Origin of the sequence: Skermanella stibiiresistens SB22 (assembly GCF_000576635.1) — a bacterium.
In the GTDB taxonomy this organism is placed as follows: domain Bacteria; phylum Pseudomonadota; class Alphaproteobacteria; order Azospirillales; family Azospirillaceae; genus Skermanella; species Skermanella stibiiresistens.
Genome location: NZ_AVFL01000007.1, coordinates 1 through 114,020, shown reverse-complemented (window position 1 = coordinate 114,020; position 114,020 = coordinate 1). Strand labels below are relative to the sequence as shown.

The window sequence follows — 114,020 nt, the reverse complement described above, 5'->3', positions numbered from 1 at the left end:
CCCGAAACCGTGCATGTGCGATGCGTTTTGGCGGATCCTCACCAGTGTCTCGCCGACATGCTCTCGCAGGGCTGGTTCCGCGGGCGGAAGAACAAGCACGAGTTCCACGGTCAGCGGCAGCGGTCTTTTCCTTGCCGTTCTTCCATGCTGCCGGCCCAGTACCAGATGGCGGGTGAAGGCGGCGTGCTCGATCAACCGGCGAATCTGGTTTCTGGTCATCGTCGGGGTAATCTGGTGGACCAGCCCCAATGTCCCCAGACAAGGGTCCAAGACCAGCAGGTCGGCCTGATGGTCGAAATGCCCGCCGATGACCACCTTGGCGCCTACCAGCGAAACCGGACCGTCCGCTTTGCGAAGTTCCTCCAGGGTCCCTACCGATCCCACCGAATGGGTGGTTTTCAGGACCTCCGCGAGACGCTTGATGGTGTTCGTCGTCCCGGTATCGCTCATGACCGGCCACCTTCCGCCTTGAACAGGTACTCGGGCTTCACCGCTTCGGATAACTTCTCGTACCAATCCTTGCCGGCGGCTGGCACATCTTTACCATCGCTGTCCGCGCCGCTTGCCCAAGCCCAGAGTGATTCGGCATCCGGCGTCAAGTCGTCTCCCTCCACCCTGCTCCACGGCAGGCGGTCAAGGGTCAGGTTCCAGGTGATGCGGCGCCGGGGCAGCCCATCGTTCTCCACCGTGGCGGAAACCGGCTCGTCCAGTTCCCGGTGGCGTATCACAATGCGCACCGGGGAGACGCAGTCCTCGTCGAGCGACAGGTCCACGACCGGAAAGTTGCCCGGACAGGTTTCGATCCAGGGACCGGGAGGATGCCAGTGCCGCGGGTCGCGCCAGTCACCAGCGTTATTGGAAATCAGATGGGTGGCGATACGGCGCAGAGCCAGTTCGACCACGACGCCCCAAGCGGTCCAGCCGAAATTCTCCCCGGCGGCGAAGTACCAGGGAGTTCCGCGCAGGGGTTTGATTTCTTGGGTGCCCACATATCCCTTGCGCAACCGAAGCTCAGCCAGCGCGAATTCACGCAGCAGCCGAGGATGGAAATGCACGGTCCAGCCGGTCACCCGTTCCAGGGCGATACGGGCCCGCTCGGCGGCGGACCTGATCGCGTCGCCGTCCTCTACGCGTGCGAGCGTGGTCTCCTTCACGGACTTGCGCTCCGCCTCGCACAGTTTGTCGAAGGACTCGATTATCCGCCGTACCGCCCCGCTTTCCACACCGCCTTCCTTCATCAGCAGGGTGGCGATGCCGCGCAACTCGCTTTCCAGAGCCTGCCGCTGGCGAAGCCGGTAGACCCGGTGGACCAGCCACGACAGCACTTCATCCAAATTCGGAAAACGGCGGTGGTCGTCATCCCTATAAAAGAACTCGAGATAGTTCGGATGCTCCGTTAGCGACACGCGGTTCACGCCGATCGCTTGGCTGGCCGATCGCAGCACTTCCAGCGCGTGGAATTCACGGCTCCGCGCGCTGGCTAGAAAGAAGGCGGGGGCATCCTCCTGCCGGCGCTTGCTCGTTTCCGCGAAGGCGTGGTGCTTGAAGCGGCTCGCCATTTCCTCGTAGACGGTGCGGAACGTGTCGTGCAGAACCGGGTCGGCGGTACTGTAGCCGCAGAAAACCATCGTGCGGGTACGCAGGAGCGTCAGGAGAAGGTCGCGCGACCAGGAATCCTGCCGCCAGTTCTGAATCTCGCGAAAAGTGAACACCAGGGATGACAGCACCTCCGCCAGGGTTCCGCTTTCCTCCGAAGGTCCATCGCAGGCGTGGCGGTAGGTTTCGGCACAGCCGTGGATCTTGACGATCGAGGCTGCCTGTTGGCCGCCCTTGAGTGTCGGGGGTGTGTCGGCTGTCTTTTCCTCCGTCGGTGGACCGCCGGAGAATCGGCCCCGGGAGGGGCGGTAATAATATTGGTGTGCCCGTGTGATGCGCTCATAGCTCGGCCAGCGGGTGGGCGGAAAGCAAGGCCGATCCGCTCCCGGCTTCGCGTCCAAATCGGCGTGCCTGCTGGCCGCCGCTTCCCGGACGATCGCCTCTTCCCCGGCGGGGCCGCGGCGCGGCTGGAACCCGGCTAGCCGGTAGGCGCCCTCCAATAACAGGTCGAAATTCGTGGTGATCAGCGTCGGGCACAGTCCTTCGCGCGCCAGCCGGGCCAGCAGATGGTGACGGGGCAGCAACCGTTCGGAATAGCTTTCGATAACGCGGACGAAATCCCGGTTGTCCGGGTCACCGCCCATCACCTCGGGTTGCCTGAAGCCCATGGTGTCGAGGAACAGCGCCTTGCCGCGCGATGGCGAGGTCAATAAGCGGAGACGGTTCAGATCAACCGGCTCCAGGTCCGACGTCTCGTCCTTGCTTTTCAGGAGATCGAGAAAATGTCGATCCGCGGCGGCGAGTTCGGTCTGGATCGTCCGCTTCGCCTGCCCGGTCATGGCTTGACCCAGCATGTGGTCCAACATTTCGCCGTAGGCGTTGCACATCCAGTCATTAAGGACATAATATTCGCGGGCCAAGCCTGAAATGATCTTTTCTCGGGCAAGGCCTTCGTTCTTGACCCAGTCTTTAGGTTCGGACCGCTCTGGGGCTAGCCCGCATTCCTTCATGTGCCTATCCAGGTTGAAGGTCGCTATCAGACCCTTACGCAGGGCTTCCGCGTTGTCGCGGACCTTGTCATCATCCACGAGCCATCGGACTTTGTCTGTCAGCACCTGATGCAGCGCGTAGAAGCGCGCCAGCAGCCGCCCCACCAATCTTTCGGCGCTGTTCTTCTCCGTGTCGTATGAAAAACCAGCACCGACGAAGAACACGACCTCTCCCGCCAGGACGCGATCGGCCAGATCGTCAATCCGGTCGAGCAGGTTTTCTCTCATGCCCGCTCACTCCGCCCCACACGCGGTTTGCCGCGATGGACAGGCACTCCCGGTGCAAGATAGTCTTCGAGTGCCTGGGTCAGCCGGTCCAAAGCCTCTCCATTCACCTTTTCCATCCATCCACGCCATAACGGGTCGGGTTCCACCTGTGAATACTTGGCGGCAAGTTCTTTCAAGATCTCGGCCAACCAGATGTCACGGCGTCGGGTGGGTGGCTTCAGAGTATCCAAAGCGGCTGTCACGTTCCTTGGTTTAGTCAGAGACGCTAGCTCTGCCAGTGGCAGTCGACCATTCAACGCAAGCAGGAACACCAACCGCAGCGGGTCTATGGCGAGGGGTCTGCTCTCATCCACTGGTTCTCTATTCTTGATCAACCACTTAGTCAGCCAACGCACTTCAGGAGCATCGGGAAAACGCAGCTCCTTGAGCCTTTCCACAGCTTCGTGGAGTTCCGACAATGCCTTGATGTTTCCAATGCCGGCTCGACAGGCGGCGACGAGACCTTTCGCAGCCCAAGATTGCCAATGATCAATTCCTAGCCGTTCACGAAGTCCCTCCGAAGCCGTTTTCGCCAGCTTAAACGCGACATCACGCTCACCCCTTTCAAGCATTATGCGGGCGAGGTCGTATTGTGAAACCAGTGTCTCAGGATGCTCAGGACCTAGAAGTTTGCGCCGGCAGTCCAGGACACTTTCCTCCAACCTCTGTGCCGCTATCAATTCACCCTGCGCCATCAGGGACAAAGCTACTCGGTTCATATAAAGAAGAATTTCTGGGTGCTCGTGGCCCATTGTTCTCCGCCCCAGCGCCAGCACCCGCTTATGGAGCGCTTCAGCGCCATCGTGATCGCCCCGCGCTTGGAGCGTCTCGGCCAGATTACTCATGGTACTTAAGGTATCTGGATGCTCAGTTCCCAGCAGTTTCTGGTTGAGCGCCAGCACTCGATTCTGGAGTTCCTCGGCGCCACGGTAGTCACCCCGCGCTTGGAGCGCTTCGGCCAGATTGTTCAAGCTTTGAAGGGTAGTGGGATGCTCGGCCCCCAGCAGCTGTCGACTGAGCGCCAGTTCCTGCATCTGTAGTTCCTCGGCGCCAGCGTGGTTACCCCGCGCTTGCAGCGTCACAGCCAGATTGTTCATGCTATTCAGGGTATGGGGATGCTCGGGGCCAAGCAGGTGTTTCGCCACGTCGAGGCTTCGGCGAAAATCCGCCTCAGCATCCGCATAAGCACCCCGTACATAGTTGAAGCGTCCAAGCCCCAGTAGCAGCGTGCAAGTCGAAGCATCTGATACAACTTCTGTCAGTTTAAGAACATGAGGAATTTCAGGTAAAAGTTGATCGTGTTTGCGGATATCTCTGGCCAGCGACATCCGCTTGACCAGTACCGCCACGGCGGCTTCGCGTAGGTCGAAAGGTGGTTTGTAGCCATGAAAACGCAGGGTGCGGCTCACCAGCAAGTGAACCGACACGGCGCCGGTTTTATCGTGGTCGTCACCGGTGATGTGCTCGGCCAAGGCTTCGCGGGTCACGGCCTCAAGAGCGATTTTAGATTCGACAGCGGCGACGTTGGCATCGCCGGAGAGAAGGGCGAAGATACTTGTCACTAGCGAAATGGGTATCGGTGCAGGTGCCAGCAGGGCTGCCAAATGTAGCAGGCGCATGCCACTATCGACATCCACGCGTTTGATGCTGTCCAGCAGGGTCGTGACGATAGAGGGAGTGTGGCCGGTCGGCGATTCGCCCGCCAGCTTAGCGGCTAGCTCGGTGGCGTCGTGGTCTGGGTCGCGCAGGCGTGCCAGAAAGCCCTCATAGCTCAGCTTCCTCACGGCGGCACGCGCCACGTCAACCGCCAGCGCATGGTTGCCCAACAGCGTCAGGATCTCACCCGCCGCTTGCGCCTCCGCGCCGGGACGCGGAGCGAGGCGGCTGGTCAGAAGTTCCAGCGCCTCATCATCCGACAGCACGCCCAGCCGATAAGGCGTGCCCGAGCCGTCCAGCTGGGTATTGCGGGTCGTTACCAGCGTGGCGCCATTGGCCGTCGGGGCGCTCCAAGCGTTTAGTTCAGCGGCGGTGGCGTCCGGCGGCAGGTCGTCCACGATCCACAAAAAGGCGGGCCGCGCCGCCAGCGCGCCCTTCAGCATTCCCGCGACTTCATCCGGCGCCAAACCAGCCGTGCCAAGCCCCAGACCCCCAGCGATACGCCCGATCTGGCTTCCAAGGTCCTGCCCCTGGACGGCGCTCAGCCAGAAGACGCCACCCGGATAGGCGGCGCCAAAGCGGCGGGCGTATTCCTCCGCCAGCAGGGTCTTGCCGATGCCGCCCATGCCCTGGAGCAGCACCAGCCCAAGGCCGCCGCCGCTGATCATGGGGATCTTGCTTCGGGACAGGCCGGTATGGATCCTCCACATGTCGCCGAAACGCCCAACGAAGTGGTTGGAGCCCGCGCGCGGGTTGCCGCCGTGCCAGGACGGGCCGCGGAGATCCTGGATTTCCCCAAACTCTCCCGTCAGCTCATCCAATCCCGCCGCGATCCGGCGAGCCAAATCATCCGCCCTGCCGGCGCTCACGTCGATGAACTTGCTGGCGAGGACGTCCGCCGGCTGGAGATGCCCAACGCCCGTCTCCGGATTCAGCACCACGACGCGACGCTCCACCGCCCCCCCATCGGGTACTTCGCGCTGGGCCGCAATGATGGCCCTCGTCAGCTCCCATTGACAGGCGCGTTGCGTCGGGTAGGTTTTCGAATACCACGCCACCAGCATGCGCGAGTGGCCGAGCCCGTTCACGATCCGCTCCGTGATCGACCGCGCGCCGGCGATCTCGGTCTCATGGTGGAAGACCTTTAGGCCCCTATCCCTCAGGGCTTTGACGACCGGCGCCGCCGCTTCCCGATCGGCGTGGGCGAGGCTGAAGAAGATATCGTAGCTCTCGCCCATCGTGGTCTTCCGTTTTCAACGAGGATCATCAACTGAAACGCGCACGATAGCGGCTCCCTCGTTCGCGCGCGAGAGAAAATGTCCCCTAAATGTTCTGAAAAACCCGCATCGGCATTGACACACGCGGGAATTCACCTGACACTCCGCGCGCCACACGTGTCCCGTGGCGGCCGAACCGAGGTGCTGGAAACACCCCGATCCGGCCTCACCATAGATGCCCTCTGTAAAGGCTAAACATCCATGGCTAACCAACTCACTACCACAAACGGAGTGCTCGCGCTCCGGTCATTGTTACCCCCGCCGCAGCGATCACGTTCGCCGCGGCGGGGGGAGCCCTCGGGAAAGGCGTTGCTCAGCGCGTCTCCGCGAGGCTGACCCATGCCGACATCGGAGAGCTACACGGCCCGGTACCATGCCGGGCTGAACGGGGTTCGTGTGTCCGACGCCAGGGGCGACCCGGTGGAGGACGCTGTCGCGACCATCATCGGCGATGCCCTCGACGACCTGCTGGACGAGATGGAACGGCGCGGGATGGAGTGGGAATCCTGTGTCTTTTGGATCGAACGCAAGCGCCCGGCGCAGGCGGCACCGTGAGCAGGCTCGGCCGCCTGCTGGTGATCTGGGGCGTCCTCCTGCCGTTGCTGGCCCTGCCCACCACCGGCGAATGGGGGCCGGGCACCGTCGTGATCCTTGGGATCGGGCTGAAGCAGCGAGCCTGGATCTTCGGCTATCCGATCCGGTTCGACGCGATCCTCTGTGCCGGGCTTCTGCTGGTCGGCATCGGCCTGTCCGTCGCCACCTTGGCCCGGCAGGAGCCGCGTTAGCCCATCCCGGAGGAACCGTAACGCGATTTTCGCGATCGATGCGCAACCCACGACATCGTCATTCGATGGGACGGCGGTCCCATCGAACTTGATGCCAAGCCTCTTCGATGGTAAGGATCATATTCCTTTCCAGTGTTGCGAAGGCACCGCCATGCCAACAGGCACCGCCTATATTTTCTCCCGCGCCGCCGGCCGCTCGCACCGGCACCGCACCGCTTCGCCGACGCGCCCATGATCACGAATGATGACATTTCCGGCCATCACCCCGGGGGGAGGGGACCCCCCCAGGGCGGCCCGCCCACTCCCGGTCAGCTCGCGATCAGCCCCCGCAGCTGACGGTTCGCCACCGCCAGCATCGCCAAGTCCACCCGCGTGACGCCGCGCAGTTCCGTCAGCAGTTGCCGGATCCGATCGACCGGACCCTGGCGGCCCGCCACCCAGGTGTCGATCGCGGTCTCCGCGTCCTCGGCGTCGTTTAGGATGCGGGCGGTCAGGTCGCTTTGCAGGCCATAGAGGTCGTCGATGATCGCGTTGACCGCCTGCTTCTGCCAGTGGTTCTCGGTCTTGATTCCGACCGCCTGCGAGCGCAGCCATTCCATGCCGAACCGATGCCCCAGGTCGAAATAGATCCGGGCCACCACCGGCACGCCGCGCCGGCACAGCCGGGCGATGCGGTTGACGTCCAGGGCGGAGGCCAGGGTGCCCAGGCTCGCCACCTTTCTGGCCAAATCTTCGGGCACGCCCTGGTTGACCCAGCGCTCCGTCCGGCCGGCCAGCAGAACCCTGTCCTCCTCGCTCAGCACGGTGTCGAGATCGGCCGCCAGCTCCTCCACGCCGGGCGTGTGGCCGGCCGCCTCGACCCCGATGTCGAGCGGCTGGGGCGCGTTGATCAGGAACCAGGGAATCGTCCGCTGGAGCAGCGCCTGGGTCGCGATGATCATCTCGTACTGGCAGGCGGCCGGCACCGCGTTGTCCAGGGCCTCGATCGAGGTCCAGATCCCCCGCAGCGCGAAGGCGTCGCGGCTGACGGTATAGGCCCGCGCGATGTCGCCCGGTCCCATGCCGGTCTTCTCCATCATCTCCGACACGAAGGTCGGGCCGACGCGGTTGACCATGCTGTTGGTGGTGTATGTGGCGATGATCTCGCGGCGCAGCCGGTGCCGCTCGATCGCGTCGCGATAGTCGCGGCGCAGCGCCTTGGGGAAGTACTTGGCCAAGTCCTCCGCCATGCGCGGGTCGTCCGGCAGGTTGGACGCCAGCAACTCGTCGTACAGCGTGATCTTGGAATAGGCCAGCAGCACGGCCAGTTCCGGCCGGGTCAGCGCCTGGCCGCGCGCCGTCCGCGAAGAGATCTCCTCGTCGTCGGGCAGGAACTCGATCGGCCGGTTCAGGTGGCCGCTCTTCTCCAACTGCCGCATGAAGCGGACCTGACCCTCCAGCAGGTCGGCCCCGCCCATGCCGGCGACGCTGATCGCCTGCGTCTGGAGGTAGTTGTCGGACAGCACCAGGTCCGCCACCTCGTCGGTCATGGAAGCCAGCACCTGATCGCGCTGCTTCATGGTCATGTCGCCGCGCGCGATGACGTCGCCGGTCAGCACCTTGATGTTGACTTCGTGGTCGGAGGTGTCGACGCCGGCCGAGTTGTCGATCGCGTCGGTGTTGATCCGGCCCCCCGCCTGGGCGTACTCGATCCGGCCACGCTGGGTGACACCCAGGTTGGCGCCCTCGCCGACGATCTTGGCGCGGATCTCGCGCCCGTCGATCCGGGTCGCGTCGTTGGCCTTGTCGCCGACCTCGGCATGGGTCTCCTCGGTCGCCTTGATGAAGGTGCCGATGCCGCCGAACCACAGCAGGTCGGTCTCCGACCGCAGCATCGCCTGGATCAGTTCGGCCGGGGTCACCTTGTCGCGGGTCAGGCCGAAGCGGGCCTGGATCTCCGGCGAGAGCTTCAGCGACTTGGCCTTGCGGTCGAAGATGGCCCCACCCCGCGACAGCAATCCGGCGTCGTAGTCGGCCCAGGTCGAGCGCGGCAGGTCGAACAACCGCCGCCGTTCCTCGAAGCTGGCCGCCGGATCGGGATTGGGATCGCAGAAGATGTGCAGGTGGTTGAAGGCCCCCACCAGACAGGTGTGGCGCGACAGCAGCATGCCGTTGCCGAACACGTCGCCCGCCATGTCGCCGACGCCGACGCAGGTGAAGTCCTGGGTCTGGCAATCGACCCCGATCTCGCGGAAGTGGCGCTTGACCGATTCCCAGGCGCCACGCGCCGTGATGCCCATCTTCTTGTGGTCATAGCCGCGCGAGCCGCCCGACGCGAAGGCGTCGTCCAGCCAGAAGCCGTATTCTTGGGAGACTCCGTTGGCGATGTCCGAGAAGGTCGCGGTACCCTTGTCCGCCGCCACCACCAAATAGGGATCGTCGGAGTCCAGGCGCACCACGCGGGGCGGCGGCACGACCGAGCCGTCGGCGGCGAAGTTGTCGGTGATGTCGAGCAGGCCGCGCATCAGCGTCTTGTAGCACTCGATCACCTCGGCCATCAGGACATCGCGCCCGGCATCGGCCGGCGGCGGCCGCTTGACGACGAAGCCACCCTTCGACCCCACCGGCACGATCACCGCGTTCTTGACCATCTGGGCCTTCATCAGACCCAGGATCTCGGTCCGGAAATCCTCGCGCCGGTCGGACCAGCGGATGCCACCGCGCGCGACCTTGCCGCCGCGCAGGTGGATCGCCTCTACCCGAGGGCTGTAGACCCAGACCTCGACCATCGGGCGGGGCAGGGGCAACTCGTCCACGCCCCTGCTGTCCAGCTTCATCGAGACATAGGGCTTGACCCCACCGTCCGCCGCCTTCTGGTAGTAGTTGGTGCGCAGGGTCGAGCGCACGAGGTTGAGGAACCGGCGCAGGATGCGGTCCTCGTCCAGGTTGGCGACGCCGTCCAGGGCGTGGTCGATTTCCACCAGCAGGCCGTTGACCGCGACCGGGATGTCATCGATGGACGCGGAGGTTTGCTCCTGTCCCGGGTCCCGCCGCTTGTCCGGGTCGTGCAGGGTTTGGAACAGCTTGACGATCAGCCGCGTGATCGCGGCGTGGTCGGCCAGCGTGTCCTCCATGTAGTCCTGGCTGAACTGGAAGCGGATCTGGCGCAGGTACTTGGCGTAGGCCCGCAGCACGGTGATCTCGCGCCAGCCCAGGCCCGCTCGGATCACCAGCCGGTTGAAGCCGTCATCCTCCATGCCGCCTTCCCAGACCCGCAGGAAGGTGTCCTGGAAAGCCTGCCGGACGCGGCCCAGGTCGACCGCCACGCCGGCCCTCGTCGTCATGGCGAAGTCGTGGATCCAGACCGGCTCGATCCGTCCCGGCAGCCTGACCTCGAACGGACCGCCCTCCGAGATCACCTTGACCCCCATGTGCTCCAGCATGGGCAGGATGTCGGACAGCGGCACCTGCTTGCCGTCGTGGTAGAGCTTGAGGTTCAGTTCCGACTCGGCGGCCTCGATCGGCCGGTACAGGTTGAGCCCAAGCCGGCCGGTGTGGATCACCTCCTCGATCCGCTCGATGTCGTAAACGGCCAGTTCGGCGCCGGAACGATCGCGGTAGCCGACATCGAAGGCGTTGGCGTAGCGCCGGTGCAGGCGCAACCCGTCCTCCTCGCCCTTGGCATCGACCAAGGCGTCCTGCAGCCGGTCCGGCCAGGCGCGGCTGGCCTCGATCAGCCGCTCCTCGACCTCGCCCACGTCGTAATCGGGGATGGTGCCGGGCTTCGTTTCGATGACGAACTGGACGCGTGCCAGCACGCTTTCCGCCAGCTGCGTGAAGAAGGCGGAGCAGGTGCCGTTGAAGGTGCGCTCCAGGATCGCCTGGATGCGGCGGCGCAGATCGGTGTCGTAACGATCGCGCGGGACATAGACCAGACAGGTGATGAACCGCTCGAACGGGTCGCGCCGGACGAACAGCGCGGTGCGCTGGCGCTCCTGCAGGTGCAGCACGCCGATCGCGATCTCGAACAGCTCGTCGTCGGTGATCTGGAACAGTTCGTCGCGCGGGAAATTCTCCAGGATGTGGGTCAGCGCCTTGCCGTCATGGCTGCGCGGCTCGAACCTGGCGCGCTCCAGCACGCGGGCGGCCTTGTTGCGCAAGTACGGGATCTCGCGGACGCTGGTGCTGTAGGCGACCGAGGTGAACAACCCCACGAACAGGTGCTCGCCGACGACCTGGCCGGCCTCGTCGTAGGCCTTGATGAAGACGCTGTCCATCAGGGTCGGGCGATGCACGGTCGAGCGGCGGTTAGACTTGGTCACCAGCAGCAGGCGTGGCTGGCGCAGGAACTGCTGCGCGTCGGGTGGCAGGGCGGCGAAGTTGCGGAGGCCATCGAACACGCGGACATCGTCGTCGCGCAGCACGCCCAACCCCTCGCCGGGGATGGGAGACAGCCGCGCCTCGTCGCCCTCGCCCTCGAAGCGGTAGCGGCGGTAGCCGAGGAAGGTGAAGTTGTCGTCGTTCAGCCACAGCAGGAAGTCGCGCGCCTCGTTCATCTCCGTCTCGGGCAGCGCGTGCGGCATGCTGTCGACGCCGTCCATGATGCGCAGCATGGGGGCTCGCATCGCCTGCCAGTCCTCGACGGCGGCGCGGACATCGGACAGCACCTTGTCGACGCCCTCGGCGATCCGCTCCAGCGCCAGCGGATCGGTCTGCTCGTCGACCTCGATATGCATGAAGGATTCGGCGGTGGCGTCCGCCGGGGCGGCCTGCGGCTCGTACAACTCGACCAGACGGCCGGTGGAGTCGCGCCGGACCCGCACCACGGGATGGATCACGAGATGGACGGTCAGGCCCTGGCGGTTCAGCTCCGCCGTCACCGAATCGACCAGGAACGGCATGTCGTCGTTGACGATCTCGACCACGGTATGGCCGGATTGCCAGCCATGCTCGTCCAGTTGCGGATGATAGGCCCGGACCCTGGCCGATCGCTCCGGGCGCTGGGCGGCGAATTGCCAGATCGACAGGGCGGCGCAGTACAGCTGGTCGGGGCTGGACTCCAGCAGGTCGTCGGGCGGCACGTTGGCGTAGAACTGCCGGATGAACCGCTCGGCCAGATCGGCGCGGTCCCGGTTCAGCCTGTCGCGAACGCGGCTGACGATCTGTTCGGTCAGCTCGCCCTTGAGTTGTTCGGCCTTGAGGGCCATGCCTGCCTCCCCGTCTATCGATCCGTTTCGGCGGCTTCCGCCGCTTCTGTCGGGTCCAAGTGTAGCAGGGGAACATGGGGTCGTGGGGGAAGGTTGCGTGACGGACCCGTGACTTCAGCCGGCCATCTAGCCGATTCGGCCGCCGCCCGCGCGCGGCTACTCCAGCGCCTGCCGCAGCGCCGCGGCTCCCGCCCAGGGCGCCAGGGGCAGGGCCGCCACCAGCAGGCCGCCCAGCAGCAGCAGGTGGGGCCGCGCCGTGAACCCCGACAGCGACGCGTCGATGGCGCCGGCGCCGAAGATCAGCACGGGGATGTAGAGCGGCAGGATCAGCAGCGACAGCAGCACACCGCCGCGCCGGGCGCCCAGCGTCAGCGCGGCGCCGATCGCCCCGATCAGGCTCAGGGTCGGCGTGCCGATCAGCAATGTCAGGATCAGCACCGGGAAACCCGCCGGGTCCATGTTCAGCAGCAGCGCCAGCAGCGGGGCGGCGACGATCAGCGGCAGGCCGGTGACCAGCCAATGCGCCAGCACCTTGGCGAAGACGACCGCCTCCAGCGGCAGGCTGGTCAGTGTCAGCAACTCCAGGCTGCCATCCTCGTAGTCGTTCTGGAACAGCCGCTCCAGCGACAGCAGCGAGGCCAGCAGCGCCGCGACCCAGATCACCCCCGCGGCGATCCGCGCCAGGATGTTCATCTCCGGCCCGACGCCGAACGGGAACAGCACGACGCACAGCACGAAGAACATGACCGCCACGGTGGCGTCCGATCCCTGCCTGAACGCCAGACGGAGGTCGCGCGAGACGAGGCGGAGGAAGCGGTTCATTCCAGGGGGCTCCCGTCCATTCCGACCGCGAAATCGTCCATGTGGAGCGTGTCCGCTTCCGGCACCTCGATCTCGGCGTGGGTCGAGACGACCACGATGCCGCCGCCGGCCCTGTGCTCCGCGATGGCCGCCTCCAGCTGGCCGATGCCGGCGCGGTCCAATGCCACCGACGGTTCGTCCAGCAGCCACAGCGGCGCCGGGGCGGCCAACACGCGGGCGAGGTTGAGCCGGCGCTTCTGTCCGGCGGAGAGATACCGGCCGGGGATGTCGGCGATATGCGGCACGCCCAGCCGCTCCAGCGCCGCCAGGGCCGCGGCCATGGGATCGGCGGCGCCGCCCATCTCGGCCCAGAACGCCAGGTTCTCGCGCGCCGACAGCACGGGTTTGACGGCGTCGAGATGGCCGACGTAATGGACGCGTCCGCGATGCAGGTCGGGATCGTCGGCGACGGCGGCGCCGTCCCAGCTCAAGCCACCGGCGAAGGGCCGCAGCAATCCCGCCATCAGCCGCAGCAGGCTGGACTTGCCGCTGCCATTTGGCCCCAGCAGCACCAGCGCCCCACCGGCCTCCACCGAAAAGGAGAGATCTTGGAACACCAGCCGCTCGCCGCGCAGGCAGGTCAGGTCGGTACCGGCGAACAGGGGCATGGTCGTGAGGGGATCGGCGTTGTCGTTGAAGGGCTTGCCGTGTGGTTACAGCACGCTGTCACCGCTGCCAAGCGCATTCCAGCCAAGGGAGGGGTGGGGGCCTGCCTACCTCAGCGCCAGCAAGCGCTCCACGAAGGCGGGGACCTCCCTGGTCGCCGGGCCATAGATCTTCTCGTCGAACAGGGTGGCGCCCTCCGACGGGTCCAGGTTCAGCTCGACCGTGTGCGCCCCATTGACGCGGGCCTCCTGGACGAAGCCGGCCGCCGGATAGACGTTGCCCGACGTGCCGATCGACAGGAACAGGGCGCAGCCGGCCAGCTCGCGGTAGATCCGGTCCATCTCCAGCGGCATCTCGCCGAACCAGACCACGTGGGGCCGCATCTCGGCGATGGCGCCGCAACCGGCGCAATCGTCCTCGACGGACAGGTCCCTCCGGATCTCCGACACCGCGTAGCAAGCGCCGCAGCGCGCCTTCAGCAGCTCGCCATGCATGTGGATCAGGTTGCGCGAACCCGCGCGCTCGTGCAGGTCGTCGATGTTCTGGGTGACCAGCAGCACCTCCCCCGGCCATTCACGTTCCAGCGTCGCCAGGGCCTCATGGGCGGCGTTCGGCTGGACATTCGCGTGGAGCAGCCCAGTCCGGCGGTCGTTGTAGAACTGGTGGACGAGGTCTGGGTCGCGGGCGAATCCCTCGGGTGTCGCGACATCCTCCAGCCGCACGCGCTCCCACACGCCGCCGGCGCAGCGGAAGGTGTCCAGGCCCGATTCCTTGGAGATGCCAGCGCCTGTCAGGATGACGATCCGGTCGGAAGGCTTTACCATCATGATCTGTTTTCCGAAGCGGGGGCGTTCCGCGTGAGTTTAGGGGCGGCGGTGATCGAGTCCAACCACGTAGTTTTCCGCGTCGCGGATCTGCGCGCGTTCCTGATAGGGGCGTGGCGCATCTCCCGCACCGTGCGCGACGTCAGACTGGGATTGGACGGCACCTTCGACGGCACCGCGACGTTGGAGTCCGCCAACGGCGGGGACCTGCTGCTGAGGGAGACCGGCGTGATGCGGTTCGGCGGCCACGCCGGCCCGGCGGAACAGACCTACCGCTACGCCTTCCCGGACGGACCGAGGCGGGCGCTGGTGTTCCGCCACGATGGCGCGCCCTTCCACGACTTGGATCTGTCCACCGGCACCGCGGAGGCGGTCCATCACTGCGGCGCCGACACCTATCGCGGACGGTTCCGGGTCGAGGGGTGGGACACTTGGGTGACCGAGTGGCTGGTCGGCGGCCCGCGCAAGAATTATCACATGATCACGCGGCACAGCCGCCTCGTTCCGCCGACGGAAGGATGTTCCAAATGAAACAGGTGAAGGTGCTGTTCGTCTGCACCGGCAACATATGCCGCTCGCCGACCGCCGAGGGGGTGTTCCGCCATCTGGTCGCCGACGCGGGATTGGCCGACACCATCGTCACCGACAGCGCTGGCACCCACGGCTACCATGTCGGCGAGCCGCCCGACGAACGTTCCGTCGCCGCCGCCCAATCGCGTGGCTTCGAGATAGGCGACCTGCGCGCCCGCCGGGTCCGGCAAAGCGACTTCGAGGAGTTCGACCTGATCCTGGCGATGGACCAGGGCCATTACGACCAGCTCGCCGCCATGGCGCCGCCCGAGGCCCGCGACCGCGTCCAGCTGTTCATGGACTACGCGCCCGAAGCCCCCCGCCGCGAGGTGCCCGACCCCTATTACGGCCAGGGCACCCATTTCACCGAGGTGCTCGATCTGGTCGAGGTGGCCTCATCCGGCCTGCTCGACAAGCTGCGTCATTCCCGCCCCGGAGCCGTCCATGCCCGCTCCTCAGTTACCTGACGGCGTCGGCCGGGTTGCCTCGGCGCGGCGGCTGGCCGACGGCAACGCCGCCGAACTCTGGCTGCTCGATCTGGTCGACGGCCGCCGCGTGGTGGCGAAGCGCGGCGCGGGCTTGGCGGTGGAAGGGCGGATGCTGCGCCATCTGGCCGATCACTCCAGCCTGCCGGTGCCGGAACTGTTCCATGCCGACGACCGGCTGCTGGTGATGTCCCATGTCGCGGCTGACGGTGGCGGCCTGACCACCGCGGCCCAGGAGCACGCGGCCGAACTGGTCGCGGCGCTCCACGGCATCGGCGCGGAACGGTACGGCTTTCCCTATGACACCGTGATCGGCCCGCTGCCCCAGCCGAACCCTGAATCCGACAACTGGATCGCCTTCTTCCGCGACCACCGCCTGTTGGGAATGGCGCGCCGCGCGCTGGACGAGAAGCGAATCGACAACACCCTGATGGCGGCGATCGAGCGGCTGGCTGGTCTGCTGCCCGACCTGATCGGCGAGCCGGCCCTGCCCAGCCTGATCCATGGCGACCTGTGGGGCGGCAACATCCTGGTCCGCGACGGCCGCGTCGCCGCCTTCATCGATCCGGCGATCCACCACGCCGACCCGGAGATCGAACTGGCCTTTTCGACCCTGTTCGGCACCTTCGGCCAACCGTTCTTCCACCGCTACGGCGAGATCAGGCCGATCCGTCCCGGCTTCTTCGAGGTCCGCCGCGACCTCTACAATCTCTATCCGCTGCTGGTCCATGTCCGCCTGTTCGGTGGCGGCTACCGATCCCAGGTCGCCCGAATCGTCGGGCGGTTCACGTGACGGTCCTCAGGGATCGCGGAAGTTCAGCAGGTCGTGCTTGACCGACTTCCAGACCATCGAGAGCATGTAGATGAAGGCGAAGCCGACCAAGTTGAGCACCAGCACCACGGCGATCATGCCGAACATCGACTGGCGGTCCAGGAAGACCCTCAGCGTGCCGTCCAGGTGCAGGATGATCAGGACGGCCACGGCAGCGCCGATGATCGCCAGCGGCAGCAGCACCTTCAGCAGGACGACACGCAGCGTCTTGCCGTGCCGCCGGTCGCGTCCATCCCACCGATCCACCATCCGCTGCCCCCATCATGCCGCCGGTTACCGGCGCCAGGACGCCAGTAACCGTGATATAGGCGGCCCGCCCGATCAGAACATCGCTTCGAGGACACGGTCCGGCGGCGCGTGGCCATCGGCGAAGGTCTTGATGTTGATGATCACCTTCTCGCCCATGTCGATGCGGCCCTCGATCGTCGCCGAGCCCATGTGGGGCAGCAGCACGACATTGTCGAGCGTCAGCAGCTTGGGGTTGATGGCGGGCTCGTGCTCGAACACGTCGAGTCCGGCGCCAGCCAGCTCGCCCTTCTGGAGCATCCGCGTCAGGGCGTTCTCGTCGACAACCTCGCCGCGCGACGTGTTGACGATGTAGCAGTGCGGGCGCAGCAGCTGGAGCCGGCGCGCCGACAGCAGGTGGTAGGTGGCCGGGGTGTGCGGGCAGTTGATCGACACGATGTCCATCCGCGCCAGCATCTGGTCCAGGCTCTCCCAATAGGTCGCCTCCAGCTCGCCCTCGATCTCCGGATGGACGCGGCGGCGGTTGTGGTAGTGGATCGACAGGCCGAAGCCCTTGGCGCGCTTGGCGAGCGCCTGACCGATCCGGCCCAGGCCGATGATGCCGAGCCGCTTGCCCCAGATCCGGTGGCCGAGCATGGTGGTTGGACCCCAGCCCTTCCACTCGCCCGATCGGACCAGCCGCTCGCCTTCGGACAGGCGGCGCGACACCGCCAGCAGCAGCGCCATGGTCATGTCGGCGGTGTCCTCCGTCAGGACGCCCGGCGTGTTGGTGACGGTGATCCCGCGCTGGCGGGCGGTCTTCAGGTCGATGTGGTCGACGCCGGTGCCGAACGACGCGATCAGCCGCAGGTTCGGCCCGGCCTGCGCGAGGACGCGGGCGTCGATCCGGTCGGTCACCGTCGGAACCAGGACATCGGCGGTCCTGACCGCCTCGATCAGTTCCGGGACGCCCGGCGGCGTGTCGTCATGGTTGAGACGGGTATCGAACAGCTCCATCATCCGCGTCTCGATCACGTCCGGCAGCTTGCGGGTGACGACGACGACGGGCTTCTTCTTCTCGGGCATCGGACCGGATCTCCCTGGCGGCTTCCCCTTGCCATACCAAGCGCCATGCCGTCTTGTCCAGCGACGCGGTGAGCCGGTGACCTCCTCTTAACGGAGTTGCCCTATCCTCCGCGGTCTCACGGCGGTCATATCACCGCCACATTGAGGCAATAGCCCGTCCATCGGCATCCCAGACCTTGAGTTCGCGTCCATGATTTCCGCCGCCCGTCCCGGCATCCCAGCATTCATCTTCGGCGCCCTGGCGCTGGCCTTGGCGCTTTTCGTCACACCCGTACGCGCCCAGGAAACCGAGTCGGTTCCCGGCATGGCTCCGCCGACCGGGCTGCCGGTACCGCGCTTCGTCTCGCTGCGCTCCGCCGAGGTCAACGTGCGAACGGGCCCGGGCACCCGCTATCCGGTCGAATGGGTCTTCGTCAAACGGGACATCCCGGTCGAGATCACGGCGGAATTCGACACGTGGCGCCGCATCCGCGATTGGGAGGGGACCGAGGGCTGGGTCCACCAGAGCATGCTGTCGGGCAAGCGCGCCATGGTCGTCACGGGCACCGTCCGCGTCCTGCGCCGGACGGCGGCTGACAGCGCCGCGGGGCTCGCCAAGGTGGAGCCGGGTGTCGCCGGCAAGCTGCTGCGCTGTCAGGCGAGCTGGTGCGAGGTCACCGTCGATGGCTATCGCGGCTGGCTTCAGCGAACCGAGTTCTGGGGCGTCTATCAGGCCGAGACGCTGGACTGACGGCGGGGCCGGGGCCAGGAGCGGCCCGCGCTTCAGCCCAGCAGTTCCAAGGCCTTCCGGAAACGGCCGGCGTGGGCCTGCTCGGCCTTCGCCAGGGTCTCGAACCAATCGGCGATCTCGTCGAAACCCTCGTCACGCGCGGTCGCCGCCATACGCGCGTACATCTCGGTGAATTCGCGGGTCTCGCCGGCTATGGCGGCGATCAGGTTCTGACGGGTGGTGCCGATCGGCATGCCGGTCGCCGGGTCGCCGACCTCCTGCAGGAATTCCAAATGGCCGTGGGCGTGGCCGGTCTCGCCCTCCGCCGTGGCCCGGAACACCGCGGCGACATCGTTGAAACCCTCCACGTCCGCTTGCTGGGCGAAGTACAGATAGCGCCGATTGGCTTGGCTTTCGCTGGCGAACGCCTCTTTCAGGTTCTTCTCGGTCCTCGATCCCGAGAGTGGCATATCGTCTTCCTCCAGTTGCGGAGTCACCCTTGGGGGTCGCGCCTCGACCGGCGGACAAGGCCATCCCGGGACCTTATGCATCCCGTGGGTGGCGGGAGTCAATCAACTGGGAATATTCCAACCATCTGGCGGAAGCACCATTTCGCGCGGTCGGCGTTCGCTCAACCCGTGGAGGTTTCCTCGGGGGCAAGGCGGATGATCACGTCGACCCGGGCCACCTTTGTCCCCGCCGGAGCCATCGGCAGGTGGGTGACCGTCACGCTCTCGCTCGGTATGTCCTGGAGATTGCCGGACCCCTCGAAGAAGAAGTGATGATGGTCGGCGGTGTTGGTGTCGAAATAGGACCGTCCGGCCTCGACCACGACCTCGCGCAGCAAGCCGGCGTCGGTGAACTGGTGCAGCGTGTTATAGACGGTCGCCAGCGAGACCCGGACCTCGGCCCCGGTCGCCTCGCCGTGCAACTGCTCCGCCGTGACGTGCCGGTCGTCCTTGTCGAACAGCAGGCGGGCGAGCGCCAGCCGTTGCCGCGTCGGGCGCAGGCCGGCCTGCTGTAGCCGGTCCAGAGCGTGCTTGAAGGGACGTGTTCCAGTCATGATGCGCATATGGTGGCGGGCGGGCGCCGTTAAAAGATGCCCTGAAATACGGCAGTTGGATTTAGAACCAATCCAGCCGCCCGCGCAAGGTTCTGAAAGAGTAGGGATGGATCCGCCCGATCCATTGGCCATCGCTGGGTCCCCTTTGAGGGCTGCCCGCCTAATCCGCCGCCTCGCGGTTGGCCCGCTGGCGCGCCCAGAGGGCGGCGTAGGCTCCGCCGCGCGCCAGCAGGGCGGCGTGGGTGCCGCGCTCCACCACTCGGCCACCGTCCAGCACCAGGATCTCGTCGGCGTGGACCACCGTGGACAGGCGGTGGGCGATCACGACCGTGGTGGTGCCCTGGCTGACCTCGCGGAGGCTCTGCTGGATCGCCATCTCGGTGTGGCTGTCCAGGGCGGAGGTCGCCTCGTCGAACAGGAACAGGCGCGGACGCTTCAGGATGGCGCGGGCGATGGCGACGCGCTGCTTCTCGCCGCCCGACAGCTTCAGGCCGCGCTCGCCGACCATGGTTTCGTAGCCGTCGGGCAGGCTGGCGATGAAGTCGTGGATGCGGGCCATCCGGGCGGCGTCCTCGATCTCGGCGGGCGACGCGTCGGGCCGCCCGAAGGCGATGTTGTAGAGGATCGTGTCGTTGAACAGGACAGCGTCCTGCGGCACCACCGCGATGGTGGCGCGCAGGCTCGCCTGGGTCACCCCGGCGATGTCGGCGCCGTCGAACAGCACGCGGCCCGCCGTCGGATCGTAGAAGCGGAACAGCAGGCGCCCGATGGTCGACTTGCCGGCCCCGCTGGGACCGACGATCGCCAGGGTGGCGCCGGGCGGCACGGTGAACGACACGTCGCGCAGCACGGGTCGGCGCGGATCGTAGGCGAAGCCGACATGGTCGAAGCGCAGCTCCCCCGCCCCGGCGGGCAGCGGGAGGGCGTCCGCCGCGTCGGCCACGTCCGCCGGCTGGCCCAGCAGGTCCAGCATCTGCTCCACATCGGTCAGCGACTGCTTGATCGAGCGGTAGAGCTGGCCCAGACGGTCGAGCGGCCGGATCAGCTGCAGCAGGTAGGTGTTGACCAGCACGAAGTCGCCGACGGTCATGGTGCCGCGCGCCACGTTGGAGGCGGCCAGCAGGATCATCGCGGTCAGCCCGCAGCCCAGGATGGAGACCTGGAGGATGCCGGTCAGGCTGCGCCACAGCATGGCGTTGACGGTCAGCCGCTCGACCTCGCGCAGAGCCGTGTCGTACCGGCTGGCGATGTGCTCCTCGTTGCCGAAATACTTGACGGTCTCGTAATTCAGCAGGCTGTCGACCGCCTTGCCATGGGCCTCCGCCCCCTCGGCCACGGCGCGGCGCTGGCGCCGGCGCAGCCGTTCGGAGCCAATCACCAAACAGAAGCAATAGAGGACCAGCGTCACCACCGTGATGCCGGTGAAGACCGGGCTGAACGAGCCTAGCAGCACGGCGCAGATGATCGCGATCTCGGCCGCCAGCGGCAGGATCAGGAAGACGACGTCGAACAGCAGCTCGCGGATGCCGCGCATGCCGTTGTCCAGCACGCGGCTGATCTGGCCGGTCCTGCGGCCCAGATGGAAGCGCAGGCTCAGCTCGTGGACGTGGCGGAACACGGCCATGCCCATGTGGCGCTGGGTCCGCTGCTCGATCGGGCCATACATCGCCCAGCGCAGCTCGTTGAACACCTTGGCCAGCCATTGCAAGGCGCCATAGGTCAGCAGCAGCGCCACGGGAACGGCGATGGCCGCCTGACCGGGCTTGGACAGCGTGTCGACCGCGTGGGCGAACAGGATCGGCACGGTGGCGTTCAGCAGCGCGGTCAGGCACAGCAGCGTCATCGACACCACCAGCCTCACCCGCAACCCGCGATCGTCGCGCGGCCACAGGAAGGGACGCATCAGCCGGAAGACGCGGATGTCCAGGGAAGGTGCCGCCGAAGCGTCCGACGGGCGTTCGTTCAGGATGCGCGGCATGAGCCCAAGCTGGTGCGGCCCCGCGGTGATGGCAATGCCGGGCCGGTCACGCGCTCATGGCCGATTTTTCCCGGATGGAGGCTGGGGCAGCGATTGGAACGCCTTTCGGATACCGTTGCGGTTGTAGGGCTTGGGCAGGAAGACGGCGTCCAGCCCCGCTTCGCTCCCCCCGTCGCGGATGTCGCCGCCATAGCCCGAAGCGACGATCACCCGCAAGGTGGGGTCGTGGGCCAGCGCCTCGTGGGCGAGTTCGATGCCGGATCGTCCCGGCAAGCCGATATCGGTGAACAGCACGTCGATCCCGCCGCGCCCCAGCTCGACCATGGCCTCGTCGGCGTCGGCCGCGGCGGTGACGGTATGGCCGAGCGATTCCAGCATGTCCATCGTGGACGCCTGGATGATTCCGTCGTCCTCCACCAGCAGGACATGGCAACCTGTGCCCGCTTCTTCGGCCAGCACGCGCGGCGCCATCGGCTGCTGGGCCAGGGTCTTCGTCATCGTGGGTGCCCCCAGGGGTTGAACGGCCGAGGCGAGGAATGGTGGGATCGGGGGTGGCATGGGCGTCGCCGCGGACGGGCCGGGCCGGGCGATCCGGCGCTGGCGCTGGTTGCCCAGCAGGTGGCGGATCTTGCGGGCCAGATCCTCCCGCCGATAGGGCTTGCTGAGCAGGTGGACGCCCGGATCGAGCCGGCCGCCATGGACGATGGCGTTCTCGGTGTAGCCCGAGGTGAACAGCACGGCCAAATCGGGCAACGTCTCGCGCGCGCGCCGCGCCAGTTCCGGGCTGCGCAGGGTGCCGGGCATCACCACGTCGGTGAACAGCAGGTCGACCAGCACGCCGCTCCGGATCACCGCCAGGGCACTCTGGGCGTCGCCGGCTTGCAGCACGCGATAGCCCAGTCCGGTCAGGATCTCGACCGTGGCGGCGCGCACCTGGGGATCGTCCTCGACCACCAGGATCGTCTCGGTGCCTCCGGCCACCGGACCCGTCCGCGGGTCGGTCACCGGCTCCTCGGCGACCTGATGCGAGCGGGGCAGGTAGATCTTGACCGTCGTGCCGTGGCCGACCTCGCTGTAGATCTTGACGTGCCCGCCCGATTGCTTGACGAAGCCGTGGACCATGGCGAGCCCCATGCCGGTTCCCTTGCCTTCCGGCTTGGTCGTGAAGAAGGGCTCGAAAGCGCGTTCCATCACCTCGGCCGACATGCCGCAGCCGGTGTCCGACACGCCCAGCATCACGTATTGGCCGGCGGTGACCTCCGGGTGGCGCAAGGCGTAAAAATCGTCCAGCATGGCGTTGCCGGCTTCCAGGGTCAGACGTCCGGAGCCGTCCATCGCGTCCCGCGCGTTGATCGCGAGATTCAGGATGACGTTCTCGACTTGGCTGGGGTCGGCCAGCATGCTCCACAGCCCGCCGGCGATCACCGTCTCGACCTCGACCTCGTCACCCAGCGCCCGGCGCAGCAGGTCATCCATCCCGCGCAGCAGGCGTCCCAGGCTGACCGGACGCGGTTCCAAGGGTTGCTTCCGGGCGAAGGCCAGAAGCTGCGAGGCCAGCCGCGCACCGCGCTGGACGGCCCCCATCGCCGAGTCCAGCCGGCGGGTCGTCGTGGCTGGGTCGGCGGGCAAGTCGTGGTGGAGCAGGTCCAGGTTGCTGCCGATCACCTGGAGCAGGTTGTTGAAGTCGTGGGCGACGCCGCCGGTCAGCTTGCCGATCGCCTCCAGCCGTTGCGCCTGCCGCAGGGCGGCCTCCGCCTGGGCACGCTCGGCCTCGCTCTTCTCCAGCGCCAGCGTCCGTTCCCGGACCAAAGCCTCCAGGTCGGTCTGGTACCGCAGCAGCTCGTCCTGGGCGCGCTTGCGGTTGGTCACGTCATGGCCCTGGACGAAGATTCCCAGAACACCGCCATCCGCCCTCAGCACCGGCTGGTAGACGAAGTCCAGGAAGAACTCCGCTGGCGGGGAATCGGGGTCGGGCCGCAGCAGCAGGCGCATGTCGCGGCCGACGAAGGCTTGCCGGCTCTCGAACACCCGGTCCAGCAGCTCGTGGAAGCCTTGGCCTTCGATCTCAGGCAAGGCTTCGTGGATCGGCTTGCCGAGGATGTCACGGCGGCCGATCAGATCGTAATAGGCGTCGTTGGCGAGGTCGAACACGTGGTCGGGGCCGCTGAGCACGGCGATGAAGCCGGGCGCTTGCGTGAACAAGCTGTGCAGCCGTTCCAATTCCGCGTCGAGCGATAGGTTGGTCCGCTGGACCGCCTGCGCTCGGCGCATCAGATCGCTCTCGATCTGCTCGATCGGTCCCGGCGCGGCGTCCAGCGCTTCCGCCGTTCCCTCACCGGAGGCGACGGCTTGTTTCAACCGGTGCAGTTCGGTGACGTCGACCGTATGCTGGAGGATCAGCCGTACATCGCCTCGGGCGTCGAGCACCGGCGTGTGGGTGGCGCTCCAGAAGCGCTCCTCCAGCAATGTCCCCTCGGGCGTGGTCTTGGCGATGGCGTAGGGGATGACGGCGATGGAGTCCCGCTCCTTCGTGCGAAGCACACGGTCGAAGGAGGAGCGGAGCTGCGCTTCGTTCGGGCCGCCGGGAAAGGCGTCGAAGATGCCGCGGCCGACGATGTCGGCGCGGGTCCGCGCGGTCACCCGCAGATACGCGTCGTTGCAGCCGACGATGGTCAGGCTGGGACTCACCAGGACATAGGGATTGGGCGAAGCCTCGAAGAGCGACCCGTAAACGGCCACGTCGGACAGGTCCAGGCTCGGCACTCTCAAAGCTCCACTCGATCACGTTCCAGCTGAAGGCGGGGGTATCCGCGCTTTGATGCAAGCGGGGCAAAACGTAACTTCATCCAGTGAGATTGCAAGCTCGGCCAATCGACCGAATGCCTGCCGCGACACACGTAGTAAGAGATAAAAATAAAATCGTGCAATTAAAAATATTTGCGACAGGGACTATCTATTAAATAAAGAGCGTTCGTGGAAATCTCTCGACTGTTACTGGAACGCCACTTATCCTTTCGCGGTACATACGATGGGAGGAAGGCTTTGGATCAAGAAGCGAAGAACATGTTGGCGATACTGATCGATAAGATGACGACTCTGGAGGCCCTGGTTGGATCACTCAAAGTCGTGGCAGATGCAACACGCGACGATGTCTCCAACATGAAAGCTGACCTCAGCCGCATCGATCGTGACCAGAAGGTGATCAAGGAAGCCTTGGAAACTACAAACAACCAGCTACTCGGCAGGATCGAACAGTTGACCGTGCATTACGAGAGATTGGTTGGCGCCCGCAGGGTCACAGTGGATTAACGACTCAATCGCTTCATCCTCATCTTTATCCGCAGATCCGACGCACCTCGTCCAGCACGATGAGCGCCCCCCGCTGCAGCGTGTCCAGGTTCAGCCCCATGCGCCCCGTCTCGCCCGCGACCTGCTCCGGCAGGGGTGGCACGTGGATGAAGCCCATCGGCATCGCCGATCCGCGCAGGTCCAGACCGTGGCGGACGCCATAGAAAAGATGGTTGCAGACATAGCCGCCGGCGTGGCCGCTGGCCGCGGCGGGCAGTCCGGCCGCCCGAAGGGCCGTCACGATCCGATCCACCGGCAGCGTCGACCAGTATCCCACCGGGCCATCGGGAACGATGCGGAGGCCATGCCGGGTGATCCCGGCGTTGTCCGGCGCGGCGGCCTCGTCCAGGTTGAGGGCGACCCGCTCCGGCCTGATGTGGTCGCTCGACCGGGCGAGGCCGAAGGCGATGGCGGCGTCCGGTTTATGCAGGTCCAACAGGGACTCGAACCGCGTGACGCAGGCGTGATATTCGACTGGCAGGACGGCGGTCACGACGCCCTCCCGCCCGGCCAGCCTGTCCATCAGCAAGGCGGAGGGGTTCAGGTCGTTGGGGCCGAACCGCTCGAAGCCGGTGACCAGGACGCGCCCCATGGCGTCAGGGCCGCAGCAGGCCGATGATGTCCTTGATGTCCGCGAGATTGGCGGCGGCGATGGCGTTCGCCTTGTCGGCGCCGATGCGTAGGATGCGGTCGATCTCGCCGACATCGGACATCAGGCGGTTCATCTCCGTGCTGATCGGCGCCAGCTTGGCGACCGCCAGATCGACCAGGGCGCCCTTGAAGCCGCTGAACTGCTGTCCGGCGAATTGGTCCAGGGCGTCCTGCTTCGAGATATCAGCCAGCGCCGAATAGATCGTCACCAGGTTGTCGGCCTCGGGCCGCTTCTCCAGGTCCTCGGCCTTTTCCGGCAAGGGCTCCGGGTCGGTCTTGGCCTTCCGGACCTTCAGCGCGATCGTGTCGGCGTCGTCGGTCAGGTTGATGCGCGAGTAGTCGGACTCGTCCGACTTGCTCATCTTCTTGGTGCCGTCACGCAGCGACATGACGCGGGTCGCCTCGCCCAGGATCTGCGGCTCGGGCAGCGGGAAGAATTCTTGGTTGTAATTTCGGTTGAAGGCGCCGGCGATGTCGCGCGCCAGTTCCAGGTGCTGCTTCTGGTCCTCGCCGACCGGCACGTGGGTCGCCTTGTAGACGAGGATGTCGGCCGCCATCAGGACTGGATAGGCGTAGAGCCCCAGCGCCGCGTTCTCCCGGTGCTTGCCCGCCTTCTCCTTGAACTGGGTCATCCGGTTCAGCCAGCCCATCGGGGTGTGGCAGGACAGGATCCAGGCCAGCTCGGAATGGGCCGCGACCGCCGCCTGGTTGAAGATGACGCAGCGTTCCGGATCGATGCCGGCGGCGATATAGGCGGCCGTGACCTCGCGGGTGTTGCCCAGCAGCACGGCGGGGTCCTGCGGCAGGGTCAGGGCGTGCAGGTCGACGATGCAGAAGATGCTCTCGAACTGGTCCTGCAGGGAGACCCAGTTGCGCAGCGCGCCCAGGTAATTGCCCAAGTGCAATTGGCGGGTCGGCTGCATGCCCGAGAAGATGCGGTTCACTGGTCGTCTCCACTGCCCTGAAGTGCCCGGCCCCAAGCGGGGCGCCGGCTGTTATCTCCCCTGGGCCCTTGCTGGTCAAGCGGCCCGCTCGAGCGGTCCTCGCAATCCGCCGGGGCAAGCGATCGGCGTGACGTTATCAGGCCCGCCAGGGTCGCGTCCCGCGCTGCCTGGGGTTCTTCCGATCGTCCCTGATCGGGGGAAGCGTGAAGGCACTCATCGAACCAAACGTGCTGGGAAATCTTAACCGGCTGTCGGCCTTGGTATTTATTCCTTGACATATGCAATTTTTCAGGCCTTCTATGGCCGTTCATAGGTTCATAGTCATAATTCCTATGAGCCCCGATGAGCCGTTCGTTGTAGTTCGCCAGCAGACGCGGAGCCAGAGCATGTCCACCTTGATGCCCTATGATGACAACCTCAACCCCATCCCGGTGCTCCGGTTGAAACCGGGCGGAGCCCACCAGATCCTCGCCGGATCGACCAGCACGCGCAACGCGATCCCGTTCGCCCCACAAACACGGGTCATCGGGATCTTCGCGACTGGACCGCTTTTCATCGCCAGCGGCGATGCGGAAGTGACCGCGAGCACGGCTGATCACTACTTCCCCGAAAACACCTATTACGATATCGCGCTGGGTGACGGTCTCCGGCCCTGCCACTCCCATCTGGCCGTCTTGGCGGCCACCGGGTCTTGCACCGTCCATATCTCGGAGAAGGAATGATGCTGGTCCGTCTTGGCCAAGGCCTCGCGGCCCTGCGCCGTGCGAGGCTGTCCACCTTGCCGGCGGCGCTGATCGATGAACGGGGAGAATACTTGCTGGCCGCCCAGGATGGGCGTCCGCTGAGCCTGGAGTGGGTACCATGAGCACCGTGAGGATATCCCAATTGCCCGCCGCCGCCGCGCTCGCCGGCGACGAGCTCCTGCCGGTCGTCCAGGCCGGTCAGACCGTCGGAGCCAGCGTCGCGCAGATCAGGACGGGCCTGCTGAGTTCCAGCCATGACGGCGGCGGCGGTACCGTCCATGCCATGGCGTTGGCCGACGGAGCGGCCGGATTCATGTCCGGTTCCGACAAGGCGAAACTCGACGGCGTTCAGGTGTCGGCCACGGCGAACAGCTCCGACACGCAACTCCGCGACCGCGCCACCCATACCGGGACCCAGCCGCACACCAGTGTCAGCGGGCTGGGCACCATGGCGACGCAGATGGCGTCATCCGTCGCCATTTCGGGTGGCACGGCGACATTCTCGACGCTGACGACCACCGGAACGATGACGACGGGGGGGCAACTGACCGTCGCGGCGAACGCGCCGTACGATTACGCCGGATACCTTCAGAATACCTCCGCCTTGGGTATATCCGGATTCGGCATGAGGAACGCCGCCGGTGGCGTGGCCGGCGGGATGGCATATTATGAAGCTGGCGACCTGCTGCTGCTGAGTATCGCCACGGCCTCCGGCGCCGCGCGCCTTCAGTCATCCGGCGGAGCCTTCGACGTGATGGCTTCCGGCGCACTGGCCCCGGCAGCCGATAATCAGCATTCCATCGGTACTTCCCTGCGCCGTGTCTCACAGGTTTTCGCGGGCACGGGGACGATCAACACCTCCGACGAGCGCGAGAAGGAAGACATAAGGCTGATTGACGCCCCTCTCGCGGAGGCTCTGCTGCGGGCGTTCGATCCCGTGACGTTCCAGTGGCGCGATGTCGACCACGCGGCGGTCGTCGAGACCCGGCGCGCCAAACGCCAGAAGACGACGCCCCGGGAGGTCGAGATCGCCGAAACGGTCCGGGCGGAGGACGGTCGTTTCATCCGCGTCCGCCGCACCGTCGTCGAGCGGTGTCCGGCGTTCGAGGCTCACCCCGTCCATGGCGAGGATGGCGCCGCGCTGCTTGGGGATGATGGTGAACCAGTCCTCCACTTCGAGCCCGTCATGGAGGAGGTCGAGGAGCAAATCGTCGCGCGGCCCGCCTACCACAAAGCGAACGTGCGCACGCATTGGGGCTTTGTCGCCCAGCAGGTCGAACGGGGCTTGTGCGGCGCGCTTGGCTTGGATCCTGATGATCCGGCGCAGCGTGATCAGGCGCGCCTTCGCTTCGCCGGGTTGGTCTACGATCAGGACAGTGATCGCTTCGGACTGCGGGAGGGACAGTTCATTTCAATTCTCTGGGCATCCATGCGCGATCTGCTCGACCGGGTCGAAGCGCTGGAGGCGGCCCGGCTCCCGGCCTGACCCGATCGGCCATCCCGGTGCGAACGGCATTGGGATGGCTCGGCCGCGGTTTCGGACATGCGGTCAGCGGAGGAGCTTTTCCAAGCTGGCCGGTACCGATTCGACGGCGGCCCGCAAGGCCGGCAGACCGAGCGGCCAGCTCTTTTCGACCCTTGCCGACGGGGTGCCGTTCAAGTCCGACAGCCCCTTGAGCAAAACCTGAAGTTCCTTGTAGTCTTCGAACACGATATCCGGTCCCAGGTCGCCGTCGAGGATCCTCACGCCTTCGTGCTTTTTCTGAAAGGTGATCGCGCCAACCACATCGCGCGCGCCCTGGATGTCGCAGACCGGATCGTCGCCGATCATCCAGATCGATCCAGTGATCGGACCGAGTTTCTCCAAAGCTAGCTTGAACGGTTCTTCCTTCGGCTTGTCGACGCCCGCCTCCTCGGAGGTGACGACATGATCGAAATATTGGTCCAGGCCAAAATAGACGATCTTGCGGAACTGGATCTGCACGGTGAGATCGGTGATGATAGCCGTCGAGGTGCCGGCGATCCGCAGATCGTCCAGAAAATCCTTCACATTGTCGAACAGGGTGGCGTGGCTCAGGAACACCCTCCAATACGTCTGCTCCAGGTCAAGGGCCATCAAAACCTGCGTGCGCAGTCCAATCAATTCCAGCATGCGCTGAAAGTACAGCAACCGGCTGTGCGAACTGGCCGTTTTGCCAAGCCGTGTCTTGACTTGGTGGCGAGCTTCCCGAAACGTATCGTCGAACTGCTGGGCGGAGATCCCCAGAACCCGCGCCGCCTTCGAACGGGTCGCGTCCATCGCCGCGACATGTGCCGGTTCATAGGGATACAGTGTGTTGTCGGTGTCGAACAGGACCGCGGACGGCAAGTCCGTCAGGGGCCGCGGACGACGGATCTGGATCGCCATTTCTATCTTCTCCTGAGGGCGTCGACAGCCCCTGTAATGACGAAAAGCTGCATGATGCCGAGATTGCCTCCCTGCCACCGGGGGGCGAAGTCGAGGAGCTCATCCATCTGAGGCACCAGTTCGCGCACCGCCATGGCGATATCCTCGGCGTCCACTTCGCCTTCGACCGTGACCTCGGTCGCGTTGGTCGCCTCATTGACGAGCACATCGACATGCATGCCGCATAGCGCGATCAGGATTCGGACCACGTTTTCGTAATGCATGCCTGGCCGTAGCGCGACCTTCAGCTTGAGCGGCAGTTTTTCGTTGAATGGAACGAACCCATCATCCGTGATGGGATGGAGCGGTTGCAGACTGAAGACGATGTCCGCCCGTTCCGCCTGGGGGTGGATGTAACGCCGACAGTCGGGATACCGCGATTCTATCGACCGCACGACCTTCTCGACCGGCTGGCCACGTCTCGTCGTGTCCCGCTGGATCTTCAGATGGCGGCGCAGCATCTCGTCCATGTCGAGGAAGATCTTCAGGTTGTAACACTCGCAGATCTCCGGTGAATACAGCGCGTGAAGCCCGCTCGCGATCACGACATCGCTGCCCGGCACGAGTCGCGGCTTGGTCATCCGGCCAGTCGCGTGATCATAGTGCCGGCTGCGGATCGCGCGGCCATTGGCGAGATCGCGAACGTCGCGATTGAACTGGGAGAGGTTGTTCGCTCGCGGGTTCAGGTGGGTCATGACCTGCCACAGCGGCTTATGGCGGTCCCAAAGATGATAGTCGTCACCCGAGACGTGGGCGACGGAGCGCTGGCCGAACAGCCCGATCATGACCTCGGCCAGAGTGTCCTTTCCCGAACCGCTGTCGCCAGCGATGCCGATCAGCAGTGGTCTGCGGCTCAACCGGAAGTAATCATTGCGTAGCACCCCTTCGCGCACGAGCTGGATGCTCAGGATCAAACCGGTCGCCACCAACAGGCTCAAGACCAGGGGGATGGCGCGTTGCGGCAGGACAACCAGACTCGCCAACGGCTGTCCAAGATCGAAATCCGTCAGGATCAAACGCGCGCCCGTCGATGTCATCAGATGGAAACCGACGAACATGGCGCTGAAGGCGGCGACCAGGGCGATTCCGCTTGGGCCGGAGCGCAATTGGTACAGGACCAGGAAGGGCAGGGCCCACATGAACCATCCTGGTGAGGCGGGTGTCAGCACCAGGATCAGCACGAAGCCGATGCCGAGCAGCGCGGTCAGCAGTTCGAAGCTGATGCGCTTCACCCGCCACGTCGCGTACAGGATGAGCAGGTACGCGACCGGGACGACATAGACCTCCAATCCCTGGCCGAAGCTGACCGCGAGACTGTAAAGCTTGGCGGCCTCCGGCGTCCCGAAGACCATCTCGACGGCCGCCGGCGACAGCAGCTGCGGTGCCTGGAGCAGGGTGATGATGACCAGGAAGGCGGCCCAGTAACGCGGAGCCAATGGCCGCAGGCGCTTGTCCGAAATCAGGTAGATCGCGAAAAAAGGCACCCCGATGGCCATGCTGAGCTTGGCGGACACCGCGAGGGCGAGCAGGGCGCCGGCCAGCACCATGCGGCGGGCGGCGAGTATGATCAGCCCGTTGAGCAGCAGTAGCACCGGCACCACGTCGAGCTGCCCGTGCCAATAGCAGATGTACGGGACAAGCGGTGATAGCCAGTAAAGCCCGACGCAAGCGCGGCGGCGGCCCGGCGCCAGACGCAGGATCGTCCGCAGCATCGCCAAGTCGAGCGCCAGGACCGTCAGCGCGAGACCGAGGCGCGCGGCTCCCAGTCCCGGTGCGAGGTGGTCGATAGCGGTTCCGAGCAGCACGCCCGGCGCCAGGATGGCCAGCATGACCGGGCCATAGGGAAAGGCCATCGGGGTGCCGCCCACGGCGAGATGGGCGGCCCAGGGGTCGATGAAACCGCCCGCTCCCAGATTTTGCAGGAACGGTATGAACCAGACCTCATGGGACAACGGGGTGGCGACCAGGATCAACGCGACCCTCAGGCTTAGCCCGGTCAGGAACAGCGGATCGCGAAGAACCGCTCGTTGGATCACGACCACAGCTCCGGAAGTTTGGTGCAGACCGCATCCGCGACGATACCCCGGGCGGCCAAGAGCGCGCGCATCTCCGGGATTTCGACGGCGCCATCGCGCCCCTGTAATTCCGGGGACACGAGGCACAGCTTGAAGCCGGCCGCCTTGAGGCGCCTGGCGTCTTGTTGATCGAGAGGAAAACGGGTGAAGCAGTCAACCCACACCCAGCCGATCTTTCCGGCCAGACTGAGCGCCGTCTCGATCGACTCGAATTCGGAGACCCTGACGGCGCATCGGCTCTCGCCCCGTCGCGCGGTACGCACCAGGAATGGAAACGACTGGTCCAGGAAAAAATAGTCTTCGATGCCGTGATAGGCCATCAAGGTGATCAGGCGTTCCTCCAGACCTTCTTCCTTGACGTTGAGGATGAGTGTCCCATGCGAATAAGAAGATATCCAATCTTCGAAATTCTCACCATCGGTGTAGGGGTCGTGATGGATGACAAGACGGTCGCCATGACTGCGGATATCCACTTCGATACCCATGGTGGTTGGAGTTTTCAGAAGTTGTTCCAACGTATTGCGACGATGCATAATAATTTTCATAGTCATTTCTTTGTAGTAATGAATGATCGCTATCGCGCGGCAAGTCGCTGGCGAAGCTCGAGGCTGAACGTGACGGTTCGCCGGATGAACTTCGCCTTGGCTTTCCAACTGACGTTCCAGTGGGAGACGCCGTTGGCGCGCTCGCCGAACCGCACCGGAAATCGCTCGACGGCGAGACCCGCGTGCCGCGCCTGATGGTAGGCATAGAGGTCGAGCGAAAAATCAGACGGCGGATCGCGCCATCGCTCGAAGAATTCTCGCGGGAACAAGGTGGGCTGCGCGTTGATGTCCCAGAGCCTCGTTCCCAGAAGCGCCGTCTCGAACACCGACATACCCACGGTGAACGCGACATCCGCCAGGGGGCGGCCGTGCCTCCGGCCCTTGACGAACAACCGGCCGGGATTCGCGGCCCGGTCGAAGAGCGCCAGCCCGGTCAACGCATCCATGGGGTCGGTCTGCATGTCCGCGTGGGTCCAGCCCAGTATCCGTCCCTCCGCCGCGCGCAGACCAGCCAGTATGCCGAAACCGTAGCCCTGGTTGACGGGAACCCGGACCGAGCGGACTCCGGGGAACCGCGCCGACGAATCCGCGAGCAGCGCCGGGGTGTCGTCGGATGATCCGTTGTCGACCAGCACGACCTCGGCGTCGCCGCCAGCGGTCACCGTGGCGCACCGCGGCAGTAGCAGCGGCAGGTTGCGTGCTTCATTGTAGCAGGGGATGATGAGCGACAACTTCATGGCTGAACCCTAGCCGCGCGAGAAATTGGGATGGAAAACGACGAATTTCATCCCTACGAAGTTGAGGGCGGCCGATAGGCCCGTCGCGATCACGAACGCGATAGCAACGGCGATTGTCGGCGGTCGGCCGACGCCGGCGATCGTCAGGATCGCTTCGTTGGCCGCCACGTTGATACCGAGCGTCCCGCCATAGAGGGCGAGGAACAGGGGTATCCGCGCCGCCTTGCCCGCGCCCGCGCCGAATGTCCAAATGCGGTTGGCGATGTAGGCGAATACCGAACCGCCCAGGAAGCCCAGCGCCTTGGCATGCGCGGTTGGCGCATCGAACCGCGACAGGAGCGAGTAGATGATGAAGTCGATGCCCACGGTGGTCAGGCCGACCACCAGGAAGCGGCCCAACTCGCCGTTCAGCTTACGCATGGAACCACTCCGGGACGCACTGGCGCCTGGGCGGCGAACCGCCGATCCAGGGCATCGACGGCCGATGCGGGCACCCGCCCGTCATGCTCCAGCCGGTAAGGGTGGGACGGCCATTTATGGAAGCAGGATTGCCAGTATTCGAAGCTGCGCAGTTCGTCGGGTGTGCCCCAGCACAGATAGGCGTCGACTTCGAACAGGACGCAGCGCAGCCCCAGGGCGATGGCGTCGTTGACACAGGCGTCGACGTAGAATTCGCCGTTGACCCGCCCGTCACGCGCGATCATGCGTTCCGCTGCGGCGGTGAAGTCCCGCGCGCGCTTGAAGGTGAAGGTGCCGATGATGACCGGGTCGCGCGCGGTGTCGGCCAGGGGCCGCTTGACCGAAACACCGCTTATTCCGCCGTCCCGCACGTCGATCCAGCCATACATGGCCGGATTGCGCGCGGCGTTGGCATGTCCCCGGTAACCCCACACGATCAAGTCGACGGCGGGGTCGGCCATCTGGCGCTCGAACTCCTCGGCGTCGAACACCACCCCATTGTCGCAGGCCCCGATCGTCAGGGGAGCGTCGGGATCGACCCCGTCCAGACCCAGCAAACAGGTGCGGGCCTGTCCGTCCGTCTCGCCTTCCAGTTCGATCATCCGGCTGCCGGGAATGGCCCGGTCCAGCGCCGCCGTGATGCGGTCCAGGCTGGGCAGGGTTCGCCGCAGCACGAACACGGTCTGGTCGGCCGACGGCAGATCGCGCGTCGCCTGCACCGCCATCGGCACTCCGGACACCGGGATCAGCGGCTTGGGTTCGGCATAGCCTTTCCGGGCGAAGCGCGAGCCCAGTCCAGCCATTGGAACCAGGATTGCGCCGGTTTGGCGGGCCGTGGGTCGCGGACCGTTCAACCGGCGGAACAGCCGTGACCAGGCATTGTAATCCGCCAAGTCGTGAGGCGTGCCCCACTGCATGAAATGCTGGAGCGGATACACGGCGATACGGCGCCGATCGGCAAGCATGGGTTTATAGACCAGACTGACATAGTATTCGCCCCCCAGATCGATGCCCTGGTTCACCGTCTCCCGACAGTAATGCAACGCCATTCCGCCGGTCTTGAAGTAATAGGTCCCGCTGGACGCGTACTCAGACCCTGGATCGTCCGTATAGGGTTTCTTCTCCTGGATATCGAACACCCACCCTCCGTCTTCGCGGACATAGGCGTAATTGGTCGATCCCAGCATATGCGGGTGAAAACCGGTATACGCCGGGATCGCACCGTCGCATTCCGTCTCATCGACGAAGCGGGTGAAGTCCTCGAAGTCCCAGTAGCAGGTGAAGTCGCAGTAATTGATGACGGTCGGCGCGGCGGGATCGATCGCGTCCGCGGCCTGGAGCACGGCGTTGACCGGACCGAGCTTGTGCGAGGCGATGCCGACGATGCGCCCGCGGGAGGTCAGCCCTTCCAGGATCTCACGCATCCTGAAGGCTGGTTCGGCGAGATGATCATTGTTGCAGATGAAGATGAAGTCGTTGTCGCCGGGGAAAAGATCGACGACATGGGCGATGATCGGTTTGCCCTCGACCTCGATCAACGGCTTCGGTACGTCATAGCCGGCTCGCCGGAACCGTTCGCCAAAGCCGGACATCGCAATCACGATCTGCATATCTTATTCCCAGTTGAGCGCGATTATCGATTGATCAGTTGTCTGAACTTCTCCGCGTCCCAGCCCAGCAGTTCATGCTCATCCTCCCGCCGCAGGTATCGGATCGGCGCGCTTGAAGCCATGCGTGAAGCCACCAGGCCAAGGCAGACCGCCATGGCTTGGCCCGAGGGCGGCAGGTCCGACCGCAGGAGGATCCCAAGTGCGGGCAGGGCCACGATCGGGGGTGCCGCCGCGGCACGGTCGGCGAGCCACGCGACGGGGTCGGCGTCGGCGGGCGCCGAAGGCACGCCGGAACCCAGGAAGACGACATGGTCCGGATAGAGCACGCCTCCCCTGGCGATCTCCAGCGCTTCCGGATCCAGTCCGACGGCGTGGGCAACCTCGTCCGCGGCCGGTCTCCAGGGTGTGCCGGCCGCGATGGCCTCCAGCGCCGCCCAAGGCACCGGCGCCATCCGGCGTGGGATCACCGCGAGGCGGCGCTCGACTTCAGCCAGCAGGTTCTCAGCCTGATCCGTGTCGTCACCGCCGATCACCATGCCGTGGTTTCCCAGCACGATGACGTCGGGCTCGGCGCCCGGCTTTTCGTGAACGGCGCGGTCGACCGCGCGGGTCAGGGGCAGGCCGGGGCGGGCATAGGGGGCGAACGCCCAGCGCAACCCTTCCAACCGCTCAGCCAGCCGATCCGGCGCGTCGGTTCGGACAGCCCACGCGACGGCGTTGACGGAATGGACATGCAGAACCACGCGGTGCGGCAAAAGGGCATGCAGCGATGTTTCGATGGAGGGGCGGCGAGCATCCGTCGGGGCGAGGCGTTCGGGGCCGACCGGGTCGTCGTCTCCGGCCGCGATGCGGCGCCGGATGCCGCGCAGATCGGTTGGAATGAAGATATCCGCGTCCCCAGCTTGAGCCAGCCAGAAGCCGGACGCCTTGACCCACAGAACCCCGTCATCCTTGATCGACGTGTTGCCACCGGCTCCCTGGACCAACTCGGGATCGCGGCCAATCCGGGCGGATAGGATCTCGAGATCCCGAAGCGCCCTGGGGATGGTGATGTGAGCTCGACTCATCATGTATTTCTTTGCGGCTATCCACTACCGGCGGAGCACCCGCTCCATGGTCGAAAATAACTATTGGTACTACTACATTTGGATAGGTCAGGCAATGCCGGTCCGACGATCCAAACCATCCTCCGACACGCTCAGGCGCGTGGAATTCAAAGGTGGAGCCGGCCGCGATCCCGGATCCCCGCCGGACTTCCAATCCGACAGGGATCGGTGTGGAATGGCCCTCAGACGAGCACCCTGCCGCGGGAGACCCGGTCATGGTCGGCCTTGGCCATCATGTCGACCAAGCCATCCAGGTTGACGCGGCGACGCCAGCCCAACTCGCGTTCCGCCTTGGCCGGGCTGCCGATCAGCAGGTCGACCTCGGCCGGACGGTAGAAATCCGGATTGACCCGCACGCGCACCTCGCCGGTCTTGCGGTCGATGCCCAGGGTTCTCTCGGCTTCGCCTTCCCAGACCAGATCCATGCCCAGGGCGGCGCCGGCGCGGGTGGCGAAGTCGCGGATGGTGTAGGTCTCCCCAGTCGCCAGAACGTAGTCGTCGACCATGTCCCGCTGCAGCATCAGCCACATGCCCTGGACGTAATCCCCGGCGAAACCCCAGTCGCGCTTGGCCTCGAGATTGCCGAGTTCGACCAGCTCCTGCTCGCCATGTGCGATGCGGGCGAAAGCCAGGGTGATCTTGCGCGTGACGAATTCCGTGCCGCGCAACGGGCTCTCATGATTGAAAAGGATGCCCGAACAGGCTTTCATATCATAGGATTCGCGGTAGTTCGCCGTGATCCAGTGACCATAGAGCTTGGCCACGCCATAGGGGCTGCGCGGGTGGAAAGGAGTGGTCTCGTCCTGTGGCACGGCCCTGACCTTGCCGAACATCTCTGATGTCGACGCTTGGTAGAAGCGTGTCGCCTTCTCCATGCCAAGAGCCCGCACGCTTTCCAGGATGCGGGTCACGGCGATCCCGTCGACTTCGGCGGTATAGATCGGCTGGTCGAAGGATGTCGCGACAAAGCTTTGGGCGGCCAGATTGTAGATCTCGTCGGGCCGGACCTTCTCCAGCACCCGCATGATGTTGGTCAGTTCGAACAGATCGAAGGGAACCAGCTGGACATCCCGCGCGATGCCCAACTCCTCCAGCCGGCCTAGATTGATGGTCGATGTCCGGCGCACAGCGCCGTAAACCTTGTAATCCTTCGATAGCAGGAACTGGGCGAGATAAGCTCCGTCCTGACCGGTGATTCCAGTGATGAGCGCTGTTTTGGTCATGATGATTCCGAACTATGCTTGTTGTTGAAAATTCATGATCCGGCCGTATCCATCCTCCAGCCGGACGATGTCGTCCTCGCCCAGATAGCCGCCCGATTGCACCTCGATCAGATGCACCGGCACTTTCCCCGGATTCTCCAGGCGATGGATCTCGCCGACCGGAATGAAGGTCGACTGGTTCTCGTGCAGCAGGAACTTCCGCTCGCCGCAGGTCACGAGCGCCGTGCCTTCGACGACGATCCAGTGCTCGGCTCGATGATGATGCATCTGAAGGGAGAGGCGTTCGCCCGGCTTGACGACGATCCGTTTGACTTGGAACCGGTCACCGCGGTCGACGCCGCGATAGGATCCCCAAGGCCGATGGACGGTCGTGTGCAGAGCGTGGATGTCGCGGCTTTCCGCCTTGAGCCGTTCCACCACCAGTTTCACGTCCTGCGTCCGATGGCGGTCGACCACCAGGACCGCGTCGTCGGTCGCGATCACCACGATGTCGTCCACACCCGCGACGGCGACCAGACGGTCATCGGACCGGACGTAGACATTATGCGCGTCCTGCAGGACGACATCGCCCTGCGCCACATTGCCATCGGCGTCCTTCTCGCCGATGTCCCACAGGGCAGACCAGGCGCCGACGTCGTTCCAGCCCATGTCGACCGGCACGATCACCGCGTGCGCGGTTGTTTCCATCACCGCGTAATCGATCGAGTCGGAAGGCGAAGCGGAGAACGCGGCGGTCGGCAGGCGGCAGAAGGTCAGGTCCCTCTCGGCACCGGCCAGCGCCTTGCGGCATGCCGAGACAATGGCGGGCCGCGACCGTTCCAGCTCATCCAGGTAGGCCGAGGCCCTGAACAGGAAGATACCGCTGTTCCAAAAGTAGGAACCGTCCGCGACGTAGGCGTCGGCGGTCGCCTGATCGGGTTTCTCGACGAACCGTTCGACACGGTGGACGCCAGCGGAGAGGGGATCTCCGGCCGACATCTTGATATATCCGAAACCGGTTTCCGCTTGGGCCGGAGCGACGCCGAAGGTCACCAGCGCTCCCGCCGCCGCGGCGCTGGCCGCCTTGGCGACCGCCGTCAGGAAACTGTCCGGCCGGGCGATGACATGATCGGACGGCATGATCAGCATCAGCCCGTCGCCGCCCGCGTCCACCAGCTTGAGCGCCGCGACGCAGGCGGCCGGCGCGGTGTTGCGACCAACCGGTTCGAGGATGATTTCGGACGGGGAGCATGCCTTGGCGCGGAGTTGTTCGGCCACGATGAAGCGATGCTCCTCGTTGCAGATGACCAGGGGCGGCGCGAAGCGCTGTCCCGCGACCCGCGATACCGTCTCCTGGATCATCGTCAGTTCGCCGGCCAAGGGCAGGAACTGTTTCGGGTAAAGCGCCCTGGACATAGGCCATAGCCGGCTTCCCGAGCCTCCCGACAGGATGACCGGGGTGATTGGGTCCACGGCGTCAGCGCGCGACATGTAACATCCTTTCCTTTATCCCTCTGCCCATTCGATTGCCCCTCATGTCACCCGCTCCTTGAGCGCCGCGGCGTACGCGGCGCCGACGATCTCCGGTGAGTATGTCGCCAGGACCAGCGCCCGGCCTTGCTCCGCGAGGCGCCCGCTCAATCGCTGGTCCGAGATCAGGCGCCGCATCCACCAGGCGGCGTGCCCGGCATCCGGCTCCGCCCAGGACATGCCTTCCCCGAAGGGATACTCATCCTTGCCGACCCGGCAGGGGTGGTGATCGACGAGAGCCGCCGTTCCCGGCGTCGTGAAGTCCATGTTCCCGGAGTGTCCCGTCACGATGACAGGTTTGCCCAGCATCATCGCCTCGGCGATGTTCCGTCCGAACCCCTCCGAGCGGTGCAGCGACATGAGGCAGTCGCACGACCGGTACAGGTCGAGCAGTTCGCCCCGGTCCAAGGTCCGGGAAATGATGGTGACGCGGGCGTCCGACCGGATTTCCTCCTCCAGCGCGCTCCAGCGCGCGGGCGCGTGGCTCGCCCGCATGGCCTTGACGATCAGGCCGACCGGTTCGTCCCCCCTTGGAAACGCTTGCTTGAAGGCGCGTACGCACGCGAGGGGGTTCTTGCGCGTGTGGTGGGACAGCGCGTCGAAGGAGAACACGAAGAGGAAGCGGTCCTCGCCCAGCCCGAAGTCGCGCCGGCCCAACCCGGCGGTCTCATCGACCGAGACGGCCATCGGCATGTGGCGGACGGGCTTCGGGCAGCTCTTGACGAAGGCGTCGTAGGTGTAGCGGCTCGATGCCCAGACCTCATCGATCAGATCGTAGGCGTGACGCCAGTCGTCCGGCCATTCCGGCAGTTCCCATGGCCAGTATCCGATGGTTCGCCGCCCGTCGAACAAAGCCGATCCCCGCCGCGCCGCCTGTTGGGCCATCTCCATGCCGGTCGAGCAGAACAGGTTGGTCGCGTATGGCAGATCGGCGGTGATCAGAGCGTCGGCGCTTCGGTCACCTTGGCAAACCTCGGGTCCCGGATCGATGTTGTGGATGGCGCACGGCACGCCCGCCGCCCGCATCGCCCGCGCCGCCATGCGGACATCCTCGCCGATACCGAACTGGCCACGCGCGTAGCCTATCAGGTTGACGCCGAATTCGAGGTTTCGGCGAATCTTAGGCGCGGGCATGGGCGTCTCCGTCGGGGAAGTGCCGGCCAGCAGTCGGAGCGGCCCTATACCCGGATGAATCCCCTCATCCAACGGAGTCGCCAAGGCCGCCGCTTCCCGATCATGGGCGCGAGCGACGCCCAGTTCTCCAAGCACGGCCTTGACCCATCCGCGCAAGGGAGCGCCCATGCGCCGCGAGGACCGCCCGCCCCCCAGGGAGCGGGCTGCCCGAACCAACTCCAGGATCGGCGGCGACTCGGCTGGGAGCATCAAGGCACGCGCCACGGCGGCGTCGATGAAGCCGAGGAGTTTCATCTCCGCGACGCCGTTGGTGAAGAACCAAGCCAGGAACGAGGCCCGCCCGGCCGGCGTGCCGATCGGAAAAACGCCTTGGATGTCCGGTCGGCGCGTCCAGGTTTCCACCATGAGCCGGGTGATCGGCATCACGGTGTCATTCGGCACCTCGGGATGGGGCTCGTTCAGGAGCCGCTTCTGCTCGTCGGTCACGAAGCGGGAGAAGCCGTGCTCCCCGACGCCTTGGAAAAAGTACCACCAGACGAAACTCCGCTGCCCTTCGGGCGTCGAGAGATCATAGGTTCGCCGGACATCCGGCCGCGCGGCCCAGAGCAATCGCATGAATCGGGTCAGTGGTGGCCGCACACCCTCGATCGCGTCCGTTGACCGCTCCACGAGGACGTCATTGGGAATCATCCAATCGAATTCGGCCAAGGCGCCATACTCGCGCGGCCCGGATAGGATCAGCCACCACTCATATCGTGAAGCGTCCCAATGACATGCCTCGCGGACATCTGGCCTGGTAAGCCAAATTGTTTTACGAATACTGTCGATCGTCAGTATCGAGGCATTATCGCGATAATGCAAATTAGCAGGAATTTCAAGATCGGCTTCAGGGCCCATAAAATTTTATCCAAAGAGATGTGCCGATGAGAGGTCTATTGAGATGTCTATCCAAGTATCAGGCAAATAAACGTGGAATATCTTGGATATATAGCCCTTAGTTTGAAAATGTAGCGGCCTGAGTATACTCAAAATCCTGAAAAATTCAGGCTGGCATTCAAGTCATATCATGGTATACATGGAATCTACTTTAGGTGCATGATTAAAGCTCTCCGATATGGTATATGCCCTAAGAACTAGCAAAATGATTGCTAACAACCCATTAACGAACTTACGGCGGGCGGATCAAATCACCACTAGCCTGTCACCGCGGCGATTTTGAAGATTCTTCATCAAAGATGACCGATCCACGGCGGCATCGGCATCGCCGCGGAGACTTGGTTCCCCAGGCGCCGCCTTGGCTTCAGGCCAGGGCCGGTTAATGCAATTTTTCCTTTTCATGTAATCACATCGGCCCCCACGCCTCCGGGTTTTCAGGATTCCAGCCGACGATGAACGCCATCAAACTCGCGACCATGGTCAAATCCTTGGAAAAGACCGCGACGGACCGCGAAACGCGAATCGCGGAGGCGACCGCCGGACTGTGCGAGCTGCAGTCGCTTCTGCCACCCCTGAACCAATCGCTCGCCGCCGTTCAAGCGGAGATCGCGCGAGGGGATGAGGAACTAGCCGGTCTCCGCCGCCAGCTGACGCGGAGGATGCGTCAGCGGCAGGTCGACCGGGCGGCCTTCACCACATCGCTGGCATGGCGGCTGACGCTCCCCCTCCGTATCCCTGGCCTGCTCGCGGCCAGCTTCAGGAAAAACCGGATGCGGGATCGCATCGCCTCCCTGGAAGCGCTGATAAGGTCGCGTGATGAGCGGATCGAGTCGCTCGACGCGCATATCTCGGCCCTGACCGACTCCGTCGCGGGGAGGGAGCGCCTCTTGACGATTCTCAAGGCACAGGTGTCACGGCAGCGTTTTGAGATTTCCGCCTTGGAGCGGGGCGTCGCCGAAGAGAGTCGCGTCCATGATGTAATGCTGCGGGAATTCACGAGCGCCAGATCCTGGAGACTGACGCGTCCGCTTCGGGCGGTCGGATCGATCGGATCGGGCTGGTGGAGACGTGTTTCCGGCTTCGTCCCCATGGGGCGCCCCGAGTCGAATGACGTAGGCCTCCCGCTTCCGCACAATGGCCAAACCACGGGTCAAACCACGGGCCTGACAGGCGACGCGGCCACTCCCGAAGGGCCGACGGTCATCAATGGCGGCGGTCCGGCGCGATCCTTCGAAGTCGCCTGGGAGGCGGTGTTCGACGATGAGGGAACGCGGCGGCACCGTGACTATCAAGTTTGGCTCGCCAAATACGGCGAACTGGGGGAGGCCGACCTTCGGCGGATCACGGAACATGCCGCAAGGCTGGAATACCAGCCGCTGATTTCGATCGTCATGCCGACCTATCGAAGCCGGCCGGAGTTCCTGAGGAATGCCATCGACTCGGTGTTCGCCCAGATCTATCCGCACTGGGAACTGTGCATCGCGGATGATGCGTCGGACGATCCCGAAATCCGGGCGATACTGGAGGAATATGGGCGACGGGACGATCGCGTCAGGATCGTCTTCCGTCCCACCAACGGCCATATCTCCGCCGCGAGCAACTCCGCGCTCGACCTCGCCACCGGGGAGTTCACGGCCCTGATGGACCATGACGATGTCATACCGGTCCATGCGATGTACATGGTCGCCGCCGAGTTGAACGCCCATCCCAACGCCGATATCGTTTATTCGGACGAGGACAAGATCGACAAGGCTGGCCGAAGACATGAGCCGCACTTCAAGCCCGACTGGAACTTCGAGCTGTTCTGCGCCATGAACACGATCAACCATCTGGGCGTCTACCGCACCGCCCTCCTGAAGGAGATCGGCGGGTTCCGCGAGGGCTATGAGGGCAGCCAGGATTTCGACCTCGCCTTGCGGGTCGTCGCCAGGACGACACCCGAGCGTATCCGGCACATCCCCTTCATCCTTTATCATTGGCGCGTCTTTCACACCTCCGGGTCCTATTCCACCGACTTCCTGACAGGGGCGGTGGAGTCGAGCCGCCGCGCGCTGGCCGATCATTTCCGAGGCATCGGGGAGACGGTCGAGATCACGACGGGTTACAGGCATTACAACCGGGTCGTCCGGCCGGTGCCCGATCCGGAACCTTTGGTTTCCCTGCTGATCCCGACACGGGACCGGGTCGATCTGCTGCGGGGCTGCGTCGATGGATTGCTCCACCGGACCGACTACGCCAACCTGGAGATCCTGATCCTCGACAACGAAAGCGCCGAACCGGAGGCGCACGATTATTTCAAATCCCTGGCGCCGGACAAGCGCGTCAGGATCATCCGCTACGCCGGTCCCTTCAATTTCTCAGCGATCAACAATTTTGGAGCGGGACACTCGCGCGGCGACATCCTGGGCTTCGTCAACAACGACATCGAGGTGATCGAGCGGGGTTGGCTGCGTGAGATGGTGTCGCACGCCGTCAGGCCGAATGTCGGGGCCGTGGGGGCCAAGCTGCTCTACGCCGATGGAACGGTGCAGCATGGCGGCATCATATTGGGCATCGGCGGTGTCGCCGGACATTCGCACAAGCGTTCTCGGGGCAAGGAAGCCGGATATTGCTGCCGCCTCCAAGTGCCGCAGTACCTGTCGGCGGTCACCGCCGCCTGTCTGCTGACGCGGCGCAGCTGTTTCGATCGGATCGGCGGTTTCGACGCCGAAAATCTAGCGGTGGCCTTCAATGACGTCGACCTGTGTCTGAAACTGCGGGAAGCCGGCCTTGACATCGTCTGGACTCCGTATGCCGAGCTGTTCCACCTGGAATCGGCTTCGCGCGGGAGTGACATGGCCCCGGAAAAGGCGGAACGGTTCGCCCGCGAGGTCGCGCACATGCGGTCACGCTGGGGGAACGTCCTGGATGACGATCCCTGCTACAACCCGAACCTGACCCTCTCGTCCGAGGATTTCGCTTTCAGCGCGCCGAACCGCGCGAGGAAACCATGGCTCGCACCCTGAAATCCGCCCACGCCAGCAGGTACGGAGCCAATGGCGGGTCATTACTCATTAACCAATTTGACGTATCACTCATGTCCAAAGACATAAGATGATCGACGTGGGTTATGGTCTTTCGTGAGGGTATCACGCTTGATCTAACCCTTTCGATCCTATACTGAACCAGCGTGCCCGGAGCCGCCGACTTCGCGGGCTTCCGGAGCCATGCCCTTGGTGAGTTGACCGAGCAAAATGGATATCTCGATCAAGCGGATTTTTCAGCTTTGCGCGGCGTTCATCGTCGTCGCCACGATCTACCGGGCGGGCAACGGCGGCCTCGAGACTCAATCCTCCAGCGATACGGTGTTGTGGGACACCCTGCACGCGCTGATAGCTCCGCTGGCGCGTGTTTACCTAGCCATGTTCAACAGTCCGGCCACCGCCATCCTGCTGTCGGGCGGATTGGTGATGGCCGGGATCCTGCTGGTCGTGTGGTTCGTTTACCTAAAGGTGCGGCCGGTATCGCGGGAACTGGATCGGTTGATCCAGGACTGCGCCCGCGCGCCGGTTCAGACCGGCCGTCTCGATGGCCTCGACCGGGTTTTGGATTCCAGTTTGCTCGGTACGGATTGGCGGGCGTGGCGGGCGGCGGGGCCCGGTGCCGGCCGGCCCTCGGCCTACCTGACACTGGCATCGCTGGACCGGTCGGGACTGCGCCTGGGGCTGGTCCAGTCCATGCCGAACTACTTCGTCGGACTGGGATTGGTGATGACCTTCCTGGGACTGATCGCCGGGTTGTGGTTCGCCAGCCAGGGAATGCGGACCGCCGACATGGTCGAGGCGCGGACGGCCTTGGTCCATCTGCTCAACAGCGCCACCTTCAAGTTCCTGACCTCGGTCGCGGGGATCGGCATGTCGCTGGTGATCTCGCTGGCGTTCAGGATCTCCGTCCAATCGTTGCGCGATCGGCTCGACCTGCTGTGCGACCGGGTCGAGGACGCGGTCGCGCGCGCGTCCTTTTCCTTGGTGGCACCGGCGCTTCCCAACGTCTCCGATGGCTCGGCGGCACTGGCCGAACAGATTCCGCGGCTGATCTCGTCGATCGACCGGCTCGAGCAGGCGATCGTCCGGCAATCGGCGCGAATCGGCTGAGGGCGGTGTCGGAGTGCTGAACCCGGTCGACAGTTTCTCGAAGGATGAAGGCTATTACGCCTCCATGGCCGATCTCATGGCCGGGATGCTGTTCATCTTCATCATCGTCGCGATGGTTTTCGCCCTGGACGTCCGGAAGGATAGGGTCGACGCCGTGACCGAGGCCAAAGCCAAGGTGGAGGCTGAAATCGAGGCCACCGTCGAGGCCAGGGTCAAGGCTAGGGTTGATGCCGCGATACTGGCCGCCGACAGTTTGGTTCCCGTTGAACGGCCGGTTCCGGTGGACATGGACATCGAAGCCCGGGCGAAACTGGTCGAGAACATTCGCGACCATCTCCTCGCCCACGGCGTGGCGGTGGAGAGCGCGCCCCGCGAAGGCTTGCTCCGCATCCCAGCCGATCCCTTGTTCGGTCCTGACGAGGTCACGCCGTCGCCAACCGGTCAGGGTGCCATCGCGCGGCTGGCGGAAGCGCTCGACATCTGGCTTCCCTGCGTCGCGGGCGGAGCGCCTCCGCCCGATTCGAACCTCTGCGGCCCGTTCGCGCGAGCCCGCCTGCGCTCGCTCCGCATCGAAACGCACATCGACACGGGGGCACTATCGGCCGCCGACGCGGACAGCCTGACCGGCGCCCGCGCCGTCCATCTTCTCAGCGGCCTTCTCACCGCCAAACCGGGCCTGATGAGTATGCGCAACGATTTGGCGGAGCGCCTGCTCGATGTTCGCGGCATGGGCGCCGCTTGGCCCTTGGTGATCGCCGGGGTCCAGCCGTCCGCGGCCGGTCCGGCCAAGGCGGTGAAGGGCGAAACCGCGAAAACCGGTCAAGAACAGGGCGAAGCCCAGCGCATCGCCATCCGGGCGCGGCATCGCCGTATCGACCTGCGCTTCGACATGAGAGTGCCCGGAACGGAACGGCCGGGGCAGGCGGAGGGCGTGATCCTCCGCCCGACCGTCAAGTGAGTGCGGTGATGATGTTTGGCGGTGCTACGCTCAACCACAACGGGGACGATACCGTGAACGACATGGCTCCCACCGCCTTCGAGCGGTTGATGGAACGGCGGGACACAGAGGTCCACACCTCGACCGCGTCGGTCAGTCTCGACAAGGTCGATGTCATTTTCGGCCAGCATGTCTACCGCACGGTCAAGGGCGTGCTGGTCGGCATGCTGCGCGGCACGCCGAAGGAGATCGTCACCGGCCGCAAGGTGCTGGATGGCATCGACCTCAAGGTTTCGCCTGGCGACCGGCTCGGCATCGTCGGCCACAACGGATCGGGCAAGACGACGCTGCTCAAGGTGATCGCGGGTATCCTTCCGCCGGTCCACGGCACCCGGACCGTCGCCGGCAGCATCGCCCCGGTCATAGCGCAGGGCCTGGGGTTCGAACCGGACCTGCCGCTTCGGCTCAACATCAAGCTCGGCTTGGCCTATTCCAACCGGCTGAACCAACACAGCCCGGACTTGGAGGAGGCCATCCTGGATTTCGCCGAACTGACGGAGTTCGCCGACGCCCCGTTCCAGACGCTCAGCAGCGGCATGCAGGCCCGGCTGACCTTCGCCACATCGCTGTTCCAGACGCCCGACATCCTGATCCTGGACGAGGTCTTCGCCACCGGCGACGCCCATTTCGTCCGGAAGTCGCAGGCCGCCATGATGGAACATATCGAGCGCACGCCGATCGTGATCCTGGTCAGCCACTCCGCCAGCCTGATCTCCGAGGTTTGCGACAGATGTGTTCTGCTCGATCATGGCCGAATGGTCGAGGACGGGCCTACCGGCAAAATACTCGACATCTACGCCAAGCGATACGGGTGACATCATGCTATTGAGCGAGACCCTGATAGCGGAACTTCGAACTGTCCACTTCATTTCTGGCGTATCACTTTATAAGAAATATTGTGGATCATTGATTGGGATGGGGTGGTCCTTACTCAATCCTCTGATACAATTAATGGTATACTTCTTCGCGTTTGGGCTTATCATCAAAGTTCCAATCGACAATTATTTCGTTTACCTCGCCGCCGGCCTGCTGCCTTGGACATTTCTGTCGCAGAGCCTGATCACAAGCGCCACGTCTATCACATCGCGCAAGGCCACCTGCCAGAACACGGCGATGCCGCACTGGATCTTCGTGCTGTCGGACATCTCGTGCGAGCTGTTCGCCACGCTGATCGCGATGTCGCTGCTGCTGGCCGTCGCCATCGTCACGTCGGACCACGCGTTTCTGATCGTGACGCTGATCGTGCCGGTGCTGCTGCCGATCGTGATCTTCACCTATGGCGCCGGGCTCGTCGTGGCCTATCTGGGCGTCCTCTACCGCGATCTGCCCCATCTGCTGAACCTGTTCTTCTCCGTCATGTTCTGGCTGACCCCGATCATCTATCACTGGACCATGGTGCCCAAGACAATCGAGGTCTTCGTCAAATACAACCCGCTGGCGATGCTGGTCGGGTCGGTACAGGTGCTGCTGCACGGTGGCGCCGCGCCAACCACCGACCTGTTGATCGCGACCTATGTGATCGCCGGCACGGCGGCCGCCGCGGGCATCGCCATGGCGCGCCGGATCGGCAACGGCATGATCTACGCGCTCTGACGCGTCGGCCACGAAGATTCCAGTCGAAAGGCGGGAACCACTCGGGCGATGTCCAGTTGAGGGCGCTGAACATATCCATTCAGACACCCTCGAGGAGGTCCACCATCATGGCTTCGATCACCGACGCCGCCCGCGACATCTTCATCACCGGCCTGCACAACACCCACGCGCTGGAACTGCAGGCGCTGCAGATCATGGGCCGGCAGGTCGAGCGGCTGGAGAACTACCCGGAACTGGAGCAGATCCTCCGCCGCCACATCCAGGAGACCGAGGGGCAGCGCCAGCGCCTCGAGGAGGTCATGGGACGGCTCTCGGAAAGCCCGTCCGCCGTCAAGGAGGCCGTCCAGGGCTTCGTGGGCAACGTGGCCGCCATCGCGCATTCGGTCGCGTCCGACGAGATCATCAAGAACATGCTGGCGAACCACGCGTTCGAGAATTACGAGATCGCCGCGTACAAATCGCTGATGGTGATGGGCGAGATGGCGGGCTTCAGCAACCTCACCGGCTTCAAGCAGTCGTTGGACGAGGAGGTCGCGATGGCGCGCCAGGTCGGCGATCTGGTCGAGCCGATCACGCGCAAGTTCATCGAAATCGGCGCGCGCGGCGAATCGGCCAAGATCTGATCCGGCGTCGGGCGCTTCCGCGCCGCCATCCCGGGGATCAGTCCGCCTCCTTTGGGCGGGCCGTCTCCTCGGGCGGGCGGATGGCGCGGAAGCAGGCCAGCAATGTCAGGTCATAGGTGATCTTGAGGGCGCCGGCGCAGACCAGCGGCCAGCCGAATGTGCTGACGCCCAGCATCAGGCCCGCCAAGGCCGGCGACAAGGCGGAGGCGAGGCTGCGCGGCACGGCCGTCAGGCTGGCCGCCGCCGGCCGCTCGGCCGGCTCGACGATCGCCATCACGTAGGACGTTCGCGCCGGAACATCCATCTGTGACAGCAGGCTGCGCAGCACCAGGAAGATCACCGCGACCTCCGGGCTGGTCGCGAAGGCGGCCATGATCATCAGTATGTTGGCCGGCAGATGTGTGAACACCATCGTGTTGACCAAGCCGATCCGCCGGGCGAGCCTCACGGCCACCAGGAAGGAGACGGCGGAACACAGCCCGGTCACGAAGAAGATCGTGCCGGTCGTGCTCACCGACAGCCCGAACCGCTCGAACAGCCACAGCGCCAACAGCGAGTTGACGACGAAGCCGCCCCCGAACGAATCGACCGAGAACAGGGCGGCCAAGCCCCACACCCGGCGGCGTGACGGCCCCAGCCTGCTGGCCCGTTTCGTGTGGTCGCCAGAGCGCGTGTCTGGCAACCCGGCGTAGAGCGACAATGTCGCCAGTCCAATCGCGCCGTAGACGACGAACAGCATCGGAGTCGCCGACCCTGCCGACGTCAGGCGGTCGAGCCACGGCAGCGTCCCAATCGACAACGCGCCAAGTGCCGCGCCTAGCGAGCCCACCAAGCTGTAGCGGGCGAAGACGGCTGTCCGTTCCGAGTCGGTAACCAGGTGGGCGATCAGGGATTGCTCCAGCGGCAGGAAGACACTGACATCGCCGCTCGACGGGTTGATGGTCCCGATGAAGGCGACCAGCAACAGGGGCCAGAACGCGTCGATGCCGGCGAACCCCAGCCCGGTCGCGGCCATCAGCATCGCCGCGCCCGCGAGCCCGCGCCCGAGCCGGACATGACCGCCGAAGAAGCCCAGCCCCAAGGTCAAGGCCGCCGATCCCAGCAGTGTGGCGGTCGCCAGCAGCCCGACCTCCGCCGCGCCATAACCGAGCCGGCTCAGGTGGATCGGCAGCAGGAGCGCCACGAACCCGTCGGCGAAGGACCGCATGCCGCGGCCGATCAGGATCCGGGTCAGGATGTTGGGCATGGTTGGATTTCCGACATCATTGTCCCTTGCGTTCCCAGGGTGTCGGGTACCACCCTGCCTGTTCGACATCGCCTCAACCAGTTGGAAAAAGCCGCACGCCATGAGCAAGGCCTTCGTCCGCGAAAGCGATATCGAGGAGGACCCGCCCGAGGAGAAGGAAATCCGTCCGGCGGGCGTCACCAACCACATCACGCCGGAAGGCTTCAAGCGGCTCCAGGACGAGTTCAGGAACCTGATGCGGGTGGAGCGACCAAAGACGGTCGAGGTCGTGTCCTGGGCCGCTGGCAACGGCGACCGATCGGAGAACGGCGATTACATCTATGGCAAGAAGCGGCTGCGTGAGATCGACCGCCGCATCCGGTTCCTGACCAAGCGCATGGAGGCGGCCAACATCGTCGATCCGCGCGCGCAGAAGAACCGCGACCGGGTCTTCTTCGGCGCCACGGTCACCTATGCCAACGAACGGGACGAGGAACGCACCGTCACCATCGTCGGGATCGACGAGACGGATCTGGACAACGGGCGCATCAGCTGGATCTCGCCTGTCGCCCGTGCCCTGCTCAAGGCCCAGGTCGGCGATGTGGTGGAATTGCGCACGCCGGCCGGCCCGGAACAGATCGAGGTGATCGCGATCGGCTACCCGGAAGCGGGCGGCCCAGACGTGGATGGTGCTGGCTGAGGGATCTCAGCCGCAGACGTTCATGGAGATGCGCAGCGTCCGCGCGATGTCGCGGATCACCGGCTCGGCCTGCAAGCCATGGCCGTTCAGCAGGACGGCCAGGACCGCCACCACCACGACGACCGGCCGGAGCCGCACGACGGGAGGTTTCATCCGGGCGTGTATCCAGGCGAACGCCGCCACCGAGGCGAAACCGATCGCCAAGCCGCAGACGACCTCCTCCCAGGTATGGGCTCGTAGTCTCACCCGGCTGACGGCGACCAGCAGGATGATCGCGGTGCTGGCGCCAAGGATGCCGATCCGCTGCCAGCGCGGCCTGCCAGACCCCGCTATCAGCGCGCAGCAGCCGAAGAAGATCGCGGCGAAGCTGGCGTGGCCGCTGGGGCTCTCGATATCCAGCAATCCACCGTCCACCCCGCAGGCGAGGAAACCCAGCTTGGCGACCAGCGTCAGGCTCAGCCCGGTCAGGAGCGTGGCCACCCACAGCAGCGCCACGGTCGGAGCGCCCCGCAACATCAGATAGACGAAGACGCAGGCGGACGCCGGCAACAGAAGTCCGGAGTCGCCCAAGCTGGTAATGGAATGCATCATTTGGGGTGTAGGGGACGGCCGCCGTTACTGGGTCCGTCCGATTTTGCGCGAATGCGGTTGAACGCGCAACCGCCCAGGCGATCCGATGCCGGAACATCGGATGCCACCCTGATTCATTAGGAGGGGACGCCTTAGGAGGGGCTCCGGATCCTACCGGGGAGCCGCGACAGGATGAGCGCCGTTCCCAATCCCCACGCGCCGTTGACCAGGATGCCGGTCAGCATGCCGGCGGCTTGCCAGCCGCCCGCCACCGGCATGCCCTTGACCGGCTGGACGATGAACCAGGCGACCAGTGTCGGGAAGATCGCGCCGAACAGGAACGCCACCACCCAATAGCCGGTTCCGCGCGGAAAATGGCGGTGGACGGCCGAGAAGACGATGCCCCAGACACCTCCCCAGAAAGCCGCCGATAGCACGGCGGGGATCCCCAGCGGCGGGATCAGGCGGAACGACCAGGGTTGTCCCGCAGTCAACCCAACCAGATGCAGCACGCCCAGCATCGCCTGATGGAAAACCAGGACGCCGATGAACCCCGCGATGAAACCGGCCACCGGCCGCCATCGCCGGTCCGGATGATACTTCGCCGTCGCCATGTCGGAATGCGACGTGGTTTCCCCCGTCATCGTGCCGCTCGCGCGTTTCGCCGTATCGGCCATGCCGATTTCTCCCTTCGCCAACAGGGGCGGTGATGAAGACTTGAATACGTGGGTATGTCAAAAAGACGCCGGATGTTCATCGACCCGGTCGCTCGCCACGAGTTCCTTCGCTTCGGTGAAGGGAAGCCTGTCGGCGCCACTGGGGAGCGGCGCCGCCGGATCTGCGATCCAGTGGGCGATGTCGTCCAGGACCGTCGCCGCTTCCAGGTCGCGCATCAGCATGTGATAGCCGTTCTCGTAGATCGCGACTTTGGTTTGGCGGGGCAATGCCGCCAGCGTCTTCACGATCGGCGGACGCGGCAGCACCTGTTCGTTGCGGCCATAGAGCACGAGCGCCGGCGACGGCAGGCTCGGCACGGCGGCGGCGCCCCGGCTCATCAGCCGCACGAGGCCCTCGACCGCGTCGACCCGGGTCCCCTTGATCACCAGCGGATCGCGGCTGAGCGCCCGCAACATCTCGATGTTGTCGGAAGGCTGGATCCGCAACTCGCGCGGTGCCGTCAGCCGCAACCAGGGAACCGTGCGGTAGCTGATCCACAGCGCGGCGCGCTGGAGCGTGGTCAGTGAATCGCGGTCCCAGACCGCCGGGGCGGACAGGATCGTGCCGGCGGGATCGAGCGGTTCGAAGCCCGGCGGCGGTTCCGCCAGCGCGCTCAGGACGACCGCCCCGCCCATGCTCTCGCCCAGCAGGTAAAGCGGAATTCCCGGATGGCGCTGGCGCACCAGGGCCGCCGCCGTGCGCAGGTCGGCGATCAGGGTGTCCGCCGTCGGCCAGATGCCGGGCCGCTCGCTGGCGCCGAAACCGCGCTGGTCATAGGCGTATGTCGCGATCCCGTGCGCCGCCAGGAAGCGGCCCGGTCCCTCGAACGCGTTGGAATAATCGTTGAATCCGTGGAGCGCCAGGACGACGGCCTTCGGCGCGGCACCGGAGTCGGGGGGCCAGACGCGGAGCGGCAGCGTCACGCCGTCGGGCGTCGCGATCCCGTCCGTCGTCATGGCCGGAGCCTGGGTCATCGATCCCATCGGCTGGTAGGTCGCGGCGCAGCCCGAGCACAGCGCCAGCGCCACCAGCAGCGCGAAGCCGGCGAACAGGCGCGATAGACGGCCCATCGCGTGCCAGCCCCGGTCAGCGCCCGGCTCCCGTCATAAGCGATGGGTCGCCGGCCTCCTCGGCGTGGGAGCCGCGCGTCAGCTGGAGGAAGATGTCCTCCAGGTCGGTCTCCACCGTGCTGAGGTCCTGGATCGTCAGCCCGGCCGCCTGGATGGCGCCCAGCACGTCGCCGACCCGGGTGCGGCTCGGCTTGTAGCGGACCACCAGCCGGCGCGGGTCGGTCAACTCGGCCTGCCACGCCTCCAGCCCGGCGGGAACCGCCGTCAGGTCGCGGTCCAATTGCAGCACCAGCGCCTTGCTGTCCAGCCGGCGCAACAGCGCGCGCGTGCTGTCCATCGCCACCACCTGACCGTGGTTGATGATCGCGATGGTGTCGCACAGTTCCTCGGCCTCTTGCAGGTAGTGCGTGGTCAGCAACACGGTGGTGCCGGCCCGGTTGAGCGCCCGGACCTGCTCCCACAGCATCTGGCGCAGCTCGATGTCGACGCCGGCGGTCGGCTCGTCCAGCACCAGCACCGGCGGCGAGTGGACCATCGCCTTGGCGACCATCAGCCGCCGCCGCATGCCGCCCGACAATGTCCGGGCATAGGCGTCCGCCTTGTCCTCCAGTCCGACCGCCTTCAGGAGGTCCTCGGTGATCCGCTCCGACTTGGGCACGCCGTACAGGCCGGCCTGCAGGTTCAGCAACTCGCGCGGGGTGAAGAAGGGGTCGATGTTGAGTTCCTGCGGCACCACGCCGATCGCGGCACGGGACTGGCGGGCCTCCCGGTCGACGTCGCGGCCCCAGATGCGGGCCTCGCCGGCGGTCTTGTTGACCAGTCCGGCCAGGATGTTGATCAGCGTCGACTTGCCGGCGCCGTTGGGGCCGAGCAGGCCGAACAGCGAGCCGCGCGGGATCGCGAGGTCGATGCCCTTCAGCGCCTCCTTGGCGGGCGCCCGTCCCGCCGCCTTGTACGTCTTTGTCAGGCCACGCACCTCGACCGCGTTGGCCGGCAGCGGCGTGGTCGCCGGCGTCGGCTCGGCGGACCGCAGGGCGTCGGCATGGAGGGAGGCGGCGGGCGGGCTGGCGGGTGAGGGGGTGGGCGTTGTTGTCATGATCGAACCGGTTCTTTTCGAAAACACCAAAAGGGGCGCGGTGGTTTGGTGACTGTGGGTTCCACACGGGGTCGCGAGAGGCCGCGGCTCGTCCCGTCGACACCAACAATCGCGTTGATCGGGCCGTGCCGTCTTGTATCATCCCGGCGGCCGACAGGACATGCCGGGGCGCCGTTCCGGCGGCGCGCCGGAACTTCAAGACAGGGACATAGGTGATGCAGCCGACCGAGACAATTCAAGTGGAGACGGAAACCGTGGGCTGCGACGGTGGCGGCGGCGCTTTGGGCCATCCCATGGTCTATCTGACGCTGACCGCCGGTGGCCATGTCGACTGCCCCTATTGTGGACGTCATTTCGTCCTGAAGGAAGGCGCCAAGACCAGCCACGGGCACTGAGGGGATCCAAGGTTCGATCCGGCCCGCCGCGAGGGCTTTTTATTATTCGCCTATGAGTGGAAATGGTCGCCGGCGGCGAATTGGCGCCCCTGGCTGCGGCTAATCGGCGAGAAAAGGCGGATGACGGCACGCGACGCTTTACTGTCGAATGCCGGAACAATAGATTGGAATTGATTCGACTTGTCGCGACGCGATGGTCTGGAGGGGGGATTGTCCCGAGGCTCCAGGCAAGCCAGCGCCCTGTCGGCTTTTCAGTTCCTGTCATCCGGTCATGCTGCGCAAAAAGAAGTCCGCCTACGAGGTTCTGATCTTCCGCGACGACCAGTGGATGCTTGAGCACCTGCTGGATGACGAGGATCAGGCTAAGAGCGCCGCGGACAGGCTGATGCTTCAGCCGACGACGGCCGGCGTGCGCATCACCAAGAAGATCCTGCGGCAGGATGGTGGCAGCGTCGGAGTCGTGGTGTCGGAGGTCATGAAGACCACGATGCCGCTGACCCAGATCCGCGTCGTCGAGGGCATCGAGGCGCCGTTCTGCGAGTCGCTCGACGATTTCTACGAGTTGGCGAGTCGGCTGACGATTCGCCGCCTGCTGGCGGACTACCTGGACCAGAAGGTGCTGCTGGTCAGCGAGGTGCTTCATTCCGCGGACGAGGCCGACAAGCTCGTCGCCGTGACTCCGCTGATGAAGAGCGCCGTCACCACCGCGGCCGCCAGCCAAGCCCGGCTGCTCGGCACCGATGCCGCGACCGCGCGCAACAAGCTCAACAAGCGGGTTGACGATCTGGTCGCCCGCGCGCACGCGGCCCGAGGCACCTATCAGCGCAACTACCGGACCCGGCAGGCCTTCGCGCCGCTGGCCGAGCGATTCATCGCGGCGGGCGCCCCAGGACGCACGGCGGCTGGCTCCTCGGCGGGCACGGTCAGGAACTCCAAGGGCGCCAAGGTGACGCGGCCGGGCGATGCCCGATTCGCCCTTACCCACGCGGCTTGCGCCGAGTTGCTGGGCTCGCGCGATTGGGCCGGCAAGCTGTCGCGCTTGACCGACTGGTTGTACGAGCCGCTGGACGACAAGGCCCTTGCGGTGCTGGACGGTCTGGTCGCCGATCTGTTCGCGTCGGCCGGCGCCGTCCGCGAGTTGTTCGGACCCGACGCCGACCCCAGCCTGCGCCTGTCCCGCTTGTACGACGTGATCCAGGGCGCCGAAACCTCGGCGCTGCTGACATCGATGGCCGACAACCTGCGGGCCTTGGCCCACCAATTCGACGCGGGACGGCTGCCCCAGGCGCGCCGCGCGGCGCTGGCCCATATCCAGATCCAGCTTTGCGACAGCCGCCCAGCCGCGCGGGACGTCAAGGCGGCCTCCTTCATGGCCCTGCTCGACCGGCTGATCACCGAGACCGGGGTCGAGGGTGGACCGGACATGGCGGAGGCGCTGACGCTGCGTCATTCGCGGAGCCAGGAGCAGGGCGGTTTGGCGGGCTTGAAGGAGGCGATGGCCCGCCTGCTGGCGCTGATGGGCGAGCCCGGTCGCAAGATCAACTACATCCAGGCCCTGGCGTCGTCCCCGCTGGCCCAGCGCCAACCGCGCCTGATGCTGGAAGCGCTGGAGGACATGGCGGCGCGGCCCCGCCTGATCGGCAGTTTCGTGGACAGCGGATCGCATCCCGTCCAAAAGATGAAGGTGCTGAGCAACACGCACGCCCTGCTCTGCGCGGCGCAGCTTCCGGGGGATATCCGGTCCAAGCTGATCCACATGGTCGAGACGGTCTTCACCGACTTCCTGATCGAGAACCGCATCCTGGACAAGCTGGACAACCCGGACCTGAACCTGCGCCAGCGGGTGATCAAGCTGGCCCAGCTTTGCACCCAGGGCCTGCTGATCCCGGGCCGGCCGCTCGACATGGCCCGCACCCGCCTGTTCGGCTTGGTGGCGCGCGGCGGCTTCGAGGCGCAGGTCGTCTCGGATATCGGCGATCCCGCCGAGCGGAAACGCGAGCTCACCGCCTTGCAGGAGCTGCTGGCCGCCGTGCCCCAGCCGGAACCGCGGACGAGCGAGGGGCGCGATGGCAGGGGCGGGGACGGCAAGGCGGGGGAGGCCGCCGCGACGCGGTTGCTCGACCATGGCGCCATGGCCGGTTCCGGAGCCACCAGGATGGGGGGAGCCGCCGCCGTGGAGGAGCGCTTCTGCCCCAGCTGCTTCGCGCCCGGTTTCGCCGCCGGTGCCAGCGCCGCCTGCGCGGCCTGCGGCTATCGTCACGTCGCCAGCCAGCGCGATGGTTTCGTGCTCGCCTCCAACGTGATGCTGACGGGACGCTACCGGATCGGCCGGGTGCTCGGCCTGGGCGGTTTCGGCATCACCTATGTCGGCCGGGACGAGCGGCTGCACGCCCTGGTCGCGGTCAAGGAATACTACCCGTCGATGTATTCGGTGCGGATGCCGGGCAGTTCGCTGGTGGCTCCCAGCGGCGCCGAGCAGGCGGCGCCCTACCGCTCCGGCATGGAGAAGTTCCTGGACGAGGCGCGGCTGCTGGCCCAGTTCCGCACCACGCCCGAGATCGTCGACGTGCTCGACTTCTTCACCGAGAATGGCACCGCCTACATGGTGATGGAGTACCTGGAGGGCCGGTCGCTCCAGGAGGTGCTCAACGAGCGCGGCGGCCGCCTGCCGTTCGCCGAGGCGCTGGGGGTGATCCTGCCGGTGATGCGCGGCTTGGCGCGGGTCCACGAGAAGAACGTGCTGCATCGGGACATCAGCCCGGACAACATCTACATCACCAACGACAAGCGCTCCAAACTGCTGGACTTCGGCGCCGCCCGCATGGCGCTGTCCCAGGGCGAGCAGAACCTGACCGTGATCCTGAAGCGCGGCTACGCCCCGCTGGAGCAGTACAACGCCGGCGGCCGGCAAGGCCCCTGGACGGATGTCTACGCCCTGTGCGCCACCCTCTACCGGACGCTGAGCGGCCAGATGCCGGCCGACGCGCTGGCCCGGATCGAGCAGGACGACCTGATCCCGCCGTCGCGGCTGGGTGTAGCGATCCCGCCCGCCGTCGAGCAGGCGCTGCTGAAAGGCCTTTCGTTGCGCGGCGCCGAGCGGCACCAGGACATGATCGAGCTGCTGGGGGCCTTCGAAGTGGCGCTATCCGGTCGCAAGTGATTGGGTGTTAAGTAATCCGGCCGCAAGTAGCCGCTCACGCCCGCTCGACAGCCGATCCCATACGCGCTTATGATCACCCTTTGCGCGATCCACCGAGGACGCGCGGTGTGGTTGGTGGGTCAGCGGCATGGGAATGGTGGTCGACAGCGCCCTGTATGTCGGAGGGCATCGCGATCGATCGGTGAGCATCGACACGGCGACCCCTCCCGATCAGAGGGACCACTTCGTCTGGATCGGGTTGCTCGAGCCGAGCGAGGAGTTGCTGCGTCAGGTCCAGGCCCGGTTCGGCCTGCATGACCTGGCGGTCGAGGACGCCCACCGTGCCCATCAGCGGCCCAAGCTGGAAGTCTACGGACAATCGCTGTTCGTCGTGCTGCGCACCGCCGAACTGAAGGCCGGCAAGGTGGAATGCGGCGAGACCCATGTCTTCATCGGGCATGGCTACGTCATCACCGTGCGCCACGGCGCGTCGTCTTCCTACGCGGAGGTCCGCAAGCGCTGCGAGACGATCCCGAGGATGCTGGGCAAGGGAATCGACTTCGTCCTCTACTCCATCATCGATTTCGTCGTGGACAACTATTTTCCGATCGTCGAGACGCTGGAACAGGAGGTCGAGGAGACAGCCGCCGACGTCATGACCGCGGCCTTCTCGCCGGAGAAGATCGCGCGGATCTACGAGATCCGCCGCGAATTGCAGGTGCTGCGCCGCTCGGTCCAGCCCCTGATCGACATGACCGGGCGGCTGGCCCGGGTCGAGGTGCCGCTGATCGACGAGGACCTGAAGCCTTACTTTCGCGACGTGCAGGATCACACCACCCGATTGTCGGAGCGGATCGAGAACCTGCGCGAGTTGCTGGCCTCCGCGCTGGAGGCCAATCTGCTGATCGTCTCGATCCGGCAGAACGAGGTGATGAAGAAGCTGGCCGGCTGGGCCGCCATCCTGGCCGTCCCGACCGCCATCGCCGGCATCTATGGCATGAACTTCGAGCACATGCCCGAGTTGCGCTGGACCTATGGATATCCGGCGGTGATCGCCACGATCCTGGTCGTCTGCGCGTGGCTCTACATGCGCTTCAAGCGGAGCGGTTGGCTCTGACCGCGAACACCGATCCTGGAAACAGGAAGCCTGGAAACAAGAAGAGGGAAGAGACAGCCATGGGCAAGGAACGCGTTGGGTTCATCGGCGTCGGGCTGATGGGCCACGGCATGGCCGCCAACATCGTCGGCAAGGGCTTTCCCCTGACGGTGATGGGACACCGCAACCGGGAACCGGTGGAGGACCTGAAGCGGCGCGGCGCGTCGGAGGCGGCGACTCCCCGCGAACTGGCCGAGGCGTGCGACATCGTGGTGCTGTGCGTCACCGGCAGCCCGCAGGTCGAGGCGGTCGTCAACGGGCCGGACGGTCTGGCGGCGGCGGGCAAGCCGCTGATGATCATCGATTGCTCGACCTCCGAGCCGTCGGCGACGACCCGCCTCGCCACCGAGCTGGAGGGCAAGGGCATCACGCTGATCGACGCGCCGCTGGGCCGGACACCCAAGGACGCGTGGGAGGGAACGCTGGACGTGATGGTCGGCGGCACATCCGATCAGATCGAGCGGGCGCGGCCAGTGCTGGAGACCTTCGCGGGGCGCGTCATCGAGACCGGGCCGGTTGGCACCGGCCACACGATGAAGCTGCTCAACAACTTCCTGTCGATGGGCTACGCGGCACTCTACGCGGAGGCTTTGACGCTGGGAGCCAAGGCCGGGCTGACGCCGACGGTGTTCGACAGCGTCGTCCGGGGCGGCAGGATGGACTGCGGCTTCTACCAGACGTTCTTCAAATGGGTCTTGGAGCGCGATCCCAACGCCCACCGCTTCGCGATTCGCAACGGTTTCAAGGACATGAGCTATCTGTCGGCCTTCGCCAACGCCGCCGGCGTCGCCAATCCGATGGGAGCGGCCGTGCGGAACTCGTTCGCGGTCGCCGTCACCACGGGACATGGCGACGATTACGTGCCGATGCTGTCCGACATCACCGCCAACCTCGCCGGCACCTCGCTGGTGCCGGAGGCTGACGACTGAACAGGAAGCTTAACGGGCGACGAAGGGACGGAGGGGGCGGCGCTCGACGATCGGACCGGAACTCCGAACGACTTCGAGCGGCGCCCGCTCGCGGCCCATGGAGCTGGTCTGGCGCGGCCGGGGAGCGGAGTCGTAGTCGCGCTTCTCGGCGATCTGGAAGATGCCGGCCTCGGGAGGCAGGCTCTCGGCCAGGATGACGGTGGAATTCAGCGAGATGACTTTGGCGGCATCGCCCGACTTGCCTTCGAACGCGCGCAGGCGACCGGCCGTCAGGTATTCCTTGACCTGGGCGATCCCGCAATTCAGCCAATGGGCGGCCTGCTCGAGGGTAATGGCGATGTCGCGCATCCAACTGTCTCCCTATCGATTTCCGGCACCGGCATGGGCGCCGCGTCACGGTTGAAAGCGGGGCCGGATCCGACCCCGCGGTATCCATTCGGTCAATGGACGGTACCACAACCGAATCTGTATTCCATCGGAGTGGACCTGGAACTTTACATTGTCACGTCCCGGAGAACGGGTTCTCCGGGACGTGACGCCGTTCAGATCTGATCGGACCCGAGAGTGGCTGCTCAGGCGGCCTTGACGGTCCGCTCGGCGACCTTCTTCGGCTGAGCGACGGCCTTGATCTCGTCCAGGCTGGCGACGACGCGGCGGCTCAGGATGTCGGACGCCTCGGTCGTGACCTTGGAGACGATGTCCTGCAGCTCGCGGGCGTTGGCGATGTTCTTCTCGTAGGCGGCCTTGACCAGATCGGTCTGCTTGACGAGGGTCTCCTCGACCGCGGTGGTCGGCTTGGCGTTCGTCATCAGGCCCTGGAACTGCTCGATCGACTGGCGGGCGATCTCGCCCTGGCGCTGGACGACCGTCTGCATGCCCTGCGCGAAGGTCTGGCTGGCGGCGGTGAACGCCTCCACGTTGCGGCGCTGGATGTCGAACACGGCGCTGAAATCGAAGCCCGGAACCTTGAACTGGTCGAAGCTGGGAACCTTGAACTGGGGGAATGCATTCATGATAGCGTTTCCTGATTTGCTGGTGGCGATGTGGTGGTCACTTGGCACTTGCGCCGTCGCGCTCTTGGGCACGTCCGGCGCCGGCTGTTTGCTGCACTGCAACATGCGGATGATCGCGTCCGGGTTCAAGTAGAATCGTGCGTGACCACGAGGTATTCGCCCGGAAATTCGCCGAACCTGTACGCAAGGATGGTCCGGACGCTTTGAATCGGACCATAAGTCATATTCCATTCATCATAGATCGGCGTTCGGCGTGACGGCTGGACGCCATGGTATCGGTCGTGGCGGCCGGGTCGCCGGTGTGGCATGGTGGCCCCGTGGCCAAGAGGACATCATGAGCGACACGGGACGGCGAAAGGCCACTTACCGGCCGCAACTCGACCCGTCGGGCGAGAGGGTGCGCTACACGGACATAGCGCCGGTCAGCTTGAACGAGCGCTGCCGCGACTGTGGCCGCAAGCATGGCACGGTGGTGCGCTGCCTGGCCGATGGCCGCTGGTTCGACGCCGATGACCAGACTTGGCGCGACCGGCGGGGCCGCCGCTCGGCTTGGCCGAACGTGGTGGAATACGCCGAGGTCCGCGACCTGCCTGTGACGGTGCGTCTGGTCCGGCTGTCGGGCGACAACGGCGGCAAGCTCCGCAAGCTGTGCCGCCGCTGCCAGATGAGCCAGGAATCGATGCGCAACGCCATCCGCAACCGCATCCGGGCCCTGAGCCGGCGGGCGCTTGGCGACCTGTTCCTAGGTGTCTATTCCGAGCCGGACACCGAGGAGCGGTTCAAGTCCTTGTCGAAACCGAAGCGCGCCGCCAAGAAGCCGGACGCGCCCTCCTGATGCCATACCCGGTCTGAACCTAGGACGCCGGCCAATCGTTAACCTCCCAGCGAAACATGAATTGGGAGGCCGACATGGCCAATTTGACCAAGGTGCTCGGGACCATGCTGGTGTCGGGGCTGGCCGGACGCGCCGGCGGGCGTGGCGCGGCGCTGGCGACCGCGGCACCGATGCTGCTCGGCGGCGGCAAGACCAAGGGCGGCATGAGCCTGGGTGGCAAGGCCGGCATGGCGGCGCTGGCCTACCTCGCCTACAAGGCGTATCGGGACAGTGGTTCGACCCAGCCGGCCGCCACACCGGCGGTGCCGGAGAAGAAGGGCGCCAGCGGCCCGTTCGGAGCGCTGTTCGACGCGCTGGGCGTTTTCCAGCCCCAGGACGGGACGGCGACCGCCGGCCCGACGGAAGCGTCGCTGCAGATGGACGAGGGGCAGGCGCTGCTGCTGATCCGCGCCATGATCGCGGCGGCCAACGCGGACGGCCAGATCACCGCCGAGGAGCGCCAGCGCATCATCCAGCACCTGGACAAGGCGGGCGCCGGCGCCGAGGAGCGCCGGATCGTCGAGCAGGAGATCGCGTCGCCGAAGCCGCTGGATGACATCATCCGGCAGTCGCGCGACCAGGACACGGCGGAGCAGATCTATCTGGCGTCGGAGATCGCCATCCGCGGCGGGTCCGAGACCGAGCGCCGTTACCTGGACTTCCTGGCGAGCCGGCTGAACATTCCGGACGCGCGCCGCCGCGAGTTGGACGCCCTCTCCTAAGCCCCCTTCGGAATTCGTCGGGCGTCTAGTGGACCAGACGCCCGACGGTCCAGCGCGACACCTCGGTCAGGGCGTCCTGGAACGGGACCTCGGGATGATGGAAGCGGTGAATGATCAGCGCGGCTTCCAAGGCGTGCCGGTCTGGGGCTCCGGATGCCTTCATTTCGGCGAAGGCTCGTTCGACGGCAGGGCGGCAGCACATGACAGGGGTCTCCAGGCTCTCGCGAATCGACGTGTATGGTCACTATAAGTCATCAGAACAGCGTGTGCTCGACCAGGATCTTGGTGCCGATGCCGATCAAGCCAAGCCCCCCGATCAATTCCGCCTTCCGGCCCAGCAGTGGGCCCGCCGCGTGACCCAGCATGACGCCGCCAAACCCCATCAGGAAAGTCACGAAGCCGACCAAGGTCGCGGTCGCGGCGATGTTGACATCCGCCATCGCCAAGCCGACGCCCACGGCGCTGGCGTCGATGCTGGTGGCGACGCCGGTGGTCAGCAGCGACAGCCAGCCCGACCGCTTGGCGGCGGCGTCGTCATCGGCCTCGCCGGCGATGGCGTTGCGGATCATGCTGCCGCCGATGATCGCCAGCAGCGTGAAGGCGATCCAGTGGTCGAAATGCTGGACCAGTCCAGCGAAGGACACGCCGACCGCCCAGCCGATCACGGACATCAGCAGCTGGCAGCCGCCGAAGATGACGCCGACGCGGAACGCCTCGTTGAAGCCGGGGCGCTTGCGGGCGGCGCCGCGGCCCAGCGCGGCCGCGAAGCTGTCCATGGATAGGCTGAAGGCTAGCGCGAAGGAGGTGGCGCCGAACATCCGGGTTTCTCCGGCCAGACGAAACAGGATAGCACGCCCACACCCGGTTGGCCGTCGGGCGGTGGTCGTGCCATCAGTCTCGCCGAGCTTCCGGACCTGTCGTCCGATCGCCGCGCGCGCCACGGGAACTCCCCGAGTCTGTTGGCGCGAACCCCTCCCGCGAGAGGGTGGCTACTCCCCAATGGTGCGGGCACCTTAGGGTCGGGATTGGCACCTGTCAATCTGAACAGGTGTTCAATCGTCACCAAGGCGGAGCATCGCTGGATGAGCCTTTGGATTGGTTCTTCCAGGATGCCCTCGGTGGTATGATATGAGGTGAGTTCCTTAACCATCAGGGGGACCAGGGTGTCCAGGCTTACCGGCGTGGCCGTCGCCGTCCTGCTTCTGCTGACCGGACCGCTCCTATTGGCTGGTCCGATCCTGTTGGCCGGTCCGGCCAACGCCAACGACCGCGTGGCCCTCGTGATCGGCAATGGCGCCTACCGCGACGTGGCGCCGTTGCCCAATCCACCGAACGACGCCAAGGCGGTCGCCCAGGCGCTGAGACGCATCGGATTCTCGGTGGTGGACGGCTACGATCTGACCTTCACCCAGATGGCGGAACGGCTGCGGGCGTTCGGACGCGCGACGGAAACCGCGTCGGTGGCGCTGGTCTTCTATGCCGGGCACGGATTGCAGGTGAACGGCCACAACTATTTCCTGCCAGTCGACGCCCGGGTCCAGCGCGAGCAGGACCTGTCATACGACGCCCTGTCGCTGGACGTCATCCTGGAAGAGGCGGAGGGCGCCAAGCAGCTGCGGATCATCATCCTCGACGCCTGCCGCGACAACCCGTTCGCGGCCCGCATCGCCCGGGCGCCGGGCGCCACGCGCGCCATCAAGGTGACGGAGGGGCTGGCCCAGGTCGGCGATATCGGACGCAACACCCTGGTCGCCTACGCCACGGCGGCGAACGCGCTGGCGGAGGACGGGGCGGGCGGCCACAGCCCCTACACCACGGCGCTGCTGAAGCACATCGAGACGCCGGGGCTGGAGATCAACCTGCTGTTCGGCCGCATCCGCGACAGCGTGTTCGACGCGACCGGCGGCAGGCAGACGCCCTTCACCTATGGCTCGCTCGGCGGCGAGCCATTCTATCTGATCCCGCCCCCCTTGGTCCAGGCGCCAGTCCAGGCGCCCGCCGCGACCCCAGCGGCGACCTTGACGGTGGCGCTCCCGCCGCCCCTGAAGGTTCCCGACCCACCTCCCGTGGCCGCTCCCGTCATCGAAAGCCCGTCCGAAGCGGTGGCCGAGCTGCCCTTGCCGCTGCGGAAACCAATGCCGGAGCAAACACCCGAAGTCTCCATCCAACCAGCGGTGTCAACTGAAACAAAAGTCCCTTTGGCGAAAGGCTCCATACTCCAAAAGCAGTCCCCGATACGCGCCCGAGAGGCTAGCGGCAAAGATCCGCGCTGTGCCAATATTCTGGAAAGGGCTCAACTCGGAGAGGCGATTTCGGATGCGACCAAAGCTTTCCTTCGCGGGAACTGTTGAGGGTTATCCCGGCGTCTTCGGTCCTGGAGCCTTCAGGCGATTTTCAGTGTCATCGCTGGCGGGGTTATCGATGCTCGGCCTGCTGTCGGGAGGCTGCGCGCCGTTCGACGGCGGACCCCCGGCCCAGACCGCCACGGCGGCCCCACCGGCGGCGGCCGCTCCCTCCCCAACTCCCGCCGCGGCCCCCGCCGCCCCGGCGCCGGTCATTCCCGTGCCGTTCGACGAGGCGGTGCTGAAAGCGGCGAACTCGGTCTTCTCCTCCAAGACGGTGCCGGCGCCGACGGCGGCGTCGGGGCGGCATCAGGTGGTGATCGATCCGCTGGTTGACGGTATGACGGGGTCGCAGTCGACGGCGACGCGCCGGATCCAGTCCAGGATCGTCGATCTGGTCAAAACCCAATATCCCCAGTTCGAAATCGTGCCGTTCTCCACTGCCGCGGTGGCGGCGGCCCCGCTGGTGCTGGTCGGCACCTTCACTCCCGTCAACGCGGAAGGCAAGACGGCGGGGACCCGCGAGGCCTACCGGTTCTGTCTGGTGCTGGCCGATCTCAAATCGGGCAAGACGGTCGCCAAGGCGGTGGCGCGCTCAAAGCTGGACGGTGTCGACACCACGCCGACGCCGTTCTTCCAGGACAGTCCCGCCTGGACCGGCGACAAGGCGACCGAGGGTTACATCACGACATGCCAGGGAACCAAGGTCGGCGACCCGATCAGCCCGGCCTATGTCGACGGCATCCTGACGGCGGCGCTGATCGCCGACGCGATCGACGCCTATGACAGGAGCGACTACCGCGAGGCGCTGGATCTCTACCGGGCGGCGGCGCTGTCGCCGGCGGGGGACCAGCTCCGCGCCTATAACGGGATCTACCTGACCAACCTCAAGCTAGGCCGGCGCGACGAGGCGGCGGCGGCGTTCGGCGACATCGTCAATTACGGCCTGCGCAACAACAGGCTGGCGGTCAAGCTGCTGTTCAAGCCCGGCTCCACCGCCTTCGTGCCGGATCAACTGGTCAGCGGAAGCTATGACGAGTGGCTGCGCCAGATCGCCGAGAGTGCCGCCCGCGACAGCGCCTGCCTGGAGGTGGCGGGACACACCAGCCCGACCGGACCGGCGGCGCTCAACGACCGGCTGTCGCTGCTGCGGGCCGAATTTGTCAAGTCCAGGCTGGACCGGGAGGAACCCGTCCTCGGCGCGCGCACGATCGCCACGGGTGCCGGATCACGCGACAACCTGATTGGAACGGGGCGCGACGACGTGACCGACGCGCTGGACCGCCGGGTCGAGTTCAAGGTGATCCCCGGCTGCTGACCCAGGCATTGAGCGACGAGCGATAAGCACCGGGGGAGCGGACGTCCGCCCGCTCCCCCGGTGCGATATCTCACGCCTTCAGCTGGTCGCCGATCGGAAGCGTGCGGATGCGCTTGCCGGTGGCGGCGAAGATGGCGTTGGTCAGGGCCGGCGCGAAGGGGGGAACCCCCGGCTCGCCGACGCCGCCCGGCGCCAGATCCCAGTTCGACGGCACGATGTGGACGTTGATCTCGCGCGGCGCCTGATCGATCCGGGCGACGAGGTAATCGTCGTAGTTGCCCTGGACGACACGGCCGTCCTTGAAGCTGATCTCGCTCGATAGGGCCAAGCTCAGCCCCATGATGCAAGCGCCTTCGACTTGGGCGCGGATGCGCTCTGGATTGACCACGTTGCCGCAGTCGATCGCCACGTCGACGCGGGGGATGGTCAGGGTCCCGTCCTCCGCGACCGCCGTCTCGACCACCGTCGCGACATAGGTCACGAAGCTGCGATGCGCCGCGATGCCAAGGCCGTGGCCCTTGGGAACCTGACGGCCCCAGCCAGCCTTGTCAGCCACCAGTTCGACCACGTGGCGCAGCCGGCCGACATCGACCGGATAGACCTTGGTCGACTCGCCATAGTTCCACAGCGTGTCGAGCGACTTCAACTCGGCGACCCGCGGCGGTCCCAGCAGTTCCAGCAGGAAGTCCTTCTGGTCCTTGCCGGCGGCCGCGGCCAATTCCGCCACGAAGGACTGGATCGCGAAGGCGTGCGGGATGTTCGAGACCGACCGGAACCAGCCGATCCGGGCGTGGGCCTCGGCCTCGCCGTTCTCGCAGCGCAGGTTGGGGATGTCGAACGGCACGTCGACCAGACCCATGCCCAGCTCGAAGGCGCCCTGGTGCTTGGTGTCGGGCATGAAGATCGACGTGATGGTCGGCGCCACGCTGCGGTGCCGCCACGCCGTCACCTTGCCGTTGGCGTCCAGGCCGGCGTCGATCCGCTCCGCCGAGACGGTGTGGTAATAGCCGTGGCGGATGTCGTCCTCGCGCGTCCACAGCAGCTTCACCGGCGCTCCGCCCATCTCCTTGGACAGGATCGCCGATTCGATCGCGAAATCGGGCTTGGACTTGCGGCCGAAGCCGCCGCCGAGCAGCGTGACATGGACCGTCACGTCCTCCAGCTTCATGCCCAGCTTCTCGGCGATGTCGGTGCGGGTGACCTGGGGCGCCTGGACGCAGGACCAGACCTCGCACTTGCCGTCGACGATGCGGGTGGTCGCGGCCGGCGGCTCCATCGGGGCTTGGGCCAGATGCGGCAGGTAGTATTCCGCCTCGATCTTCTTGGCGGCCTTGCCCAACTCGGTCTCGGCGTCGCCGTCGTCGCGGACCACCTTGGCCGGTTTCCGCGCCGTCTCCAGCATTTGCTGGCGGAAGGCTTCGCTGTCGTAGGACTTGTGCGGTCCGTCGTCCCACGTGATCTTCAGCGCGTCGCGGCCCTTCATCGCGGCCCACGTGTTGCTGGCGATCACCGCGACACCGCCCAAAGGCTGGAACTTGGCGGGGGCCGGCGTGCCTTCGATCCTGACGATCTTCTCGACGCCGGGGATCTTAAGGGCCTCGCTGTCGTCGACCGAGACGACCTTGCCGCCGAACACCGGAGGCCGCGCGACCACGGCGTATTTCATGCCCTCCATCCAGGTGTCGAAGCCATATTTGGCCTTGCCCACCGAGATGTCGAAACCGTCGGCCAGCGGCAGTCCCTTGCCGATATAGCGGAACTGGTCCGGGGTCTTCAGACGAAGCTCGTCATTGGCCGGCACCTCGAGCGACGCGGCCTCCTCGGCCAGTTCGCCATAGCCGAACTTGCGGCCGGACGCCTTGTGGACGATCTCGTGGTTGCGGGCTTCGACCTCGCCGGGCTCGACGCCCCAGCGCTTGGCCGCGGTCATCTCGAGCATCGACCGGGCGGCGGCGCCGGCCTCGCGCATCGGCTTCATGAAGTGCCGGGTGCTGCGCGACCCGTCGGTGTCCTGGTTGCCGTACTTCTCCTCGTCGCCGGTGGCGTTGACGACGCGCACCTTGTTCCAGTCCGCCTCCAACTCGTCGGCGACGATCTGGGGCATGCCGGTGCGGACACCCTGGCCCATCTCGGAGCGGTGGCAGACGATCGTGACGATGCCGTCCTTGCCGATCGAGATGAAGGCGCTGGGCGCGTTGACGGTGCCGTGCGGCATGGCGGCGGCGCCATAGGCCGCCGTCTGGGCGACCGACGGTCCCGGCGGCAGGATGCGGGCGGCCAACACGAGGCCGCCAACGGCGACGATGCCCTTCAGCAGGCCACGCCGGCTGACATTGGAGACTCCTGGGGAGGCACCAAGCGACTCATCATGGGGGGAGTTCTGGTCCAGCGGCATGTCAAACTCCATTCGCGGCGTCGCGGATCGCGGCGCGGATTCGGACATAGGTGCCGCATCGGCAGATGTTGCCCCACATCGCGCTGTCGATATCCTCGTCCGACGGGTTCGGCGTCTGCTTCAGGAGCGCCGCCGCCTGCATGATCTGCCCGGCTTGGCAGTAGCCGCACTGCGGCACGTTGTTGGCGCGCCAAGCCTTTTGCAGGGGATGGTTGCCCTCGGGGTCGAGCCCTTCGATCGTCGTCACCGCCGAGCCCTCGGCGGCGCTGATCGGTGTCTGGCAGGACCGTACGGCCTCGCCGTCGAGATGGACGGTGCAGGCGCCGCAGGCCGCGATGCCGCAGCCGAACTTGGTGCCCGTCAGTCCGAGCTGGTCGCGCAGGTACCAGAGCAGCGGCATCTCGCCGTCGCCGTCGAACTGCTTCTCCTGCCCATTGATGCTTAATTTGATCATCTAATCGTCTCCCTGTGGAAATGCCGCCGCTGGAAAAGCCTGGTTGGCCGTGGACTCAACCGGCGCCGGCGGGCGGCATGACGACGTACAGGATGTCCTTGATGGTGATGTCGGACTCGGCCGCCTCGACCTTGCCGGGGTCCTCCCACTCGAAGATGATCACCCGGCCGGTGATGCTATCCAGCGTCATGGGCTTGCCCGACTGGACCGGGCGGCGCGACGTGCCGTCCATCTTCTTCTCCGTGGAGGAGATGATCTCGATCTTGCCATCGGGCTGCGGGATGCCGATCCCGCAATTGGTCGCCGGGCACCAGATCACCTGGGGGCACGGCTCCGAATATGTCCCTTGGGCACAGACCGTCTCCTTGACGTCCTGCGCGCGGGCGGCGCCCACGGTGAAGGTCGCGAGGACGGCGGCGCCAATGGCCGCCAACGCTGTCTTTTTCATGATTCCCTCTCCCTCCAAGTCGCCCCCAATGGCGGTCCTTGGTGTTCTTCCAGGCCTGTGGCGCTGGGAGAAGGGAACGGATGGTTAACGAGCGAAGTTCCTCAATCACGGGGCGTCGGGCATCGCCGCTCCGGGGTTTCAGCCATGCGGAAATTCCATTTCCGATTCAGGGGATTACGGGAGTATGATCTTTCGCCCTGGGTCAGGCTCGGCTCGAAGCGGGCGATGCGGCCATATCCGTGCCCATCCTATAAATCCTCTTTATCTGTGTTAGATAGCGCTTTTCCCATGCCAAACTTCGCGTCTGGAAATGTTTCTTTCAACACAGATAAAGAGGATTTACAGGATGGACACAGATCGGACTGACATTTATTCCACGTGCCGCCGCTTTTTCTGATTTGGCTCCACGATGATATTTGGTGGAGCGGTGGTCGGACCGTTCGCGTCCTTCATGATGGCGTCGCGAACTCCCGCCGAACGTCGCGTGACCGTTTGGTGGAGGGGGGTGGAGATCTCGGCCCTGACGGCGGCGACGCCCTCGGGCTTGATCAGGCCCAGGCCGGCGGCGTGCTCGGCCATGGCGAGGCTGTCGGCGGCCAGGACCATGCCGCTGCCCGCGGCGCAGACCACCTTGGCCAGCTCCTCGATCTCGGCCACCCTGCCGGCGTCGCGCGAAACATTGCGGATATAGACGGCGAGCACGCGGCCAGGGTGCTCGTCGACGATCTGGCGGTAGACCTCGGGGTCGTGCTGGCCGCTGTCGCCGACCAGAACGAAGGGCAGGTCCTGGTAGAGCCGCAGCATGTTGCCGATCAGCTCGCGCTTGTGGTCTTCGGCCTTGCGCGGCAGCGGGCTTTTCCACGAGATGCCCCATTCCCGCAGGAACAGCACCGGGCCGACTGGAATCCCGTGCATCCGGAAGAACTCGTCCAGCACGTCGTAGATGCCCCAGGGAGCCCGCGACACGTAGAGCATCGGGTTGCGCTCATCGCCGCCGTGGCCGTCGTGGAGCGCCCGGTAGAGGGCGCCCGCCCCCGGAAAGGCGACCCTGCTCTCGGCGTCCTGGACGAACAGCCGCCACAGCATCTTGAACTTGCTGGCGACGCCGGTGAACATCACCGTGTCGTCGATGTCGCTGATCACGACGTAGCGGCAGCGCTCGGGCGGAACGAAGATGTCGGCCTGGGCGCGCGCCTGTTCCGGGTGGTCGAGCGACAAATCCATCGTCTGCCAGGCCTCGCGGCAGGGCGGCATCGGATCGTGCCGCAGATGCACCCGGAAATAACCGTCCTTGTCGGTCGTGACCCGTTGCTCCACGCCGGCGAACCGGGCGGTGACCGTCGCTCCGGCGACCGACCGGCGCGCGATCCGCCGGCCGATGTCGCGCAGGTGGGTGACGATGTCCTCGTCGCCGTTCTGATCGCTGGCCTGATCGTCGCTGGGCATGTGCGATTGGCGGAACACCCTGCCGATCAGGAAGACCTCGTCCCGGGAGCCATAGCCTCGGTACGGTTGGAGGACCACGCCACGTTTGCCATGGGCGGTTCGCACCGGACGGGCCACGAGATTCAGGATCCGTGACGCCGCTCGTTTCCATTTGCCCATTATGCCGTCCGCCTTTTCAAAGGTCGTTTCCGTCCGATAACTGTTCAATGGTTGGGGATCCGGATCATTCCGGCTCCCCTATGAATCGCGGTACGCGTCGCATACCTAATGGGAAACCTTAGAGGAAGAAGAGATGCCCAAGCCCGTGGTCGTGACCATTCCCCACCAGCTCGGACGCGAGGAGGCCAGGCGGCGCCTCCAGGACGGCATGGGACAGGTGCGCTCCCAGCTCTCCGGCGTCGGCGCCACGGTGGAGGACCATTGGTCGGACAACCAGATGGCCTTCGATGTCGCCGTCCTCGCCCAGACCATCAGCGGCCGGGTCGACGTGATGGACGACATGGTCAGGCTGGAGGTCGATCTCCCCTGGGTGCTCGCCATGATCGCGGAGAAGATCACTGGGCGGATCGCCAAGCAGGGAACGCTGCTGCTGACCAAGAGCTGAGCGGCGTGTCCCGGCCTGGGATCATCCGCCGCTCAGGTGCGGCGGGCGGCCAGGTTGCGCAACTCGTTCGCCTGGGGGTTGGAGACGTTGCGGCTGACGATGATATCGACCGGCCGTACCTCCCGTCCGTAATAGGCGGAGTTCCAGGCGTCGCGCGTGGCGACCACCGAGCCGTCCAGGCTGACGCCGCCGTAGAGCCCCTTGGACCGGGAGAACGCCAGGATGTCCGTGGTCGCGACCTGCGCTCCCGCGCCGACCGGACCGGCGGACACGCTGGCGTCGGCGCCCAGCTTCAGGCTGTTGCTGAGCAGCGCGTCGCGGCCCTTCTCGCTGCGGATCATCAGGATGACCTCGGCGAGTTCGGCCCCGGCCTGCAATCCGACGCTGCCGCCGGCGACCGTGTAGAAGGCCGGATAGCTCCAGCTTCCCGCCGCGCTATCGCGCACCAGCAGGACGGCGTTGCCGCCGGAGCCGCCGAAGATGAAGCCGGCGCGGACGAAGCTGGGGACGATCAGCAAGCCCTGGGCGGACGGCAGGTTGTCGCGGAACCAGCCAAGGTCCGGATCCCGCGTGAAGTTCGACAGCGTGGCGGTCGCGTCGTCGACGAGCTTGGACGGGTCGTCGGGCGACCGGGGCGCCACGGTGGAGCAGCCGGCCAGGATCAGCGAGGCGGCGGCTCCCTGGGCACCCAGGGCCATGAAACGGCGACGTGAGAGCGATGCATCCATGTTTCTTGTTCCTTCCCGGTTTAAGCCCCGGTTTGAGACGCCGGTCATGAGGCGTCCTATCGCGGCGAAGAGGCGCGGCCCCCGCTGTCGCGTCGGCCGTCCTTTCATGAACGCTTGAAACGCCGGGAAGTTGTCTCGACTGGTCCGCGTCAGTTCGCTCGGCTGGCCGGCTGCTTGGTCAGGCTGCGCTGCATCGCCTTGCGGCCATCGCAGTCCCGGTCCTGTTCGCCCCTCTCGGACCCGTCCTCCGGCACGGGGCACTCGCGCGGCGGAGCCCCGGCGTCGCCTCCCGCCACGACCTCCTCCTGAAGGGCGGTCATGTGCCGCGCCAGCGCCTCGGCGGCCTCCGTCTCCATCTCGCGGTAATGGCGGATGACGCTGTCGCCGAACGGGGTCAAGCCGGTGCCGCCGCCCTTGCGGCCACCGACCATGGCGTTGACGACGGGCTGGCGGAAGGTCTGGTTGAGGTCGTCGACCAGCAGCCAGGCGCGGCGATAGGACATGTCCAGCTCGCGCGCGGCGCTGGAGATCGAGCCGCAGCGCCGTATCGCCTCCAGCAGGGCGACCTTGCCGGGTCCGAGCGATCCGGCGGGTTCGAAATCGATGCGCAGTCTGAGCTTCGCCATGGCGGTTGATTCCTCAACTCTGTTCTTGAACTTGATGATAACCACCATAGGCGAAACGGTCGCCTAGAGCGCGATGTTCCTTCCCCCCGGTCCGGGGCCGGATCCGGATCCAGACCCAGAGGGGCCGGGGAACACCCGGTCGAAGGCGACGCTCTTGACCAGCGCGAAGACCGGCGTGCCCACGCCAAGCTCCAGGCGCTCGACCGAATGACGGGTGACCCGCGCCAGCAGGAACGAACCGCCCAGGTCGATCTTGACGTCGCGCGACGGTCCGGATTCCGCGCCCAGCTCGACGATACGCCCGGCCAGCATGTTGTGCACGCTGATCCGCGATGGCGGTTCCAGCGCCAGGATCACGTCGCGCGCCTGGATGCGGACACGGAGGTGCTGGCCGATGCCAAGATCCAGTTGCGGCACGGTCAGCGTTCCGCCGGGAAAGGTCAGCGCGGTCAAGCCGGTGGCGGCGTCATGGCTGGCGACCACGGTGTCCAGCACGGCCCCGACCTCCTGGCCGCCCAGGATGGCGCCGACATCCAGCCGGACCGACAGGTCGGCGACCGTGCCGGTGGCCGTCACCCGGCCGTCAGCCATCAGGACCAGGGTGGTGGCGAGCCTGACCACCTCGTCCACCGAATGGCTGACGAACACGATCGGGATGTTCAGCTCGTCGCGCAGTCGTTCGATATAGGGCAGGATCTCGGCCTTCCGCTCCGCGTCGAGCGAGGCCAGCGGTTCGTCCATCAGCAGGATGCGCGGCTGGGCCAGCAGCGCGCGCCCAACCGCGACGCGCTGGCGCTCGCCGCCCGACAGGGTATGGGGTTTGCGGGTGAGCAAGGCGCCGATGCCGAGCAGCTCGACGACGGGGTCCAGCGAGATCCGCCGCTCGCGCTCCGGCACCCGGCGCATGCCGTAGAGCAGGTTGTTGACGACGGTCATGTGCGGGAACAGGCGCGAGTCCTGGAAGACATAGCCGGTCCGCCGCCGCTCCGCAGGCACGTCGATGCCCTGGGCGCTGTCGAACAGCACCGTGCCGTCGAGCCTGATATGCCCGGCGTCGGGCTTGGCGAGACCGGCGATGGCGTTGATGACGGAGCTTTTGCCCGAACCGCTGCGCCCGAACAGCGCGGTGATCCCCTGGATCGGCGCCTGGAACCGGATGTCGAGGTCGAACGACCCCTGGCGCCGGCGGATCGCCACATCGAGCAGAGGGGGGTTCCTCATGGCCGGCCCATCATCCGGCGCACGCGGCGCCCGAGATATTCCGACAAGATCAGGGCGCCCAGCGATAGCGTGAAGGACAATGCGACCAGCCGCGCCGCCTCGAGATCGCCGTCGGGCGTCTGGGTCGCGGTATAGATCGCCAGCGGCAGGGTCCGCGTCTCGCCCGGGATGTTCGACACGAAGGTGATCGTGGCGCCGAACTCGCCCAGGCTGGCGGCGAAGGCCAGCACGGCGCCGGACAGGATGCCCGGCAGCATCAAGGGCAGGGTGATGGTCAGGAAGCGGTCGATCGGGCCGGCGCCCAGCGTGCGGGCCGCCGCCTCCAGCCCGCCGTCGATCGCCTCGACCGACAGGCGGATGGCTCGCACCATCAGCGGGAACGCCATGACGCCGGCGGCGACCGAGGCGCCGGTCGAGGTGAAGATCAGCCGGATGCCGAAGGTCTCCAGCAGCCACGACCCGATGGGGCCGCGCGTTCCCAGCGTCACCAGCAGCAGATAGCCGATCACGACCGGCGGCAGCACCAGCGGCATGTGGATGATGCCGTCGAACAGCGACTTCCCCCAGAAATCGGCGCGCGCCAGCACCAGGGCCACCAGGATCGCGAACGGCAGCACGGCCAGCGTGCTCCAGGTGGCGACCCACAGGCTCAGGCTGAGCGCCTCGATCTCCAGGGGAGTCAGCATGCGCGGTTCCTGGTCAGCGCTGGCCCGATCAGCCCTGCGTGGCGGGCGCCGGCGTGAAGCCGTACTTCTTGAACACCTCGAAGGCTTCCGGCGATTTCAGGAAGGCCAGGAAGGCCTCGGCGTCCGGCGCCTTGCCGATGGCGGTCTGGGCGACGGGGTAGATGATCGCGGGATAGCTGTCGGCCGGGAAGGCGCTGATGACCTCGACGCCCTTGTCCACCTTGGCGTCGGTCTCGTAGACGATGCCGAGCAGCGCCTCGCCGCGTGACACGAAGGCCAGGGCCGAGCGGACGCTCTCCGCCCGGACCAGCTTCGGCTCGACCTGGTCCCAGACGCCGAGATTGGTCAGCGCCGCCTTGGCGTATTTGCCGACCGGCACGCTGTTGGGCTCGCCCGTCGCCAGCCGGCTGTCACCCAAACGCTGGAGCACCGGGAAATTACCCTTCTCGATCGTGATCGGGCTGGCGACTGGCTTGGGGGCAATCAGGACCAGCCGGTTGCCCAGCAGGTTGGCGCGGGTCGCCGGCTTGATCAGGTCGCGCTTGGCCAGATAGTCCATCCAGTCCAGGTCGGCGGAGATGAAGATGTCGGCGGGGGCCTGCTGCTCGATCTGCTTGGCGAGGGCGGAACTGGCGGCGAACGACAGGCCGACCTTGTTGCCGGTCTTCCGCTCGTAGAGTTTGGCCACTTCCTCCAGGCTGTCCTTCATGCTGGCGGCGGCCATCACGAGGGGGGGCTGGGCATTGGCCGCGGCGGGGGCCAGGGCAGGGGCCATGATCGCGCCGAACGCGAGGACGGCGCCGGCCAGCGTGGCCGCGATGAGGTTCCGCCGGGTGGGAAAGGCCGCCAAGAAATTCATGTCCAATGCCCTTTCACGTAAGTTGTATCTTGCCATATACAACGAAAAAATCGGGATTGGCAAACCCCTTTCCCGTGCCGCCGCCGTGCGATGCCGCTATACGATAAGGCCATGACGTCGCCACGGACCATGCCTCAACCATCCTCCCACCCACGCATGCGGGGATTCGCCGCGCGTGCCAGTCTCGAACAGGTATGGGCCTGGATCGACGCTCGGGTATCGGCGCTGGGGGACGAGAGCGTCGGGGTGTTCGAGGCGGTGGGCCGCTTCGCCGCCGGAGATGTGGTCGCGGAGCGCGATCTGCCGCCCGCCGACAGGATCGCCTTGGACGGCTTCGCGGTGCGCGCCGCCGATACCGTGGGAGCGTCCGATTACAATCCGCTGCCGCTTGGACTGTCCGGGGCGCCGCTCGCAGTGTCGGTGGGAGACGCGCCGCCGCCCGGAACCGACGCGGTGGTCGCGGTGGATCAAACCCGTTCCGTTGGCGGAATGATGGAACTGGTCGCCGCCGTGGCCGAGGGGGAGGGGGTCGAGCGGCGGGGCGATGATATCGAAGCCGGAACGATCGTGGTGGCGAAGGGCCGCGGGGTGCGCGTGGCCGATGCCGCCTTGTTGGCGGTCCTGTGTGTAGGCTCGGTGTCGGTGACCCGCCGGCCAGTTGTCCGGGTCTTGCCGGTGCGAGATGAGGTGGCCGCGGGCGGCGATGTGGATGGGCCGGCGCTGGCGGGTTTGATCACGCGCGACGGCGGGATCGCCGATCCACGTCCGGCGCTGGCCGACGACGTGGCCGCCCTCGCCGAGACCCTGGGGGAGGGTGGTGCCGATCTGATCCTGGTGACGGGCGGCAGCGGGTTGGGCGCGACCGACCACTCGGCGGAGGCCCTGGCGCTGGCTGGCGCGCTGGAGATCCATGGCGTCGCGATGCGGCCGGCGGACAGCGTGGCGCTGGGCCAAGTCGGCGGCACGCCCGTCATGATCCTGCCCGGCGCTCCCGCCCGCGCGCTGGCCGCCTATGAGATGGTGGCGGGGCGCGCGGTCCGGCGTCTGGCCGGGGGAAGCGCCGGCTTGCCGTTCCCCCGCCGGGAGGCGGTCACGGCGCGGAAGATCGTCTCGCCCGGCGGCTGGAGCGATTTTTGCCGGGTACGGCTGAGGGAGGATGGCCGGGTCGAGCCGATCGGCTCCGGTGGTCTCGCCAGCCTGTCGTCGCTGACCCGCGCCGACGGTTTCGTGCTGGTGCCGGCGGACAGCGAGGGCTATCCGGCCGGCGTCCCGGTGACGGTCCATCTTTTCGACCTCGCCGCGGGTTGAGCGGGACGATGGCCGCCACCTTCCTGTTGTACGCCGGTGCGGCGCTGGCCGAGATCGCGGGCTGCTTCTCGTTCTGGGCCTGGGCGCGGCTCGGCAAACCGGCGTTCTGGCTGGCGCCGGGCCTGTTCAGCCTCGCGGCCTTCGCCTGGATCCTGACCCGGATCGACGCCGATTTCGCCGGGCGGGCCTATGCGGCCTATGGCGGCGTCTACATCGCGGCGTCGCTGGGCTGGCTGTGGGTGGTCGAGGGCGCGCGGCCGGACCGCTGGGATCTGGCGGGGACCGGGCTGTGTCTGGTCGGCACCGCGATCATCCTGTTCGGGCCCCGGAATGCTTGAGATCAATGCCTGGGATTCTTGTCATCGAGGTGATGGATGTCTGAAAACGACCTGCGCGGGAAGCTGCGCGCGGCGGCCCGCCAGGAGCAGTTCCTGGAGGTGGTTGGGCGTGACGAGGCCGCGGCGCGGTTCCATCGGCATCTGACCCTCGCGTCGGTCGGGTCGGAGACGGTCGGTTTGGCGGCGGCGCTCAACCGGGTGCTGGCCCATGACGTCATGGCCGGGGTGGACGTGCCGGGCTTCGACCGCTCGGGCGTCGATGGCTTCGCGGTGCGCGCCGCCGACACCGTGGGCGCCTCGGAGGAGCGGCCCCGCGTCCTCACCTTGAACGACGAGACGCTGACGCCGGGCCGGGCTCCGGTCATGACGGTCGAGCCGGGCACCGCCACCTTGATCGCGACTGGCGGCATGGTGCCGCGCGGCGCCGACGCGGTGGTGATGGTCGAGCACACCGACGTGATCGACGAGCCCGAGGGCGCCGTACGGGTCGAGTTCCACCGCGCCGCCTCGGCGGGGCAGTTCATCGCCTATGCCGCCAGCGACATCGCACGGGGCGAGACGGTGTTGCGGGCGGGGCAGGTGCTGACCTCGCGCGAGATCGGCGTGCTGGCCGCCGTCGGCATCGCGGAGGTCGAGGTCCGCCGCCGTCCACGTGTCGCCATCCTGTCGACCGGCGACGAGATCGTGGCGCCGGGCGAGGCATTGCCGGCCGGCAAGGTCTATGATTCCAACGGCGCCATCGTCGCCGCAGCCGTCGCGGAACTGGGCGGCGAGCCGGTCCCGCTCGGCATCCGTCCCGATGACGAGGCGGCCTTGCGCGACGCGGTGGACCAGGGGATGGCCGCCTGCGACATGATGATCCTGTCGGGCGGCACCTCGAAGGGGGCGGGCGATCTCTGTTACCGGGTGATCAGCCGGTTCGACGATCCGGGCATCGTCGTCCATGGCGTCGCGCTGAAGCCGGGCAAGCCGCTGTGCCTCGCGGTGACGGGGGGCAAGCCGCTGGTGGTGCTGCCGGGGTTCCCGACCTCGGCGATCTTCACCTTCCACGAATTCGTGGCGCCGGTGATCCGGGCGCTGGCCGGGCTGCCGCCGGAGCGGAAGGAGACCATTCCGGCGGTGCTGCCGATCCGGCTGACATCGGAACGGGGGCGGACCGAGTATTCCATGGTGTCGCTGGTTCGGACCGACGACGGCTTGGCGGCCTATCCGCTCGCCAAGGGCTCCGGCGCCGTCACGGCGTTCAGCCACGCCGACGGCTTCGTCGCGATCCCCCAGCACGAGGAGGCGGTCGAGGCCGGGACGCCGGTGTCGGTCCAGCTGATCGGGCGGAATGTCGAGCCCGCCGACCTCGTGGTGATCGGCAGCCACTGCGTCGGTCTCGACCATCTGCTGGGCCGGCTCCAACGGCGCGGCGTCACGGTCAAGGTGCTGAATGTCGGCAGCATGGGCGGATTGACGGCGGCCCGGCGGGGCGAGTGCGATTTGGCCGCCGTCCACCTGATGGACCCTGCGACCGGGCATTACAACGAACCGTTCCTGACCGAGGGGATGACCCTGGTGCCAGGCTACGGCAGGCTCCAAGGCGTGCTGTTCCGCCCCGGCGACACCCGATTCGAGGGCCGCGACGCCGCCGAGGCGATGACGGCGGCGGCTTTGGACCGGGACTGCCTGATGATCAACCGCAATCCCGGCAGCGGCACCCGCATCCTGACCGACCGCGTGCTGACCGGCGCCAGACCGACCGGTTACCAAGCGCAGGCGAAGTCGCACAACGCGATCGCCGTCGCGGTCGCGCAGGGCCGCGCCGATTGGGGTGTCGCGATCTCGACCGTGGCCGCCGACTACCAGCTGGGCTTCCTGCCGCTCCAGCCGGAGCATTACGATTTCGTGGTGCCGGCCAGCCGCCTGGACCGCCTGGCGGTACGCGCCTTCATCGACCTGCTGGCGGAGCCGGAGACCGCCCGCTGGCTGGAGGCGCGGGGCTTCAAGCCGGCGTCTTCTCCCCGCTGAGGATGCCGGTCGGCAGACCGTCCATGCTGTGGGCGTTCTTCTCGCGGTGGTATTCCCGCAAGCCTTCCTCGCCCTTGGCCTCCGCCCAGCGGTCCAGGGTGGGCCGGTCCGCGCGGTGATCGAACAGGGGAACGCCGAAGCCACAGGAGGTCTGGACCAGATCTACGTCGAGCGTCACGATCTGGCGGGCACCCGGAAGCTCTTGGTTCTCGAACGCGTCGCCCAGCAGCCGCGCGTAGCCATCGCTTCCCCGGAGCAGGACCTTTCCCCGGCCATAGAGGCGGAGGATCAGCGGCGCTCCGTCGAAGGCGCAGAACATGATCGTCAGCCGCCCATCGGCCAGCAGATGCGCCGCCGTCTCGTTGCCGCTGCCGGTCTGGTCCAGGTAGGCGACGGCGTTGTCGCCGATCACCCGGAACGCGTTGGTCGGCTTGGGCGACAAGTTGACCCGCGTTCCCTCCGCCGCCGACGCGGTGAAGAATATGTGCTGCCGCGCGATGAACTCGCGGTGCGCGTCCGTGATGTGGGGGAATTGCTTGGCCATGCCGCCGTCATGCTCCTCGTCTCAGGGCGACCTTATCGTGTTTCGGGCCGTGTCGAAAAGATCGATGACCTCGGGCGCCATGAACAACCGTTCCCGTCCGGGGTGTTCGACCGGTTCGATCAGGCCGAGATGTTCCAGGCGGCCAACGGCGGTGTTCATGCTCGCGAAGGTGCCGGCGCCGATCCCCGCCAGGGCGTCCCGAACGGTGAACATGGGCTTCGTCAACGCCCAGGGGACCAGCCGGTGGACCAGACTGTGGGACCGGAAGCGCGAGGTGGCGTCGCGCCACCGTTCCGAGATCTCCGCCATACGGTCCAATCGCGAGAGGTTCCGTTCGGCGTTCCAGGCGGCGAAGGAGAGCAGCAGCCTCGTCCAATGCGTCAGGTCGCCGGTGATCCGCCCCCGCTTGAGGGCTTCGACGTAGAGGTCCTTGTTGCCGTGGACCGCTTCCCCGATGAAGCAGCAGGCGTTGGCGGTGGCCGATTTCCGTCTCAGGATCAGGGGAAGCAAAAGCCGACCGACCCTGCCGTTGCCGTCGCCAACGGGGTGGATATGCTCGAACATCCAGTGCGACAGCGCCTGTCTGACGAGTTCCGGTCCTCCGGTGTCCAGGGTGAACCGCTCCCACTCGTCCAGCGCCGCCGCCACCGACGCCGGCCGCGTGTAGAAGAACATGCCGTTCGGCGCGTCGGGATCGGTGGTGCGGTTGGCGTGGCGCTTCCACTGTCCCGCCGTAGCGGCGGCATGTGGATCGGATGCGCGCTCGAACAGGCGCCGGTGGATGTGGAGGATGTATCCCTTCAAGTCGGAAGATGAGTCCAGCAAGGTTTCGTAGGCGTCGGCGCAGGCGGCGACCTGCGTGGCGTCCCACAGGTCGGGCGCGCGGCGCAGGGACGATTGGAATTCCATCAGGTCGGTGAAGGTGGTAGTCGCTCCCTCGGCGCCGGAGGAGTGGACGGCGTCGAGTCGGGCGAACAGCCGGCCGACCGTTCCGGGCAGTGGGAATGCCGACAGGGCGCGATCGAAGGCTCCCACCGCCTCCGTCGCGTGCTCGACCGCGGTCCAGACATCGTCCAGCGCCGGTGGAGGCGGAACGGGAGGACGGTAGCAGGACATCAGCCGGCCCCCGCCGCCCTCATCCGGTTCGTAGACGCTGAAAGCTTTCATGTACCCAGCTTCTATTATAGTTTTCAGCGGAAAACTATAATGGGGATTCGTATCGCTCAGATCGAGCGCTGGCCGAACAGGGTCTCCTCGATCGCGCCGATCTCCTCCGTCAGGTCGAAGTAGCGGTCGGTCCAGGCCTCGTCGCCGCGTTTGCAGCCGTGCTCGTTGACCTCGCAGGTGTGGGCGGTGCAGATCGGACGGAGATGGGGGGCGACGGTGCAGCCTTGGGGACCCATGAAGGGTAGGGCCGGGTGCCATGTCGGCTCGAGCCTGACGCCCCAACTCTCCAGGGCGAAATCGCGGGCGAGGTCGCAATACATCGGCGCGCAGCACGACAGCGGCTTGACGCAGCGGCTGCTGGCGCATTCGGGTTCGGTGTGGGCGGCCAGTTCGGCGTAGAGCGCGATCAGGCGCCGCCGGGAGGAATCGGGCATGGGGATGTCCTGGAAGCGGTGGCCCATGGTGCGGTGCGGACGAGGCGGATTCAAGGTCTACCCAATCGTTCATCAGACCAATCTATCGGGTGACTCGGCGTAATCTGGTCATACCGCCTGTACGGCAACCCATCGAATGCCCATCTGTTAAGATATGTGACTATGCAGGCGCGGAACCGGCCCGTTACGCCGCATCCGCCACCGTCCTCGTCGATGCAAGGAACCGTAATGAAGTCGCAGAAAAGTCAGACTGGATCGATCAACAATCTCAACGCTCTGGTCGACGAGTACCTCGCCAAGGGCAACAAGATCACCCAGTGTCCGCCGGGTCCTTCCGAGGAAGTCGTTTACAAGAACCAGTACCGCAAGCGTCCCAAGAAGACCGACACCCCGGCACCCACCCCTGTCGCCGCCGCTCCGGAAGCCGAGGCTCCCGCCGCTTCCGATTAATCACCCGTCAAGTTTGGACTATTCGTTTCGGCACCCCCGCGAGGCTCAGCCTCGCCGGGAGGTGTCCTCGACCATCCGGTCGACCCGGCGGCGCGGTTCCGGTCCCTCCAGTGAACGTTGTGTCATGCGGAAATAATCCGCGGAACGTTCCGCCGATTTGTTGCCGGCCTGGAACACCGCCTGCCGCATCGCCATGCCGCCCGCCAGCAGCGCCAGCGAACCCACCACCGACAACGTCCGGCTCGGCTTTTTCGAGAGCGCGTTGATCGCGTGGCAGGCCAGCGGCACACCCAGGCCCAATGCCAAGGCTCCCACCTTGTAGCTGCTCCCGGTGGCGCCCTCGCGCAAGGTGTCCGCAGTGCCAACCTGACGGCGGCCACGCTCCGCGATGGCGCTCGCCACCAGTTCCCCAGCGGCGGCGACGGCGGCCAGCCCGTCCAGCCGGCGGCAGTTCTCCGGATCGCCGGAGATCTGTTCGCCGAGCGACAGCGCCGCGGCGGCGGTCGCCATCGCCGAGGTGCCGAACTGGGCCGCCATCGCGCGGGGCGCCGAAGCCCACAGCGGCGTGCTGGTGGCGCTGAGCAACGCCGCGGTGTAGGTGCTCATGCCAGCGCCCAGGAAGGCGGCCGGCACCTGGACCATGTCGGCCACCCGGCGCGCGCGGGGACGGGAGCCGTCCCCTTCCCGCCCGGACCCGCCCAGCAGGTGACCCAAAGCCGTCAGGCCGCTGGTGGCGCCAAATCCCATCAGGATGTAGGACCCGAACGACATCGGCGAACTGGTCCGGTAGATCCGCAGCATGTTGTAGAAGCGCTTGTGCGTCTTGAGATCCGCGATCAGCAAGGGCGGTCCGAGCAAGGCGCCCGCCAGCGCCAGATAGCGGCCATTCCGCACGATCGTCTCGTCGCGCCCGTCGCCCAGCGTGTTGGCCAGGGTCGAGATGATCTGCGCCGAGCCGGATAGTCCCGCGATGTAGACGTAGGCGGCGATCTTCCAGTCGAACGGGCTCGGCTTGACCGAGGCCAGATCGTAATAGGTCTCGCCGTTCCAGTCACGAGTGGCGGGTTCGCGGAAGCCCCTCATCGCCGGTCCCGCCCCGCCGACATCAGCGCCGCCGCGGCGAGGGTGAGGCCCGCCATGGTGGCGAGGCCGGTCAGCAGGCTGGGCCGGACCCTGGCGCTGGCCCGGGTCGGTTCCGGTGGCAGGTTGTAGACCTCCGGCCTGTCGGTCAGCAGGAAGAAGGCGTTGAGGTGTTTCAGACCGCCGGTGGCGCCGGGCGTGTCGGGTGCGCCGTAGAGATAGGCGTCGGTGGCGCCCTTCCCGTGCAGGCTCTCGACCCGGCCGCGGGCGCGGTCGAACAACTCGTTCACCTCGCCGAACTGGATACTGTCGGTTGGGCACGACTTGGAGCAGGCCGGCTCCAGCCCGCCTTTGAGCCGGTCGTAGCACAGCGTGCATTTGTGGGCCTTGCCGTCTGCGGGGCTCAGCTCGACCACGCCGAACGGGCAGGCCGGCACGCAATAGCCGCAGCCGTTGCAGATATCCTGCTGGACCACGACGGTGTCGAACTCGGTTCGGAAGATCGAGCCGGTCGGGCAGGCCTCCAGGCAGGGCGCGTTCGCGCAGTGCTTGCACACGTCGCTCATCATGAGCCAGTTGCTCTGGAACGGCGCCATCTCCTGGACCCGGTCGTCGCCAGCGCCGATCTTCTCGATGAACGCCACATGGCGCCACGTGTTGGCGCCGAGATCGCCGGTGTTGTCGTAGCTGTGCCCCGTCAGGCCGAGATTGTCGGCTGGCAGGCTGTTCCACTCCTTGCAGGCGACCTCGCAGGCCTTGCAGCCGATGCACAGCGTCGTGTCCGTGAAGAAGCCATAGCTCTTGCCCGGCTCGATCCTGGTGCCGCAGGTCAGTTCCGCCTCGTCGGGGATGACTCGGTTCGGGAACGACTCGGCGTAATCGAGTGCCCTGGGATGGACGCCCATCAACTCTCTCCCATCAACTCTCTCCGTGGCGGCCGCCATCCCGCGCCAAGCGTCCGCGACGCAGGCCGCAGACCAGCGCCTTGTTCTCGTGCATGCTGGTGTTGGGATCACCCACCACGGCGGTCAACACATTGGCGATATCTCCGGTCGCATAGCCTTTCCAGCCAAAATGCCAGGGCATGCCGACCTGGTGGACGGTCTTGCCGCCGCCGAGGTGGAAGGGCTGGAGCCGGTCGGTCACCAAGGCCCTGGTCTCGATCTCGCCCCGGAGCGTGGAGATCACCACCCAGTCGGTGTTCCCGATGCCCAGCTCCCGCGCCAGTTCGGTCGGGATCTCGGCGAAGCCCTCCGGCTGCAACTCCGCCGTGACCGGCACCGAGCGGGTCGGGGTGCCGCCGGAATGATGCTCGGTGAGACGGTACGTGGTGAAGGAATGGGGGAAACGCGGATCGCCCGGTTCCGCCAACTCGTTGTCCCGCTTCTCCCAATGCTTGGCGACGGGGTTGGCCTCTTGTTTGTAGAGCTGGTTATGGACCGGGCTCTCCAGCGGTTCGTAATGGGTCGGCAGGGGGCCGTCCTTCAGACCCGACGACGAGAACAGCGCCGCCTTGCCGTCCGCGATCAAGATGAAGGGAGCGTCGCCGCCCAGCGCGTCCATTCCGGTCGGGTGCTTGCTCCAGTCCGGTTTGAAGCCGGGCGGCTTGTCCTTGACGAAATCGACTTGATCGTCGCCGGTCCAGGTCTCCTTCTCCGCGTCCCACCAGATCAGGCGCTTCCGCTCCGACCAAGGCTTGCCCTCGGGGTCGGCGGAGGCGCGGTTGGCGAGCGTCCGCCTGTTGTCGGGCCACGCGAAGCCCCAGCCGAGATGGGTGCCCGGCCCGTCGGGTCCGTCCGCCCGGCGCGAGCGCGACTTGTTGTCGTTGTGGGTGGGAAAGACGCCGCAATAGATCCAGCAGCCGCACGCGGTCGAGCCGTCGTCCTTGATATCGGGAATGCCGGAGAGTTGCCGGCGGTCGAGCCAGGTGTAGCCGTTGATCTCCTTCAGCACCGCCTCGGCCGAGGGATCGCGGTCGGGTCCCCGTTCGGGATAGTCCCAGGTCAGGTTCTGGATCGGCTGGTCCCGTTCCAGGTCGCTGTCGGCGTAGAGCGCCTTCAGCCGGCGGCCCAGATGATAGATGAACCACAGCTCCGACTGGCTGTCGCCCGGCCCGTCGACCACCTTGTCGTGCCATTGCAGCAGGCGGTGTGTGTTGGTGAAGGTGCCGTCCTTCTCGCCCGCCAGCGAGGCAGGCATCAGGAACACCTCGGTCCCGATATCCTCAGGACGCATGTCGCCGTCGCGGACCAGATGCCCCTCCTTCCAGAAGGACGCGGTCTCCGTCTCGGCGCAATCGCGGACCACCATCCAGTCGAGCTTGGCCAGCCCGGCCTGCACCTGCTTGGAATTGCTGCCGCCGATCACGGGGTTCTGGCCTAGGAAGAACATGCCCTTGATCACGCCATCGCGCATCGCCAGCGTCATCGGCAACTGGCTATGGTCGCCGACGATCTTGGGCAGCCATCGATAGCCCCAGCCATTCTCCGCCGTCGCGTTGTCGCCGTACCAGGCACGGAGCAGGCTGACCATGTATTTGGGCAGGTTGTGCCACCAGCCGGTCGGGGTCTGTTCGGTCTCCAGGAACTCCTGGAGGTCGGCGTGCTTCTGGTTGGCGTTCGGCTGCTGGAGATAGCCCGGCAGCATGTCGTACAGCGTCGGGATGTCGGTGCTGCCCTGGATGCTGGTGTGGCCGCGCAGCGCCAGCACGCCGCCGCCCGGCCGCCCGACATTGCCCAGCAGCGCCTGGATGATGCCGGCGCCCCGGATCATCTGCACGCCGGTGCTGTGATGGGTCCAGCCGACGGCGTAGCAGATCGCCCCGGTCCGCTCCCGGCCGGAGTTGCGGGTGATCGCCTCGCAGACCTTGAGGAAGGTGCCGGCGGGGCAGCCGGTCACCCGCTCGACCATCTCCGGCGTGTAGCGGGCGTAGTGCCGCCTCATGATCTGGTAGACGCAATTCGGGTGCCGGAGCGTGCGGTCCTCGGGCGGCGGGCCGTCGCTCGTCGACTTCGCGGCCTCGTCGAAGGAATCACTGGTGCTCGGTTCGTGTTCCGCCAGCGACGAGGGCACCTTCATGTCCTTGTATTGCCAGCTATCGACGGTGTAGCTCTTCTTCTCCTCGTCCCAGCCGGAGAACAAGCCATCCAGCTGTTCCGGATCCTGGTAGTCCGAGGAGATGATGGTCGCGATGTTGGTGTAGTTCAGGACATAGTCCTTGAACCACAGGTCGTTCTCCAGGATGTGGCGGATGATGCCGCCCAGGAACGCGATGTCGGTGCCGGCGCGGAGCGGCGCGTGGATGTCGGCCAGCGCCGAGGTCCGCGTGAAGCGCGGATCGGCGTGGACGATGGTGGCGCCCTTCTCCTTCGCCCGCATCACGAAGCGGAAGGCGATCGGATGGTTCTCGGCCATGTTCGACCCCATCACCAGGACGAAGTCGGAATTGGCGAGATCCCACTGGGCGAGCGTCGCCGCTCCCCTGCCATAGGTGGTGCCCAGACTGGGCACCGACGAACTGTGTCAGACGCGTGCCTGATTCTCGATCCAGACCATCCCGAGACCGGCGGAGAACAGCTTCTTGATCAGATAGTTCTCCTCGTTGTCGAGGGTGGCGCCGCCCAGCGAGCCGATCGCCTGCGTGTGGTTGACCGTCCCGCCGTCGGGGAGTTCCTGGACGAACGCCTCGTCGCGGGTCTTCTTGGTCAGATGGGCGATCCTGTCCATCGCCCAATCCATCGACCTCTCCTCCCACCGGTCGGAGTGGGGGGCCCGGTATTTGATCTTGTCCAGCCGCTCCGGCATGGTCATCAACCCCAGCGTCGCCGCCCCCTTGGGGCAGAGCGTTCCCTGGTTGATGGGGCTGCGGGGGTCACCCTCGACATGGATGACCCGGCCGTCCTTGGCGTACATCAGCTGGGCGCAGCCGACCGCGCAGTAAGGGCAGATGTTGGTGCCGACGGTGTCCGCCTCGTCCAGCCGGGGCCGCAAGCCGCGCGATAGGGCACTTTCCGCCGCTTTGGTGGCGGAGGACTGGCCGGCGATCTGGCGCGGCACCGACCAATCGCGCACGAAACCGCCGATACGGTCGGCGAGGGTGCGGCGGATGATCGGGGGACGGCTGCGTCTCATCAAGATGCCCTCAACTCACGGTCTTTTGATAACTCACTGTCTTCAGCGAGCCATATATCGTGAACGACGCCGGCGACCAGGGTCGCGGAGTCCTCATAGGCGACCGTCACCCGCGCTCGCGCGCGTTTGAGCCCTGGCAGGTCCTGCGGCTCGATCGGCGCGGAGGGAGCCAGCACGAGAAGGATCGGCTGTCCGTCCTCCTGTTCCATCCGAAAACGCCCTTCCTGGACGATCGTGATGACGCCGGTCATGGTCTTGAGCGTGGGCTTCATGGGTTTGGGCGTCAGTTCACGTGGTTGTGGGTGCCGGCTCCCGTGGGACGGGCGCTTGGGTAACCCCCTCCAGCATCGGGAGGTTCCCCAGCGTGACGCGAGGTTCGCCATCCCAAGCCCTTTTCACCAAGCCGATCACGGCGGCATCGACGTAGCCAAGCCGCTGAAGCGCCGCCACGCAAGCCGCCGCCCGGTCCGCGGGCACGCCCGCGAGCAGCCCGCCGGCCGTCTGTGGATCGAACAGCAGGTCCGGCACGGGTCCGTCGGCGAACCGGCCGGCCGCCGCGTTACCGGTGTGCAGGGTGCTCCGGATGCCGGAATCCAGCATCCGGGCGGCGCCGTCCAGGACCGGAACGGCACCGGGGTCGAGCCTGACGCCGACGCCGGACGCCACCATCATCTCGGTGAGGTGCCCGAACAGACCGAAACCGGTGACGTCGGTGACGCCGGTCGCCCCATGCTCCGCCAAACAGCGGGCGGCGGGACCAGCCGGCTGGTCCATCACCCGCAAGGCCGCCGCGATCCAGCGCGCCCGCGCCTTGCCGCGCATCGCCGCGGCCAACAGCACGCCGGTGCCGAGTGGCTTGGTCAGGACCAGCGCGTCACCCGTCCGCAATCCCCCCTTGCGCGAGACGTGGCCGCGCGCGACCGATCCGGTCAGCGTGAAGCCCAACGCGAGTTCCCCGGCCTCGGCGCTGTGGCCGCCGACCAGTTGGGCGCCCGCGTCGCGCAGCACGTCCAGACCGCCCTTGAGCATCTGGAACAGGTCGTCCTCGACGATGTCGGAGCGGCCGGGCGGCACGCAGGCGATGGCGAGGGCGGTCAGCGGCTCCGCTCCCATGGCGTGGATGTCGCCCAGCGCGTGGTTGGCGGATATCCGGCCGAACAGATAAGGGTCGCTGGTGAAGGCGCGGAAGAAATCGACGGTCTGGACCATCAGCCGGTCCTGCGGCGGCGGCTCGGTCACCGCCGCGTCGTCGGTGCCGTCGGCCTCCGCAGCATCCAGTCGGCGGAGCGCGCGGCGCAGGACATCGGACGGGACCTTGGCGCCACATCCGGCGCAGCGCGGCTCCAGGTCCGTCGTCTCCGGGGCCATAGGACGGCGAGCCATCGCCGGGACATCCTGGAACCTCGCCATGAAGCGCCGGTCGATCCAGTCCTTCAGGGTCCAGGCCCAGCGCCCCTCCGCCGACCAACCGCCACGCGACGCGACGGCGTAGCGGTCGCCGGTGGTGATCAGCTTCAGGTAGTCGCGCTGCGGCTCGAACGGGATCAGCGGCTGGCCCGCCAGCGCGCGGCGCAGGTTGGCGGTCAGGGGCGGCCCCTGGCGGACCGCGAAGACGCCCGCCTTCTCCCGCGGGTGGGCCAGCACGGCGGCGACATCGCCCGCCGCGAAGACACGCTCGTCATTGACCGAGCGCAAGGTCGGCTCGACCGCGACGAAGCCGCGCTCGTCCAGCGTCAGCCCGGTTTCGCGCAGCCAGGGCGCCGCCCCGGCCTGGACCGCCCACAGCGCCTCGTCGAACGGGACGCGGCGGCCGTCGGCGAGGATCACGGCGCCCGCCTCCATCCGGACCACCTCGGCGTGGTCCAGGACGGCGACGTTCCGCTCCGCCAGGACACGGACGAAGCGGGAGCGCACGCGGTCGCTGTCATGGGCCAGCAACTCGCCTCGGGTCACCAAGGTCACGCGCGGCCTAAGCCCGGGTTTGCCCTCCGCCTCCATCAGCGTCCTCAGCCGATGGTCGATCCCGAGCGCCAACTCGACGCCTGCGGCGCCGCCGCCGACCACCACGATGTCGAGCGCCCGCTCCGACGCCAGGACCCGGCCGACCAGCGCGTCCCAGCGGCCGGCCAGCTTGTCGACCGGCTTGACCGCCGTGGCGTGCTCGGCGGCGCCCGGAACGTCGTGGGCCCTGGGCGTCGATCCGATGTCGAGCGACAGCACGTCGTAGCGCAGGGATGGCCGGTCGCGGAGCAGGACCCCGCGGTTCGTCCGGTCGATGCCGTTGGCCTCGGTGTGGATCAGCCGCGCGCCGGCGAAACCCGCCAGCCTCATCAGGTCGATATGGCAGGCGTCATGGTCGTAATGGCCGGCGATGAAACCCGGCAGCATGCCGGAATAGGGCGTCTCCACATCCCGGGTCACCAGCGTGACCCGCACACCCGGCATCGGCCGCATGCCGAAGCTCCTCAGCACCTGGACATGCGAGTGCCCGCCGCCGACCAGCACCAGTTCCGCCGTGACGCCGCCGCTCATAGCCGCCACAGGCTGACGCCGTCCGGCGTGACCGCGCGGTCCAGGCGCGACTTGATATCCACCACCAAGCCCACGCCTCCGTCGAGCAGCCGGGTGACGCCGGGCCAGCCCGCCGCCAGATAATCGGCGTGGGGAACGGCAAGGATCACCGCGTCGGCGCCGGGCAGTTCATCCCAAGGCTTCAGCGCGATGCCGTATTCCAGCAAAGCCTCGGCCGGGTCGGCCAGGGGATCGTGGACCGACACCGCGGCGCCGAAACTCTCCAACTCGCGGACGATGTCGACGACGCGGGTGTTGCGGATGTCGGGGACGTTCTCCTTGAAGGTCAGGCCCAGGATGGTGATCCTCATCGGTCCACCGCCAGTGCCTCCCCCGGCCTTCGCGCGCAGCAGCCGCTTGACGGTCTCGGCGGCGATCACGGCTCCCATCGCGTCGTTGATCCTGCGGCCGGCCAGGATCACCTCCGGCTGGTAGCCGACCTGTTCGGCCCTATGGGTCAGGTAGTAGGGATCGACCCCGATGCAGTGGCCGCCGACCAAGCCCGGCGTGAACTTCAGGAAGTTCCACTTGGTGCCGGCCGCCGCCAGCACGTCGCCGGTGTCGATGCCCAAGCGCTGGAAGATGCAGGCCAACTCGTTCATCAGCGCGATGTTGAGGTCGCGCTGGGTGTTCTCGATCACCTTGGCCGCCTCCGCCACCGCGATCGAGGGCGCCCGGTGGATGCCCGCCCGGACGACGCCACCATAGAGGCCGGCGACGGCGTCGAGCGCCGCCGGGCTGGACGCCGAGACCACCTTGGTGATGGTCTCGAACCGGTGCTCTTGATCGCCCGGATTTATCCGTTCCGGCGAATAGCCGACCTCGAAGTCCCGTCCCAGCGCCAGCCCCGACTCCATTTCCAGGATCGGCACGCATTCCGCCTCGGTGGCGCCGGGGAAGACGGTGGACTCGAAGACGACGAGATCGCCGCGCTTCAGGTGCCGCCCGACCGTGCGGGACGCCGCCAGCAGCGGTCCCAGGTCGGGACGCTTGGCGTCGGAGATGGGAGTCGGCACGGTGACGATGTGGATCGCCGCCGCGGAGAGGGCGTCTGGATCGTCGGTCAGATCGAGCGCCGCCTCGGCCAGGGCCTCCGCCGTGACTTCGCCGGTCCGGTCGTGGCCGCGCCGAAGCTCGTCCACCCGCCGGGCGTCGATGTCGAAGCCGATCACCCGCCGGCCGCTCCGGCCGAACGCCACGGCGATGGGAAGGCCGACATAGCCGAGGCCGATGATGGAGATGGCTTGATCGGAAGGCATGGTCTCGGTGACTTTCGGTTCGACCCTTGGGGCGGGAACTCTCGGTCCCGCCGACTCACTTGGCTGGACCAAGAGATATCAGATGGGGGCGCCATCCTGAAATCCGCATCTCCCGTCGCGCGATGCTTCGCTGGAACAGGATCGAGCCAGATTTGTTTGCCCAAAGTTTGAGTGCTGGTCTCAAGCCGTGAAAGTACCACGACGATCAAAAGGTAAACCCGCCAGTCAAATTACCCCTTTATCGGGAAATCCAAATGGGAGGGATATGGAAGTCTCATTACTAATACAGGCTGATCGCGTTTTCGCCTGTCAGGATTGAGCCGAACACAGAGTCTTGGCTCTCAAAAATTCAAACTTGATTGTCGTTTTGGTGCCGCTTGATCCACGATGCCTCTGGTCAAGCGGTCCGACACGGGAACGGAGAACCGCCCATGCCGGCTTCGAGCATCACCCGCGCCGCCCTGATGGTCTGCGCCTTGTCCTGTTGCCTCGCCACGCAGGCCATGGCCAGTCAGACCTTCCGGGCCGTGTACCCCGAGAAACTGGTGGGGCGGGTGGTCGCCAATGGCCAATGCGTCAGGTTCATCCAGACCGTGACCTCGGCCCCCCTCACGGCCGACTGGCGGGCGGGCGCCCAGGTCCGGGGCAACCATTCGATCCCGCCCGGAACCGTGATCGCGACCTTCGAGGCGGATGGCACCTACACGTCGCGTCCCGGTAACCACGCCGCGATTTACCTTTCCCAGACCGCCGAGGGGATATGGGTCTACGACCAGTGGCGGGGCCAGCCCGTCCACAAGCGCCTGATCCGGTTTCAGGCGACGCGCGGCTCCGCTGGCGACAGCAAGAGCAATGACGGAAACCTCTTTCGCGTCGTCGTGTCGGACCCATCGATCGAGGTGGCCGATAGCGGCCAGGAGTGATGGACGGTTCGTTCGAAGATAGTTTGGGGATTGTGTCTGGGGGAAGTTGGTGGAGCCGAGGAGGATCGAACTCCCGACCTACGCATTGCGAACGCGTCGCTCTCCCAGCTGAGCTACGGCCCCACACTTCAACCCCGCGCCGCCCGTGTTGGCGGTGGAGTGGGCCGGATAATGGTGGGCGGAACCGGGTCTGTCAAGCGCTCTGGATTGAAATATGAGGTGGCATGATCGGGCAGTCTGGATTCGAACATTGGAGGGCCCGCGGTACGCGAAAGCCCAGGATCCGAGGGAGGGGTGACGCGACCGATCGAAGCCTGAGCCAGGTGTGAATGCGGCTTTCGGTCTACGCCGGAGCGCGCTTCAGCAGCCCGCCGATGTCCTCGATCCGCATGCCGCCAAGCGCTTGCGCCGCGGCGAAGTACACGACGGAGCCGATGCCGACCAGCGCCGCCAGCGCCAAGGCCCTGACGGAGCCTCCTCCCGCCAGCCACGGCTCCAGCGCCCAGGCGGCGGCGGCCAAGGCGGCGCCCATGATCAGCCCGGCGGCGACGAGGCGCGGCGCCCGATTGCGCAACCGTTCGTCGATATCGAAATGACCGCGCCGGTGCAGTTTCCAGCCCAGCATCGCGGCGTTCAGCCAAGCGGTGACGCCGGTCGCAAGGGCGATGCCGATGTGGCCCATCGGTCCGATCAGCGCCAACCCGAGGCCCGCGTTGGCGAAGGCGACCACGATGGCGACCCTGACGGGTGCCGAAGTGTCGTGGCGGGCGAAGAAGGCGGCGTTCAACACCTTGACGATGACATAGGCAGGGATGCCGATGGCGTAGGCGGCCAAGGCCCAGGCGGTGGCGGTGGTCTCGGTCGGGCCGAACGCGCCGCGTTCGAACAGCACGTGGATGATCGGCCGCGCCACCACCACCAGGGCGACGGCCGCCGGCAGGCCCAGCGCCAGCGAGAACTCCAACGCGCGGCTCATGAAATGCCGCACGGCGTCGTCGTCGCGGGCGGCGACATGGCGCGACAATACCGGCAGCAGCGCGGTCCCGATCGCGATCCCGATCACGCCCAGCGGCAGCTGGTTCAATCGGTCGGCGTAGTAGAGGAAGGACACGGCGCCCGACGGCAGCAGAGACGCCAGCACGATGTCGACGAACAGGTTAATCTGCATGACGCCGGTGCCGATGGCGCCCGGCGTCATCAGTACGAACAGCCGCTTGACCCGGAGCGTCAGGCGCGGCCTCGGCAGCCGCAGGGTCACTCCCGCCGCCTTGCAGGCCGCCGCCAGCCACAGCAGTTGGACGACGCCGGCGAGGGTCACCGCCTGCGACATGGAGTATCCGGCCGACAGCCCCGATCCGCGCGACAGCAACAGCGCCGCTATCAGGGTCAGGTTGAAGGCGATCGGCGCCGCCGCGAAGGGCCCGAAGCGCTCCAGCGAGTTCAGCACCCCGCCCAACAGGGCCACCAGCGAGACCAGGAGCAGATAGGGGAAGGTCATGCGGGCGTAATCGACCGCCAGCGCGAACTTGGCCGGATCGTCGCCGAAGCCGGGCGCCAGCCCATGCATCAGCCACGGCATCGCCGCGACCATGACGATCACGAAGGGCAGCAGCACCGTCAGCATGATCGCCAGCGCCTCCTCCGCGAAAGCCACGGCGGCGGCCCGGCCATTCCGCTCCAGTTCAGCCGAGAACATCGGCACGAACGAGACGGAGAAGGCGCCCTCCGCGAATAGGCGGCGGAAGAAGTTGGGCAGCTTCAGCGCCACGAAGAAGGCGTCGGCGACCGGCCCCGCCCCCAGGATGGCGGCGGTCAGGATATCGCGGGCGAACCCCGCGACCCGGCTGAGCATCGTCAATCCGCCGACGGTGGCGATGGCTCTCGCGAAGCTCACGGGGGAAAACTCACGGATTGGGATTCAGTGCGCGGGACTCGGGACGGGGCGGGTCTAGCCGTTTTGACGCCTCCGGGAAAGGGCGCCGAAGAGACCGGCCAGGCGCCGTCGCCTTGCCTCTTTCAGCGGGACGCGTCGAAACCGGGTTCGACCCAGCCATGGGCCTCATAGGCGATCTCCGACCAAGCCGATGGCGCCGTGGCCAGTCCCGGAAGCAGGGATCGGTCGATCGGCTCGAACGCGACGCGGACCCGGATCTTCGAGCGTCCCCGGGTCAGGCGGGACGGCAGGATGAACTCGTCCTCGGCCAGACGCCGGTCGGCGGTCACGATGACCGGCGCCGGCGGGTCGAGCTCGCCCGGTGGAAAGCTGTGGTAGGCCGTGTTGGACCCCGCGAGGTACCAGGTGCCGGCCGGTTCCCACACCGGCTCCGCCGCGTCGCCGTCCGCGACCGAGACGGCGGCGCGCTGGTTGGGCGGGGCGCGGTCCAGTGTCCGGCGCAGCATCACGCCATGGTTTCTGGGATCGACCTCCAGCGTGAACTCCGAGGTCCCGCGCGTTTGGCGGGCCATCCGCGTCTCCGGCGCGTCGTCGGTCAGTCCCTCGCGGCGCGAGGTCACGGCTTGGGGCGCCGTGGCGTCGGGCGAGACGTAGCCATGCGCCCGCTCCGACCGCTCGTCGCCGATTTCCAGCACGTCGGTCCTGACCAGCGACGCCGCCGGTAGGCCGTACCAATAGGTCACCGTGCGGTAGCGCTCGGCCAAGTCGTTGGTCCCGCCATGCTCGAGCTGGATGCGGGCGTTGCGGCCGAACGGGAACAGGTCGGCCAGCAGGAACCGGTAGGCGGAGTGGACCAGATCGTCCGGCTCCCGCGCCTCCGCCGGGGTTGGCGCGCCGATCGGATGGCCGGCGAAGGGCAGGGTCATGGTGCGCCCGCCCCAATAATCCCCCCCACCGCCCCATTCCTCGGTGCCCGTCCCGTGGGCTTGCGGCGACTTGGCATCGTCGAGGAAGAACCTGGGGTCGCCCTCCAGCGTGCCCAACTCGCCCCGGTCGGTGAAGGTGAACGAGGTGCCGACGAAGGAGCCGGACCAAACGGCCGAGCCCTCGATCCCGCGCGTGTCGAGCAGGACGTGGTCCTTGCCCGGCTGGCCGCCGCCGTGGTCGCGGTATGTGGCGTGGAAATACCCGACACTCGATGGCTTGTCCCGGAACGGCTCGTGCCGGATCTCCGCCCGTACCGTCACGGGACTGTCCAAGCCATCGGGGGGCACCAGCTCGACCGTGGCGCCGCGGAAGAACGGCATCGGGAAGTAGCAGTCAAGATGGACCAGATCGCCCGCGTAGCGGATGCCGACCGGGAACGCCTTGACCAGATACTCCGCACCGGTCCGGTTATGGAGCAGTCCCGCCCCGAAGAACAGCGCCAGCGGCGCGTCGACCGAAGGCTCGCTCCTGCCGTCCCAGGTCACCCTCAGCCGGGCGCCGGAAAGCTCCCTCGCGCGGTCGCGCGGCACCGTCAGCTTGAGCGCCCGCACGGTCGCCGGCCCGTCGAGCCGGAACAGCGTCAGCGGCTTTCCAGCCTCGAGCGTTGGATTGGCGGCGGCGGTCGCGATGCCGACCGGCGCGATATCGGTGCCCGACCGCCCGATCAAGTCCAGCACCGCCGGGTCGGGAGCCACGCCGAAGTCGAAGGACCGGAGCTTCGACGTCAGGGGTGTGTCTTCCGCGAACTGGTGGAAAATGTAGTAGCCGGTGCCGTAATGGGTCCGCCCATAGGCCAGCCGCAGCGAGCGCTCGAACGGCATCGGCACCCAGTTGAGGTCGGCGCCCATGGTGGTCGACCAGGTCCAGGCCAGCGGCGGCGGAAAGACCTCCGCCGGTTCGAAGGTGGAGCCGGCGACGGGATGCTCCGGATCGGCGGTGCTGGACTCGCGGACGACGTGATCCACTCCGTCGATCTCGTAGTGCCACGGGCTGCCGTGCCAATGGTTGGTGCGGACGAAATACAGGACACCCCGGCCCAGCACATCAAGCGCCACGTTGAAGTCCGGCCGCTCGCCGTAGAGGAAATGCGAGGCGTCGGCGGTGCGGTTGCCGCCCTCCCGGTCATAGGTCGAGCGCATGTGAGCCCGGACGCCGATCCGCTGCCGGGGCCAGCGTTCCCATTGCCGGTAGGCGTCGAGCCCGATCGGGACCGGTGGCGGCCAGTCCGCCGCCCGCGCGGTCGGGCTCTCGGCCGCCAAGACGGCCATCAAGGCGGCGGCCGCGGCCCACCGCGTCACGAGACTGTATCCCGCATGTCCGAAAGCCTCCCACGGCCCGAAACCTCTTTGATGGCTGGTTGGGGAAGGTTAAGGTACGCGCCCGCTCCCGGCTCCTCCCCCCGCCCGCGCAGACCATGCAAGTCTACCTTCCCATCGCGGAAATGTCAGTCAACGGGCTGCTCGTCCTGATCATGGGCGGCGTCGTTGGATTCCTGTCCGGCATGTTCGGTGTCGGCGGTGGTTTCCTGATGACACCGCTGCTGATCTTCATCGGCGTGCCCCCGGCCATCGCGGTCGGAACCCAGGCCAACCAGCTGGTCGCGGCCAGCGTCTCCGGGGTGCTCGCCCATTGGCGGCGGAAGAACGTGGACGTCAAGCTAGGCCTCGTCATGCTGGTGGGCGGCGCCGCCGGCACCGCGCTGGGCGTCTTCATCTTCGGCATCCTGCAAAGGCTGGGGCAAATCGATCTGGTGATCGCCCTCTCCTATGTGCTGTTCCTGGGCGGCATCGGCGGGTTGATGCTGATCGAGAGCGTCGGCGCGCTGATCCGGGGCCGCAAGGCCGGCGTCCGCCGCAAGCTGCACAAGCACACCTGGTTGCATGGGCTGCCGTTCAAGATGCGGTTCCATCGCTCGCGCCTTTACATCAGCGCGCTGCTGCCAGGCGGCATCGGCTTCGTCGGCGGCTTGATGGTCGCGATCATGGGAATCGGCGGCGGCTTCCTGCTGGTGCCGGCGATGATCTACCTGCTCGGCATGCCGACCGCGCTGGTCGCCGGCACCTCGCTGTTCCAGATCATCTTCACCACAGCCATCGCCACCTTCCTCCAGGCGGCGGCCAACCACACGGTCGACGTCATGCTGGCGCTGCTGCTGCTGGTCGGCGGCGTGATCGGCGCCCAGTTCGGCACCAAGGCCAGCGGCTATCTGCGGGGTGAGCAGGCGCGGGCCCTGCTGGCGCTGCTGGTGGTCGGGGTGGCGCTGCGGCTCGCCGTCGATCTCGTGATGCCGCCGGTCAATCTCTACTCCATCACGGTCCCGGTGGACCGGTGAGGGGTCTCGCGGGCAGACCGCCGCGTCGCGCCGCCGCCCTGCTCGCCGCGGGGTGCCTGCTGATCGCCGTCCTGGCCGGGACGGCCTTCGCGCGGAGCGCCTGGGCGCAGTCGCTGGTCGCCGACCTGTCGAACCACCTGATCGCGATCAACACCGGCTTCGTCGGGACCGAAGTCGTGCTGTTCGGCGCCACCGATGGGCCGGGTGATGTGGCGGTCGTCGTCCAGGGGCCTCCGAGTGAGGTCATGGTCCGGCGCAAGTCGCGGATCGCCGGCATTTGGATCAACGCCGCCAGCCTGGAATTCCAGCAGGCGCCCAGCTTCTACAGCGTGGCGACCAACCGCCCGCTGGACCAGATCGTCGGCGACGCCGTTCTGGCGCGGCACGAGATCGGCCTGTCCCACCTGCGCCTGCCGCCCGCGGCGCCGGGCCGCGCCGCGCCGGACACGGTGCGCGAGTTCCGCGAGGCCCTGATCCGCAACAAGCAGGAGCTTGGCCTCTACAACACGACCCATGGGCAGGTGGCGTTCCTGGGCGAACGGCTGTTCCGCACCAATGTCTATTTTCCGGCCAACGTTCCGACCGGAGCCTATACCGTCACCGCCTACCTGATCCGGGACGGCGACGTGGTCAGCGCGCAGACGACGCCGCTGGCGGTCAGCAAGGTCGGTTTCAGCGCGGAGATCTTCGAGTTCGCGGTGAGACAGTCCACTTTCTACGGCATTTCGGCGATAATCTTCGCGGTGGCGGCCGGCTGGCTGGCCGGCGCGATCTTCCGAAAGGTGTGACATGAGCGATTCCGCGGTTCCGGCACCCTATCAGCGCATCTTCCTGGTGGTGGTCGACGACAGCGAGGAGCTGAACATCGCGCTGACCTACGCGTGTCTCCGGGCGCGCAACACCGGCGGCCGGGTGGCGCTGCTCTACGTGATGGAGCCCAGCGACTTCCAGCACTGGATCGCGGTCGAGGACATCATGCGCGAGGAGCGCCGGACCGAGGCCGAGCAGGTGCTCCAGCGCCACGCCAAGCAGGTCAACGAGATCACCGGCACCCTGCCGATCCTCTATGTCCGCGAGGGCGAGCGCCGCGACGAGCTGCTGGCCCTGATCAACGAGGAGCCGTCGATCTCCATCCTGGTGCTCGCCGCCGGCACCGGCCCCGAGGGTCCCGGCCCGCTGGTCAGCCATCTGGCCGGCAAGGGGGTGGCCAAGCTGCGCATCCCCCTGACCCTGGTGCCCGGCAGCCTGAGGCGCGAACAGCTCGACCTGATCACCTGAGCCCGGTCGTTCGTTTGGTTCGGGTCAGCCGGGAGCCCCCGAACCCGCGGTCTCCAGGTTGGCGGCCTCGGACAGGGCCATGGCCGTCGGCCCGAACACCTGGATCTGTTCGCGCAGGCCCTTGACCGGATGGTGGCCCAGCGAGGTCAGGCGGGGCGGGCAGACGGCGGCGAAGGCCTCGGACGTCAGAATGGGGCGGCCCAGCTCGGCACATAGGCCCTCGATCCGGCTGACCAGATTGACCGCCGGCCCGATGACGGTGAAGTCCAGCCGGTCGGGCGCCCCGATATTGCCGTACATGACATCGCCGACATGCATCGCGATGCCCGCCTTCAGGGTTGGCAGGCCCCAGGCCTGGAGTTCGCGGTTGCGGGTCTCCATCTGGCCGACCGCCTCCAGCGCCGCGTCCAGCGCGTCATGGACCTTGGCGTCTGGTTCGACGCCGTCGGGCAGCGGGAAGATCGCCAGCATGGCGTCGCCGATGAATTTCAGGATCTCGCCGCCGCGCGCCTGGACGACGCCGGCCATGATCTCGAAATAGCCGTTCAGCAAGCCGATCAGGTCGGCCAGGGGCAAACGGTCGGCCAAGCTGGTGAAGCCGCGCAGGTCGCAGTACCACAGCACGGCGCGCAGGGTCTCGCCGGTGCCGCGCCGGATGTCGCCGGACAGGATGCGCGATCCCGCCTCGCGCCCGACATAGGTGTCCAGCACGTTGACCGCCAGCCGGCGCAGCGCCATGGTCTCGAGCACCGTCGACAGCGCCGGCATCACGTCGTAGATCAGCGTCAGTTGGTCGGCGCTGAAGCCGCCCGGCTTGTTGGACGCCCAGGTCGCGACGTTCAGCCTGCCGGTCGAGAACCGCATCGGCATGGCGACATAGTCGGTGCCGCCCTGCGCCTTGATGTCCTCCAGGATGGCGTAGGGATAGGGCGGCTCCAGCTGCTCGATCCGGTAGCGCATGGCGTCGGCGCCGCCCTCGATGATCGCGCCGATCGGGCTGTTCAGGTATTCCGGCCGAAGCTCCGTGCCGTGCTCGCGCTCGATTTCCTCGACCTGATCGCGGCCCCGCCGCCAATTGAACGAGATGCCGCGGATCTGCGGGTGGAGCATGCGGACCTGCCACGCGGCGCGGTACAGCGGCACCCCGCCCTGGATCAGCCTGTCGCAGAAGGCATCCATCAGGGCCGAAATCCCGGCGGCGCTTCGGCCGTCCTCCATCAGCCAATCGATCAGCTCGATCCGGCTCAGGGTCGCCTCACAAGAGGGTTCTGTGGTCATGGCGACGCGATGCCATCCTTTCGCCGGCGCGTGATCCGCTTGATCTCGGGCATGATCCTGCCCACTTTCGGAAGAGCTCGCCAGTGATGTTGGTGGGAAGGAGACATACATGTTCATTCAGACAGAGCAGACGCCGAACCCGGCGACCCTGAAATTCCTGCCGGGACGCGATGTCCTGGGGCGGGGCACCGCCGACTTTCCGACACCCGAGGATGCTGTCCGTTCGCCATTGGCGCAACGGCTCTTCGAGATCGACGGGGTAAGCGGCGTCTTCCTCGGCGCCGACTTCGTCACGATCACCAAGGGCGGCGACCGCGACTGGTACCTGCTGAAGCCCTCGATCCTGGGCGTCATCATGGAGCATTTCACGGCCGGGCGTCCCGTGATCAACGAGGCCGCGGCCGACGACAATGCGGCGCACGAGGACGACGACGAGATCGTCGCCCAGATCAAGGAGCTGCTCGACACCCGGGTGCGGCCAGCGGTGGCCCAGGACGGGGGCGACATCACCTTCCAGGGCTTCGAGGACGGCATCGTCTACCTCAACATGAAGGGGTCGTGCGCCGGCTGTCCCAGTTCGACCGCGACCCTGAAGGCCGGCATCGAGAACATGCTCCGGCACTATATCCCGGAAGTCGTCGAGGTTCGCCAGAACGCGGCCTACTGACAAGGCTTACTGGGCTGGCTGCTCCGGCACCAGGAACTGCATGCCGAACCAGCGCCAGCGGCCGTCGGCCGCCGGCAGCGTGCAGTTCAGCCGGGTGCGCCCAGGTGGCATCTCCTCGGCGATCCGCAGTTCGACGCGGTTGTCGTCCAGCCGCTCCAGCCCGGTCCGGCCCTGGCCCGACACGAAGCAGGCCAGCCGGTCCAGGCCGTGCCGGTCCAAATCGTTCAGCCCGCCCATCACCGTGAAGCCGACACTGGGCGGGTTCTGGACCAGCATCGGTTCGGCCGGCGTCACGTCGGCGACTTGGAGCGGCAGCGCGCTGGCCGCCAGCCGGAAACGGTCGATGCCGCCGAACGACTCGTTCATGAAGAAACGCGGTAGCGCCAGCATGTCGGACCGCGCGTGCGCCACTCCGGACGATTGGGTGACAGCGGCCGTGAACCCTTGGCGCCGCGCCAAATCGCGCGCGGCCAGACTGTGGCTGCCGAACGGATAGGCCAGCAAGGTCGGCCTGACACCCAATTCCGCCTCGATCCGCTCCACCCCCCGCGTCAGGTCCGCCGCGTTCTCCCGCGGAGCGCGTTGGGGCATGGACAGTCCGGCGGCGGGCAGCGCGCCGATGGTGGCGCCCGCCCGCGCCATCTCGCGGACCTGCGTCCAGGTCATGTGGCTCTCGGCGCCGGCGTCGATCGGATCGGACGCCACGAACAGGGTGAACGGCAATCCCGCCTGTCTCAGGCGGGGAAAAGCCTCCTGGTAGGCGGAGCGGTGGGCGTCGTCGATGGTCAGCGCCACGGCGCGGTCAGGCAGGGGAGAGCCGCCGCGCAACGCGTCGAGGATCACCGTCAAGGGCAGCACCGCGTAGCCGCCACCGGACAGCTCCGCCAGATGCTGCTCGAACTGGTCGAGCCCGATGCTGGTCGACGTGTACTGGTCCTCGCCGAACCGGCCATAGGCGAAGATGACGGCGCCCTCGCCCTGGTTGGGGACATCGGCCCGGGCGTCCGCGCCGGCCAGCGGGGTCAGGAAGACGCTGATCAGGAAGACGGCGAGCCCCCAGGCGATCCGACGGACCGTCATCGCCGATTGGAACAGCTTCAAGACCATGCGTCTCCCGCGGGCGGCCTCCCGGAACTTGGGCCCGGAACTTCGGCAAGCGATCCGATGCCGTGCCTCGTTCTTCTGTGACACAAATGGAGTCCGCCAACAAGTTCGCAGCGCCGAAAGGGGTGGCTGGTGGCGCCGAGAGCCCGGGGGTGTGGTCCGGCGGTATCACAAATCCAAGGCTTCGCGGACCTCACATCATGCGGGAACCGGCGCCACTGTCCCACAGCAGCGGATAGCGCTCGACCCTCGGCAACTGGTAGTGCCACCATTCGGACGCGTAGTGCTCCCAGCCGGCCGCCGCCATGATGCCGAGCAGCCGGCTGCGGTTGGCCTGCGCCTCGGCGGATACCGCCGTCGAGCCATGGTGCGACAGCGCGGTCAGGTCGTCGAAGGGGGTGCCCATGTCCAGCGGGACGCCGTCGCCGCCGCACAGCGTCAGGTCGACGGCGGCGCCGCGCGCGTGGGTCGAGCCCAGGCGTGGGTCGGCGATGAACTCCGGATCCGGGAAGGCGCGCCACAGCAGCCACTGCGCCTCCACCGGGCGGAACGCATCGTAGACCCTGAGCCGGCAACCCTGGCCCGCCGCGAGATCGGCGGCGCGGGCGAGGGCGGTCGCGGCGTCGGGATGCAGCAGGCAGATGGCCCGCCGGTAGATCGTCCGGCCGGTGATATTGGCCGGGGTGGCGTAGGCGAGGTCGATATCGACATTGGGTAGCGCGATCTCTAACAACGTCATGAGGTTCCCCGCGACGGGTGGCTGGTCGAACAAAGAAGGATGCCCAAGATCTTGTTTAGCATGTCGGATGGGAATTGGTGGTCATGAGGATCCTTGGCATGGACAGCGCCACGGGCGCCTGCTCGGTGGCGCTCTGGCGCGATGGCGCGATCGTCGCCCGGCGCTTCGCCGCGATGGACAGGGGGCAGTCCGAGATCATGGTGCCCATGGTCCAGGAGGTCATGGCCGAGGCGGGCGTCGGTTTCCAGGATCTCGACGGCCTTGGCGTCACGATCGGGCCTGGGGCGTTCACCGGCCTGCGGATCGGGCTGGCGGCCGCGCGCGGCCTGGCGCTGGCGTCGGGTCTGCCGCTGGTCGGCGTCACCACCTTCGAGGCGGTGGGCCATGGCATCCCGCCGGAGGAGCGGCTGGGACGCGCCGTCGTCGTCGCGGTCGAATCCCGGCGAGAGGATATTTTCATACAATCATTCGATAACGACATGAAACTAGCCGATCAGCCGCGCTCGATCAGGCCGGACGCCTTCGCGGTTCCGGACTGTCCGACGCTGATCGCCGGGGACGCCGCCGTCAGGTTGAGGATGGCTCTCGAGGCACGGGGCCTCCAGGACGCCGCCGGCCTCCGCTTCGCCGCCGGACCCGGCTTGCCCGACGCCGCCGATGTCGCCGCCCTGGTGGCGGAGCGCGGCTTCGCCAGCGCCGCCGACGGCCCGCCGCGGCCGTTCTACCTGCGCCCGCCCGACGTCACCCTGCCCGCGGCGAAGCCGCGATGAAGGTCCGGCCAGCGGGGCTTCCCGACCTCGAGATCCTCGAAACCCTCCATTCCCGCTGCTTTCCGGACGAGCCGTGGAGCGCCGCGGCGTTTGGTCGCTTGCTGGAAACCATGGGGGTGTTCGTCTTTTTGGCCGCCACGGATCCGAAGGACCGCCCAGGAGACAGCCAGGCGGACGGGGCGTCGCTTCCCGTGGGTTTCGTGATGGTCCGCGTCGCCGCCGGGGAAGCCGAGATCATCACGCTGGGCGTCGAGCCCGCGACGCGTGGTCGCGGCGCTGGCGCGCTGCTGTTGCGCGCGGCCTTGGAAATGGCGCGGACGGCGGGCGCGGAGGCGATGTTCCTGGAAGTCGCCGAAGATAACGCGGCGGCCAAGCGCCTGTATCGCCACCATGAATTCGCCGAAATTGGTCGTAGACCAAACTATTATCGCCGAATAGATGGCTTCATTTCGGCATTGGTGATGAAGTTGGAATTATTCCAGGTTAATACGAACCAAAGTTAACTCTTGGTCACCCAAAGGCGGTAGGTTTTCCCGGAAGCACTGGGATTTTCAGGTTCAGGTCCGACGATCGAATGGCCGAGTTCGATCAACGACCTAGGGACGTTTTCCAAGGGTTCCCCATCATTCAAGCGGACTTCCAGGGTTTCTCCCGGTGCCATCCGCTCAACCCGCAACTTGGTTCGCACAAAGGTTAACGGGCACACGTCCGCTGTGATATCCAAGAAGTAATCCGCTGACATTGCTGCGCTCAAAATGTGCTCTTCACTCTCAGTAGATCGTTATTGCGTTGCTGACGGAGAAGACTTATATCACATTTTGTCGGTCCCCTGGAGCAAAGATAGATGAACACCGGATCCCCATCCAACGAGCTGTTGTCTCTGACGACAGAGATCGTGGCTGCGCATGTTTCCAACAATACAGTGGTCGTTTCTGACCTGCCCCAACTGATAGAGCAGGTGTACAGGACGCTTGCAAATGTTGGTGTCGAACCTGTACCGGTGGTCGAGCGGCCGCAACCCGCGGTGCCGATCAAGAAGTCGGTGACCCCGGAATATATTATCTGCCTGGAAGACGGCAAGAAGCTGAAGATGCTGAAGCGGCATCTGAAGACCGCCTATGACATGACGCCGGAGGAATACCGCGACCGCTGGCAGTTGCCGCCCGACTATCCGATGGTCGCGCCCAACTACGCCAAGCAGCGCAGCCGGCTCGCCAAGCAGATCGGGCTTGGCACCCGCGCGCGGCGCGGCGTCGCCTGACGCCCAATCCTGACCGGATGCTCCAGGATCCCGGGGTGCGGCCACCCCGGGCGGAGCGTCCTTGGGTTTGGTCCGGGGATCGGCCCCCGAGTTCCGGCACCTGGGATATTGTCTCCGTGCCCGATTGGGACAAGGTCCGCGCAAGGACCACCAAGCACGTGGCAAGCATCATGCCGTGACCTTTTCACCACTCATAATAGTTACAAATAAATGACTCGGTTGACCTGAGCCCTGCGCTTTGTGGTATGCGTGTTGGACGATGACGAGGTCGCGGTTCCGATCCCCCGGAGGCACCCGTCCATCGGCGTGGCGCCCCGCCTCCTTGGCCGATCACCCTCGCGTAGGGGTGGCGGCATGCCGGATCCGCGGTGGATGGCCACGCGTGTGCAACCACGAGAACCGCAAGCGAGAGCATGGCCGACCTCATGATCGATCAGCTTGTCCAGAGTGATCTGCGCTCCGGCAATCTTGAAGTCCGACTGGCGGAATCCTCGGCCGAGGTCGACGCCGCCCAGGCGCTGCGTTACCGCGTGTTCTACACCGAGATGTCGGCCAAGCCGACACCGGAGATGGCGATCCGGCGCCGCGACTTCGACGCGTTCGACCGGGTTTGCGACCATCTCCTGGTCATCGACCACGACCGTGGCGCCGGCGCCGCCGGAGTGATCGGGACCTACCGCCTGATCCGCCGCCACGCCGCCCGTTCGGTTGGCCGATTTTATTCCAGCGACGAGTATGACATCGAGCTTCTGGCCGGGTACGCCGGAGAGGTGCTCGAACTGGGGCGTTCCTGCGTCGACGCGGCGTATCGCGGCCGGTCGACCATGCAGCTGCTGTGGCGTGGGATCGCGGCCTATGTCCATCAATACGACATCGGCGTGATGTTCGGTTGCGCCAGCCTGCCGGGCATCGATCCGGTGAAGCTCGCCCTGCCGCTGTCATACCTGCACCACAACCATCTGGCGCCGCCGGGCCTGCGGCCGGTGGCGCTGCCGGAGCGTCATGTCAGGATGGACCTGATGGACGAGCGCGAGATCGATGGCCGCGCGGCGCTGGGCCTGCTGCCGCCGCTGATCAAGGGATACCTGCGCCTGGGCGGCTATGTCGGCGACGGTGCCGTGATCGACGAGCAGTTCAACACCACCGATGTCTGCGTCGTGGTCAAGACGGACACCATCACCGACAAGTACTCCAAGCATTACGAGCGCCGCCGGGAGGCGCTGGTTTCTTGACTGCCCTGTCGGCGGTCGGTTCCAGCGATCGCATGGGGTCGCCGTTCCTGGGCGCCGCGCGTCTGCTGGCCTACGCCTTGTTCACCCTCGTCCTGATGCCCGTCCAGGCCCTCCTGGTGAGCTTCCGGTCGCCCTTGCGCCACCATCTGCCGCGCGTCTACCACGCCGCCTGCACCCGCATCCTCGGGCTTGGGGTGGAGGTCGTGGGCGAGCCGCGGCTCGGCCGCCCGACGCTGGTCGTCTCCAACCATTCATCGTACCTGGACATCATCGTCCTGGGGTCGCTGATCCCCGGATCCTTCGTCGCCAAGACCGAGGTCGGATCCTGGCCCTTCTTCGGCTTGCTGGCGAAGCTCCAGCAAACCGTGTTCGTCGACCGCAAGGCGCGCAACGCGGGCGCCCATCGGGACGACATGCGGGGACGGCTGGAGGACGGGGATATCCTGATCCTGTTTCCGGAAGGCACGTCGTCCGACGGCAACCGCACCCTGCCGTTCAAGACGGCCTTGTTCAGCGTCGCGGCGCTTCGCGTGGATGACCGCCCGATCACCGTCCAACCTGTGTCGATCACGGCGGTCGACCTCGACGGCATGCCGCTGGGCCGGGCGCTACGGCCGTTCTACGCGTGGTATGGCGACATGGAACTGGTCGGCCATGTCTGGCAGATGGTCAAGCTGGGGCGCCTAACGGTCCGGGTCGAGTTCCACGAACCGGTCGATGTCGAACGCTTCGGCAGCCGCAAGGCGCTGGGCGAGCATTGCTGGCGGGTGATCGCCGCCGGCGTCGACAAGGCGGTGTCGGGCCGGCACCCCGGCCGATAGGGGCTCAGCCGTGTTCGCGCGCCAGCCGCTGGGCGTTGGCGGCCGCGACCTTGTGGATCGGCAGGAGCCCGGCGTTGGTCATGCGGACGGTCGCCTGGGTCAGCTTGGTCATGGCATGGGCGGCGTTGACGCAGGTGCATTGCATGAAATGCTGCTGGACCTGGAGCGCGTCCGCCGGCGTGCGGCAGGCCGCCAACTCCGTCATGGTCTTCGTGGTGGTGCCGGCCTGATGCGCGAACCAGGCGGTCCAGCCCTCGAACAGGGCTTGGCAGCTCTCCAGCATGGCCTGCTGGGACTCCACCGCCGCCTCGACCTTCTCATGGCTCATCAGCGTGAATTCCGGGTTGCTCATCGCCGCGGGGTCACCCATCGCACGCATCATCATCGCGGTGCGGTAACCGATCGTCTGCAACGACGCGATGGTCATTTCCCGTGTCTTTTCGACCGTGCGGGCCAGATCCTGACCCGTGCTGACCAGAAGGTCGATGTTGCGGCGGTGGGCGGCGACGGCGCGTGGGGAAGCGATCATCATGAACATCACATTGTTGCGGGCGGGCGCCTGGGCCAAATGGCAGGCGGCACCCCATGCCGACAGCAACGTACCTCAACTCACGGTGTTCCGCACCCAAAATGCTGCACTGCAATAAGTGCCGCGTGTCGGAACAGCCATGCGCTATCCTAGATGCCCGCCCCGTCGCTGACCGATTCCGACAGGGCCGCCCGGATGCCGCGGACGGTATCGGTGAAATGCGGGGTGTCCCGATCGCGCGGGCGGTGCAGGTCGACCGGGAAGTCGCGGACGATGCCGGCCGGCTTACCGCCCAGCAGGATCACGCGATCGGCCAGATAGACCGCCTCGTCCAAGTCGTGGGTGACGAACAGCATCGTCGTGCGGGTCTCCCGCCACAACCGCAGCAGCTCGTCCTGCAGGGTCTGCCGGGTGATCGCGTCCAGCGCGGAGAACGGCTCGTCCAGCAGCAGCAGGTCGGGACGCACCGACAGTGCCCGCGCCAGGTTGATCCGCTGCCGCTGTCCGCCGGATAGCTGGTGCGGCCAGCGCCCCGCCATCTCGGCCAAACCGACCAACGCCAGCGTCTCACGCGCCCGCGTCAGGCGCTCCGACTTCGGCAGCCCCGTTCCTTCCAGGCCGAAGGCGACGTTCTCCAGCACCCGGCGCCAGGGCAGCAGCCGAGCCTCCTGGAATACCAGCGCCACCGGGCGGCGTCCCCGTTCGGCCTTGACCGGCATCTCCACCGTGCCGGCCGCCGGGGCGGTCAGCCCGGACAGCACCCGCAGCAGCGTCGATTTGCCGACACCCGACGGTCCAACCACGGCGGTGAACGAGCCGCGCTCCAGCCCGGTGGTGAAGCCGGCCAGGACCGGCGGCGCGTCGCCATAGGCGATGGCGAGGTTCTTGATATCAACCAGCATGTCGCTCACCGGGTTGTTGATCGGTCGCGCCATCACCGCTGCCACCGGAGCAGCCGATCCCGGATCAGGACGAACACGGTGTCGGTCAATCCGTACAACGCCGCTATGGTGATCATGTAGACGACCACGACATCGGTCGCCAGCAGGCTGGACGCCTGGATCATGCGCTGGCCCAGGCCCGGCACGCCGAACAGCTCGGCGGCGACCACCGCCATCCATGCCTGTCCCAAACCGGTGCGGACACCCGACAGGATGCCGGCGGTCGAGCCGGGCAGCACGATCTTGACCAGCTTGGCCCAGGTGCCGCGATGCCCGAAGGCGTCGGCCACCTCCAGCAGGTCCTTGTCGATCGCCTTGGCGGCGCCATAGGCGGCGTAATAGTTGATCCAGAAGACGCCGATCACGATGATGAAGGTCGCGGCCGCCTCGCCGATGCCGAACCAGACGATGGCGAAGGGGACCCAGGCCAGGCCGGGAACCGGCCGCAACAGCCGGATCACCCAGGACAGCACCGCTTCCAGCCTGTCATACAGGGCGGTGGCGATGCCGAGCGCCACGCCGAGGCCCGTACCCAGCGCAAGCCCGATCAGATAGTGGCTCAAGCTCGCCAGAACCGCCGCCAGCCAATAGCCGCCGGTGATCTCCCGCGTGAAGGCCTGTGGCAGCGTGCTCGGAGGCGGCAGGAACAGGGGGGAGATGAGCCCCAGACGCGGGGCCGCCTCCCAGATCAGTAGGAAGGCGACCAGACCGGCGAAGGCGAGCAGGGACCGTTGCATGGCGAGGTTTCAGCCCGACTGGATCAGGGCGCCACGGCGGCCCGGTAGAAGCTGTCGTCGAACAGCAGGTTCAGGTCGGCGGCCTTCTCCAGCGTGCCTTGCTGAAGCTGGAAGTCCTGCATCACCTTGGTGGCGTCCTTGATCACCATCGGATCGGCGACGAACTTGCTGGCGGGGGAGACCACGGCCTTCTCGAAGGTGGCGAGATCGGTGATGCCCTTGCCCAGGCCCTTCTGGAGATGGGCGGCGGCCTTGTTCGGCTCGTCCTTCAGCAGCGTCGTGGCGCGGTTGTGCAGGGCCACCAGCGCCTTGGCCTGCTCGGGGTGCGCCTTGACGAAGGCGCCCGTCAGCGCCAGCACCGAACCGGGCTGGTTGGGCTGCATCTGGCCACCCAGCGCCAGCAGCTTGGTGTTGGGGTCGCGCTGCTGGATGACGGTCAGCGTCGGCTCGCGGACAGTGGCGGCGTCGACGGCGCCAGCCAGCAGGGCCTGCTGCGTCGCCTCGATCCCCATGGCGGTGATCTGGTAGGTCTTGGGGTCGGCCTTGACGACGTTCTGCAGCCAATAGCGCAGCACCGTGTCGGGAACCGAGCCGGGCGGCTGGGTCGCGATCCGGACCGGACGGCCCTCGCGGTCGGCGAAGGCCTTGAAGCCGGCCGCCGTGGCGGCGTCCGCCTGCGCGCCGAAAGCGGCGCGGCCGACCACGGTCATCTCCTCGATCGCGGTGGCGGCGTAGACCTTGACGTCGATGCCCCGGGCACTCGCCACCATGATCGGGCCGATGCCGCCGTAATAGGCGTCCAGGGTGCCCGAAGCGAGCGCGCTGATCATCGCCGGACCGGACTCGAACTGGGTCAGCTTGAGGTTTAGGCCGGCCTCGGTCGCCCAGCCCTCGCCGTCGATCACGAACAACTGCCCGGCGCCCACGACGGGGATGAAGCCGACGCGCACGTCGGTGGCGGCCTGGGCCGTCTGGGCGCCTAGGGCGAACGACATGACGGTGGCGGCGGCGACCGCGAGGCGGCGCGCCTTGAACAACAAGCTCGACATGATGGAAACCCCCTGGGCGAAAGCCGGAACCACACGCCGCGCTATATAGAGGGATCGGGTTGTCCGCGCAAGTTGAAGTGTGAAATCCATTATTCCACACTTCAGCCCGCGAGAAAACTCAGGCGCCAGCGAGGGCCTGTTCCAGATCCTCGATCAGGTCGGCCGCGTCCTCCAGCCCGACTGACAGCCGCAGGCTGCCGGGGCTGATGCCGACCGCCGCCTTCTCGGCGTCGTTCAACTTTTGATGCGTGCTGGTCGCGGGATGGGTGATCAGGCTCTTGCTGTCGCCCAGGTTGTTGGAGATCTTGATGATCCTCAATCCGTTCATCAGCCTGAACGCCGCGGCCTTGCCGCCGGTCCCCTGATCGGCCACGTCGAAGGCGATCAGGGTGCCGCCGCCGCTCATCTGGCGCCGCGCCAAGTCGTATTGCGGATGGCTCTCCAGATTGGGGTACAGCGCCTTGGCGATCTTGCCATGGCCTTCCAGGAACTCCGCGACCCTCTGGGCGGCTTCGGTCTGAGCGGCGACCCGCAGGTCCATGGTCTCCAGCCCCTTCAGCAGCAGCCAGGCGTTGAACGGGCTCAGCGCCGGGCCGGTGTGGCGCAGGAAGGGGGCCAGCGTCTCGGCGAACTTGTTGTCGCACAGGATGGCGCCACCCAGGCAGCGGCCCTGGCCGTCGATGTGCTTGGTCGCGGAGTAGACGACGATGTCGGCGCCGAACTCCAGTGGGCGCTGGAAGACCGGTGTGGCGAAGACGTTGTCGACCACGACGCGGGCGCCGGCCGCGTGCGCCAGGTCGCAGACCAGCTTCAGGTCGACGATCTCCAGCATTGGATTGGATGGCGACTCCAGGAACACGAGGTTGGCCGGGCGGCTGAGAGCCTCCCGCCACTCCTCGGCGCTGGTCCCGTTCACCAGCGTCGTCTCGATGCCGTACTGCGGCGCCAGGTTCTTGACGATGTGCAGGCAGGAGCCGAACAGCGCGTGGGGTGCCACGATCCGGTCGCCGGCCTTCAGCTGGCACATCACCGCCGCGAACACCGCCGCCATCCCGCTGCCCGTCGCGAAACAGCGCTCGGCTCCCTCGTAGGCGGCCAGCCGGTCCTCGAACATCGCGACGGTCGGATTGCGGAAACGGGAATAGACGTAGCGCAGCCCATCGGTCGCGAAGGCCGCCTCGGCCTCCTCCGCCGTGCCATAGACATAGCCGGACGTCATGAAGATCGCTTCGCAGGTCTCGTCGAAGCCGGTCCGTTGCGTCCCGGCATGCACCATGCGGGTGCGGGGGCGCAGATTGGCGGGAGGGATGGCGCGGGGAGGGGTGTCGCTCTTGGTCATGGTGTCGCAGCTCCGCCCGCCGACGCGGGCATAAGAAAACCCGACCGACAAAGGATCGAGACGCGGGCGCGACTCCAAACCTCTTTAGCAGCTTATTTTACGTGGCCTGCAAGCCGGTCGCCAAATCACCACGTTGCGACGGTTGTAGCCGCGCGCGGGACGGGGCGTCAAGGCGGATGTCGAGCGGCCGCGGAGCGTCGGCCAGAGTGCCATGCATACGTCTTATTAACTATGTTTCTGTACTCAAGGGCTTGGCTTTTATCTCAATCCTGTCCGGGTCGCCGATGAAAATGTTCCTCAAACGGCATGCGCGGGTGATCATGGTCGTCGCCACCCTGGTGACGATCGCGGCCACCGGTGTGCTCTATGTCCTCGCCTCGAACTCCGGTGGTGTCGCCGGGCTGTGGAACCGGCTCGACCGGACGGAAGTCGGGCAGAGCGAGTTCACGGATCGTCTCGGTTCGGGAACGATCACGGCACTCCATGTCTCCGGCAACCGGATCGAGTTCACCGGAGCCGATGGCGATCGTGGCGTGACGACCGTGTTGTGGACCGACAGCCTGCGGCAAGCGGTCGCGGCCCAGGGCATCGACATGACGGTCGAGCCGACCGACGGTGGCGCGCTGCTCACCACCAACCGGTGGCTGGACATTCTGCTCAAGCTCAACATGGTGGGCTTCCTGGGCTTCGCCCTTGTCTTCATGGTCAGCATGATGCGCTCGCCGGTCAAGAAGGCGGGCACGGCGGTCTCCAACGTCAAGTTCGCCGACGTCGCCGGCGTCGACGAGGCCAAGGCCGAACTGACCGAACTGGTCGACTTCCTCAAATCCCCCGATCGGTTCGCGGGCATCGGCGCCGGCATCCCCAAAGGCGTCCTGCTTGTGGGACCACCCGGCACCGGCAAGACCTTGCTGGCCCGCGCCGTGGCGGGCGAGGCGGGAGTGCCGTTCTTCGCGGTCACCGGCTCCGACTTCGTGGAGATGTATGTCGGCGTCGGCGCCGCCCGCATCCGCAGGCTGTTCCGCGACGCCCGCAAGCGGGCGCCCTGCATCCTGTTCATCGACGAGATCGACGCGCTCGCCCGCGCCAGGGGCGCCACGTCGCCCAGCGGCGGCCAGATCGAGACGGAGAACACCCTCAACCAGCTGCTGGCCGAGATGGACGGCTTCGCCCGGGCCAGCGGCCTGATCGTGATCGCCGCGACCAACCGGGTCGACGTGCTCGATCCCGCGATCCTGCGGCCCGGCCGCTTCGACCGTCATGTCTTCGTCGGCAACCCCGACATCAAGGGTCGCGCCGCCATCCTGGCGGTCCACGCCGGCCACGTGGCGCTGGGCGCCGATGTCGACCTCAAGGTGGTCGCCCGCGGCACTCCCGGCATGTCGGGCGCCGACCTCGCCAACGTCGTCAACGAGGCGGCGCTGAGGGCGGCGCGCGATCGCCGCGCCCGGGTGTCGATGGCCGATTTCGAGCAGGCGCGCGACAAGATCGTGATGGGCGGCGAGAAGGCCACCGTCATGTCCGAGGACGAACGCCGGCTGACCGCCTTCCACGAGGCCGGTCACGCGATCGTGGCGTGGCGTTCCGTCCACTCCGATCCGGTCCACAAGGTCACGATCGTGCCGCGTGGACGCTCGCTCGGCATGATGGTCCGTCTGCCGCTGGAGGACCGCTTCTGCCTGTCCAAGGCTAGGCTGGAGGCGGAGCTGGCGGTCTCCATGGGCGGCAGGGCCGCCGAGGAGATCGTGTTCGGCAGGGATTTCGTGACGACGGGGGCGGCTGGCGACATCCAGATGGCCACCGACATCGCGACCAAGATGGTCACGACCTGGGGCATGTCCGACCGGTTCGGCATGGTCGCCTATGGCCGGGGAGCGGCGCCGGCCGCCGCGACCGCGGCCCGTTCCGGCGATGGCGAGGCGGGAGCCCTGTCGCCGCAAGTGGCCGAGGAGGTCCGCGGCATCATCGACGCGGCATACCGCCGCGCGCGGGACCTGCTGACCGCCGATCTGGATCGCCTGCACGAGTTGGCGGATGGCTTACTGTGCCACGAAACCCTGGACGCGGCAGCCGTCCGCGCCATCCTGGAGCGTCCCGATGAATCGCGAGGGGCGAGCGTGACGCTTGTCGAGACCGATCCGGATCGGTATGAGTTGGCGTGATCGCGCGCCGGTGGACGGCCCACGGTCCATCCCCAAGAATCAGGCGCATATGCAAGGTATTGAAATGAGCAAGTTCATCCTGGGAGCGACCCTGGGAGTCGCGTTCCTCGCCCTGGCGGGATGCGCCACCGAACAACCCTCCGGTCCGGGGGCCAGCTCCGCGACGCCGGAGGCCGCTCCCCTCGTCACCTTGGACGACAGCGACCGCCAGATCATCGACCAGACCCTCCAGACCGCGTCGCGCGGCATGGTCGGCAAGGCGGTTCCCTGGTCCAACGCCGCGACCGGCAAGAACGGCGCCATCACGGTGATCCGCCAGGGCTATACCCGCGACGGCAAGCTCTGCCAGGAATTCCACTTGGTCGCCACCAAGGGCGTCTCCCGTTCCCAGCAAGTCGGCAAGGCCTGCCGCCAATCCGGCAAATGGCTGCCCGAGGGCGGCTACACGCTGGGAAGCTGAGCGTCGACCGCGCTTTTCCAAGTCGATCCCCTGTCAACCTACGGCCACTTCACGCACGACTAAAGGTGGTAGGTTTCAGTGACGGAGCATAGCGGGCCGTAACCTCACCGTTCCGGCCCAAGCATCCCGCGCAGCCGGTAAAGCTCCTCCAGTGCCGCTTTTGGCGTCAGGTCGTCGGGGTTGATCTCCCGCAGCGCCAGTTCGACCGCCGAGGGGCCGGTGGGGGCCGCCGCTTCGGGCTCCTTGCGGCGGAGCGCCACGCTGAACAGCGGCAGGTCGTCGGCCAAGCGCGAGACGCTGACGCCGTGGTCGCCCTTCTCCAGGATCTCCAGCACCTGTTCGGCGCGGGCGATGACCGCTTCGGGCAGGCCGGCCAGCTTGGCGACGTGGATGCCATAGCTGCGGTCGGCCGAGCCCGCCGCGACCTCGTGCAGGAAGACGACCTCGCCCTGCCATTCCTTGATCCGCATGGTGTGGCAGGACAGCCGGGCGAGCTTGGCGGCCAAGGCCGTCAACTCGTGGTAATGGGTCGCGAACAGCGCCCGGCAGCGGGTCGCCTCGTGGAGGTGCTCGACGCAGGCCCAAGCGATCGATAAGCCGTCGAAGGTCGCGGTGCCGCGGCCGATCTCGTCCAGGATCACCAGCGCGCGCGGTCCCGCCTGGTTGAGGATCGCCGCCGTCTCGACCATCTCGACCATGAAGGTGGAGCGGCCGCGCGCCAGATCGTCGGCGGCGCCGACCCGGCTGAACAGCCGGTCGACCATGCCGATGCGGCAGTGGTTCGCCGGAACGTAGCTGCCGATCTGCGCCATCACCGCGATCAGCGCGTTCTGGCGCAGGAAGGTCGACTTGCCGGCCATGTTGGGGCCGGTCAGCAGCCACAGCCGGTCGTCCGGCGGCAGCGCGCAGTCGTTGGCGACGAAGCGCGACCCGTCCGACGCCGTCAGCGCCGCCTCCACCACCGGATGCCGGCCGCCCCGAATGTCGAACTCCAGGCTGTCGTCCACCACCGGCCTGCAATAGCGCCGCTCCTCCGCCAGTTCGGCGAGGGAGGTCGCCACATCCAGCAGCGCCAGCGCCCGGGCCGCCTCGCCGATGCCGGCGGACCGGGCGGTGACGTCGCCGACCAACTCGTCGAACAGCGTCAGCTCGACCGCCAGCGCCTTGTCGGCCGCCTCGGAGATCTTGCGCTCCAACTCGCCAAGCTCGACCGTGGAGAAGCGGACGGCGCTCGCCAACGTCTGGCGGTGGATGAAGGTCTCCGCCGCCTTGCCGCTCATCAGCTTGTCGGCGTGGGTCGGCGTCACCTCGATGTAATAGCCCAGCACGTTGTTGTGGCGGATCTTCAGCCCGCCGACGCCGGATAGGTCGGCGTAGCGCGCCTGCATCGCCGCGATCAGCCGCCGGCTCTCGTCGCGGAGCGTCAGCAAGTCGTCCAGGTGGAGCGCGAAACCGGGGGCGATGAAGCCGCCGTCACGGGCCAGCAAGGGCAGCTCGGGCGCCAGGGCGCGGCCCAGACGGTCGATCAGCGCCGAGTGCTCGCCCAGGCCCACCGCCGTCGCCTCGACCCCGGCGGGTCCGGGCGCCATGCCGGCTCCGGCGAGCACCCGCCGGACCTCCAC

General features: G+C 66.5%; 107 protein-coding genes, 1 tRNA gene and 1 riboswitch (1 of these 109 running past the window's edge). Of the genes, 42 read left to right on the top strand and 66 right to left on the bottom strand.

Going from position 1 to position 114,020, the window contains the following annotated elements; all coding sequences use genetic code 11:
- The 3 genes in view from N825_RS11500 to N825_RS11490 are tightly spaced (each overlapping or abutting the next) and all read right to left on the bottom strand, a layout consistent with a single transcriptional unit that may run on beyond the window.
- A protein-coding gene (locus N825_RS11500; RefSeq protein ID WP_037451315.1) for an ATP-binding protein crosses the window boundary here: on the bottom strand, positions 1-450 show its 5' end (the start). The gene continues 2,346 nt to the left of window position 1, outside the view; only the first 450 of its 2,796 coding nucleotides appear in the window; it begins with the start codon at positions 448-450; its stop codon lies off the left edge, out of view.
- Positions 447-2,873, bottom strand: coding sequence for an SIR2 family protein (locus tag N825_RS11495; protein ID WP_037451312.1), 2,427 nt, complete (start codon positions 2,871-2,873; stop codon positions 447-449). Before N825_RS11495 ends, N825_RS11500 begins: the two co-directional genes overlap by 4 nt.
- Positions 2,870-5,806, bottom strand: a complete 2,937-nt coding sequence (locus tag N825_RS11490) for a tetratricopeptide repeat protein (protein WP_037451310.1) — start codon at positions 5,804-5,806, stop codon at positions 2,870-2,872. Before N825_RS11490 ends, N825_RS11495 begins: the two co-directional genes overlap by 4 nt.
- 378 nt (positions 5,807-6,184) lie before the next feature.
- On the opposite strand from N825_RS11490, the gene N825_RS11485 reads away from it, so the two are divergent.
- The gene (locus N825_RS11485) at positions 6,185-6,400 is read left to right on the top strand and encodes a hypothetical protein (protein WP_037451308.1); all 216 of its coding nucleotides are present in this window, start codon (positions 6,185-6,187) and stop codon (positions 6,398-6,400) included.
- Positions 6,397-6,630 (top strand): hypothetical protein, encoded by a 234-nt coding sequence (locus N825_RS11480; protein ID WP_037451306.1) that lies wholly within the window; start codon positions 6,397-6,399, stop codon positions 6,628-6,630. The genes N825_RS11485 and N825_RS11480 overlap by 4 nt, the downstream gene beginning before the upstream one ends.
- A gap of 308 nt (positions 6,631-6,938) precedes the next feature.
- On the opposite strand, the gene N825_RS11475 is transcribed toward N825_RS11480, so the two are convergent.
- From N825_RS11475 to cobB, 4 genes are all read right to left on the bottom strand, one after another.
- Entirely contained in the window at positions 6,939-11,816 is a 4,878-nt protein-coding gene (locus tag N825_RS11475; protein ID WP_037451304.1) for an NAD-glutamate dehydrogenase, read from the bottom strand.
- Positions 11,817-11,972: 156 nt separating this feature from the next.
- Positions 11,973-12,638, bottom strand: a complete 666-nt coding sequence (gene ccmB / locus N825_RS11470; protein WP_037451301.1) for a heme exporter protein CcmB — start codon at positions 12,636-12,638, stop codon at positions 11,973-11,975.
- Positions 12,635-13,285, bottom strand: coding sequence for a heme ABC exporter ATP-binding protein CcmA (gene ccmA / locus N825_RS11465; protein WP_037451299.1), 651 nt, complete (start codon positions 13,283-13,285; stop codon positions 12,635-12,637). The genes ccmB and ccmA overlap by 4 nt, the downstream gene beginning before the upstream one ends.
- Before the next feature lie 105 nt (positions 13,286-13,390).
- Positions 13,391-14,110 carry a Sir2 family NAD+-dependent deacetylase gene (cobB, locus tag N825_RS11460; protein WP_425423726.1) on the bottom strand — a complete coding sequence of 240 codons (720 nt, stop codon included), beginning with the start codon at positions 14,108-14,110 and terminating at the stop codon, positions 13,391-13,393.
- A 30-nt stretch (positions 14,111-14,140) separates the two neighbouring features.
- On the opposite strand from cobB, the gene N825_RS11455 reads away from it, so the two are divergent.
- Genes N825_RS11455 through N825_RS11445 form a run of 3 tightly spaced genes read left to right on the top strand, consistent with a single transcriptional unit; the run spans position 14,141 to position 15,955 of the window.
- Positions 14,141-14,638 (top strand): DUF6314 family protein, encoded by a 498-nt coding sequence (locus N825_RS11455; protein WP_157619122.1) that lies wholly within the window; start codon positions 14,141-14,143, stop codon positions 14,636-14,638.
- Entirely contained in the window at positions 14,635-15,144 is a 510-nt protein-coding gene (locus N825_RS11450) for a low molecular weight protein-tyrosine-phosphatase (RefSeq protein WP_198038295.1), read from the top strand. The genes N825_RS11455 and N825_RS11450 overlap by 4 nt, the downstream gene beginning before the upstream one ends.
- Positions 15,122-15,955: a fructosamine kinase family protein gene (locus N825_RS11445; protein WP_037451298.1), complete on the top strand. Its 834-nt coding sequence runs from the start codon at positions 15,122-15,124 to the stop codon at positions 15,953-15,955. The genes N825_RS11450 and N825_RS11445 overlap by 23 nt, the downstream gene beginning before the upstream one ends.
- Positions 15,956-15,961: 6 nt before the next feature.
- Here the strand turns inward: N825_RS11445 and N825_RS11440 are convergent, their stop codons facing one another.
- Both N825_RS11440 and N825_RS11435 read right to left on the bottom strand, forming a co-directional pair.
- Positions 15,962-16,243, bottom strand: coding sequence for a hypothetical protein (locus N825_RS11440; protein ID WP_037451296.1), 282 nt, complete (start codon positions 16,241-16,243; stop codon positions 15,962-15,964).
- Positions 16,244-16,315: 72 nt separating this feature from the next.
- Entirely contained in the window at positions 16,316-17,305 is a 990-nt protein-coding gene (locus N825_RS11435; protein ID WP_037451295.1) for a 2-hydroxyacid dehydrogenase, read from the bottom strand.
- 190 nt (positions 17,306-17,495) lie between these two features.
- Here N825_RS11435 and N825_RS11430 point away from each other — a divergent pair, with 190 nt between their 5' ends.
- Positions 17,496-18,035 carry an SH3 domain-containing protein gene (locus N825_RS11430; RefSeq protein ID WP_157619121.1) on the top strand — a complete coding sequence of 180 codons (540 nt, stop codon included), beginning with the start codon at positions 17,496-17,498 and terminating at the stop codon, positions 18,033-18,035.
- A 32-nt stretch (positions 18,036-18,067) separates the two neighbouring features.
- On the opposite strand, the gene N825_RS11425 is transcribed toward N825_RS11430, so the two are convergent.
- The 4 genes from N825_RS11425 to N825_RS11410 form a co-directional block, all read right to left on the bottom strand.
- Positions 18,068-18,484, bottom strand: coding sequence for a rubrerythrin family protein (locus N825_RS11425; protein WP_037451704.1), 417 nt, complete (start codon positions 18,482-18,484; stop codon positions 18,068-18,070).
- A 161-nt stretch (positions 18,485-18,645) separates the two neighbouring features.
- Positions 18,646-19,077, bottom strand: coding sequence for an iron response transcriptional regulator IrrA (irrA, locus tag N825_RS11420; protein WP_084164677.1), 432 nt, complete (start codon positions 19,075-19,077; stop codon positions 18,646-18,648).
- A gap of 160 nt (positions 19,078-19,237) precedes the next feature.
- Positions 19,238-21,055, bottom strand: a complete 1,818-nt coding sequence (locus N825_RS11415; RefSeq protein WP_051512051.1) for an ABCB family ABC transporter ATP-binding protein/permease — start codon at positions 21,053-21,055, stop codon at positions 19,238-19,240.
- 54 nt (positions 21,056-21,109) lie between these two features.
- Entirely contained in the window at positions 21,110-23,818 is a 2,709-nt protein-coding gene (locus N825_RS11410) for a response regulator (protein ID WP_198038294.1), read from the bottom strand.
- 300 nt (positions 23,819-24,118) lie between these two features.
- Between N825_RS11410 and N825_RS11405 the strand changes: the two genes are divergently transcribed.
- The gene (locus N825_RS11405) at positions 24,119-24,364 is read left to right on the top strand and encodes a hypothetical protein (protein ID WP_037451291.1); all 246 of its coding nucleotides are present in this window, start codon (positions 24,119-24,121) and stop codon (positions 24,362-24,364) included.
- Positions 24,365-24,389: 25 nt separating this feature from the next.
- Here the strand turns inward: N825_RS11405 and N825_RS11400 are convergent, their stop codons facing one another.
- Entirely contained in the window at positions 24,390-24,995 is a 606-nt protein-coding gene (locus N825_RS11400) for a pyroglutamyl-peptidase I (protein ID WP_037451288.1), read from the bottom strand.
- A gap of 4 nt (positions 24,996-24,999) precedes the next feature.
- Positions 25,000-25,998 carry a tryptophan--tRNA ligase gene (gene trpS / locus N825_RS11395; protein WP_037451285.1) on the bottom strand — a complete coding sequence of 333 codons (999 nt, stop codon included), beginning with the start codon at positions 25,996-25,998 and terminating at the stop codon, positions 25,000-25,002.
- A gap of 386 nt (positions 25,999-26,384) precedes the next feature.
- Here trpS and N825_RS11390 point away from each other — a divergent pair, with 386 nt between their 5' ends.
- The 3 genes from N825_RS11390 to N825_RS11385 are packed head-to-tail and all read left to right on the top strand — an operon-like array spanning position 26,385 to position 28,227.
- The gene (locus N825_RS11390; RefSeq protein WP_037451282.1) at positions 26,385-26,720 is read left to right on the top strand and encodes a hypothetical protein; all 336 of its coding nucleotides are present in this window, start codon (positions 26,385-26,387) and stop codon (positions 26,718-26,720) included.
- Positions 26,720-26,863: a hypothetical protein gene (locus N825_RS38835; RefSeq protein WP_198038293.1), complete on the top strand. Its 144-nt coding sequence runs from the start codon at positions 26,720-26,722 to the stop codon at positions 26,861-26,863. The genes N825_RS11390 and N825_RS38835 overlap by 1 nt, the downstream gene beginning before the upstream one ends.
- Positions 26,860-28,227 carry a tail fiber domain-containing protein gene (locus tag N825_RS11385; protein WP_037451279.1) on the top strand — a complete coding sequence of 456 codons (1,368 nt, stop codon included), beginning with the start codon at positions 26,860-26,862 and terminating at the stop codon, positions 28,225-28,227. The genes N825_RS38835 and N825_RS11385 overlap by 4 nt, the downstream gene beginning before the upstream one ends.
- Before the next feature lie 63 nt (positions 28,228-28,290).
- On the opposite strand, the gene N825_RS11380 is transcribed toward N825_RS11385, so the two are convergent.
- The 10 genes from N825_RS11380 to N825_RS36425 all read right to left on the bottom strand — a co-directional run bounded on the left by N825_RS11380 (position 28,291) and on the right by N825_RS36425 (position 40,275).
- The gene (locus N825_RS11380; protein ID WP_063833744.1) at positions 28,291-29,148 is read right to left on the bottom strand and encodes an HAD family hydrolase; all 858 of its coding nucleotides are present in this window, start codon (positions 29,146-29,148) and stop codon (positions 28,291-28,293) included.
- 2 nt (positions 29,149-29,150) lie between these two features.
- The gene (locus tag N825_RS11375) at positions 29,151-31,223 is read right to left on the bottom strand and encodes a uridine kinase (RefSeq protein ID WP_157619118.1); all 2,073 of its coding nucleotides are present in this window, start codon (positions 31,221-31,223) and stop codon (positions 29,151-29,153) included.
- Entirely contained in the window at positions 31,220-31,807 is a 588-nt protein-coding gene (locus N825_RS11370; RefSeq protein WP_037451693.1) for a phosphatidylinositol-specific phospholipase C/glycerophosphodiester phosphodiesterase family protein, read from the bottom strand. The genes N825_RS11375 and N825_RS11370 overlap by 4 nt, the downstream gene beginning before the upstream one ends.
- 29 nt (positions 31,808-31,836) lie before the next feature.
- On the bottom strand, positions 31,837-32,544 hold the full coding sequence (locus tag N825_RS11365; RefSeq protein WP_037451278.1) for a glycosyltransferase family 2 protein: 708 nt from the start codon (positions 32,542-32,544) through the stop codon (positions 31,837-31,839).
- Positions 32,545-32,553: 9 nt separating this feature from the next.
- The gene (locus N825_RS11360; protein WP_084164676.1) at positions 32,554-32,964 is read right to left on the bottom strand and encodes a GtrA family protein; all 411 of its coding nucleotides are present in this window, start codon (positions 32,962-32,964) and stop codon (positions 32,554-32,556) included.
- On the bottom strand, positions 32,952-34,613 hold the full coding sequence (locus N825_RS11355; RefSeq protein WP_037451272.1) for an NTP transferase domain-containing protein: 1,662 nt from the start codon (positions 34,611-34,613) through the stop codon (positions 32,952-32,954). Before N825_RS11355 ends, N825_RS11360 begins: the two co-directional genes overlap by 13 nt.
- A gap of 23 nt (positions 34,614-34,636) precedes the next feature.
- Positions 34,637-35,683 carry a class II aldolase/adducin family protein gene (locus tag N825_RS11350; protein WP_198038292.1) on the bottom strand — a complete coding sequence of 349 codons (1,047 nt, stop codon included), beginning with the start codon at positions 35,681-35,683 and terminating at the stop codon, positions 34,637-34,639.
- Between the two features lie 218 nt (positions 35,684-35,901).
- Entirely contained in the window at positions 35,902-36,942 is a 1,041-nt protein-coding gene (gene gmd / locus N825_RS11345; protein WP_037451269.1) for a GDP-mannose 4,6-dehydratase, read from the bottom strand.
- Positions 36,943-36,954: 12 nt separating this feature from the next.
- Positions 36,955-38,412 (bottom strand): mannose-1-phosphate guanylyltransferase/mannose-6-phosphate isomerase, encoded by a 1,458-nt coding sequence (locus N825_RS11340; RefSeq protein WP_037451266.1) that lies wholly within the window; start codon positions 38,410-38,412, stop codon positions 36,955-36,957.
- A gap of 42 nt (positions 38,413-38,454) precedes the next feature.
- The gene (locus N825_RS36425) at positions 38,455-40,275 is read right to left on the bottom strand and encodes a glycosyltransferase family 4 protein (protein ID WP_198038291.1); all 1,821 of its coding nucleotides are present in this window, start codon (positions 40,273-40,275) and stop codon (positions 38,455-38,457) included.
- A 698-nt stretch (positions 40,276-40,973) separates the two neighbouring features.
- Here N825_RS36425 and N825_RS11330 point away from each other — a divergent pair.
- From N825_RS11330 to N825_RS11305, 6 genes are all read left to right on the top strand, one after another.
- Positions 40,974-43,526: a glycosyltransferase gene (locus N825_RS11330; RefSeq protein ID WP_198038290.1), complete on the top strand. Its 2,553-nt coding sequence runs from the start codon at positions 40,974-40,976 to the stop codon at positions 43,524-43,526.
- A gap of 228 nt (positions 43,527-43,754) precedes the next feature.
- On the top strand, positions 43,755-44,654 hold the full coding sequence (locus tag N825_RS11325; protein ID WP_037451265.1) for a hypothetical protein: 900 nt from the start codon (positions 43,755-43,757) through the stop codon (positions 44,652-44,654).
- A gap of 13 nt (positions 44,655-44,667) precedes the next feature.
- Positions 44,668-45,612 (top strand): hypothetical protein, encoded by a 945-nt coding sequence (locus N825_RS11320; RefSeq protein WP_037451261.1) that lies wholly within the window; start codon positions 44,668-44,670, stop codon positions 45,610-45,612.
- A 62-nt stretch (positions 45,613-45,674) separates the two neighbouring features.
- Positions 45,675-46,466 (top strand): ABC transporter ATP-binding protein, encoded by a 792-nt coding sequence (locus tag N825_RS11315; RefSeq protein WP_245613090.1) that lies wholly within the window; start codon positions 45,675-45,677, stop codon positions 46,464-46,466.
- Between the two features lie 136 nt (positions 46,467-46,602).
- Positions 46,603-47,244: an ABC transporter permease gene (locus N825_RS11310; RefSeq protein ID WP_037451258.1), complete on the top strand. Its 642-nt coding sequence runs from the start codon at positions 46,603-46,605 to the stop codon at positions 47,242-47,244.
- A 107-nt stretch (positions 47,245-47,351) separates the two neighbouring features.
- On the top strand, positions 47,352-47,867 hold the full coding sequence (locus N825_RS11305) for a ferritin-like domain-containing protein (RefSeq protein ID WP_037451255.1): 516 nt from the start codon (positions 47,352-47,354) through the stop codon (positions 47,865-47,867).
- 37 nt (positions 47,868-47,904) lie between these two features.
- Here the strand turns inward: N825_RS11305 and N825_RS11300 are convergent, their stop codons facing one another.
- A complete protein-coding gene (locus N825_RS11300; RefSeq protein ID WP_037451251.1) occupies positions 47,905-49,113 on the bottom strand; it encodes an MFS transporter in 1,209 nt (402 codons plus the stop codon).
- A 100-nt stretch (positions 49,114-49,213) separates the two neighbouring features.
- Between N825_RS11300 and greB the strand changes: the two genes are divergently transcribed.
- Positions 49,214-49,792, top strand: coding sequence for a transcription elongation factor GreB (gene greB, locus N825_RS11295; protein ID WP_037451248.1), 579 nt, complete (start codon positions 49,214-49,216; stop codon positions 49,790-49,792).
- A 6-nt stretch (positions 49,793-49,798) separates the two neighbouring features.
- Here greB and N825_RS36420 read toward each other — a convergent pair whose 3' ends face one another.
- The 4 genes from N825_RS36420 to N825_RS11275 form a co-directional block, all read right to left on the bottom strand.
- Positions 49,799-50,341, bottom strand: a complete 543-nt coding sequence (locus N825_RS36420; RefSeq protein ID WP_198038287.1) for a phosphatase PAP2 family protein — start codon at positions 50,339-50,341, stop codon at positions 49,799-49,801.
- Between the two features lie 173 nt (positions 50,342-50,514).
- On the bottom strand, positions 50,515-51,039 hold the full coding sequence (locus tag N825_RS11285; RefSeq protein WP_198038286.1) for a hypothetical protein: 525 nt from the start codon (positions 51,037-51,039) through the stop codon (positions 50,515-50,517).
- A gap of 57 nt (positions 51,040-51,096) precedes the next feature.
- Positions 51,097-52,149, bottom strand: coding sequence for an alpha/beta hydrolase (locus N825_RS11280; RefSeq protein ID WP_037451246.1), 1,053 nt, complete (start codon positions 52,147-52,149; stop codon positions 51,097-51,099).
- Positions 52,150-52,165: 16 nt separating this feature from the next.
- Positions 52,166-53,245, bottom strand: coding sequence for an ABC transporter ATP-binding protein (locus N825_RS11275; protein WP_084164647.1), 1,080 nt, complete (start codon positions 53,243-53,245; stop codon positions 52,166-52,168).
- A gap of 215 nt (positions 53,246-53,460) precedes the next feature.
- Here N825_RS11275 and N825_RS11270 point away from each other — a divergent pair, with 215 nt between their 5' ends.
- The 4 genes from N825_RS11270 to N825_RS11255 all read left to right on the top strand — a co-directional run bounded on the left by N825_RS11270 (position 53,461) and on the right by N825_RS11255 (position 58,864).
- Entirely contained in the window at positions 53,461-53,640 is a 180-nt protein-coding gene (locus N825_RS11270) for a zinc-finger domain-containing protein (protein ID WP_037451244.1), read from the top strand.
- A 271-nt stretch (positions 53,641-53,911) separates the two neighbouring features.
- Complete coding sequence (locus N825_RS36415) at positions 53,912-56,800, top strand: serine/threonine-protein kinase (protein ID WP_051512041.1); 2,889 nt, start codon at positions 53,912-53,914, stop codon at positions 56,798-56,800.
- Positions 56,801-56,927: 127 nt separating this feature from the next.
- A complete protein-coding gene (gene corA, locus N825_RS11260) occupies positions 56,928-57,896 on the top strand; it encodes a magnesium/cobalt transporter CorA (protein ID WP_037451241.1) in 969 nt (322 codons plus the stop codon).
- Positions 57,857-58,864: an NAD(P)-dependent oxidoreductase gene (locus N825_RS11255; RefSeq protein ID WP_281174362.1), complete on the top strand. Its 1,008-nt coding sequence runs from the start codon at positions 57,857-57,859 to the stop codon at positions 58,862-58,864. The genes corA and N825_RS11255 overlap by 40 nt, the downstream gene beginning before the upstream one ends.
- A 9-nt stretch (positions 58,865-58,873) precedes the next feature.
- On the opposite strand, the gene N825_RS11250 is transcribed toward N825_RS11255, so the two are convergent.
- Positions 58,874-59,212, bottom strand: a complete 339-nt coding sequence (locus N825_RS11250; RefSeq protein WP_037451239.1) for a hypothetical protein — start codon at positions 59,210-59,212, stop codon at positions 58,874-58,876.
- 224 nt (positions 59,213-59,436) lie between these two features.
- Entirely contained in the window at positions 59,437-59,877 is a 441-nt protein-coding gene (locus N825_RS11245) for a phasin family protein (RefSeq protein ID WP_051512038.1), read from the bottom strand.
- Positions 59,878-60,211: 334 nt separating this feature from the next.
- Here N825_RS11245 and N825_RS38830 point away from each other — a divergent pair, with 334 nt between their 5' ends.
- Positions 60,212-60,712 carry a hypothetical protein gene (locus tag N825_RS38830; protein WP_051512036.1) on the top strand — a complete coding sequence of 167 codons (501 nt, stop codon included), beginning with the start codon at positions 60,212-60,214 and terminating at the stop codon, positions 60,710-60,712.
- Positions 60,713-60,786: 74 nt separating this feature from the next.
- On the top strand, positions 60,787-61,473 hold the full coding sequence (locus tag N825_RS11235) for a tellurite resistance TerB family protein (RefSeq protein ID WP_037451665.1): 687 nt from the start codon (positions 60,787-60,789) through the stop codon (positions 61,471-61,473).
- A 25-nt stretch (positions 61,474-61,498) separates the two neighbouring features.
- Here the strand turns inward: N825_RS11235 and N825_RS39735 are convergent, their stop codons facing one another.
- Both N825_RS39735 and N825_RS11230 read right to left on the bottom strand, forming a co-directional pair.
- Complete coding sequence (locus tag N825_RS39735) at positions 61,499-61,675, bottom strand: hypothetical protein (RefSeq protein ID WP_198038285.1); 177 nt, start codon at positions 61,673-61,675, stop codon at positions 61,499-61,501.
- 52 nt (positions 61,676-61,727) lie between these two features.
- The gene (locus N825_RS11230) at positions 61,728-62,291 is read right to left on the bottom strand and encodes a manganese efflux pump MntP (RefSeq protein WP_037451236.1); all 564 of its coding nucleotides are present in this window, start codon (positions 62,289-62,291) and stop codon (positions 61,728-61,730) included.
- Between the two features lie 345 nt (positions 62,292-62,636).
- Between N825_RS11230 and N825_RS11225 the strand changes: the two genes are divergently transcribed.
- Positions 62,637-63,824: a caspase family protein gene (locus N825_RS11225; protein ID WP_198038284.1), complete on the top strand. Its 1,188-nt coding sequence runs from the start codon at positions 62,637-62,639 to the stop codon at positions 63,822-63,824.
- Positions 63,825-63,870: 46 nt separating this feature from the next.
- Positions 63,871-65,133: an OmpA family protein gene (locus N825_RS11220; protein WP_198038283.1), complete on the top strand. Its 1,263-nt coding sequence runs from the start codon at positions 63,871-63,873 to the stop codon at positions 65,131-65,133.
- Positions 65,134-65,203: 70 nt separating this feature from the next.
- Here N825_RS11220 and N825_RS11215 read toward each other — a convergent pair whose 3' ends face one another.
- The 4 genes from N825_RS11215 to N825_RS11200 all read right to left on the bottom strand — a co-directional run bounded on the left by N825_RS11215 (position 65,204) and on the right by N825_RS11200 (position 69,954).
- Positions 65,204-67,528 (bottom strand): xanthine dehydrogenase family protein molybdopterin-binding subunit, encoded by a 2,325-nt coding sequence (locus tag N825_RS11215; protein ID WP_198038282.1) that lies wholly within the window; start codon positions 67,526-67,528, stop codon positions 65,204-65,206.
- Position 67,529: 1 nt separating this feature from the next.
- A complete protein-coding gene (locus N825_RS11210) occupies positions 67,530-67,982 on the bottom strand; it encodes a (2Fe-2S)-binding protein (protein WP_037451231.1) in 453 nt (150 codons plus the stop codon).
- 55 nt (positions 67,983-68,037) lie between these two features.
- Entirely contained in the window at positions 68,038-68,430 is a 393-nt protein-coding gene (locus tag N825_RS11205) for a hypothetical protein (protein WP_037451228.1), read from the bottom strand.
- A 369-nt stretch (positions 68,431-68,799) separates the two neighbouring features.
- Entirely contained in the window at positions 68,800-69,954 is a 1,155-nt protein-coding gene (locus N825_RS11200; RefSeq protein WP_245613082.1) for an App1 family protein phosphatidate phosphatase, read from the bottom strand.
- Between the two features lie 214 nt (positions 69,955-70,168).
- Between N825_RS11200 and N825_RS11195 the strand changes: the two genes are divergently transcribed.
- Entirely contained in the window at positions 70,169-70,480 is a 312-nt protein-coding gene (locus N825_RS11195; protein WP_037451222.1) for a polyhydroxyalkanoic acid system family protein, read from the top strand.
- A gap of 32 nt (positions 70,481-70,512) precedes the next feature.
- Here the strand turns inward: N825_RS11195 and N825_RS11190 are convergent, their stop codons facing one another.
- The 5 genes from N825_RS11190 to modA form a co-directional block, all read right to left on the bottom strand.
- On the bottom strand, positions 70,513-71,208 hold the full coding sequence (locus N825_RS11190; protein ID WP_198038281.1) for a lipid-binding SYLF domain-containing protein: 696 nt from the start codon (positions 71,206-71,208) through the stop codon (positions 70,513-70,515).
- Between the two features lie 149 nt (positions 71,209-71,357).
- Entirely contained in the window at positions 71,358-71,834 is a 477-nt protein-coding gene (locus N825_RS37525; RefSeq protein ID WP_084164673.1) for a winged helix-turn-helix domain-containing protein, read from the bottom strand.
- A gap of 63 nt (positions 71,835-71,897) precedes the next feature.
- On the bottom strand, positions 71,898-73,040 hold the full coding sequence (gene modC, locus N825_RS11180) for a molybdenum ABC transporter ATP-binding protein (RefSeq protein WP_198038302.1): 1,143 nt from the start codon (positions 73,038-73,040) through the stop codon (positions 71,898-71,900).
- Between the two features lie 11 nt (positions 73,041-73,051).
- Positions 73,052-73,741, bottom strand: a complete 690-nt coding sequence (gene modB, locus N825_RS11175) for a molybdate ABC transporter permease subunit (protein WP_037451216.1) — start codon at positions 73,739-73,741, stop codon at positions 73,052-73,054.
- Between the two features lie 28 nt (positions 73,742-73,769).
- Positions 73,770-74,600, bottom strand: coding sequence for a molybdate ABC transporter substrate-binding protein (gene modA, locus N825_RS11170; protein ID WP_051512025.1), 831 nt, complete (start codon positions 74,598-74,600; stop codon positions 73,770-73,772).
- 129 nt (positions 74,601-74,729) lie between these two features.
- Here modA and N825_RS11165 point away from each other — a divergent pair, with 129 nt between their 5' ends.
- Genes N825_RS11165 through N825_RS11155 form a run of 3 tightly spaced genes read left to right on the top strand, consistent with a single transcriptional unit; the run spans position 74,730 to position 78,259 of the window.
- Positions 74,730-75,908 (top strand): molybdopterin molybdotransferase MoeA, encoded by a 1,179-nt coding sequence (locus tag N825_RS11165; protein WP_211098390.1) that lies wholly within the window; start codon positions 74,730-74,732, stop codon positions 75,906-75,908.
- An 8-nt stretch (positions 75,909-75,916) separates the two neighbouring features.
- A complete protein-coding gene (locus N825_RS11160) occupies positions 75,917-76,246 on the top strand; it encodes a YnfA family protein (RefSeq protein WP_037451214.1) in 330 nt (109 codons plus the stop codon).
- A 36-nt stretch (positions 76,247-76,282) separates the two neighbouring features.
- On the top strand, positions 76,283-78,259 hold the full coding sequence (locus tag N825_RS11155) for a molybdopterin biosynthesis protein (RefSeq protein ID WP_037451211.1): 1,977 nt from the start codon (positions 76,283-76,285) through the stop codon (positions 78,257-78,259).
- Here the strand turns inward: N825_RS11155 and N825_RS11150 are convergent.
- Genes N825_RS11150 through N825_RS39730 form a run of 3 tightly spaced genes read right to left on the bottom strand, consistent with a single transcriptional unit; the run spans position 78,234 to position 80,404 of the window.
- A complete protein-coding gene (locus tag N825_RS11150; RefSeq protein WP_037451208.1) occupies positions 78,234-78,803 on the bottom strand; it encodes a pyridoxamine 5'-phosphate oxidase family protein in 570 nt (189 codons plus the stop codon). The genes N825_RS11155 and N825_RS11150 overlap by 26 nt on opposite strands.
- A gap of 21 nt (positions 78,804-78,824) precedes the next feature.
- Positions 78,825-79,970 (bottom strand): Fic family protein, encoded by a 1,146-nt coding sequence (locus N825_RS11145; RefSeq protein WP_037451204.1) that lies wholly within the window; start codon positions 79,968-79,970, stop codon positions 78,825-78,827.
- A gap of 56 nt (positions 79,971-80,026) precedes the next feature.
- Positions 80,027-80,404: a hypothetical protein gene (locus N825_RS39730; RefSeq protein ID WP_198038280.1), complete on the bottom strand. Its 378-nt coding sequence runs from the start codon at positions 80,402-80,404 to the stop codon at positions 80,027-80,029.
- A 228-nt stretch (positions 80,405-80,632) separates the two neighbouring features.
- On the opposite strand from N825_RS39730, the gene N825_RS11135 reads away from it, so the two are divergent.
- Positions 80,633-80,854 carry a hypothetical protein gene (locus N825_RS11135; protein WP_037451198.1) on the top strand — a complete coding sequence of 74 codons (222 nt, stop codon included), beginning with the start codon at positions 80,633-80,635 and terminating at the stop codon, positions 80,852-80,854.
- 45 nt (positions 80,855-80,899) lie between these two features.
- On the opposite strand, the gene nrfD is transcribed toward N825_RS11135, so the two are convergent.
- Genes nrfD through N825_RS11100 form a run of 7 tightly spaced genes read right to left on the bottom strand, consistent with a single transcriptional unit; the run spans position 80,900 to position 89,895 of the window.
- Positions 80,900-81,937 carry an NrfD/PsrC family molybdoenzyme membrane anchor subunit gene (gene nrfD / locus N825_RS11130; protein ID WP_051512021.1) on the bottom strand — a complete coding sequence of 346 codons (1,038 nt, stop codon included), beginning with the start codon at positions 81,935-81,937 and terminating at the stop codon, positions 80,900-80,902.
- On the bottom strand, positions 81,934-82,839 hold the full coding sequence (locus tag N825_RS11125; RefSeq protein ID WP_037451196.1) for a 4Fe-4S dicluster domain-containing protein: 906 nt from the start codon (positions 82,837-82,839) through the stop codon (positions 81,934-81,936). Before N825_RS11125 ends, nrfD begins: the two co-directional genes overlap by 4 nt.
- A gap of 13 nt (positions 82,840-82,852) precedes the next feature.
- The gene (locus N825_RS11120) at positions 82,853-85,444 is read right to left on the bottom strand and encodes a molybdopterin-dependent oxidoreductase (protein ID WP_198038278.1); all 2,592 of its coding nucleotides are present in this window, start codon (positions 85,442-85,444) and stop codon (positions 82,853-82,855) included.
- Between the two features lie 12 nt (positions 85,445-85,456).
- Complete coding sequence (locus N825_RS41170; RefSeq protein ID WP_037451194.1) at positions 85,457-86,065, bottom strand: dehydrogenase; 609 nt, start codon at positions 86,063-86,065, stop codon at positions 85,457-85,459.
- On the bottom strand, positions 86,065-86,337 hold the full coding sequence (locus N825_RS11110; RefSeq protein WP_037451191.1) for a hypothetical protein: 273 nt from the start codon (positions 86,335-86,337) through the stop codon (positions 86,065-86,067). The genes N825_RS41170 and N825_RS11110 overlap by 1 nt, the downstream gene beginning before the upstream one ends.
- Before the next feature lie 16 nt (positions 86,338-86,353).
- Positions 86,354-88,597 carry a selenide, water dikinase SelD gene (gene selD, locus N825_RS11105; protein WP_063833741.1) on the bottom strand — a complete coding sequence of 748 codons (2,244 nt, stop codon included), beginning with the start codon at positions 88,595-88,597 and terminating at the stop codon, positions 86,354-86,356.
- Positions 88,594-89,895 carry a nucleotide sugar dehydrogenase gene (locus N825_RS11100; protein WP_037451188.1) on the bottom strand — a complete coding sequence of 434 codons (1,302 nt, stop codon included), beginning with the start codon at positions 89,893-89,895 and terminating at the stop codon, positions 88,594-88,596. Before N825_RS11100 ends, selD begins: the two co-directional genes overlap by 4 nt.
- A 431-nt stretch (positions 89,896-90,326) precedes the next feature.
- Here N825_RS11100 and N825_RS11095 point away from each other — a divergent pair, with 431 nt between their 5' ends.
- Positions 90,327-90,818 carry a BPSL0067 family protein gene (locus N825_RS11095; RefSeq protein ID WP_051512020.1) on the top strand — a complete coding sequence of 164 codons (492 nt, stop codon included), beginning with the start codon at positions 90,327-90,329 and terminating at the stop codon, positions 90,816-90,818.
- Between the two features lie 47 nt (positions 90,819-90,865).
- Here the strand turns inward: N825_RS11095 and N825_RS11090 are convergent.
- The 3 genes from N825_RS11090 to N825_RS11080 form a co-directional block, all read right to left on the bottom strand.
- A tRNA-Ala gene (locus tag N825_RS11090) sits at positions 90,866-90,941 on the bottom strand.
- A 220-nt stretch (positions 90,942-91,161) separates the two neighbouring features.
- Positions 91,162-92,712 (bottom strand): murein biosynthesis integral membrane protein MurJ, encoded by a 1,551-nt coding sequence (gene murJ / locus N825_RS11085; protein ID WP_037451185.1) that lies wholly within the window; start codon positions 92,710-92,712, stop codon positions 91,162-91,164.
- A gap of 122 nt (positions 92,713-92,834) precedes the next feature.
- Positions 92,835-94,997, bottom strand: coding sequence for a DUF2961 domain-containing protein (locus N825_RS11080; RefSeq protein WP_037451182.1), 2,163 nt, complete (start codon positions 94,995-94,997; stop codon positions 92,835-92,837).
- 116 nt (positions 94,998-95,113) lie between these two features.
- Between N825_RS11080 and N825_RS11075 the strand changes: the two genes are divergently transcribed.
- Genes N825_RS11075 through N825_RS11065 form a run of 3 tightly spaced genes read left to right on the top strand, consistent with a single transcriptional unit; the run spans position 95,114 to position 97,309 of the window.
- Positions 95,114-96,031 carry a sulfite exporter TauE/SafE family protein gene (locus tag N825_RS11075; protein WP_037451180.1) on the top strand — a complete coding sequence of 306 codons (918 nt, stop codon included), beginning with the start codon at positions 95,114-95,116 and terminating at the stop codon, positions 96,029-96,031.
- Positions 96,028-96,819 (top strand): TIGR02186 family protein, encoded by a 792-nt coding sequence (locus tag N825_RS11070; protein ID WP_157619116.1) that lies wholly within the window; start codon positions 96,028-96,030, stop codon positions 96,817-96,819. Before N825_RS11075 ends, N825_RS11070 begins: the two co-directional genes overlap by 4 nt.
- 1 nt (position 96,820) lies before the next feature.
- A complete protein-coding gene (locus N825_RS11065; protein ID WP_037451178.1) occupies positions 96,821-97,309 on the top strand; it encodes a universal stress protein in 489 nt (162 codons plus the stop codon).
- A 24-nt stretch (positions 97,310-97,333) separates the two neighbouring features.
- Here the strand turns inward: N825_RS11065 and N825_RS11060 are convergent, their stop codons facing one another.
- On the bottom strand, positions 97,334-98,587 hold the full coding sequence (locus N825_RS11060; protein WP_063833738.1) for an adenylate/guanylate cyclase domain-containing protein: 1,254 nt from the start codon (positions 98,585-98,587) through the stop codon (positions 97,334-97,336).
- Positions 98,588-98,696: 109 nt separating this feature from the next.
- On the opposite strand from N825_RS11060, the gene N825_RS11055 reads away from it, so the two are divergent.
- Positions 98,697-99,254, top strand: coding sequence for a NifU family protein (locus N825_RS11055; RefSeq protein WP_037451176.1), 558 nt, complete (start codon positions 98,697-98,699; stop codon positions 99,252-99,254).
- A gap of 6 nt (positions 99,255-99,260) precedes the next feature.
- Here N825_RS11055 and N825_RS11050 read toward each other — a convergent pair whose 3' ends face one another.
- Positions 99,261-100,361: a polysaccharide deacetylase family protein gene (locus tag N825_RS11050; RefSeq protein WP_245613081.1), complete on the bottom strand. Its 1,101-nt coding sequence runs from the start codon at positions 100,359-100,361 to the stop codon at positions 99,261-99,263.
- 190 nt (positions 100,362-100,551) lie between these two features.
- Positions 100,552-101,097: a D-alanyl-D-alanine dipeptidase gene (gene ddpX, locus N825_RS11045; protein ID WP_037451174.1), complete on the bottom strand. Its 546-nt coding sequence runs from the start codon at positions 101,095-101,097 to the stop codon at positions 100,552-100,554.
- A gap of 98 nt (positions 101,098-101,195) precedes the next feature.
- Here ddpX and tsaB point away from each other — a divergent pair, with 98 nt between their 5' ends.
- On the top strand, positions 101,196-101,867 hold the full coding sequence (gene tsaB, locus N825_RS11040) for a tRNA (adenosine(37)-N6)-threonylcarbamoyltransferase complex dimerization subunit type 1 TsaB (protein WP_245613080.1): 672 nt from the start codon (positions 101,196-101,198) through the stop codon (positions 101,865-101,867).
- A complete protein-coding gene (locus N825_RS11035; protein WP_051512018.1) occupies positions 101,864-102,370 on the top strand; it encodes a GNAT family N-acetyltransferase in 507 nt (168 codons plus the stop codon). Before tsaB ends, N825_RS11035 begins: the two co-directional genes overlap by 4 nt.
- On the opposite strand, the gene N825_RS37845 is transcribed toward N825_RS11035, so the two are convergent.
- On the bottom strand, positions 102,367-102,609 hold the full coding sequence (locus tag N825_RS37845; protein WP_084164641.1) for a sulfurtransferase TusA family protein: 243 nt from the start codon (positions 102,607-102,609) through the stop codon (positions 102,367-102,369). The two genes, N825_RS11035 and N825_RS37845, sit on opposite strands and share 4 nt — an antisense overlap.
- Before the next feature lie 102 nt (positions 102,610-102,711).
- Here N825_RS37845 and N825_RS11030 point away from each other — a divergent pair, with 102 nt between their 5' ends.
- The 3 genes from N825_RS11030 (at position 102,712) to N825_RS11020 (ending at position 105,181) form a co-directional block, all read left to right on the top strand.
- A complete protein-coding gene (locus N825_RS11030) occupies positions 102,712-103,128 on the top strand; it encodes a Ros/MucR family transcriptional regulator (RefSeq protein ID WP_037451172.1) in 417 nt (138 codons plus the stop codon).
- Between the two features lie 413 nt (positions 103,129-103,541).
- A complete protein-coding gene (locus N825_RS11025; RefSeq protein WP_084164640.1) occupies positions 103,542-104,360 on the top strand; it encodes a GNAT family N-acetyltransferase in 819 nt (272 codons plus the stop codon).
- Positions 104,357-105,181, top strand: a complete 825-nt coding sequence (locus N825_RS11020) for a lysophospholipid acyltransferase family protein (RefSeq protein ID WP_245613079.1) — start codon at positions 104,357-104,359, stop codon at positions 105,179-105,181. Before N825_RS11025 ends, N825_RS11020 begins: the two co-directional genes overlap by 4 nt.
- A gap of 4 nt (positions 105,182-105,185) precedes the next feature.
- Here the strand turns inward: N825_RS11020 and N825_RS11015 are convergent, their stop codons facing one another.
- From N825_RS11015 to metZ, 5 genes are all read right to left on the bottom strand, one after another.
- Positions 105,186-105,713, bottom strand: a complete 528-nt coding sequence (locus N825_RS11015; RefSeq protein WP_198038276.1) for a phasin family protein — start codon at positions 105,711-105,713, stop codon at positions 105,186-105,188.
- Between the two features lie 146 nt (positions 105,714-105,859).
- The gene (locus N825_RS11010) at positions 105,860-106,645 is read right to left on the bottom strand and encodes an ABC transporter ATP-binding protein (protein ID WP_037451166.1); all 786 of its coding nucleotides are present in this window, start codon (positions 106,643-106,645) and stop codon (positions 105,860-105,862) included.
- Positions 106,645-107,388, bottom strand: coding sequence for an ABC transporter permease (locus N825_RS11005; protein WP_037451164.1), 744 nt, complete (start codon positions 107,386-107,388; stop codon positions 106,645-106,647). The genes N825_RS11010 and N825_RS11005 overlap by 1 nt, the downstream gene beginning before the upstream one ends.
- Positions 107,389-107,411: 23 nt before the next feature.
- Positions 107,412-108,437 (bottom strand): ABC transporter substrate-binding protein, encoded by a 1,026-nt coding sequence (locus N825_RS11000; protein ID WP_037451161.1) that lies wholly within the window; start codon positions 108,435-108,437, stop codon positions 107,412-107,414.
- A gap of 118 nt (positions 108,438-108,555) precedes the next feature.
- Complete coding sequence (gene metZ, locus N825_RS10995; protein WP_051512014.1) at positions 108,556-109,776, bottom strand: O-succinylhomoserine sulfhydrylase; 1,221 nt, start codon at positions 109,774-109,776, stop codon at positions 108,556-108,558.
- Between the two features lie 63 nt (positions 109,777-109,839).
- Positions 109,840-109,918: riboswitch (SAM riboswitch) on the bottom strand.
- Positions 109,919-110,060: 142 nt separating this feature from the next.
- Here metZ and ftsH point away from each other — a divergent pair.
- Together ftsH and N825_RS10985 are read left to right on the top strand one after the other, a co-directional pair.
- The gene (gene ftsH, locus N825_RS10990; protein WP_245613078.1) at positions 110,061-111,938 is read left to right on the top strand and encodes an ATP-dependent zinc metalloprotease FtsH; all 1,878 of its coding nucleotides are present in this window, start codon (positions 110,061-110,063) and stop codon (positions 111,936-111,938) included.
- A gap of 64 nt (positions 111,939-112,002) precedes the next feature.
- Positions 112,003-112,398 carry an RT0821/Lpp0805 family surface protein gene (locus tag N825_RS10985; RefSeq protein WP_037451158.1) on the top strand — a complete coding sequence of 132 codons (396 nt, stop codon included), beginning with the start codon at positions 112,003-112,005 and terminating at the stop codon, positions 112,396-112,398.
- 104 nt (positions 112,399-112,502) lie between these two features.
- Here N825_RS10985 and mutS read toward each other — a convergent pair.
- Positions 112,503-114,020 (bottom strand): DNA mismatch repair protein MutS (mutS, locus tag N825_RS10980; protein ID WP_037451155.1); only part of this gene is annotated, 1,518 nt, incomplete at its 5' end.

Coding starts and splice junctions, on each gene's coding strand:
- N825_RS11495 (WP_037451312.1), bottom strand. CDS start 2,873: ATGAGAGAAAACCTGCTCGACCGGATTGACGATCTGGCCGATCGCGTC.
- N825_RS11490 (WP_037451310.1), bottom strand. CDS start 5,806: ATGGGCGAGAGCTACGATATCTTCTTCAGCCTCGCCCACGCCGATCGG.
- N825_RS11485 (WP_037451308.1), top strand. CDS start 6,185: ATGCCGACATCGGAGAGCTACACGGCCCGGTACCATGCCGGGCTGAAC.
- N825_RS11475 (WP_037451304.1), bottom strand. CDS start 11,816: ATGGCCCTCAAGGCCGAACAACTCAAGGGCGAGCTGACCGAACAGATC.
- ccmB (WP_037451301.1), bottom strand. CDS start 12,638: ATGAACCGCTTCCTCCGCCTCGTCTCGCGCGACCTCCGTCTGGCGTTC.
- ccmA (WP_037451299.1), bottom strand. CDS start 13,285: ATGCCCCTGTTCGCCGGTACCGACCTGACCTGCCTGCGCGGCGAGCGG.
- cobB (WP_425423726.1), bottom strand. CDS start 14,110: ATGATGGTAAAGCCTTCCGACCGGATCGTCATCCTGACAGGCGCTGGC.
- N825_RS11450 (WP_198038295.1), top strand. CDS start 14,635: ATGAAACAGGTGAAGGTGCTGTTCGTCTGCACCGGCAACATATGCCGC.
- N825_RS11445 (WP_037451298.1), top strand. CDS start 15,122: ATGCCCGCTCCTCAGTTACCTGACGGCGTCGGCCGGGTTGCCTCGGCG.
- N825_RS11440 (WP_037451296.1), bottom strand. CDS start 16,243: ATGGTGGATCGGTGGGATGGACGCGACCGGCGGCACGGCAAGACGCTG.
- N825_RS11435 (WP_037451295.1), bottom strand. CDS start 17,305: ATGCCCGAGAAGAAGAAGCCCGTCGTCGTCGTCACCCGCAAGCTGCCG.
- N825_RS11430 (WP_157619121.1), top strand. CDS start 17,496: ATGATTTCCGCCGCCCGTCCCGGCATCCCAGCATTCATCTTCGGCGCC.
- N825_RS11425 (WP_037451704.1), bottom strand. CDS start 18,484: ATGCCACTCTCGGGATCGAGGACCGAGAAGAACCTGAAAGAGGCGTTC.
- irrA (WP_084164677.1), bottom strand. CDS start 19,077: ATGACTGGAACACGTCCCTTCAAGCACGCTCTGGACCGGCTACAGCAG.
- N825_RS11415 (WP_051512051.1), bottom strand. CDS start 21,055: ATGCCGCGCATCCTGAACGAACGCCCGTCGGACGCTTCGGCGGCACCT.
- N825_RS11405 (WP_037451291.1), top strand. CDS start 24,119: ATGTTGGCGATACTGATCGATAAGATGACGACTCTGGAGGCCCTGGTT.
- N825_RS11400 (WP_037451288.1), bottom strand. CDS start 24,995: ATGGGGCGCGTCCTGGTCACCGGCTTCGAGCGGTTCGGCCCCAACGAC.
- N825_RS11390 (WP_037451282.1), top strand. CDS start 26,385: ATGTCCACCTTGATGCCCTATGATGACAACCTCAACCCCATCCCGGTG.
- N825_RS38835 (WP_198038293.1), top strand. CDS start 26,720: ATGCTGGTCCGTCTTGGCCAAGGCCTCGCGGCCCTGCGCCGTGCGAGG.
- N825_RS11385 (WP_037451279.1), top strand. CDS start 26,860: ATGAGCACCGTGAGGATATCCCAATTGCCCGCCGCCGCCGCGCTCGCC.
- N825_RS11380 (WP_063833744.1), bottom strand. CDS start 29,148: ATGGCGATCCAGATCCGTCGTCCGCGGCCCCTGACGGACTTGCCGTCC.
- N825_RS11370 (WP_037451693.1), bottom strand. CDS start 31,807: ATGAAAATTATTATGCATCGTCGCAATACGTTGGAACAACTTCTGAAA.
- N825_RS11365 (WP_037451278.1), bottom strand. CDS start 32,544: ATGAAGTTGTCGCTCATCATCCCCTGCTACAATGAAGCACGCAACCTG.
- N825_RS11360 (WP_084164676.1), bottom strand. CDS start 32,964: ATGCGTAAGCTGAACGGCGAGTTGGGCCGCTTCCTGGTGGTCGGCCTG.
- N825_RS11355 (WP_037451272.1), bottom strand. CDS start 34,613: ATGCAGATCGTGATTGCGATGTCCGGCTTTGGCGAACGGTTCCGGCGA.
- N825_RS11350 (WP_198038292.1), bottom strand. CDS start 35,683: ATGATGAGTCGAGCTCACATCACCATCCCCAGGGCGCTTCGGGATCTC.
- gmd (WP_037451269.1), bottom strand. CDS start 36,942: ATGACCAAAACAGCGCTCATCACTGGAATCACCGGTCAGGACGGAGCT.
- N825_RS11340 (WP_037451266.1), bottom strand. CDS start 38,412: ATGTCGCGCGCTGACGCCGTGGACCCAATCACCCCGGTCATCCTGTCG.
- N825_RS36425 (WP_198038291.1), bottom strand. CDS start 40,275: ATGATTCCCAATGACGTCCTCGTGGAGCGGTCAACGGACGCGATCGAG.
- N825_RS11330 (WP_198038290.1), top strand. CDS start 40,974: ATGAACGCCATCAAACTCGCGACCATGGTCAAATCCTTGGAAAAGACC.
- N825_RS11325 (WP_037451265.1), top strand. CDS start 43,755: ATGGATATCTCGATCAAGCGGATTTTTCAGCTTTGCGCGGCGTTCATC.
- N825_RS11315 (WP_245613090.1), top strand. CDS start 45,675: ATGGCTCCCACCGCCTTCGAGCGGTTGATGGAACGGCGGGACACAGAG.
- N825_RS11310 (WP_037451258.1), top strand. CDS start 46,603: ATGGTATACTTCTTCGCGTTTGGGCTTATCATCAAAGTTCCAATCGAC.
- N825_RS11305 (WP_037451255.1), top strand. CDS start 47,352: ATGGCTTCGATCACCGACGCCGCCCGCGACATCTTCATCACCGGCCTG.
- N825_RS11300 (WP_037451251.1), bottom strand. CDS start 49,113: ATGCCCAACATCCTGACCCGGATCCTGATCGGCCGCGGCATGCGGTCC.
- greB (WP_037451248.1), top strand. CDS start 49,214: ATGAGCAAGGCCTTCGTCCGCGAAAGCGATATCGAGGAGGACCCGCCC.
- N825_RS11285 (WP_198038286.1), bottom strand. CDS start 51,039: ATGGCCGATACGGCGAAACGCGCGAGCGGCACGATGACGGGGGAAACC.
- N825_RS11280 (WP_037451246.1), bottom strand. CDS start 52,149: ATGGGCCGTCTATCGCGCCTGTTCGCCGGCTTCGCGCTGCTGGTGGCG.
- N825_RS11275 (WP_084164647.1), bottom strand. CDS start 53,245: ATGACAACAACGCCCACCCCCTCACCCGCCAGCCCGCCCGCCGCCTCC.
- N825_RS11270 (WP_037451244.1), top strand. CDS start 53,461: ATGCAGCCGACCGAGACAATTCAAGTGGAGACGGAAACCGTGGGCTGC.
- N825_RS36415 (WP_051512041.1), top strand. CDS start 53,912: ATGCTGCGCAAAAAGAAGTCCGCCTACGAGGTTCTGATCTTCCGCGAC.
- corA (WP_037451241.1), top strand. CDS start 56,928: ATGGGAATGGTGGTCGACAGCGCCCTGTATGTCGGAGGGCATCGCGAT.
- N825_RS11250 (WP_037451239.1), bottom strand. CDS start 59,212: ATGCGCGACATCGCCATTACCCTCGAGCAGGCCGCCCATTGGCTGAAT.
- N825_RS11245 (WP_051512038.1), bottom strand. CDS start 59,877: ATGAATGCATTCCCCCAGTTCAAGGTTCCCAGCTTCGACCAGTTCAAG.
- N825_RS38830 (WP_051512036.1), top strand. CDS start 60,212: ATGAGCGACACGGGACGGCGAAAGGCCACTTACCGGCCGCAACTCGAC.
- N825_RS11235 (WP_037451665.1), top strand. CDS start 60,787: ATGGCCAATTTGACCAAGGTGCTCGGGACCATGCTGGTGTCGGGGCTG.
- N825_RS39735 (WP_198038285.1), bottom strand. CDS start 61,675: ATGTGCTGCCGCCCTGCCGTCGAACGAGCCTTCGCCGAAATGAAGGCA.
- N825_RS11230 (WP_037451236.1), bottom strand. CDS start 62,291: ATGTTCGGCGCCACCTCCTTCGCGCTAGCCTTCAGCCTATCCATGGAC.
- N825_RS11215 (WP_198038282.1), bottom strand. CDS start 67,528: ATGCCGCTGGACCAGAACTCCCCCCATGATGAGTCGCTTGGTGCCTCC.
- N825_RS11210 (WP_037451231.1), bottom strand. CDS start 67,982: ATGATCAAATTAAGCATCAATGGGCAGGAGAAGCAGTTCGACGGCGAC.
- N825_RS11205 (WP_037451228.1), bottom strand. CDS start 68,430: ATGAAAAAGACAGCGTTGGCGGCCATTGGCGCCGCCGTCCTCGCGACC.
- N825_RS11195 (WP_037451222.1), top strand. CDS start 70,169: ATGCCCAAGCCCGTGGTCGTGACCATTCCCCACCAGCTCGGACGCGAG.
- N825_RS11190 (WP_198038281.1), bottom strand. CDS start 71,208: ATGGATGCATCGCTCTCACGTCGCCGTTTCATGGCCCTGGGTGCCCAG.
- N825_RS37525 (WP_084164673.1), bottom strand. CDS start 71,834: ATGGCGAAGCTCAGACTGCGCATCGATTTCGAACCCGCCGGATCGCTC.
- modB (WP_037451216.1), bottom strand. CDS start 73,741: ATGCTGACTCCCCTGGAGATCGAGGCGCTCAGCCTGAGCCTGTGGGTC.
- modA (WP_051512025.1), bottom strand. CDS start 74,600: ATGAATTTCTTGGCGGCCTTTCCCACCCGGCGGAACCTCATCGCGGCC.
- N825_RS11165 (WP_211098390.1), top strand. CDS start 74,730: ATGCCTCAACCATCCTCCCACCCACGCATGCGGGGATTCGCCGCGCGT.
- N825_RS11160 (WP_037451214.1), top strand. CDS start 75,917: ATGGCCGCCACCTTCCTGTTGTACGCCGGTGCGGCGCTGGCCGAGATC.
- N825_RS11155 (WP_037451211.1), top strand. CDS start 76,283: ATGTCTGAAAACGACCTGCGCGGGAAGCTGCGCGCGGCGGCCCGCCAG.
- N825_RS11150 (WP_037451208.1), bottom strand. CDS start 78,803: ATGGCCAAGCAATTCCCCCACATCACGGACGCGCACCGCGAGTTCATC.
- N825_RS11145 (WP_037451204.1), bottom strand. CDS start 79,970: ATGAAAGCTTTCAGCGTCTACGAACCGGATGAGGGCGGCGGGGGCCGG.
- N825_RS39730 (WP_198038280.1), bottom strand. CDS start 80,404: ATGCCCGATTCCTCCCGGCGGCGCCTGATCGCGCTCTACGCCGAACTG.
- N825_RS11135 (WP_037451198.1), top strand. CDS start 80,633: ATGAAGTCGCAGAAAAGTCAGACTGGATCGATCAACAATCTCAACGCT.
- nrfD (WP_051512021.1), bottom strand. CDS start 81,937: ATGAGGGGCTTCCGCGAACCCGCCACTCGTGACTGGAACGGCGAGACC.
- N825_RS11125 (WP_037451196.1), bottom strand. CDS start 82,839: ATGGGCGTCCATCCCAGGGCACTCGATTACGCCGAGTCGTTCCCGAAC.
- N825_RS41170 (WP_037451194.1), bottom strand. CDS start 86,065: ATGAGACGCAGCCGTCCCCCGATCATCCGCCGCACCCTCGCCGACCGT.
- N825_RS11110 (WP_037451191.1), bottom strand. CDS start 86,337: ATGAAGCCCACGCTCAAGACCATGACCGGCGTCATCACGATCGTCCAG.
- selD (WP_063833741.1), bottom strand. CDS start 88,597: ATGAGCGGCGGCGTCACGGCGGAACTGGTGCTGGTCGGCGGCGGGCAC.
- N825_RS11100 (WP_037451188.1), bottom strand. CDS start 89,895: ATGCCTTCCGATCAAGCCATCTCCATCATCGGCCTCGGCTATGTCGGC.
- N825_RS11095 (WP_051512020.1), top strand. CDS start 90,327: ATGCCGGCTTCGAGCATCACCCGCGCCGCCCTGATGGTCTGCGCCTTG.
- N825_RS11075 (WP_037451180.1), top strand. CDS start 95,114: ATGCAAGTCTACCTTCCCATCGCGGAAATGTCAGTCAACGGGCTGCTC.
- N825_RS11065 (WP_037451178.1), top strand. CDS start 96,821: ATGAGCGATTCCGCGGTTCCGGCACCCTATCAGCGCATCTTCCTGGTG.
- N825_RS11060 (WP_063833738.1), bottom strand. CDS start 98,587: ATGACCACAGAACCCTCTTGTGAGGCGACCCTGAGCCGGATCGAGCTG.
- N825_RS11055 (WP_037451176.1), top strand. CDS start 98,697: ATGTTCATTCAGACAGAGCAGACGCCGAACCCGGCGACCCTGAAATTC.
- N825_RS11050 (WP_245613081.1), bottom strand. CDS start 100,361: ATGGTCTTGAAGCTGTTCCAATCGGCGATGACGGTCCGTCGGATCGCC.
- ddpX (WP_037451174.1), bottom strand. CDS start 101,097: ATGACGTTGTTAGAGATCGCGCTACCCAATGTCGATATCGACCTCGCC.
- tsaB (WP_245613080.1), top strand. CDS start 101,196: ATGGACAGCGCCACGGGCGCCTGCTCGGTGGCGCTCTGGCGCGATGGC.
- N825_RS11035 (WP_051512018.1), top strand. CDS start 101,864: ATGAAGGTCCGGCCAGCGGGGCTTCCCGACCTCGAGATCCTCGAAACC.
- N825_RS37845 (WP_084164641.1), bottom strand. CDS start 102,609: ATGTCAGCGGATTACTTCTTGGATATCACAGCGGACGTGTGCCCGTTA.
- N825_RS11030 (WP_037451172.1), top strand. CDS start 102,712: ATGAACACCGGATCCCCATCCAACGAGCTGTTGTCTCTGACGACAGAG.
- N825_RS11025 (WP_084164640.1), top strand. CDS start 103,542: ATGGCCGACCTCATGATCGATCAGCTTGTCCAGAGTGATCTGCGCTCC.
- N825_RS11015 (WP_198038276.1), bottom strand. CDS start 105,713: ATGATGATCGCTTCCCCACGCGCCGTCGCCGCCCACCGCCGCAACATC.
- N825_RS11010 (WP_037451166.1), bottom strand. CDS start 106,645: ATGGCGCGACCGATCAACAACCCGGTGAGCGACATGCTGGTTGATATC.
- N825_RS11005 (WP_037451164.1), bottom strand. CDS start 107,388: ATGCAACGGTCCCTGCTCGCCTTCGCCGGTCTGGTCGCCTTCCTACTG.
- N825_RS11000 (WP_037451161.1), bottom strand. CDS start 108,437: ATGTCGAGCTTGTTGTTCAAGGCGCGCCGCCTCGCGGTCGCCGCCGCC.
- metZ (WP_051512014.1), bottom strand. CDS start 109,776: ATGACCAAGAGCGACACCCCTCCCCGCGCCATCCCTCCCGCCAATCTG.
- ftsH (WP_245613078.1), top strand. CDS start 110,061: ATGAAAATGTTCCTCAAACGGCATGCGCGGGTGATCATGGTCGTCGCC.
- N825_RS10985 (WP_037451158.1), top strand. CDS start 112,003: ATGAGCAAGTTCATCCTGGGAGCGACCCTGGGAGTCGCGTTCCTCGCC.